Raw genomic sequence first — 106,995 nt, forward strand, 5'->3', positions numbered from 1 at the left:
TTTGTTCAGTGAAGACAGTTAAGTTTTGGTGAAAAGTAAAGAACACAATTGGCGGTAATGTTCCTTCATATCCTCTTTGGTATAGGCTTTCTCGCTTTTGATATGAAAATAGCCGATGGGTGAAATAGAGCAAATGATCGTATGGGCAGCAAGATCTGGCACAGGCTGCTGAGTTTGATCTGTCCCAAGGGATTCAAGAATAAGGGACGACAATTTGTCGCGGATGAACAGATACATAGGCGACAGGAAAAAGTTGCCGCGATCATCCTCACAGTTCAAATTCATCTTGGAGGCCATGGCCACGATAAGCTCTGCTTTTTCTTCGATGGCATCGATCCACAGATCCAAAATACCGGTTAGTCGATCGATGGGAGCGATATGACTATGTTGTTCAAGATACGACATAATCTCGTTGATAAGCTGTCTCCCATAATGTTGGAGTACGTCGAAGCAAAGATCCCCTTTATGGGCATATCTGCGATACAGGGTAGCTTGTCCGATGCCAGCTGTTTTGGCTATTTGATGCATGCTGACGGATTGAACGCCATATTCTTGAAAGAGCTGTTTGGCAGTTTGAAGTATTAATTGGCGATTTTCCATGGCGTCCTTGCGTTCATGACGAATGGACATTCTGCAACCACCTCGTTAGTAATGAATTTGATGTATTCGTATTGACAAAAAAACAAAAGTTCGTTAGCATCAAATTTATGTAAACGGACAGATGTCCGTTTACAACAAAGGTGTTGATACTCGTATAAGTCACTATTGTACAGTGTAGACAATATACGGTCAACGATAGACACTAGAGAGCAATTAAACGGATGGAGGGATGACATGTCTTCGAAAGTAACATCGCCGGAAACAGAAGCTCCATTTTCAATGCGCAGCATTTTGGGGCCGCTGGTAGCTATTGTAGTTGGTATTTTCATGGTTATTTTGGACGGAACAGCGGTAAACGTTGCTCTTCCTAAGCTGCAAGAGGAATTTGAGTTGTTGAACTTATCACTTGTTCAATGGACGGTTATTGGTTATGCGTTAGCGCAAGCAGCGGTTATTCCGTTGGCAGGATGGCTATCGGATCGCTTTGGTGCTAAGAAAATTTTCTTGATTTCCGTAGGACTTTTTACAATTGGATCAGGGCTGTGCGCGTTAGCTAACACAGTTGAAATGCTGATTACGTTCCGTGTTATTCAAGGCTTAGGCGGCGGCGTCGTTGTGCCGATTGCTATGGCGTTCATTTATCGTTTGTCACCCCCAGGCAAAGTAGGGGCTGTCATGGGTATGATGGGTATTCCGATTCTACTTGGTCCAGCTCTAGGCCCCGTTGTTGCTGGTTGGTTAGTTGAATATCATAGCTGGCAGTGGATCTTCTTGATTAACTTGCCGATCGGTGTTATTGGTATTCTCTTAGGGATTCGTACATTACCTAATATTCAACGTCAGTCGGTTGCTTCCTTGGATTTGCTGGGCATGCTGTTAGGCCCTCTAGCTTTCGCAGCACTTGTTTATGGGGTATCCAACGGTGGTATTGATCCGTTAACGGGGAAATCCACTTGGACGGATGCAGATACACTGATTGGTTCTGGTATCGGTGTAGTAGCACTTATCCTATTCATTATTGTTGAACTCAGACAGAAGAATCCACTCTTGGAGCTTCGCGTTTTCCGTTCTGGTAACTTTACCAAAGGGATTATCGTGCAATGGATTTCACAGATTGCCATGTTCGGAACGATGTTCCTTGTTCCTCTTTACTTGCAACAAGCGCATGGATACAGCCCATTGAAAACTGGACTGATCATGCTTCCGCAAGCGTTGGCTTCTGGTTTGTTCATGCCAATTGGCGGTAAGCTGTCTGACCGTTTCGGCGCTCGTCCGCTCGTTGTAGCCGGTATGGTGCTTACAACGATTTCGGCTCTATTGCTTTCCAATATTTCTGGTGATTCAGGTGTAGGTACGGTTATGCTGCCGCTCACTCTTCTTGGAGCGGGTATGGGACTGTTCATGATGCCGCTCAATAACCATTTGATTCAATCAGCGCCTCAGAACTTGGTTGGTCGTGTAACATCACTGACGAACGCGGCACAGCAAGTTATGATGTCCTTCGCCATTGCGATCTTGATGACGATTTTCAGTACGAAAATGAAGGATTTAATGGTCGACCAAGGTGCGCAAAAGCCAGATGTAGGCTTGTATGCTTCCTCATTCGGGTACACGTTCCTCATTTTGCTTGGCATCGCGATTATTGGCGGTCTGCTTGGTTTCATGCTTCAGAAGCCTAAGAAAGTGGAAGGCGAGTCCACAAGCGGGGCTGAAATTCCGATGATGGTTGGTCACTAATTAGTAAGCTTTCGCTTTCTATGCGAAAAGCGCATTTTCCATCATGGGGAATGCGCTTTTTCAGTTACATCATATTTGCGTACAGAATGCATCACATATGTTACAATACATGTTAAAACTCTATGGAAGCTTCAAAAAAGAAAGGGTGTCAGCGAAGATGGTTGTATCTGGTAAAGTGGGTTTAGAAGATATTATTAGAGCCAATCATGTGCTCAGCAGGGTGATTGAACCATCGCCTTTGCAACGCAATGAGCTGCTCTCGAGCCAGTATGAATGTAACGTTTATCTCAAACGTGAGGATATGCAGATCGTCCGTTCCTTCAAAATTCGTGGAGCCTACAATGTGATCCAAAGCTTAACGGAAGAAGAACGCGCAGCGGGTGTTGTATGTGCGAGCGCAGGGAACCATGCGCAGGGCGTGGCATACTCCTGTAAACAGCTAGGCATTGAGGGCAAAATTTTCATGCCGACAACGACGCCGCGTCAGAAAATTTCCCAAGTGAAGCTGTTCGGCGGTTCATTCGTGGAAGTGATCCTCACGGGAGATTCCTTCGATGATTCTTCCAACCAAGCCAAGGCGTATTGTTTGAAAGAGAATAAGGTGTTCATTCATCCGTTTGACGATGTGCGTACGATTGCAGGGCAAGGGACGGTTGGGCTGGAGATTATGAATCAAATGCCGGAAACGCCGGATTTCATCTTTGCAACGATTGGCGGAGGTGGACTAGCTGCGGGTGTGGCTACGTATGTGGCAAGTGTATCCCCGCGAACGCGCATTATTGGCGCAGAGCCGGAGGGTGCGGCAAGCATGACGGAAGCACTGAAGCAGGGGGGCGTCGTCAAGCTGCCATCGATTGAGAAATTTGTTGACGGTGCGGCCGTAGCGCAAGTAGGTGAGATGACGTTTGACATTTGCAAAGAAATGCTGGAGGATATCGTCATTATTCCTTCCGGCAAAGAATGTACAACCATTCTGGAGCTCTACAATAGTAATGCGATTGTTATTGAGCCGGCAGGGGCCCTTCCTGTTGCTGCATTGGATGCGTACCGTGAACAAATTCGCGGGAAGAACGTCGTATGTATCATCAGCGGCGGCAATAATGATATCGATCGGATGCAGCAGATTAAAGAAAGATCCCTCATGTATGAGGGTTTGAAGCATTACTTTATCTTGAATTTCCCGCAACGTGCAGGTGCACTTCGTGAATTTTTGGAGGAAGTACTAGGACCTACGGACGACATCACCCGTTTCGAGTATACGAAGAAGAATAATCGGGATGATGCACCAGCGTTAGTCGGCATTGAACTTAAGAATAAGGACGATTATGAAGGACTCATTGAGCGCCTTTCCCGCAAGGATTACGGCTATATCGAAATTAACAAGGATCCAAAGCTGTTTAACCTGTTGATTTGATGTAAGGGGATTCAATGACATGACAAGTGTCATAAAATTAACATAGAGCAATCTAGATTTTATTAACCGCTGGTTGTATAATCAATAATTGGGGCTTGGAACCTATATTGTCGGTGAAAACAAAAAAGATATGTTAACTTGTGTGACATGACGAATTATGTGAATGTCAGTGTGATTTGCTTTTCTGTTAGGAATCAAAATGATACACTTAATTTGGAGTCAACTTACATAATTTAACTGAATTTGGTCAACCTACAGTGTGGGCTTCATGGTTTTCAATTTAATGATGATACGATGGGGGTAAAATCGATGAAGAAGATTTTTTCGACAGTGCTTATGACTGTAACGGTTTCTGCATTAGTGATTTCCGGTTGTGCCAAAAAAGAAGAGACAAAAACGGGTTCATCCGCATCACCAACACCTGCAGCAGTAACTAGCGACAACACAGGCAAAGACTTCAAAATCGGCATGGTTACAGATATCGGTGGCGTAAACGACAAGTCCTTTAACCAAAGCGCTTGGGAAGGCTTGACGCTTCTGAAAAAACAAACAAGTGCTAACGTGAAAGACCTTGAAAGTAAAAGCGACGCAGATTACACGCCGAACTTGAATCAATTCGTTAAAGATGGCTACAACCTAACTTGGGGTATTGGCTTCTTGATGGGCGATTCCGTTAAAACGGTAGCAACTCAAAACCCGAACGCGAAACTCGCGATCATTGATAACGTTGTAGATGCTCCGAACGTGGAATCTGTTACTTTCTCCGAGCAAGAAGGTTCTTACCTTGTTGGTGTGGTTGCAGGTCTTACAACGAAAACAAACAAAATCGGTTTCGTTGGCGGAATCGACATCCCGGTTATCAAACGTTTTGAAGCTGGCTTCGTAGCTGGTGTTAAAGCGGTAAATCCAGGTGCTAAAGTTCAAATCAACTACACAGGCGCTTTCGACAAGCCTGATCTTGGTAAAGCGGCAGCAGCAACCATCTACAACGATGGCGCTGATATCATTTTCCACGCAGCTGGATCCACAGGTAACGGTGTATTCAACGAAGCGAAAGATCGCGCGAAAAACGGTAAAAAAGTATGGGTTATCGGTGTAGATAAAGACCAATCTCTTGAGTTTGGTGATGAAGTAACACTTACATCCATGTTGAAACGTGTTGACTCTGCGGTACTTCGTGTATCGAAAGATCTAGTTGCAGGCAAATTCCAAGGTGGTAAAGTCGTTACATTGGGTCTGAAAGACGATGGTGTAGGCCTTCCTGAAACATCCAAGAAAAACGTTTCTGCGGAAATCTTGAAAAAAGTTGACGAGTACAAAGCCAAAATTATTAGCGGCGAAATCAAAGTTCCTGAAAAACCATAAGCGTCTATCGGACGATCATGGCTTGAACGATAGTTTTGCTCCTGAACAAACAAGGCTAGTTATACTAACTAGCCTTGTTCTTTAGTTTTAAAGGGAAATATAGCCGACTTATCATGTGAAACTTATAAATGCTTATATTTGAATAAAAAATTGATCCTTAGGGTGATCTCATGAGTGAAGCAATCCCAGTTGTTGAACTTCGCAACATTACAAAACGATTTCCAGGCATCGTCGCGAATGATGCTATTAGCTTGAAGCTGAGAAAAGGTGAAATTCATGCCTTGCTTGGCGAGAATGGTGCAGGTAAATCAACACTGATGAACATTTTGTTCGGTCTATATCAGCCGGATGAAGGCAATATCCATGTACAAGGCAAGGAAGTGTTTATTGATAGTCCGAATCGAGCGATTGAGCTCGGCATCGGGATGGTGCATCAGCATTTCAAGCTGGTACAACCCTTTACCGTTACGGAAAACATCATTTTGGGGATGGAACCCAAACGTGGCATGAACGTCGACATCAAGACAGCGCAAGATAAAGTACGCAAGTTATCGGAGCAATACGGTTTGCGCGTGGATCCAAAAGCCAAAATCGAAGATATTTCAGTCGGTATGCAGCAGCGTGTCGAAATATTGAAAACGCTGTATCGCGGCGCCGATATTCTAATTTTTGATGAGCCTACAGCTGTACTAACGCCGCAAGAGATTAGTGAATTGATGGTCATTATGCGTAACCTTGTGAAAGAGGGCAAGTCCATCATTCTCATTACACATAAGCTGAAAGAAATTATGGAGATCGCCGATACAGTAACGATTATTCGTCGCGGTAAAGTGATTGATTCCTTGGCATGCCTAACAGCGAATCCACAAATTCTGGCCGAGAAAATGGTCGGACGCGATGTCTCTTTTAAAGTGACCAAGGATGCAGTAAAGCTTGGAGAGTCTGTTCTCCAGGTACGAGATTTGATGGTGCGAAATCAACAAGGCTTAGCTTCGCTCAAAGGACTTAACTTCGAGGTGAAAGCCGGGGAAATCCTCGGTATCGCGGGTGTAGATGGCAACGGTCAGAGTGAATTGATCGAAGCGTTGACGGGCTTGCGTGGCGTGGATAGCGGAAGCGTCCTGCTCATGGGTAATGATATTACGAATCACACTCCGCGAGAAATTTCAGAAGCAGGATTATCGCATATTCCGGAGGATCGCCATAAACACGGACTTGTGCTTGATTTTACAATGAGTGAAAATATGGTGCTCGAAACGTATTTCCACCCTGCCTACAACAAAGGCGGCTTCTTGAACTATGAGGCCATCGATCGTCATGCAGAAGCGTTGATTAAACAGTTCGATGTGCGCACACCGAGTATTTACAACAAGGCACGTTCCTTGTCAGGCGGTAATCAACAAAAGGCGATTATTGCGAGGGAAATACATAAGAATCCAAATCTTCTTATTGCGGCGCAGCCGACTCGCGGTTTGGATGTTGGTGCGATTGAATTCGTTCATCGGATGCTGATTGAGCAGCGGAATAAAGGGAAGGCCGTTCTGTTGATTTCTTTTGAGCTGGATGAAATTATGAATGTTTCGGATCGGATTGCCGTTATCTACGAAGGACAAATTGTGGGAGAAGTGATACCGCAGGATACGAACGATCAGGAGATCGGTCTGCTGATGGCAGGAAGTAAGAGCACCCAGAAAGGAGCCCTTCATGAATAAATTTGTTCGCATTTTTACAAGTGAATCAGCCGTAAATCCCCTTGTGGCGATTGTGCTGGGGCTGCTATTCGGAGCGCTCGTCATGCTGGCTGGCGGATACAATCCGATTGCTGCGTATGGGTCACTTTTCTCTCGTATTTTGGGGAGTTCGTATGATATCGGGGAGTCGATTCGGGCGATTACGCCACTTATTTTAACCGGTTTATCCGTCGCGTTCGCTTTCCGTACAGGGTTGTTCAATATTGGTGCTGAAGGACAGTTCGTGATGGGGATGACGGGGGCTACTTTTATTGGTGTCAAAATACACAGCCTACCGTGGATCATTCATGCTCCACTTGCGGTCATTGTCGGCGCTTTAGTTGGCGGACTTTGGGGTGCAATTGCAGGCTATTTGAAGGCGAAGCGCGGCGTTAACGAAGTAATTACCACGATCATGTTGAACTGGATTTCGTTGTTCCTGTCCAACTATATCATTAACACCTTCCTACTTGAGCCCAAGCAGCAGCGTTCTTATATGATTCAAGACTCAGCCTCTCTGAGTATCGGTTGGTTGTCCGATGCGATGAATCACGCAAGGCTCCACTGGGGAACCTTGATTGCCATTCTGGCAGCAGTGGTTTTCTACTTGATTCTTTGGAAAACGAAGCAAGGCTACGAGCTGCGTGCGGTTGGACATAATATCGATGCGGCCAAATATGCGGGAATGAACGTAAATAAGAACATCATCAAGGCGATGTTTATCTCCGGGGTTTTTGCTGGACTTGCTGGTGTGTTCGAGGTTCTCGGCGTATTCCATTATCAGGTTGTTGCTGCAGGCATGCCGGGGTATGGGTTTGACGGTATCGCGGTATCCTTGCTTGGGGCCAACAATCCGGTAGGGGTCGTGCTGGGTGCAGTCCTTTTCGGTGGATTATCTTATGGTTCTGCGGGGATGAGCTTTGGTGCGGATGTGCCGCCAGAAATTATCCGTATTGTCATCGGCTCGGTGATTTTCTTCGTGGCTACCCAAGGTATTGTTAAATGGGTGCTAATCCCGTTCTATGGCAAGCGCAAGAAAGAGAGGGCATCGTAACATGGACTTTCTCAGCATGCTAAATGCGTTTTTCACGAAATTCAGTGAACTTATTAATACAACGCTGGTGTATTCCACAGCGCTTATCTTCGGGGCTTTGGGTGGTATTTACTCAGAGCGCTCCGGGATTGTCAACATCGGTATCGAGGGTCTAATGGTTTCCGGCGCATTCGCTTCGGCCGTTGGCGCTTACTATGCAGAAGAAGCGAATATGGGCATCTGGTCTCCGTGGATTGGGCTCTTGTGCGCGCTGCTGTTCGCCCTGATCTTCGCCTTAATTCATGCGGTTGCGACGATTACGTTCAAAGCGAATCAGGTTATCAGCGGCGTCGTCATCAACTTCTTGGCAGCTGGTGTAACTTTGTACTTGGTGAAAGTATTGTTCAATGGTGCAGGTCAAACGGAAACCCTGAATGATGTATTCTCCAAATGGGAAATCCCGCTGCTTTCCAAAATCCCGTATATTGGCTATGCGCTCTTCACGGCGTATCCAACGACGTATATCGCGTTAATATTAGTTTGCATAACGTGGTACGTGTTGTTCAAAACACCGTTCGGCCTGCGCCTGCGTGCCGTGGGTGAGCATCCGAGCGCCGCGGATACGGTCGGGATTAAAGTGAAACGCGTCCGCTATTTGGCTGTTTTGATCAGCGGTTTGTTCGGCGGCCTTGGCGGGGCGACGATTACGTTGACGACAACAAGTGCGTTCTCGCATAACACGATCTCCGGTCAGGGCTTTATTGCGATGGCTGCGATGATTTTTGGCAAATGGCATCCATTTGGCGCGCTCGGCGCCGCGGTCTTCTTCGGAATGGCACAAGCGCTCAACAACTTCATGCGGTTGTTCGATTTCTCCAAAAACATTCCGCAAGAATTCCTCTACATGCTGCCGTACGTTCTGACAATCCTTGTATTGGCAGGGGCCGTAGGCCGCGCGAAAGCACCATCTGCACTGGGTGAGCCGTACGATCCAGGCAAAAGATAGAACGGAACAGAGAGAATGCATAGGGTCAAATGAATAACCCCGAAAGCATCGGGACAGTCACTCCATTGGGGTGACTGTCCCTTTTTTTGTTTTCTTACATGGATGAGGAGAAAAGTCTGTTCGCTGTGCAGGGATATTTTGGTAGTTATTGAATTGTTAAGAGGGGACTAGGGCGATTGATCTTTATTATTAAATGTAACGATGTTCTGATTATTAAAACAAACGGTTATCAAGCGGATGTCGTTGTGAAAATCCGAAAGATACCAGGTCGCACATGGGTGAAGGATAAAGTGGAATGGCATGTTCCATATAATGAGAAGACCCTTCAATTGCTGTACGAATTGTTTGGATTTGAACACATTCATTTCGATAACGCATTACGACAAGAAGAAGCTCTTATTTGAAAATGGTTTCCTTACGACGCTGCAACAGCTAAAGTCATACGTGATCGCTTGGTCCAATTGACGAATTTGATGACCCTTAAAGGTTTCAGTTCAAAAACCAAAAAGGCTTACGAAGGTCATGTCAGACGGTTCTGCCAAGCTCATGCTGAAGTGTATGTACACTTAAAAGCCAATGATGTAGAAACATACCTCTTACATATATTTGAACAGGAGCGATCCCATTCATATATTAATCAGGTCATGAGTGCTTTAAAGATTTTCCTCGGAAACGTATGTGGGCAGTCCGACCTTATCATGAATTTACCACGGCCTAAAAAAGAAAAAAAGCTTCCAACTGTATTATCCGTTGATGAAGTACTGCGTATTTTGGCTGCGTTACCTAACTTGAAGCATAAAACGATTCTGATGCTGACGTATTCATCGGGCTTACGAATCGGAGAAGTGGTCCGGCTAAAATTGCATGATCTGGACAGTGAACGATTCCTCGTCCATATTCGGCAAGGAAAAGGGAGAAAAGACAGAGTAACCGTATTGTCGCGAGCGGCTAACGAGATGATTTGCTTGTATATGAATAAGGAGCGTCCGTATGACTGGCTTTTCCCTGGTGCAGACCGTGAGCGACACATCACAGAAAGGAGCATCCAACGAATATTTGAACGCGCTCGTGATGCAGCAGGTATTCGCAAACCGGCAACCGTGCACACCCTCAGGCATTCTTTCGCAACTCACTTGCTTGAAGGCGGTACCGATCTACGTTACATTCAAGAGCTGCTTGGTCACGAAAGTGTGAAAACCACACAAATCTATACCCATGTCAGTACGAAAGACGCTCGTCGCGTAATGAGTCCTTTGGATCGCATTCTACCGAGTAGTGGGAAGAACGCCCACAACGCAGATCCCTCAACAAATGGACTATAAAACGACAGGTGTCGCAGATTTTACGTTATGTGAAATTCCTGAGAGAATTAAACTAATAGAAATCAGGTGAAACGATGATTAACCTAAAGGAATATAAAGATAGAAAGGAAATAACAAATTTACTAGCTGAATGTATGTATCCTGATGAAGAACGAGTAATTCAAGAATATGAGCGATATAAGAATGATAAGTCAAGAAAATTGCTGGGAAGAATTGAAAATCATGAATTAGTCGGGCTTATCGGAATTATTTATCAAACAGATGACGAAATTGAATTAAAACATATAGCAATAAAATCTAACAATAGAAGGCAAGGATTAGGAAAGAAATTAATAATTGAATTTATGGAAGAGAATTATATAAGAAGAATGGAAGCCGAAACCGATAAGGATGCAGTAAATTTTTATAGAAAGATCGGATTTAACATAACAAGTTTAGGAGAGAAGTATCCTGGAGTAGAACGATTTAAATGCATATTAAAAAAGGACTGATTTTGAAAGTATATTCAGGAAGTCAGGAACTTCACATAACACCGTATCTACGCTGCGGCCTGACGGCCTTGGTCTGCTAGAGGAATTTTCGGGGAAGCGGATTCAGCAGACAACCCTGCACCACCCAACCGCATCGCGGCCGGACCTAACGGTCCTTAGGGTGGTGAGGGTTCGTAGATACAACAACGTTATGTGAAACCAGTGCAAAGCTAGAAAGGGACGAGCTAGATGATTATATTAAGACTTACCCAAACGCTGTTGAAGGACATGAAGGTCAATTCGGAAGATGTTAATGATGAACTAACTTTATTGAGTTGGCATGTTAACATTTATAAACTCAATAACCGAAAGCACATTGTATTTATTAATGACTTATCTCGTTTGTGTGTAATTATAGATGGAATTAGAACGGGACAATTATCTATGTTGAAAGAAAAGTTTCTAACAACACTCATAGAATATCTACTAAGTGAAGGTGTTAAAAAGGATAAAATAGATAGGTATATTCAAGAAGGATCGGAATTTTTGATTGCTAGAACGAACAATAGAAGTGTTTTAGGTACGATGAAAGAAGCAACATTTTTTACTGAAGATGATTTTAAAGATAACATTGAACGACTAAAATGGCTTAATAAGTTGATTCATAAACCGATAAATTATCAAACACCGATTCAGGTGTTTAAAGAGGCTGTTGAGAGGAATTAATAGAAGAGCTTGAATGTGTATTCGAGAAGGCACTGGCATCACATAACACCGTATTCACGCTTTGGGGCTGACGCCCCTCGGTCTGCCAGAAGTATTTTCGGGGAAGTGGAATCAGGCAGACAACCCTGCAAGGCTAAGTGGCGGAGCCACCCGACTCTAACGCGCCTTAAGCCTTTCGGGTTCGTGAATACAACAACGTTATATGACATCCCAACAAGAAATGAAGGGAGAGAGTAGCTTATGCCGATGGTTCATGACAATGTAATCTTATCGTATGAGGTTGATTTACAAAATGACCAAATAATAATACGTACAAAATATGATAGTACAAGACTAGTAGAAGAAACAGATATTGTTTTTACTGATGTATTCAATCATATGTTTGAACAAGAATTAAAAGGTAGCATTATTCTTGATATTTATGAATCTGAAATTAGCCATTTTATTAAAGGAAATGTAGATCTATTAGAAAGAGGTAAAAATTATGGATGGCCAATGATGTTTCAATCTATTGATGAAATTGAAAGAAAATTAATTGAAGAAGGATACAGATATATTGTTTTAATGTCATCGTATGGAATGAATGGCTGGGTATTAGCAAAGAATTTTGAAATTATAACACGAACAATAAAGGAATGAGATCGATAGCTGTTGCTTCGAAGGCTGTGACATCATATAACACCGTATTCACGCTGCGGAGCCTAACGGCTCCTTGGTCTGCCCGAGGGAATTCGAAGAAGTGGAATCAGGCAGACAACCCTGCACTGGCTAAGTCCGTCGGACCCGGCAGCTACGTTGCCTTAAGCCAGTGAGAGTTCGTGAATACAACAACGTTATCGGAAATTACCTAAAGAGATTAATCAAATATAGTAACAATTCAGGAGAAGAAATATGATCAATTCTGGCATTAGAAGGCCAGTCGGAGATCATAGTCGTATTCAGAAAATGATTGTGAATGCGGATGAAATTATTACCGTAAGAGATGGACATAAACTTATAGGATTTTTAAGGGCTCTTACTGATTATTCTTATTCCTGCTATATTGCTGTCGACAAAGATTATCAAGGGCTAGGAATTGGTAAAGAGCTAATAAGAATACTAAGGGAAAAGTTAGGGGAGGAAGAAATACAATATATATTAACATCGGCTCCGAAGGCAGAAGGGTTTTATGAGAAGATCGGATTTGAAAGAGCGGATAAGGCATTTGTAATAAAGCGTAAGAAAAATTGATTATATTGAAAACTATTGAAGGATAACTCGAAGAGGTCTGCGACATCATCTAACACCGTGTTCCCACTACGGGGCATACGCCCCTTGGTCTGCAAGAGGAATTTCGGGGATGATTAATCAGCAGACACACCCTCACCGATTAACCGCGTCGCGGCCGCCCTTAAAGGGCTTAAGTCGGTGAGGCGACGTGAATACAACAACGTTATTGAAAGAACCAATTATAAAATTTTTTAAATGATAATTCCTTTCTTCGACAAAGTTTTGCACAAAACATCTGCCATTATGTTGTAGCCGAGGACATTTGGATGAAGCGAGTCGTCCGACAATTCCGATCGCAACGTTTTACCGTCCGAACTCACGAGATTGGCATGATAGTCAACATAGATAACTCCTTCATAATCTGTCATATGCTTAAGAGCTTGGTTTGAAAATGCAAGTAGTTCATTGCGAGCACCTGTGCTATGGTTGGGACAACGAATTAACGGTTCAAAGGCAAAGCAAGGAATATCTTTGCCTGTAGGCAGGTTCGAACCGACAACCGGCATTATGCCGCTGTTCTTGGACATTCGAACCATTGACGTAATATTGCTTAAAATTTCATAATTGATCTGTTCGGGTGTTCTTCGTTCGTGCATGTCTACAGCATCAAGTCTCCAAGTATTGTTCGTTCCCCCTAAAATATGCACATATTTGGGCTTTAATTGAATAACATCAGCTGGAAAACGTCGAAGCATAATCGGTGTAATATCTCCTGAAATCCCGCGGTTAATATTGAATTTACTAGATAGACCGAAATAGACTTGTAAATCCCAAAATTGTGTGATGGATTCACCTATGAAAACAAAATGAACTGGGATATGATTAAAGAGTATTTGTTCGTTATAACCGTCATAAGCGCTACGTAAACGATCAGCGGCTGCATTGAATGAAAAGTTGCCTGGCCTGATGATAGGTACTCTTTGTCTAGCGGACAAAAAACCCCCTACTTTCCGAATAATTATTTCAATTATGTATATAAGAAATTCCTGCTTAAAAGAACAGGAATGATAGAGATTAAGACAAAACATTTAGATTTTTGGCGGTAAAATGAGACTAGGGCCAGATCAGCATGCAGAAGGTGCTGATCTGGCCCTATTTATGCTAAGGCGTCAAGAATTGGCTTGACGCTAACTTTGCTCAAAATCAAAGCGATTTGATCTGATTCCGATATTCGCTTGGTGAGACACCGTACCACCGCCGGAACTGCTTGGAGAAGTACAGCGGATCATAGAAGCCGACGGACGCCGCGATCTGCTCGATGGTGAGCTCCAAACGTTCCCGCAGCAGCAAACGTGCTTTATCCACACGCAGCTTGAGCAGGAACGTGACCGGCGTCACCTTGGTGTGCCGCTTGAACATGCGCGATAAATAAGCGCGATTATAGCCCAAGCTTTCGGCCATCATTTCGATCGTGATGGGCTCCGCGTACTGTGTGGACAAGTAATGGATGGCCTGCTGCACGATAAGGTCGCTCTCGGCGTCCGTGACCATCCCTGTTACCACGGGAGCGGATAGGGCTTCGCAGTACTCGCCGAGCAGTAAGCTGAGGTATCCGGTCGCTTTTAGCTGCGCGTTTGATTTTTTGGCTTTGAGCGCCTGCTGAATCTGGCGGCAAAGCACGGGAATATGCCGATTACGCGCGATATGAATAATGGGGCTTCCGGGCGTTAGTCCTGTTGCTTCGATAAGCTTCGCTGCCTGCGCACCGGTGAATGCGATCCAGCAATAATGCCACGGATCCGTCTCATCTGAGACATAACTGATCAGCTGCTCAGGCTCAATGACGAAGCTGTCGCCAGCGGCAAGCGTATATTCTTCTCCATGTGAGGAGAATACGCCGCGACCCGATATGACATAATGGATTAAGTAGTAGTCGTAGACCTTCGGGCCTAGACGATGCTCGGGCTTGGTCTGGCTTTCCCCTGCGAATAACACCGTGAAGTCGCTCTCCCCAGCAGGGAGGGGGTTCGATACAACGTAATAGCTATATGGCTTATCCATGACGATTCCTCATCTCCGATCGAAGGCTGTTCGTTCCTTCCACTGTATCATAGAACTCATATGAAGAGGAATCTGAAAATCACATTTTTCCATGTGGAAATAACATGCCTCCATAGCCAATCCCTGATGCATCTCTTATACTTAAGCTATAAACTTACTTCAACCTTATTTCTCATGAAAACCAAACGAACCTAACAAAACCTCTAAAGGCGGTGCCACTCATGGCAGATTTGCAAGCTCTTAAAGACACGTTTATTGAAATTTACGGAGAAACGGCAGCGAAGATTTCAGCATTCCACGCTCCTGGTCGGGTGAATTTGATCGGCGAGCACACGGATTACAACGGCGGTTATGTATTCCCAGCAGCTTTGACGTTCGGAACGACCTTGATCATTCGTCCGAGACAAGATCGTGTGATTGGCTTTGCGTCTACCAATTTGGCACTGCGCAAACAAATTTCCATAGATGACTTGTCCTACCAAGAAGAGGATGATTGGATTAATTATCCGAAAGGGATTTTCGTTCACTTAGCGAAAGCAGGCTTCCCAGTAACGCAAGGGTATGATCTCTTGTTCCACGGCGAAATTCCGAATGGCGCAGGACTCTCATCCTCCGCTTCCATCGAGGTTGTTACAGCTTTTAGCTTGCTCACACTAGAAAATTATCCGATCGATACAGTCAAAATCGCGCTGCTAGCACAAGAAACAGAGAACCAATTCGTTGGCGTAAATTGCGGTATTATGGACCAATTCGCGGTAGCAAATGGTAAGAAGGACAACGCGATCCTGTTGATGTGCGATACGCTTGAGTATCGTCATGTTCCTTTTCAAAGCGGCAGCTACAAGCTCGTAATCGGCAACACGAACAAACGCAGAGGTCTCGTCGACTCCGCTTACAATGAACGCAGAAGCCAATGTGAGCAGGCTGTTACTTACCTACAAAAGCAATTCCCTAACATCACGCTGCTGGGTCAACTGAACCTTGCGCAGTTTAACGAATATAAGCATCTGATCCCGGACGAAACGGTTCGTCGCAGAGCGGAGCATGTTGTGGAAGAGATTGATCGGGTTTTGAAATCCATCGAGGTACTTGAGAAGAATGACCTTGAATCCTTCGGTAAGCTGATGATCGGATCCCACGATTCCCTTCGTGACCTGTATGAAGTAACAGGCTTGGAGCTGGATACGATGGTAGCAGCAGCGTTGAAAGTGCCAGGTGTGCTTGGGGCGCGGATGACGGGCGCAGGCTTCGGTGGTTGTACGGTTTCCTTGGTGCATGAAGACAGCGTTCAAACGTTCATCGAGCAAGTAGGCGCAGAGTATACGGAAATTACAGGGCTTACACCAAGCTTCTATGTCTGTGATATTGGCAACGGTGTAGAGCAACTTGAGGAGGCGTTGTAAATGGCAATTCTAGTCACAGGCGGGGCTGGTTATATCGGATCGCATGCGGTAGCAGAGCTATTGGCGAAAGGCGAGGAAGTCGTGATCGTCGACAACCTGCAACAAGGTCACAAAGACGCGGTGCTTGGCGGTAAACTGTACGTTGGCGATCTGCGCGACGGGGAATTCATGGATACGGTGTTTACTGAAAATAATATCGATGCGATCATTCATTTTGCAGCGAATTCACTTGTTGGCGAGAGTATGACGAATCCAGCGAAATACTACCACAATAACGTGTACGGAACGCTGTGTTTACTTGAAAAAATGACGCAATACGGCGTGAAGCGCATCGTATTCTCCTCGACGGCTGCTACGTATGGCGAGCCTGAGAACATTCCGATCCTCGAAAGCGATCGTACCCTGCCTACAAATACGTACGGCGAGACGAAGCTGGCGATGGAGAAAATGATGAAATGGTTCGACACGGCTCATGGGATCAAATATGTGTCGCTTCGCTACTTTAATGCAGCTGGCGCGCATGCAGGCGGCCAAATCGGTGAAGATCACAGTCCGGAAACGCATCTGATTCCGATTATTTTGCAGGTAGCGTTGGGTCAAAGAGCGCACATCTCGATTTTCGGCGAGGATTATGCGACAGAAGACGGCACATGCGTGCGTGACTACATTCACGTCAGCGATCTAGCGAGCGCACACGTGCTAGCGGTAGAGAAGCTGCGCGGCGGTTCGGAAAGTAACATCTACAACCTTGGCAATGGCACAGGTTTCTCCGTGAAGCAAGTGATCGATATCGCGCGCAAAGTAACAGGCCATGCAATTCCTGCAGTCGCCCAGCCTCGTAGAGCGGGCGACCCGGCAACGCTAATTGCCTCCTCAGAGCGTGCAAGAGCGGAACTTGGTTGGAAACCGGCGCTGGATTCCTTGGAAGCGATCATCGAGAGCGCGTGGAACTGGCATCAGAAGCACCCGAAGGGGTACGCGGCGGAAGTGAACGTTTAATACCTAGAGCTTTTGCTTGAGATAGATAGGCAGCACCGAGTGGACAGAGAAAGTACGGACAGAGAGACAGATAGATAAGTCGGATAGACAGATAGATACAAGATACAGATACCAGATACAGGATAGAGGCATGTTCGTTAGAAAGGGAAGTGGCACTATGGAACGCACACGACAAACGCCGCAGTCTGCAGCGTTAACGATAGAAAGGCTCCTGCAATTCGCCACCCAAAATGGGTTGATCGAACAGCTGGATGTCTATACCTCGCGCAATGCTTTGCTGGATTTGTTCGGTTTGGCTGAGCCTTTCCAAGGGGAAGTACCTTCGGAGAAGTTGAGCAGTCCGGTTGGCTTGCTAGAAGAGCTGCTGGATGCAGCTTGGGAAGCAGGTCTCCTGGAAGAAAACACGACAACGTACCGTGACTTGCTGGACGCACGCATCATGGGGCTGATGATGCCCCGTCCTTCCGAAGTCGTACGCCAATTCTGGACGCTGGCAAAGACGAAGAATGTCGAAGCGGCAACGGATTACTTTTACAAGCAATCGATCGATTCCAACTACATTCGGATGGACCGTATTCAGAAAAATGCCTACTGGTTAGCCGAAACCGCCTATGGCGATTTGGAAATCACGATCAACCTCTCTAAGCCGGAGAAGGATCCGAAGGAAATTGCGCTGCTCAAAACGCTGCCACAAACCAGCTACCCGCTATGTCTACTCTGCGTAGACAATTTGGGCTATGCCGGCCGTTTGAATCACCCGGCAAGACAGAATCTGCGCGTAATCCCGCTTGAGTTGGATAACGAGAAGTGGTTCCTGCAGTATTCACCTTACGTGTATTATAACGAGCACAGCATCATCTTCCATGAGAAGCATATTCCGATGAAAACAACGGCAAATACGTTCTACCGTTTGCTGGACTTCATCGAACAGTTCCCGCACTACTTCATCGGGTCGAATGCGGACCTGCCGATCGTAGGGGGTTCCATCCTGAATCACGATCATTTCCAAGGGGGCCGTCACAAGTTCCCGATGGAAAAAGCGCCTAGTGAGAAGGTATTCTCACATGCGGATTATGCAGGCGTGAAGGCCGCTATTGTGAAGTGGCCGATGTCGGTACTGCGCCTGAGCGGGCACAACAAGCAACAGCTGTATAAGCTGGCGAGCAAGCTGCTCGAAGACTGGCGTGCTTATAGTGATGCGGAAGCGGAGGTCCTCGCGTTCAGCGAGAAGGACGGACAGCCCATCCCGCATAACACGATCACACCGATCGCCCGCAACAATGCGCGGGGCGAGTACGAGCTTGATCTGGTGCTGCGGAACAACCGTACCAGTGAGGCGCATCCGGATGGGATTTTCCATCCGCATCAGCACTTGCACCACATCAAGAAGGAGAACATCGGCTTGATTGAGGTCATGGGGCTGGCGGTGCTGCCAGGCCGCCTGCAAGAGGAGCTGGCGGACATCGCCAAGCTGCTCACCGGCGAAGCCGAGGTCGGCCGCGAGCTGAGCGCCGAGGGACATCCTCTGCATAAGCATGCGGATTGGATCGCGGCGCTGCTCGCGAAGCATGGCGCGTCGTTGACGGCTGACGCGGCGAATGCTGTGCTGCAGACCGAGGTCGGCAGCAAGTTCATGGACGTCCTGCTTGACGCAGGCGTCTTCAAGCGTGACGAAGCCGGGCAAGCGGCGTTCGGACGGTTTTTGGCTGCGGTGGGCTTTGCGCAGCAAGCATAGATGTAGGATCCCTGGTCAGGTAGATGACCAGGGATTTTTTTGTGCGCAGATACCGCCCCACACGCCGACAGGAGCTGCAACAGTTCCTCTACAATTTTGCTCACCGCTTAAGAGGGCTTTCCCTCATTCCTCCGATGACATAATTTAGAAATATCTTTTATTCATAATGAGGGTGTGAACAAGAAACCTAGATCGAATATCGATCCCAAAGGAGAATGAAACGGATGATGAAAAAGTTAATTGTAATGACGGCTCTGGTGTCAATGCTTTCGGTGAGTGCGGTGCCGGCTTTTGCGGCTACGAGTGGGACTATGAAGGCGAAGCTTGCTTTGGACGACGTAAAAGGCCATTGGGCACAGGACGCAATCGATGCGCTGATCGATAAGGGGATTTTGCAAGGGGAGGATGATCATCATTTTAATCCGGACAAATCTGTGTCACGTGAGGCATTTGCAGCGATGGTGGCGCGTACGTTCCATTTAAAAAACACGTCAACAGTACAGGATTTTAACGATGTCGGGCCTAAACGCTGGTCGTTCGATGTGATCGAGGCCACGAAGGATTACTTTGATCGTTTCAAAGATCTAAATGGGGGCTACAACTTCGTTCCGCTACTAGGTGCGAAGCGGGAGGACGTGACCGTGACCTTGGTTAAGGTGCTGATGAAGCAGGATCCAACGATCGTTCTCATGGATGCAGCAGCGGCGGACACGTTACTCACCACCACATTCACGGATACAGCTTCGATTCCTGATGTATTGCGCCCTTATGTAGCTACCGCGGTTCAGCATAACCTGATCCAAGGTGACGATCAGCACAGATTCCATCCCAATGCCACGCTAACACGGGCTGAGGCAGCTACACTCCTCTACCGCCTCCTCAAAAACAATGTAATCGTTGATGTCCAAACAGACCCGACGACAGGTAGCGGCAGCACGGTAACAGGAAACACGTACGGAACGAATTAACCGAATTTAAATCATGGAGCGGCATGAGGTACCGAGAGGTAGCTGTGCTGCTTTTTTCATTTTACCCCATTATGTAGGATGAAATTGGCAAATAGCATCTTGACAGGACGAGGAGGCGTATCTAAACTATTAATTAGCCGACTAACTAAAAAAGGAGATGATTCTTTGCGCCACTCTAATCCAGAATCTCTGACACATATGATGCATCATTTGCTGAAAATGCACCGTCATACGATTGATCAAATCATTCATCCCTACGATGTTTACCCGGGTCAGCCGCCATTGCTGCTGGCTTTGTCCGTAGAGGATGGTCTCAGCCATAGCGAGCTTGCCTCGCGTATTCATAATAAAAGGGCGACATTGAGCGTGATGGTTGACCGCATGGAGAAAACAGGCCTCGTCGAACGCCGGCCAGACCCCGATGATCAGCGCGTTACTCGTGTCTATTTGACCGAGAAAGGCAAGGAAGTCACCGTTCATGTCAAGGAAGCGATTAAGGCAACGGATGAGATGACCTTTTCGCATTTTTTACCGGAAGAAATCCTCTTGTTTCGACGCCTTCTGCTTCAAATGCAGGATAATCTCCGCCAAAAAGGTGAATAAAATTTGTTAGCCGACAAACAAAAGAAGGGAAATCCTATCATGTGGAAATTACGCTCATTTGTTAAACCTTATTGGTTCATAACGCTGCTTGCTCCCTTGCTGATGGTGATGGAGGTGTGCATGGATTTATCGCAGCCTCGCCTCATGGCGACCATTGTGAATCATGGCGTTGTCGAGGGGAATCTCGCATTGGTGTGGTCGACCGGCCTACATATGCTTGGCGTCGCATTGATCGGTCTTGTCGGTGGCGTGGGCTGTACCTTTTTCACGGTAAAAGCCGCGCAAGGCTTTGGGGCAGACCTACGGCTAAGCGTATTCGAAAAGGTGCAATCCTTGTCGTTCCGACAATTGGATACCTTCTCGACCGGGTCGCTGATTACCCGATTGACTGGCGATGTCATGCAAATGCTGAACATCCTGCAAATTCTACTGCGCCAATTTACGCGTGAAGCATCCCTACTCATTGGCAGTATCATCATGGCCGTAGTCATTTCGCCACGACTTTCCTTGATTTTGCTGGCCGTGGTCCCGATTCAATTCGTCATTCTGTATGTGCTGATGAAGCGTTCGACGCCATTATTTCGTTTGATGCAAGCGAGAGTGGATCGCGTGAATACCGTTATGCAGGAGAGTACGTCAGGCATTCGTGTGATCAAAGCTTTCGTTCGCGCCGCGTTTGAGCGGACCCGTTTTGGTAAAGCGAACACCGATTTGCTGGACGCCAGTCTTAGCTCTGCTCGCGCATTGGCTACAAGCGGGCCGCTGATGACGTTGATTTTGAACGTGAGCATTGTTGCAGTGCTCTGGTTCGGCGGCGCACAAACGTGGAGCGGTTCGATGGCCATTGGCGATTTGGCCGCCTTTATCATCTATATTAGTCAAGTGTTGTTTTCACTGGTTTCGATAAGTAATACACTGATGAACATTTCTCGTGCCCAGGTTTCAGCTGAGCGTATTCGTGAAGTGCTCGATACGAAGCTGGATAGTAATGAACCTATGCAGGAAAAGCAGGTAGAACAGCTGACACTGGTGGAAAAATCATCATCCTCGGCAGGTTGCGAGCTGGAATTCGATCATGTCTCGTTCGTCTATGAGTCGGCGCCAGATCAGCCTATCCTAACGGATATTTCGTTCAAGGCGCTGCCTGGTCAAACGATTGGTATTCTCGGAGCGACAGGCTCCGGTAAATCCACGCTCGTGAGTTTGATACCACGGCTCTATGATGCAACAAGCGGGCATATTCGCCTGAATGGCGTCGATGTGAAAGAACTGCCCGTCGAGCAACTGAGAAGTCAGATCGGGATCGTGCTGCAGCAGTCTATTCTATTTAGCGGCACGATTCGCGACAACATTCTATTCGGCAAACCGGGAGCAACTGATGCTGAAATTGAGGCTGTCGCCAAAGCAGCGGAAGCGGATGGCTTCATTCGCCAGCTGCCAGAGGGCTACTCAGCGAAACTGGGACAGCGCGGTGTGAATTTGTCCGGTGGTCAAAAGCAGCGAATAGCAATTGCCCGGGCTTTGCTTTTGCGGTCTCCGTTACTCGTGCTAGATGACAGTACCAGCGCGATTGATCTCGGCACAGAAAAGCGTATCCAGCGCTCCCTGCGAGATTTGATGGCTGGCAGTACCTGCATCGTTATCGCGCAGCGCGTCTCATCGGTCCTGCACGCGGATCAAATTCTTGTGCTGGATGAGGGCCGCATTGCCGCACAAGGGACCCATGAGGAGCTGCTGGCATCAAGCGCCATTTATCAAGATATTTACCGCTCCCAGCAAGGAAAGGAGGCTGCCGTTCATGGCTAGAAAGCAGACGCAGTCACGCAAGCCACGCGCCAAAAACATCGGCGAAACGCTCCATCGCATGTGGGGATACCTTCGGCGTCGGCGTGCCGGCCTAATCACGGTTACCGTCCTTACGGTTCTAGGCAGCGGTCTCGCTCTGCTCGGGCCATATTTAATTGGCGTGGCCATTGACCATTACATCCCACGGGATCGGAGCGGGTTGCTTGGACTCTGTCTCCTTTTGCTAGGCTGTTACTTGTTCAGCGGCGCTGCATCTTGGATTCAATCTTACATGATGGCTGGCGTCGCCCAGCGGACGGTTTGGGAAATGAGACAGGATTTATTTCGCCATCTACACAAGCTGCCAATTAGTTATTTTGACAAGACCTCCCACGGGGAGCTCATGAGCCGCACGACCAATGACGTCGATAACGTAGCCACTACCCTCAGTCAAAATTTAACGCAGATCATCACGAGTATCATAATGATAGTCGGGTCTTTGATCATGATGATTACATTAAATATAAGGCTGACGCTGATCGCGTTGGTTACCGTTCCCATCGTTCTCTTCACAACGAAGCAAATTACGAAACATACACAGCGCTTGTTCAAAGAGCAGCAGCAGCGGCTCGGAGAGCTGAATGGCTTAATTGAAGAGACGATTTCTGGGCAAAAGGTGGTCAAAACGTTCCGTCGCGAAGCCGCCGCCGTCGATCAGCTCGCTGCTATCAATAAGCAGCTTCGTGCAGCAGGCACTGGCGCTCAGCAGCTTTCGGGCATGATGGGGCCGAGCATGAATATGATCAATCATTTTAGCTTCATTTTGCTGGCTGCTATTGGGGGTTGGATGGTGTTGAAGGGATGGACGATGGTTGGCGTTATCATTAGTTTCTTGAACTATTCCAAACAGTTTAGCCGACCGATCAACGATCTCGCCAATCAGTATAATATGATTCAATCCGGGATTGCAGGGGCGGAGCGAGTTTTTGAAGTGATGGATAATGAGACGGAATACGATTCAAGCAGGGGGTCCGTACAGTTGTCGGATGTAAAAGGCGAAGTCGTTTTCCAAAACGTATCCTTCGGTTACACCGACGATGTACCTACGCTTAATGAGATTTCGTTCGCCGCAGAGCCTGGCGATTTGATCGCCCTAGTGGGTCCAACGGGCGCTGGCAAAACGACGATCATCAATCTTCTGACTCGTTTCTACGATGTCGAAGAGGGAAGCATCACGATCGATGGTCTCGATATTCGAGACATGGAAAAAGACAGTCTGCGCAGCCAACTTGGCATTGTGCTGCAGGATGTGTACCTATTCTCGGACTCGATCCGAGAAAATATCCGTTTCGGCCGTCTGGATGCGACGGACGAAGAAGTCGAAGCCGCCGCGAAGCTGGCGAACGCGGACGGGTTCATTCGCAAGCTGCCCCATGGCTATGACGCCAAGTTGACTGCCGGAGGCGGCAACCTGAGTCAGGGCCAAAGGCAGCTGCTCACGATCGCGCGGGCGATTCTCGCCGACCCCGCGATTCTCGTGCTCGACGAGGCGACGAGCTCTGTCGACACGCGAACGGAACTGCACATCCAGCAGGCGATGGGCGTTCTGATGAAAGGGCGCACGAGCTTCGTGATCGCCCACCGGCTCAGCACGATCCGCGAAGCGAGTGCGATTCTGGTCATCCACGGCGGCGAGATCGTGGAACGAGGCACGCACGAGGAGCTGCTGGCGCTTCGGGGGCATTATTATGATTTGTATGCGAACCAATTCAGTCAGGCTAGTTCACTTTGAGGGATGGCTTCCGTTTCACTCCGACTGCATTGCAAGAAGGGAGTTTCCGATTGATGGGAACTCCCTTTTCTCATTATACCTTCGGCGAGTAACAGACCCCCACCAGCCAATTCACAGCAGATTTTTAGCAAAAATAGTCAAGGGTTTAGCAAGGATGGCAGGGGGATGATACCACAGATGGAAAGAGATACCTAAATTTAGTAAACTAAATGTACAAGGTACAAGTAACGATGAGATCAGCAGGGGGAGTGAACATGGATAGCTTTAACGCATTGGTTGTGGAGCGAATACAGGAACAGTTTTCTTTGAAAATAAAAGAGCTTCGCATTGAGGATTTACCTGCTGGGGACATCACGATCCGCGTCGCTTACTCCGGGATTAACTACAAAGACGCGATGGCCTGCAGCCCATCGGGGCGGGTCGTGCGCCAATTCCCGATGGTGCCGGGCATTGATTTGGCCGGCACGGTGGTGGCCTCGACAGACCCCCGCTATCGTGAGGGGGATGAGGTGCTCGTGACCAGCTACGAGCTGGGCACAGGGCATTTCGGCGGATTCAGCGCGTATGCGCGTGTCCCCGCCGATTGGGTCGTGCCACTCCCGCAGGGACTGACGCATCGCGAAGCGATGATCCTCGGCACGGCGGGATTTACGGCAGCGCTGTCCATTCACCGCATGGAGGAGAATGGGCTGCGCCAAGGACAAGGACCCGTGCTCGTTCGCGGGGCAACGGGTGGTGTAGGGAGCAGCAGCGTCTCGATGCTCGCCGCCCTCGGCTATGAGGTCGAAGCGAGCACAGGGAAGTCCGCTGACCATGCGTATTTACTTGAGCTTGGCGCAACACGCGTGTTGTCTCGGGAGGAGCTCACTCCTTCGGAAAGCAAGCCAATTAGCAAAGAGTATTGGGCTGGCGCGGTTGATCCTGTCGGGGGCCCGTCGCTCGCTTATGTGCTCAGTCGCATGAAATACGGCGCCTCCGTGGCGCTGAGCGGATTGACGGGCGGCGCGGATTTTGCGGCGACGGTGTACCCTTTTATCCTGCGAGGGGTGAATGTACTCGGGATTGATTCGGTCTATTGCCCTACAGCTGTTCGAAAACTGCTCTGGGAGCGGATCGCGAAGGCATGGAGGCCTAAGAAATTGGAGCAGACGGTGTATAAAGAAGTCACCCTAGAGGGTGTTGCTGAGGCAGCGCAGTTGGTGTTGGAAGGCAAAGTTAGAGGCAGGGTACTGGTTCGACTTTAACAGGAAGGTCTAGTACATCCATTCATTTTGGAATATGAGGAGTGTTGAGATAATGAAAATGCGGGTTTCAGCCGTTCAGTATCATTTGCACACGATTAGTGGATGGGAGGAATTCGCCGCACAGGTGGAGCATTATGTGAAGGTCGCGCAGGAGTTTGAAGCGGATTTCGTGTTATTTCCGGAGCTATTTACGACTCAGCTGATGTCCATTGGCGATGAGAATGGCAAGGCATTGCCGATTGAAGCACTACCTACTTTTACGGAGGCATATCGCGCCTTATTTCAAGGACTCGCGCAGCAAACGGGCATGCATTTGATCGGCGGCACGCACATTACAGCTGAGGGGGACAAGCTGTATAATACAGCGTTCTTGTTCTATCCAGATGGACGAATTGGCGAGCAGAAAAAGCTGCATATTACCCCGACGGAAGTGAAGGAATGGGGGATGGGTGCGGGGGATTCCTTGCAGGTTTTTGATACGGACAAAGGGCGGATTGCCATTCTAGTCTGTTACGATGTGGAATTCCCAGAAATCGTGCGGATGGCTAGAGCGCGTGGCGCAGATGTGCTGTTCGCTCCTTCGTGCACGGATGATCGGCACGGCTTCCATCGGGTCCGGTATACGTGTCATGCCCGGACGATTGAAAATCAAATCTACGTTGTGACAACAGGAACTGTTGGGGCTTTACCGACGGTTGATTTCATGAGAGCGAATTTCGGACAAGCCGCTGTCATTACGCCAAATGATGTACCTTTCCCGCCTAAAGGCATCCTCGTCGAGGGTGAAATTAACGGCGACATGGTCGTTACGGCGGACCTTGATCTATCCCTGCTGACTCTCGTTCGCGAAAAAGGCTCCGTCACCACCTGGCGCGACCGTCGAATCGATTTATACACGGATTGGTCCTGAGAACATGAGAAAACAACTCTATGTGTTCGATGGAGACACCCCTGTGGAGGCGGTCATTCGCACATATGGTGTGGCGGATTTTGATGCGCTGATTCGCGTTCAGCAGATGAGCTTTCCACCGCCGTTCCCTTCGGAGCTCTGGTGGACGAAGGAGCAGCTCACTGAGCATGTGACTCGTTTCCCTGAAGGGGCGCTGTGTGTGGAGGTGGCGGGTCAGGTTGTGGGTTCGATTACCGGGCTGCGCGTGGATAGCGAGGCTATGGCTGATGCTGCCGATCATAGCTGGTCAGCGGTAACGGATGATGGCTACATCCGCACGCACCAACCAGATGGCGATACGCTTTACATTGTGGATGTGTGCATCATGCCTGCGTACCGCAAGTTTGGTCTCGGTAAGTGGCTCATGCAGTCGATGTATGAGGTTGTGGTGCAGTTGGGGTTGGCACGGCTGCTCGGGGGCGGGCGGATGCCTGGCTTCCACAAGGCTGCGGAGGCGATGAGCGCCGATGAATATGCGGCAGCTGTGATGGCGGGGACGCTGAAGGACCCGGTAATTACCTTTTTGCTGCGATGCGGCCGGACGAAGGTAGGCGTGGTTGCGAATTATTTGGAGGATGAGGAATCGCTGAATCATGCGTTGTTGATGGAGTGGCGGAATCCTTTTAACTAACTAAATAGGAGTGAGTTGACCTTATGGAATTCATACGTATAACGAGTATTGAGGATCCGTTATTTCGATCGATGCACGATCTGATGAAAGAGGTATTTCCGCCAGAGGAAGTGCTTGACTATCCTTTGTGGAAAGAGCCGCTAGAAGATACGGGCATTCGTGTGTTTGTTGCGGTGCATGAAGGCAAAGTGGTCGGGACGACGGAGTACCGCTATTATGAGGATTGGCAAGTAGCGATGACGGATTTCACCATTATTGGTGGGGCGGGGCTTGGGATCGGACGATTTCTAGCGAGAAAACGCTGGCAGGATCTTGAGCGATTAGCTGCAGAATCGGGTAAGCAGATAGCAGGGATGTTCGCTGAAATTTACGATCCATATCGGATCGAAGGGCATGCTTTTGGCGGGGTTAAGCCTATGGACCCTTACGTGCGACGTGAGGTGTTATCGCATCTCGGTTACAAGCGAATCGATTTCAAGTATGTGCATCCATCCTGGGAAAACAATGGGGAAGCTGTTGAGGAGTTGGATCTTTGCTTCCTGCCGACTGATGAAGACAGGGAGGAAATTAGTGCGGAGTTGGTCGCGAAGTTCTTGCGACGGTACTATGCGGTGCTAGCGAACAAACCTCATGCGTGGGAAGCGATGGTTGCTGGTTTGGAAGGGAAAGAGACGTTGGCGCTTCTGCCGTTGTAACCTTGGTTGCGGTACCCGTTTTACCACCACTATCCGATGGATAAGAGTGGTTGACCACTCGTAAATCGTAGGAATGACTGGTTATTGTGTCTATGGAGGTGGTCAACCGCTTCTATTAGTCACTTGTGCCTCGAATTATCGCCAATATCCGATGGATAAGAGTGGTTGACCACTCGTAAATCATAGGAATGACTGGTTTATGTGTCTATAGAGGTGGTCAACCACCTCTATTAGTCACTTGTGCCTCGAATTACCACCACTATCCGATGGATAAGAGTGGTTGACCACTCGTAAATCATAGGAATGACTGGTTAATGTGTCTATAGAGGTGGTCAACCGCTTCTATTAGTAACTTGTGCCTCGTTTTATCTCCAATATCCGATGGATAAGAGTGGTTGACCACTCGTAAATCATAGGAATGACTGGTTATTGTGTCTATAGAGGTGGTCAACCGCTTCTATTAGTCACTTGTGCCTCGAATTACCACCACTATCCGATGGATAAGAGTGGTTGACCACTCGTAAATCGTAGGAATGACTGGTTTTTGTGTCTATAGAGGTGGTCAACTGCTTCTATTTAGTGCCTTGTATAGAAAAAGGGACTGTCCCACTAAGCTCTGGGACAGCCCACTCCGAACAATTAGTCTACCAACCGAAATCCAGCGTCTTACCTGTCTCTGCTAACGTTTTGATGTTACTCAAAATCATCCACCAACTAGCCTTCGTAGACTCGAAGCTGGGGTGATCCGGCGTCCATTGATCATTCACGAGCGTTAACTTCGTACAGTTACCAACGGTTTCTAGGGTTATGGTCATACGTGATTCAAACTCCGCGTGGTTCTCCCGATAGGAAGGGCCTGCGTGCTCGGTACAGCTTAATAATTTCTCAGGCTCATAAGCCAAAATTTTGCCATACACATGCACCGTTTCATCGCCATCTTGACCTGGGCCTATATAGGAATAGTCAGAGCCAATTTCAAAGGTAGAATGCAGCACGCAGCCGAACAAAATTTGTCGAGTTCCCTCTGGTGTGATAAGAATATCCCATATTTGCTTTGGACTTGCGCCAACATAAAATTCATACTTCAGTTCCATAACCGCTCGCACTCCTTCGCTTCTGTAATCCTACCCATCATAATCTATCTATGATTCCCATGTATTGTAAAAACACGACAAGGAGTGATCGATATGTCTACGAATCTGAATCCGAGTACGAGTCCGAGTACGAATGTGAGTCAAAATACAAGTCGCCCAATGCCTAGTCTCGGTATCATCAACTTTCAGCAGGGTGGACACCAATTTCAGCTTTGTCGCTATACGCCTGCGGGGGATGTAGCCTTTTTCGTTCGGCATTATTGGGTGGTCAGATGGGACCTAGCCGGAAAAGACCCTTACACACAGCATATTATCCCCAATCCCTGCGTGAATCTCGTTGTGGAGCCGGAGCGCACGGCGATTTATGGGCCTGGCAAAGAGAAATACGGACATCACCTTGAAGGTCAGGGGAGTGTGTTCGGTGTTAAATTTAAGCCAGGCGGTTTTTATCCGTTTATCAAAGAAGCCGTGTCTAGCATGTTGAACAATCCGCTGAGTATTGAGCGTGTCTTTGACTTCGATCCTCGTTCCTTAGAAGCTCAAGTGTTTAGTCACAATGATGATCAACGTAACGTTAGCGTGGTTGAAAACATGATCAGGACGAAGCTGCCTGCACAGGATGACCAAGTCACGCTGATTAATCAGATGGTGGACTATGTGTATGAGCAGCCGGACATAACCAAAGTGGATGCTTTGTGTGAGCATTTTCAAATGAACATTCGAACGCTGCAGCGTTTATTCGACCAGTATGTCGGGGTCAGTCCGAAATGGGTGATCAAAATCGCCCGCATCCAGAACGCAGCGGAGACCACCGATGGCAACGACACGCATAATTGGGCGAAGCTGTCGATGGATCTTGGCTACCATGATCAGTCGCATTTTATAAAGGATTTTAAGTCGATCCTTGGCCAGACGCCGGAGGAGTATGCTCTGGGGAAACGGGCTGCTCAGCAATAAGCAACAGATCGGTATTTATTTTTTATTATTCTAAAAATTTCCTCCTGAGATGTCGATATATAGGATGACTAACAACCTAGGACAATTTCACTAAGGGGGGCATCAAATGAAATTAAATCTTCAACGACTATTCCTGGTATTTGCTTTCCTATTTTGTTTTAGCCTTATTTCCGGTGCTATTGTAGGTAAATCTGCCTACGCTGCTACTACGGACACTGCCACTAACGTACAGGATTATAAGACGAAGCTTCAAACCGCTTTGAATAATCGAGTAACTTCCTACACAATTACTTACACTGGAGGACAGTTAAATGATGTTACATTAGCAGGCATCATATCGGACATCTTCAGTGCAGATGACTATCTCTGGTACGGATTGAAATCGCAAAAATACAGCTGGACATACAGCGGTACGAATACGACTGTCACGTATACATTTACATTCTGGGAAACGTTGGATCAAGTGAACGCTGTTTCTGCTAAAGTCACAGAGGTGTTAGCTTCCATCATTACAGCAGGAATGAACGATTTTCAGAAGGAAAAAGCCATCCACGATTGGATTGAATTAAATTTGGCGTATGATACGTCCTTAGTTCAACATTCTGCGTATGCTGGTCTTTTTGGAAACAAAAAAACCGTATGCCAAGGCTATGCGGTTCTCGCTTACAAAATGCTAAAAGAAGCAGGTATTGAGAATCGAATTATCGAGGGTGTTGCAGGTTCATCCCTTCATGCTTGGAATCTTGTGAAGTTGGATGGGAATTGGTACCACCTGGATACAACTTGGGATGACCCAGTGCCAGATGTAGCCGGACGAATTGTATATGACCACTTCAACTTGACAGATGATCAAATTAAGCCCGTGCATTCATGGACGAAGACGTACCCTGCTGCCGTTACTTCATTTGAAACGACGTTAACTGAGAAAATTACATCCGATTCAGGTAATGCTGCTTTCTATCAAGGACTTCAAGATGTCATGAATTTGAAGTATTTGTTAGCAGAAAACACAGTAAGTAACTCGACTGAGCTCGCCGCAAAGATTCAAACCGCCATCAGCACGCATCAGCCATCATTCAAAGTTCGTCATACTTCTAAAAGTGCTGCTAGCAACGATCTGAAGGCTGCTGTCACCGGCTTCAGTAATATCTCATCATACGGCTGGGGAATAAGTGAATTCTTAAGAACCACTGTAACGACGGATGCATTATTTACTGTTTATTTAAATTACAGTGACCCTATAGCTGTTACGGGTATTACGTTAAATACTAGCAGCACAGATCTTAAGGTTGCAGGCACTGTTACATTAACTCCTACTCTGCAACCGGTTAATGCTTCAATTAAACAGGTTACTTGGTCATCTTCTAACACCGCTGTTGCTACCGTAAGTGCAACAGGTGTGGTAACAGGCAAAACAGCAGGAACTGCGACCGTTACTGCGACTACAGCAGATGGTAGTTTTACCGCTACAACGACGATAAACGTATTCGTCCCAGTAACTGGTGTAACTCTGAATAAAACAACGCTTAGCTTAAAAATTGGTGATTCTGACTTTACACTGGTAGCGACGGCAGCTCCGGTTAATGCATCCGTGAAAACCGTAACTTGGTCTACAAGCAATGCTTCAATCGCCACAGTTGACGCTAATGGTGTGGTTCACGCAGTCGCATCAGGTTCAGCGACAATTACAGCGACATCTGCGGATGGTACAAAAACGGCAAAATCCGTTGTTACTGTTCCGTTCCGCGTAGAAAGTGTTTCACTGGATAAGAGTACGCTGACCGCTAGCCTAGGTACTACGGCACCGCTTAAAGCGACAGTAGCGCCGACCAATGCCTTGGTAAAAACAGTGACTTGGAGCAGCAGCGATACAACGGTAGCTACGGTTAGTGCAACAGGCGTTGTGACTCCTGTCAAAGTAGGATCGGCTACAATTACTGTTACTACTACAGATGGCTCTAAAACGGCAACCGTAGCTGTTACCGTGGTACAACCAGTCACCAGCGTGACCTTGAACACGAAGACAATGAGCCTCAAAGTTGGCGATGCAGATGCTGCACTTACAGCAACAGTGGCTCCATCGAACGCAACAGATACATCCTTAATTTGGACGAGCAGTAATGCGGCAGTAGCAACCGTTGATGAGAGTGGTGTTGTTCATGCTGTTGCCTCTGGCTCAGCTGTCATTACTGCGAAATCAGTTATTGGGGCCAAAACAGCCACTGTTGCAGTCACTGTACCTTATCTCGTTAATAGTGTCTCGTTAAACCAATCTGCACTGACCGTACGTATCGGTACATCAGCAACACTGAAAGCAATTCTTAACCCTCTTAATGCGGCTGTCAAGACAGTGACTTGGAGCACCAGTGATGCAACCATAGCTACGGTAAGTACGACTGGAGTTGTGACGGGTAAAGCTGTAGGAACGGCTACAATTACGGTCACTACAACGGATGGCTCCAAAACAGCCGAAGCCGCAATCACCGTCGTTCAACCCATAACGACGCTTACGCTTAGTACAAAGACATTAAGTTTGAAGATTGGCGATGCTGATGTCACACTTGCGGCAACCATATTGCCTGCGAATGCCACCGATAAATCACTAACGTGGACATCTAGTAAACCAGCGGTTGCAACAGTAGACCAGGACGGAGTTGTTCATGCTCTTGCTCCAGGTTCAGCTACAATCACAGTTAAGGCAACTAATGGTACTACAATGGCAACGACTGTTGTAACGGTACCAACACCAGTAAGCGGTGTGACCTTGAATAAAACAACTTTGACGCTAAAAGTCAATACGACTTCACCTTTAGTTGCAACGCTAGCACCAACACTTGCTACCGTTAAAACGGTAACCTGGAGCAGTAGTGATACGGCAGTAGCAACTGTAAGTACACTAGGTGTTATTACAGCCAAAGCAGCAGGAACAGCAACGATTACTGTAACTACGACGGATGGTGCCAAGACAGCAACGCTTGCCCTTACAGTCACGAATTAATAGCTAACTAAACATAGCGCTCAAGCTGAACGCACGATAGAAATAAGAGGGGGCCCGCAGGCTCCCTCTTATTTCTAGTAAGTATAATTACATATCATTTCCGATGTATTTTTCTTACAGTAAAAAGGTAAACAATGGATGGAAGGGGGGCTTGAATGATGCCCCAAATGCTCCAAAACCAAGGGCAACGGGCGCCGCGTCTACGAGAGTCAACGTACAGCCATGCACCTTGTACGAGTAAAATGAGAGCAAGGCCGATCCATGCCCAAGGGATGCAAATCGTTCACCCGCACACGAAAAAATATGTAGAATGATTTATTAGCTTATCACGCCAGCAGGTAGACCTGTATAATGACAGCGAGTAAGTTGCTTTGCAGGTATGGATGAGAAGAATAACGGAGGACAACATAATGAAACAAGGAATATATGCAAGAGCGGGCTTATCCCCAGAAGAGCTAGAAGAAGTTCGGGCACTATGGGAGATATGTAATGTGCACGAGGGCATCGAAATTAAACTGAACTGGGGTACCTTATCTAGCCGTCCTGCCGTCGTAACGAATGATTTCGTGTATTACGAAAATGATCGGATTATCGGCTTCCTAGCGATCTACAGCTTCCTTTCCACCGAAGTGGAAATCAGCGGGATGGTGCAACCGGAGGCGAGGCGTCGAGGGATTTTCAATCAGCTCGTTCAAACGGCCATCGAAGCATGCAGAAAGAGAGAGGTTGCTAAGCTTATTTTCATCAATGAGCGGGGATCGGAAAGCGGTAAAGCTTTTTTGACGAAGCTGGGCTCAAATTACTCCTTTTCTGAGTATGTGATGGTGCTGAAAGAAGAGGTGATTCCGCCTGCCTCCACCCAAACAGAGCTAAGCATTCGCTTAGCGGATAGCGCAGATACCGAACTGTTGGTGGAGCTGAATATGTCGGGTTTTGACATGGCAGAGGACGACACACGCGAGTACGTCAAGCAGACGATCACCGGCGACAAGGAACGAACATGGATTGCGGTGCTCGGTGAGAACAAAGAGCCTATTGGGAAAATTGGAGCGATGGTGGAGCCGGGAGCAAGTGGATTTATTTATGGCTTTTGCGTCGTGCCCGGTGTGCGTGGCCGGGGATATGGTCGTCAGATTTTAAGCCAAACGATTACGGCACTCAAAGAACGAGATCAAGCGGCGCATATTAAACTGGAAGTATCGGTCGAAAACGAGAAAGCGCTCGGCCTCTATGAGTCATGTGGATTTGCAACGAAAAATGCCAATGACTACTACGTGCTCCTCCTCGGCTAAAAGAAAAGGATAGACAGCAGATCGCTCTGCTGTCTATCCTTTTTTGCTTGATGGTTATATCATATTTTAATGATAAATGAGTTCAGAAGACGCACTAATAATCGTTCCTGTATTAAGGCCTGCACAAATATCTTTCATCGAGCCAGGCTTGTCGAAATTAAACACATGAATCGGTACGTGATAGTCCCGCGCTAGAATGAAAGCGGATTGATCCATCACCTTCAAATTATGCTGAATCACATCGTTGTAGTGGAGAGATTTGTACTGGAGCGCTTCCTGGTGGTGCTTCGGATCTTTATCGAACACACCGTCCACGCCTTGTTTGGCGACTAGAATCGCATCGCAGTTCACCTCAATAGCACGTTGAACGGACGGATAATCCGTTGTAACGAAAGGCTGTCCATTTCCACCTGCGAAAATGACGATATACCCTTTTTCCAAGTGATGAATAGCTCGTAAACGAATGAATGGCTCCGCCACAGAAGCGATTGGAATCGCTGTCATGACGCGCACCTCGGCCTCCGTCTTCGCTTTCAACACACCGCGCAGCATTAAGCTGTTGATGACTGTCGCTAGCGTGCCGATGTTATCAGCCTCGGCTTTCTCGATGCCCCAGCTTTCGCCCATATTGCCGCGGAAAATATTGCCTCCACCGATGACAAGGCACACTTCAACACCTAAATTTACGACGGTCATAATTTCGTTGGCAATATGATCCAGTTGTGTAGGGTCGAATCCGAAAGAGTTGTCACCTGCCACAGCCCCGCCACTCAGTTTAATGAGAACTCGTTTGTACCGTAAAGCCATTACCCTATCCCCTCTCTCTGATGAGAATGCCTGTACGATAGTTGTGTCTGACAAGGATGCGTTGTGTGACGAACAGCGGATGCTATAAAAAAACACTAAAGCCTCGAATGCTCTAGTGTTTTCTGTGTCTGCGTTCTGCTGGTTAGAAGTAATTGTACATGAACTAGGCAGGATTTTGCAATTTTTGCGGAACCCGCATATGGACGATAAGGCCAATGATCACAAGGATTAGCAAGGAGCCCAGAGCGACACGGCTTGCTAAGTTGCCTGAGGAGGCCAATGCCCATGTTATCGAGCCGTAGAGTGCAGGTCCGACAATGGAGGAGACCTTACCGGAGAAAGCGAACAGACCGAAAAACTGGCCACGTTTGTCTTCCGGCGTAAGCTGCACGATGAGTGTGCGAGACGTCACCCACATAGCGCCCATGGAGACGCCGTATAAGCTGCCCGCTATCCAGAAGATGCTCTGGCTCGTCGCTAAGGCGGCGAGGGAGATGGCCACAATTAGAATGATGGCGACGATGGTCACCGCTCTCTTAGGACCCATACTCCTCGTCACATAGCCGAAAAGGAAAGATCCGATGATGCTCGATACCGTCGACACGAGATAGAGTAGAATGAACTGCCCAGTCGTGAAACCCATCACCGTATTCGCATAAATGGCCATAACCGCAATCGCTGTGGCAATCGCATCGTTAAAGAAGAAGTAGGCGATCATGAACGTGAAGGCTGCGTGATACTTCCGTGCTTCCTTGAACGTCGCCCAAATCTCGCGATAGCCGCCGAGCAATGATTTGTTGCTAGCCACAGGCTTCTGAGGCTTCTCTTTGTACAGGAGCATTATCGGCAATGAGAAGATGAGGAACATGACGGCACTCGGAATGAACGTACTCTCGAAATGATTATCATGAACGAGCGGGAACACAATAAGACCGACGAGCGTGCCCACGTAACCAACGGCGACACCAAAGCCAGAGATCAAGGGAATCTCGCGTTCATTGCCCAGATCGGAAATCATGGAATCATAGAACACCAGGCTGGAATTATAGAAAAATTTAGCGATCATGAAGAAGAGAATGACGCCGAGAATCGACGTGTTGAGACCCAACCACTCTTGATCCGTCTTCCATAGGGCGGATGCCCCCATAAGGAGCGTCGCGATGATCGCGATGAGTGTGAAGGGGATGAGATAGGCTTTCTTTTTGCCCGTGCGATCAATCCAGACCCCGAATAAAGGCGATAAGAGCACCAAGAAGAAGCTAGACAGCGCATTGGAGTAGGTGATGAAAGTACTCGCTATTTGGTTGAGCTCCTCGCTTTTGCCTAACGTTTCTTTTAAATAAAACGGATAAAAAACAGTCACGATATTAGAAGAAAAAATGGTATTTGCAAAATCGTACATCGCCCATGCGAAAATCGGCAGGGAGAAAAATAACGCCCAAACACTACGTCCTCGCAATGGATTGGAAGTGGATTCAAGCTTTGCCATGAGGGGCACACCCTTTCTCTTCACTTACCTCTATTTCTCTAATATATTGGCGATTCTGTAGAGAAATCCCTCTTCTGCTCAATAATAAAATCTCTCCCCCTTAAATAAGGAAGAGAGATCATGTAATGAACATCTAGTAATCTGCTAGTTGAACAGTTAGTTTTCCGATTGGGGCTTGATGAGATCGACCTCAATCATATCCTGATTTTCTTGCATCTTCAGTACATTAATGCCGTTGCGTTGTAAGGTGGTGGAGAGCGTTTCTTTGTTTTGGGCAGGGAACACGTAGGCTAGGCTGCTTTTGTTGTCGAGCAAACGCTTTGCTACTTGGACGAGTCGTTCCATGGTGAACGGCTTTTTGAGATATTTCTCAATCTCTTTCTCATGATAATCGTGAGGTGGATCAAGTGCTGTAGATACAATGACTGGCGTTTGTGCATGTACAGGGTGCTTGTACAGGTCTGCGATGAAATCCCAGCCGGTTTTCTCACCTTCAAGATGAATGTCCACGATGAACAAAATCGGACCTTCTCCCTCACAGCGCCGCAGTGCAATCATGCCTTCTTCAGCGGAACGCAGCTGGATAGACGGCAGACTCAACTTGTGCAAGGCGACTTGAATTAATTTGGCTAGATTATCATCATCTTCGAAAATAACGATTTTTCCGTCTAGTCCCAAAATTTCATATTGGTCTAGATCAATTCGGAAGGTGGTGCCATGCCCCATTTCAGACGTGTAGGAGATGTGCCCGCCATGCCCCTCTACAATTTCCTTCACAATGGCAAGTCCAAGGCCAGTGCCACCAATTTGGCGGCGGTCGGAGTTGTCGACACGGAAAAATTTCGAGAACATATGCGCATTCGCTTCCTGCGGGATGCCTAGTCCGTAATCTTGAATGGCAATGGTAATTTTACCTTCGTTGGCCGACAAATGAATGTCGATGTGATCCGCCGACGGCGAGTATTTAATGGCGTTGCTAATTAAGTTATCAAATACTTGGCGAATACGGTCGACATCTGCTCGTACCCAGAGTTCTGGCTCTTGCTGATGAAGGACAATCTGATGCAGCTGTTTATCCTGCCATTGCTCTGCGATTTCGGTTACGACGGAACGCAAATTAATGGGAGAGAAGTGATAAGATTGACGACCGGACTCCATGCGTTGCAGATCTAGGAAGTCATTAATTAAATTCGATAGGCGCTGCGCTTCGTTATAAATGGTCTCCATGTAGCGCTTCTGCTTCTCTTGCGGAAGCTCGCGATGCAGCAAGATTTCGATAAAGCCGAGCACACTGGCAAGCGGTGTACGCAGCTCATGTGAAACAATGGAGATAAATTCATTTTTCATTTCATCAACGCGTTCTTCTTCCGTTCGGTCACGGAAAACAAATAGGTACCCTTGCTGCTCAGTGCCTTCACTCACAACCGTAGCGTACAGCTCAGCATGTTGGAGCTGCTCGTCTTGCTGGAAGCTAAAGCGTTGCGTCAAATGCGACAGCGAACGATCAATTAAGGCCTCGATGGAAGCGGCTACCCCATGAAAACTAGGTGATTTGGCCCCGATGTCATAGCTACAGGTAACTAGGTTTTGTCCGATACGTTCGTTAAGCCCGAAATACTGATTCATACGATGATTGGAAAAGAGAATCGTGCCTTGCGAATCGCACATCATCATGCCCTCGTGGGCGGATTCTAAAATATTTTGAATGAGATCGTGCTGCCCTTCTAATAGCTGCTTCTCTGCAGTAAGTTGATCGTTCAGCTCTGCTAGGCTGTTTGCCTGCTGCAGCTTCTCGTCATTCACAACTTGTGCATAGAAAGCGAGTCCGAATTGACGTACTAATCCTTTGGTCAGACGCTGATTATCTTCTTGAAAGATTGAGCTTTGATAGCTCGTTAGTAAGAGGAAGCCAATCACTTCTTGCTTATCATCCATCAGAGGCGTGTACTGGTCGACAGCTCGTGTCATCCCGCTATGGACACCTTGCTCATTGCCGGACACGTCCCGTGTGTGTGTGATCGAAATGCCTTCATCGAATACACGCCTAGCTGGACCGAACAGCTCACTCCGAGAAGTTTGAATATGTCCCTTCGGATAACCGATAGAATGAATAACCTCATACGTCACACTATCCTGAGTACGGCGTTCCATTACGACCAGCGCTGCATCCTGCACAAGTGAGTTGAGTAGGGCAGGCATCGTGTGTTTCAAGAAATCGGTCAACTTAACATAACCTGTTAACTTCTCCTGGTAGGAAGAAATGAGCTCCAAATCCTTTTCGCGTTCAGACAGCTTAGCCAGCGTGATCTGCTGTTCCTCCTGCTGGGCAATAATTTCTTCATTCTGAGATTCTAGACTTTCCGCCATATACCGGTACGTTTCTTCACTCTTGCGCAGCTCTTTTTCCGCTCGGATGGATCGTAAGGAAATAATAATGGACAGGGCTCCTGCAAGAAGTGCGATAAGGCTGCCGATCCTTGTGATCATGCGAGAGGTTGTGCCTGCTTCATGTGAAGACGAATAGGCTTGCGATGTAATCTGTTCGATATTGTTTTCAATGCTCGTATGAATGACCCGATAGCGATCCATTAACGTTTTACCGCCAGTGACACGGGCTTTCGCTTCTTCAATTTTACCGGCTCGGATTAAGTCCAAGGTAGTGTCATAGTATTTTTGCAAATTTGTAATGGCAGGTATCGCTTGTGTATCAATAATGATTTGTAGGGTCGGATATTTTTTGTCGTAGGTTGACAGCGTGTTTAAATTAATCGCGACCTGATCTCTTCCCGTGGTATACGGTTCAAGAAACTGTTCATTTCCGGCTAATTCGTAGCCTCGTAGCCCCGTTTCCTGGTTAATTAAGTTGGTCAATAAGCTATTGGCCGTCGTTAAAATAGGGATAGCCTCATTCACGATCGCGTTGCTTTCTTTCTCCATATTCCGAGAAGCCACATTGTTGTACGCACTGACGAAGATTAGTAAAACAACAATTAAAATTACATACAGCAGAGAGATCCGTGATCTCGTGAATGTTTTCATACCAATCGGTCACCTAGCTTCTAAATAGATTAAAAGATTCTTTAGGAATTCGACAAACCTCAACAATTTCCTCTAAAAAATGATAATGTTATGTTTTCTGCCATGAATGATTGCGGAAAGTGACAATGTCGTTTAAAATATGAGTCAATGACGTATTGATGTCAAGAAATAAAACATGGAAGAATTCCTAAGAGGGGGGCGCACTGTGCAGGTGAAAAACATCAAGATTCCGCCGCGTCATGAAGTACGTCCATATTTTCAACCGATTATTTCTTTGCAGAATCAACGAATAATTGGGTATGAAACACTGGGTAGACGGATCCGTGAAAGCGGTGTGGAGAGCTTAGGTCCCTTTTTTAAAGATCCTGACATTTCCGAGGATATGCAGCTTATGATCGATCGGCACTTAAGAGAGCAAGCCATAGAACGCATAGCGGCTGCTTCCGATGAGAGTGAGCTATTTATCAATTTAAAGCCCTCGTGGATCTATCGAACTTATAAACGAACGGGTGTCTTACCAACGATTGAATTATTGAAAAAATATCATATAAATCCCTCGCGCATTGTTATTGAAATTACGGAAGAGGAATTTAAAGGCCAGCTCCAAGAGCTGACGTGGATTGTTGAACTGTATCGTGAATTCGGATGTACCATCGCCATTGATGATGTGGGGAGCGGGTTTAGTAATTTTGATCGGATCGCCAGCCTGCAGCCGAAGATCTTGAAGATTGATTTGAATATCTTGAAAAAGAGTATCGTCCACGATGGCTATAAGGCGGTTATGCAATCTTTCTCCATTGTGTCTGCTCAAATCGGTGCCTCGCTGCTCGTCGAAGGCGTCGAAACCAAGCAGGAGCTGCGCAGTGCGCTGCAAGTAGGCGCGAGATATGTACAAGGATTCCTATTCTCCAAAGCCGAACCTGATCTACAGCGACCGGATGCTTATAAATCCATGCTGGAAGAGGAAATCAAGCTGTTCGGGCAGGATGAATTCCAGCGATACAGTCGGCTACTGAGTGTATATCAGAAGTTGGATTCGCTGATCAATGCTTCCGTTCGTATTTCGAACGCCGAAGAGGCTGACGCAGTTATCGAACAAACCATCGGTATCGTCACTGATAATTGTATCCGCATGTACATATGCCAGGGGGATGGCTACCAGACCTCATCCAACTACACCCGTACAGAGGTAGGCTGGAGCAAAGATGAGAGCTATCGCCAAGCGAACTGGACGTGGCGGCCTTATTTCATCTCCAACATCCTGATGATGAACCTGCAAAAGCAAGGCATACTCTCCCAAGCCTATACCGACTTAGATACCTCGCGACAGATTCAGACCTACTCGTGTGCGATGGGCGAAGGATATTATTTGTTTTTGGATTTGGTGATATGAGGTGGGGGATAACTCAGCAGCAAGAGAGTAGAATAGATAAGAGAAAAAAGGAAACATGGATAGCATGGAGCACAAAAGAGGTTACCCCAGGTGAAGCTTGGGATAACCTCTTTTGTGTTTAGATCGGGCGATGATGTAGCGAGAACAATTAAGCCGTAACTGTAAACCCGCAAGCTGAAATCGGATACTGGCCGAACCCGAACCCGAACCCGAACCCCCTACGCCTCCACCCACTCGCGTCGGAGAGAGAACAGATCGCGCAGCTCGTCAGTCGACAGCTCGGTAATCCAGTTCTCGCCTGAGCCAACGATCTGCTGGCTAAGGCCGAGCTTGCGCTCGATCATCTCGTCGATGCGCTCCTCCAGTGTGCCCAGCGTCACGAACTTGTGCACCTGCACATGCCGCGTCTGGCCGATCCGGAAGGCGCGATCCGTCGCCTGATTCTCGACGGCGGGATTCCACCAGCGATCGTAGTGGAATACATGATTCGCCGCCGTCAGGTTGAGCCCGATGCCGCCGGCCTTCAGCGAAAGAATGAACACATTTCGCTGCTCCTCCGCCGGCTGGCTCACATCTTGGAAGTGCGCGATCATTTCGTCGCGCCCATTTTTGGATGTTCCGCCGTGCAGGAACAGTACTTTCTCGCCGAGCTCCTGCTGAAGCACATGCTGCAACAGGTTGCCGGTCTCGACAAATTGCGTGAAGATCAAGCATTTGTCACCCTCTTGGCGCAGCTCCTGCACCATCTCGAGCAAGCGCTCCAGCTTGTTCGAGCGTCCGCTCCATGGCGCGCCCGGCCCTTCTTTAAGCAGCAAAGCCGGGTGATTACACACCTGCTTAAGCTTCGTTAATGCGGCCAAGATGAGCCCGCGCCGCTCCATCGCGGAGAGCTTATCCAGTCGATCGAACATATCCTGGATGTAGTTCTCGTACAACGAACCTTGCTCGGCTGTGAGCGAGATGAACGTTTTGGACTCGTTCTTCTCTGGCAAATCCAACTGAATGGCTGGATCCTTCTTCTCGCGCCGCAGCAAGAAAGGACGGATCAGCTTCTGAACCTTGCCGATCGTCGCTTCATCTCGCGTCTTCTCAATGGCATTCACATAGCGATGCGTGAACTCGCGCACTGTGCCGAGATAGCCGGGGTTCGCGAAGTCGAAAATCGACCACAGCTCGGTAAGCCGATTCTCAATTGGCGTTCCCGTCAAGGCAATGCGATGAAACCCATTCAGCCGGCGGATTGCGGTGGCTTGTTTGGTGTAGGCGTTTTTAATATTTTGAGCTTCGTCCAGACAGATCGAGTTCCAAGCAATAGCGCCCAGCTCACTCTCATCCAAGTGGGAAAGCGTGTAAGACGTCAAGACAAGATCATACTTGCCAACGATTTTCTCCTGAAAGGCAGACCCTTTCAACCGCTGCGGTCCATAGTGAAGATGGACGCGCAAGGAAGGGGCAAACCGTTTCAGCTCCATCTGCCAGTTGCCTAGAACGGAGGTCGGACAAACCAACAACGATGGTGTATCGGGTTGCTCGGTCTCTTTTACCGTTAGCAAATACGTAATCCACTGGATCGTTTTCCCAAGCCCCATGTCATCGGCTAGGCAGCCGCCAAGACCGAACCGTCTCAGGAACAACAGCCACGAGATGCCGTCCACTTGATAATGGCGCAGCGATCCATGAAAGCTAGGCGGCGGCTCGATGGTCGGAATCGCCGAGGTTTGCGTCAGCTGGTCGATCATGTGACGCAGCTGCTCATTCAGCTCGACCTCCATGTCGAGGTAGCGCATCGCGTCGGGATCATCTTCGGCAGGCAATAAACCGCCCGCGTCACCGGCAAAATGCAGCTCCAACACATCGCGGAAGGAGAGTCCCTGCTTCTTATGCACCTGCTTCATAATCTGCTCGACCTGTGCCATGAATTGCGGGTCGAGTTGAATCCAGTTGCCGCGAATCTGGATCAGCTTGCGCTTCTCCTCTAACAACTGACGGAACTCCTCTTCCGTCAGCTCCAGATCACCCACAGCCAGCTTCCAGTCGAATTGCATCAGCTGGGTCAGTCCGAACATCGTCTCCCGTCCCGAACCGACGGAAGACTTGATACGAGCGCGCAGCTTCGGCCGCATCTTGCGGATGCGCTCCCACCACGCGGGCAGGAACACGCTCGTTCCTGCCTCAACAAGCCGCACGCTTCCCTCTGCGAGGAAGCGCCAAGCCTCCTCCTCCGTCAACGTCTGACGGAGGACGCCCTCGCCCGCATCCAGCCATGGCAGGATGCGCAGCCACTTCGCCGCGTCGCGTTCGACGCGGGCGATCTCTGGCAGCCACGCCTCCGGCAGCGGCTGTTCACCTGCGACCGGCTCGCCGACGGTCGTCACGGTGCGCAGCACCTCGGGCGCCAGCCGGTCTTGCAGCAGCACGCGCAGCTGCCAACCTGCGCCATGCGCCAGGTCCGGCTCTACGAGCTGCAGGCACGTCCGCATCGGCGTCCGGTCCTGACGCCAACCAATGCTGACGAGCCAGTCTTCCTCGTCCAGCCACACCTCCGCGCTGACATCAGCGCGGCGCATTAACGGATACGCAGCTTCGAGCTTGCGTAAATTCTCCTTCATGATGCCGTCGGCGTCGACCCACTCCGGAATCAGCGCATGAATCCAGCGTGAAACCGCTGGCGTTTCAAGCGTCTGCAGCTCCTCAGGCAGCTGCAGCTTCCAACCGATCTCGCCGGACTTCCATTTCTCGTAGTCCGGCATGAAGCGACCTGTCGCCAGTGACTCGCGCACAGCAGGAGCCAATCGAATCAAATCGGCACAGGAAGCGTGCCAGTTGAGTCGAAGATGCTGAACCGGCTGAGGTTCGCTGAAATAGTCGAGCGCTTCCAGCGGTTGCAGCTCGATACCTTCCCGATTTTGCCATTCACTCGGTTCCATGAAAGTGCCGAAGAAGGAGGCGCGATGCCATGCGAATAACATATGTTTTAAATCAAGAGCATCCCAAATACCGCCGTTTTCGCGGGAACCCCATAGAAATAATGAGCCGTTCGGTAAGGAACTAACGTGAACGGTCAGCGCGCTGGTTTCGATCATCGAATCCATTTTCCTTTCTTGAGCTCTTCTTGGAAAGCACGCAAACGCGAGAACTTATCCGCTAAGCGGTAAATATAGTGCTCCCAGCGGTCATCCTGGCCGATGTGTTTATAAATACTATGCAGCTTCTTCAGTAGGCGGACTGCCGTCTTGTAAGAAGCCCTATTTTTCTCCAAAACAGCCCGTTCGGCTGCTTGATGATAGAGCGGAAGAAGCAACGCGGAGTCATGCTCTTCGATCGCTTTGAGTTCCATTCCGTACAGATTTAAGGGTGAAATCCGATTCGCAAGCTGCAAATCCACCCACTGACGGTACCGCTTCGTTTGCAGCAAATAGGCGGTGTAATAGTAGTAAGAACGAGGCAGCAACGACTCCATCACCTGTACCCATTCGCTATCGTTCGCCAGATGCTTGGTCGTATCTAGCCAATATTGGCAGAAAGTCCGAAAATCATCGTGATTCGCATTGGCAATCGATGGAAATATCCAACGCAGCCAGATCAGCATCTGATCCCACTGTCCATCGTTCGCAAATTTATTTAGATAGAGGAAGAAGTCCTTCGCATGCGGATGAGCCAGCTGTCCAAGACGTTCGAAAGCGTATTCGGTATTCCCCTGCATAATATCAAAATGCGCTCTAGCCGCAAGCAAGACATCCTTCTTCTTTGGAAGCAGCTCCTTTTTCGCTAGAAGAACATCTAGACGCGTTACTTCCTCTTTCTGTGCGCTAGGTTGATCGGTCAGCTTCCACCAGATAAACCGATACACGAACAGCCAGTCAACGGGACTGTCCTTGCCTTGCAGGGCGGATTCTCCGACCATTTTCATCGTAGACAGCCAAATCTTCGGCTCCGCTTGGAAAGAGCGATTCACATCGATCCGTTCCACGAATTCGACAAGCTTATCTTCACAGTTTTTGGCGGCGATTTTGCACCCATTTTCATGATAGTAAGACAGGTAGGAGCTTTTCGTTTCTTGATAAAATTGTTCGATTTTCCGCATCATGAACAGCACAATGTGGAACATATAGAGCTCACGCGTCGTATCGCGCCAGTTAGCTGCATAAGGCGGCAACGACTCCAAGGCGGACTCATAGAAGGTTTCTATGGAGTGCTGATGAGATATCGAGAAGCCGTGAAATTTCCCTTCGAAAAAACGATGCCAATCGCTAGGCATACTCTCTTCCAAAGGCACATTGGCCTGTGCGGCCGCTTTGCGTTCTTGAATAACGGAAGCTGCAGCGCCACGAGCTGGCTTTTTCCGTGTGTGGATTTGTTGCTTTAACTGCTGCAGAACAAGCTCTGGTCGACCATAAGTGGCGTATAAGCTGAAAAACGTAGCACCAATATGCTGACAAAAGCCCTCAAAGGAGCAAGTGCAGGTACTCGCTGCAAAATTTTCTAAATGAACTTCAGCCGTGTGGATCTGTTTGCCTGCGACGGTTGCTAGCACACTAAGACCCTTGAGATCAACCTCGGTCACTCGGCCTTTATGATAATACTCCCAGCCTTGCTCCAGACGGGTGGCGTCGAAGTGAAGCGGGATCTGCTTGATGAGGTAATTCATTCGATTTTTGGGAATTTGAAGTTTCAACATGTGATCGTTCCTACCCTCCGAGCGGCGCATTCCTTCTTCCATAGTAACAGATTTTTTCCGAAATTGCCCATTTCCACAGTTTATGCCAAAGGGGATATTTTTAATCCGCCCCCAAAGGGGTTAACCCTGCATTCTTACCTAGAATATGATAAAGTGAAGCTAGACGAATTGCTTATCGAAGGGAGACTGCGCGAGTGGGTATTAAATTTGGTCGTGAATATAAGGACATTGTTACTGATTTTGTACGTGGGATCGAAATGGTGAATGGATTCTACGAGCTGCTGGAGATGAATGCAGAAGACTGGCAGGAGCTGGATGAAAGTGAACAGGAAGAATGCCTGCGTACGCTGGCTGACGATATATTCTACGGATTAGGCAGTGCACCGGTGATGCAGGTTGGAGCGGGCTCAGTTAGACATGATGCAGGTAATCACGTGCTCAAGGTACATGATGGCGAAAAGCTGGTTTCGGTCATATATTTGGTCTAAAACAGTCAGAAGTGAGATATAGAAAGGTGTAAAGAAGCTATGTTGGATGGAGCAAGAAAGGTTCTACAACAGGTTTATGGGTATCCGGAATTTCGTGAAGGCCAGAAGAATATCATTACGAACCTTCTCGAAGGTAAAGATACGTTAGGCATTATGCCAACGGGCGGCGGAAAATCGATCTGTTACCAGGTGCCGGCACTGCTGATGGAGGGCGTGACATTAGTCATTTCCCCTCTCATCTCTTTGATGAAGGATCAGGTGGATGCGCTTGGAGCGCTCGGTGTTCCTGCCACGTTCATTAATAGTACGCTTGAAGCCAGAGAAGTGGAACAGCGCATGCAGGGGGCTATGCAGGGTAAATATAAATTGCTTTACATAGCGCCGGAGCGTCTGGAGTCGGAACGGTTTCGCGCACGCATGGCGGCGTTGAACCTGCCTCTGGTTGCGATTGATGAGGCACACTGTGTCTCGCAATGGGGTCATGATTTCCGACCGAGCTACGTTTCGATTGCGCCGTTCATTCGTCAACTGCCGAATCGCCCCATTGTGGCTGCGTTCACGGCAACCGCTACGGCTGAAGTGACAGCAGACATTGCCCGATTGCTGGAGCTGGATACCGCAGGTATTTTCATCAATGGCTTCTCACGCGACAATTTGGAGCTAACCATTCTTCGCGGGGAGAATAAGCGGGATTACATACAGAATTATGTGAAGGAACATACTCATCAGCCTGGCATTATTTACGCTGCGACGCGTAAGGATGTGGAAGATTTGTATGAGACGTTGCGTAAAAAAGGCTACGCCGCCGGCAAGTATCATGCCGGACTTTCGGATGATGAGCGCTCCTACATGCAGGAGGCGTTTCTCTACGATGATATTCGCGTTATGATCGCGACGAACGCTTTCGGGATGGGCATCGATAAGTCCAACGTGCGGTACGTGATTCACTACAACATGCCGAAAAATATGGAAGCCTATTACCAGGAAGCAGGTCGTGCGGGGCGTGATGGCGAGCCGAGCGAGTGCATTCTGCTGTTCAGTGCGCAGGATATCATGACGCAGAAGTTCCTGATTGAGCAGAATCAGCTATCCCCGGAACGCAAAGCCAATGAGTACAAAAAGCTCCAAACGATGATCGACTATTGCTATTCGCCGCGCTGTTTGCGGAATGCCATTTTACATTATTTTGATGAGCAAAATATTAAAGATACCTGCGGGAACTGCAGTTCCTGCAAGGATGATCGCGACACCGTCGACATTACCGTCGAGGCGCAAAAGATTTTCTCCTGCATTCGCCGCATGAACGAGCGCTTCGGGATCTCGATGGTCGCCTCGGTGCTCAAGGGCTCCAAGGCGAAGAAGATCATGGACTATCGCTTCGATCGTCTGCCGACACACGGCATCATGAGCAATCTGCCTGAGAAAGAGATCGCCGAATTGATCAATGTGCTTATTTCGGAAGGGTTTTTGCAGCTGTCTGAGGGGCAGTACCCGGTTGTTCGGTTGATGCAGCCTGCTGCCGAAGTGCTTCAGGGCAGGCTGCCCGTGAATCAAAAGGTACGCAAACGGCCTGTTCGCGCTGTCGCGGCGATGGACAATACCCTGTTCGAGCAGCTTCGCTTGCTGCGTCGTGAAATGGCTGCGCGCGAGAAGGTGCCGCCGTATATTATTTTCGCCGACAGTACGCTGCGAGAGATGAGTGAGAGCTGCCCGACCACGGAAGCCGCGATGCTGCGCATCAAAGGGGTCGGTGAGGTGAAATACCGCAACTATGGAAAGCCGTTCCTGGAGCTTCTTCGCACGTATGCGGGAGAGAGCGATTTGGGTGCGGTTGCGTATGATTACGAATAAGGATAGTAGCCCAATCGCTGATACAGAATGCGCCTCTCATACAGGCGCGGTTGCGAATGATTACAAGTGAGGGAGCGGAGGTGTTGGTGAGGGTGAAGCTAGGGAAAGCGGAAGTGGATGACCGGCTTGCTGAGCTGGGGACGTGGAGTCTAGAGGCGGAAGAGAGCAAATGGATCGTACGTAAGTATCGGTTTAAGACTTTTCTGAAGGGAATCACCTTCGTGAACGAGGTCGCTCGAATCTCAGAGGCGGTGAACCACCATCCCATGATCGCAATTGATTATAAAATGGTGACATTGCGCCTGACCTCTTGGAGTGCCGGAGGCTTGACCGAGCTTGATTTCTCGACCGCAGCCAAGTTTGATCAGGCGTATGCGGAGGTCACAGCGGAGTAAGCGCAGCGGAATGCTTAGCGCGCTAAGACAATGCTCGGACCTGTATAGACCATACAGTGGAAATCGGCCGGTCCGGTCGGTGTCCACTTCTCGTAAGTATCTGTGATCGTGAATCCAGCATGCTGATAAGCGCGAATCGCTCGCTCGTTCCAAACGAGCACCTCCAGATCGATCTCCTGCTCGGGTGCTTTTCTCTGAGCTTCAGCTACGAGCAGCTGAACAAAGCTCGTGCCAAGCCCGCTGCCTACATTTGTGCCTATGCTGATGCTTCCGCTTTTATCCCGACCCTCGCTGCTGCTAGCTCCACCTTTGCCACAAAGATCAGGGCGCAGCCCTAAGCCTAAGCGGGTGACACCCACAATTGGAAAGAACTGAACGAACCCATGTAACGTGCCAAATTCATCGACAACGCCGCGATATTGCGCTTCTCTTATTTGTGGATCAGCGAATTCGGATTGGTTCTGAAGCATGGTGGTCCAAGGGGACCAATTGTAAATATCGTAAGGAGCGGGATAGCTCCATGTGCAGAGTTCCTGACAAGACGTTTCGGTTAGCGGAACCACACGCCAAGGTAAAGTTAAGGTAATAGGTTGAGGCATTTTTTGGGCAACCTTTCTATAGGCAGTATTTGGCCATTGTTCTATTTTAAAATAACAATCCCCCTAATTCCACCTGTTTTCTACTAGATACGGCGTAAATTCTCGATAATGACAAATTCATATAAATTATACTAAGGAGGGCACCCGTGATGACACAAGTGACCATTCGTGAAGCCGTAATGTCCGATATCCCCCAGCTCAAAACCCTAATGCTCGCTTATATTGTGGATTTCTATCAGTACCGACAACCTGAGGATGAGAAGCTGAACGCTTTGATTCATGAACTGCTCGAACAGAAAATTGGCATTCAATTTGTGGCTGAGACCGAGGAGGGGGCATTAGTTGGCTTTGCGACCTTATATTTTACCTTCAGCACGCTGCGTGCCTCCAAGATTGCCGTTATGAACGATTTATTCGTCGTCGAGGCTGAACGTGGACAGGGCGCGGCGGCGAAGCTGTTCGCGGCTTGCAAAGGGTACTCAGCAAGACATGGTTATGCAAATTTAACCTGGACAACGGCTCCAGATAACTTACGCGCGCAAGCATTTTACGATAAAATGGGTGGAGATCGAAGTCATTGGCAATCGTACTCCGTTAATCCCACAAGTGGGATGGGAGATTAACTGTAGGTAGGGGAAGGTGGCAGGAACCGTGGAAAATATCGTAAGTCAAACCTGGTTGCTTGGACAGCTGGGGGATGCGAATATCGTCATCGCTGATTGTCGGTTTGCGCTTGGAAAGCCTGAATCAGGCCGCGAGCAGTATGAGCAGGATCACATCGCGGGAGCGGTGTATGTCGACTTGGAGAAGGACTTATCGGGTGCCAAAATGGCGCACGGGGGTCGACATCCACTCCCGGATCTAGGTGCGTTCTCGATCCTCGTTGGGAACCTCGGTATCGACGGCACGAAGACCGTCGTTGCTTACGACGATCAAGGCGGAGCTATGGCATCGCGCCTGTGGTGGATGCTGAAATTCCTCGGCCACTCCGAGGTTTATGTATTGGATCAAGGATACACCGTGTGGAAATCCGCAGGGTACCCGGTAACGGATGAAGTGCCTGCGGTATTCCCGCGCACCTTCTCACCGAAGGTGTACCGTTCCATGCTGGCTAGCATGGACGAGGTAAAGGACAAGCTCGGTCGCCCCGGCACCGTGCTGGTGGATTCTCGCGAGGAGCGCCGCTACCTCGGCTTGGAAGAGCCGATCGATGCGGTGGCCGGCCACATCCCGGGTGCGCGCAGCTTCTTCTGGAAAGGCGTTCTCGGTGAGAACGGCGCTTGGTTGTCAGCTGCGGAGCAGGAGCAGCACTTTGCCGCGCTGCGCGATGCCGATGAAATCATCGTCTATTGCGGCTCCGGCGTGACGGCTTGCCCGAACGTATTGGGCCTCAGCGAAGCGGGCTTCGACAACGTGAAGCTCTACAGCGGAAGCTGGAGCGACTGGATCAGTTGGGAAGATAACCCGATTGCGACGGGTGAAGAGTAAGGACTGAGAACCCGCGTTGGAGGCGTGTTTGGGGGCTAGGACAGATTACCGAGAGGTAGACTGTTCAGCCCTTTTTTTGCAATAGTGAGTGCGTAATACCACTTAGATAACAACAAGGCTGCCGAGATGAAGGGCGGTCTTTGTTGCGTTTGAGAGGAGAGAACACTTGCTAATAATGCGATATCGGAGTCAATGCCAGATGACGGCGATAATTGTTCTTGACGAACAGTTTGCATCTATTCTAGTATTCAATTAATTAATTGAATATGAAGGAGAGGGCAATCATGGGAGCTGAACCCGTCGCAACGACTTCTGCCAAAGATTATAAGAATGAACTGTTTCAACAGTTAGCTCGGGTGGGAAAGTGTCTATCCAGCGACAAACGGCTTGAAATCTTGAGCATGCTTGCTCAGGGACCCAAGTCGGTAGAGAAGCTGGCTCAAGCGACCGAGATGAGCGTGGCTAACATATCCCGCCATTTGCAGGTTTTGCTCGATGCCAGACTTGTGAAGTTCAGCAAGAAAGGTACGTATGTCATCTATTCGTTGGCTGACCCTTCAATTGCGGCGTTTTTGTTTGCGTTGTGGCGCGTTAGCGAGAGTCAACTTGCAGATGTGGCGAGGATTAGGCAGGAATATATGCAGGGATATGAGGATGTACGGACGATATCTTTGGAGGAAGCAAGGGTGAGAATGGATGCGGGAGTGATCATCCTGCTCGATGTTAGACCACGAGATGAATATGAGGCCGGTCATCTCGCGGGGGCCATCTCCGTTCCGGTGGAGGAGTTGGAACCTTATCTTAACCATCTGCCTAGACCCGTCGAAGTGGTAGTCTATTGCAGAGGGCCCTACTGCATCACTTCGACGCAGACCGTTGCCAAGCTGCAGCGGGAGGGGATTACGGCATACAAGTTGGAGGGGGGCGAGTATGAATGGCTGAAGGCAGCGAATTGATTAGCGAATACATTCATTCTCCGGAAAGACAGCAGCAGCTCTATCGCAAATCGTTGATGATTGTTATCATCGCTCAACTATTTGGCGGAGCAGGGCTCGCAGCAGGCGTGACGGTCGGAGCGCTGCTTGCTCAAGATATGCTCGGAACGGATAGCTTAGCTGGGGTTCCTGCAGCATTGTTGACGCTGGGTGCAGCTTCGTCTGCGCTGTTTGTCGGACGACTATCGGGGCGGTTCGGTCGTCGGGTAGGATTAACCACGGGCTTTCTGGCTGGAGGCCTCGGGGCGATCGGAGTTGTATTCGCAGCCATCGCGGATAACCTTCCGCTTTTGTTCGCTTCGATGCTGATTTATGGCGCTGGCACCTCGACCAACCTCCAAGCACGTTATGCAGGAACGGACTTAGCTCAGCCTAAGCAGCGGGCGAGGGCTATCAGCTTGGCCATGGTATTCACGACGTTTGGTGCAGTTGCAGGGCCGAACCTGGTGGGTGTCATGGGGCGATTCGCGACATCTGTCGGCGCTCCTGCGCTGGCGGGCCCTTTTATGCTCGCGGCTGCGGCTTTTATTATGGCGGGCTTGGTGTTGTGGGTAATGCTCCGTCCAGATCCTTATCTCGTCGCTAAAGCCATCGCCGAAGCGCAAGAAGCGAATCCATCTAAAGGGATGGTTCCTGCGAATCCTTTGGCACCGGCTGTCCGTAACCGAGGAATCATCATTGGGACAACCGTGATGGTCTTGACGCAGGTCGTGATGGTCGCGATCATGACGATGACGCCGATTCATATGAAACATCACGGACATGGGTTGAGCGCGGTCGGCATGGTGATCGGCATTCATGTCGCAGCAATGTTTCTGCCTTCCTTGGTAACGGGAATTCTCGTAGACAAGGTCGGGCGTACGTTTATGTCCATCGCAGCAGGGGTAACGCTGCTGTTGGCGGGACTGCTTGCTGCATGGGCACCGGCCGATTCGATGGTATGGCTCATCGTCGCTCTGGCGCTGCTCGGACTCGGCTGGAATTTCGGTCTGATCAGCGGTACTGCGCAGATCATCGATGCGACATCCCCAGCCACGCGTGCTAAGACACAAGGAACCGTGGATGTATTGGTATCATTGGCTGGAGCATCGGGGGGAGCTTTGTCGGGCATGGTCGTCGCCCATTCCAGCTTTGCCTTCCTCTCTCTGGCGGGAGGATTCCTATCCCTATTGCTGATCCCGGTTATGATTTGGTCGCGTCGAGGGATCGGTCGATAAGATTTAATATCGAATGTTTCAACCTATTCGGCAAATTCCTTCACCAAGCAGCAATAACAAAACCCGCCTCTGGCTTGGCACATCCGTGTAAGCTTTTGGTGGGTTTTTCACTGCGAATAAAAGCCGCTAACCTTGGCTAGGCTGTGGGTAACATTCTTTGGACAAGGGGATTAGAGCAAATGAAATTTGAACTTGGACGCTGCATGCTACAGGAACGACTAGATGAATACGGAATAGCTAGAGAAGAACTAAGCCGTGCACTGCATTATAGGCCGGAACGATTAGTCGACTATATGGAAAATAAGAGAATCATGCCCTTAAAAGTAGCCATTTCCATTGCGGATACTATCGGTTGTAGGGTGAGCGACTTGTATGAGTTGATTGTGGTAGGGTCTGTCCCTACTTAGAACAACCCGAACAGTTTTTTGCAAGTATTTTTACGTCGAGGATCAAGAAGCTCAGTAACGCCTGCTTTGTCGAGCTTTTCGAATAACGCCTCGGCGCCGTGCTTGAGTTTGTAATCCATTTCTTCACTGTAGAGTGGTGTTAAGCTGAAAAAATAAACTTCCCTTTCCGGCGAGACGGCTAGTGTGAAGAACTCGTTAACGGGGAATCGTTAACATCATGCCCATTAGCTTCGTATTACCTGCATACGGTTCGGCAGGATTCTTGTTGGGAATGGTGTGAGCCGCATACAGCCACGTGTTGTATTCATGAGGGAGACGGGCTAACGTTTTTAGGGCGCGGATAGGCCAGTAATTTTCTTCATTTTGAATGCTTTCGTTGGATAGCTTCCAATCTGCGGGGAGACAGATCATGAGTTCGGCATAGCGGAAGGCTTCTGCTCCTCCAGGGACGGTCATAGGCAAGTTGCTCATTCCGGAGGTAACCAAAGTAATGAAATTACGTTCTTTTGTGGGTGCTACATAAAGAATGTCGATATGGACCAGGTCGGAGACGATTTCATGAAATACGGATTGAATCGGCCCAATGTACTTCTCCACATGCTGAGAAATGAGTTCGAGCGAAGCTTCATCCCCGTGGGCGGCTGTGAAAGGTCGATCGGTTGCTTGATGACGATAAATAGGGCTACCGCCTGGAGATTGTTCTTTCGTGTTCATAGGGCACCTCTGGGAATATAGTTAGAATTAATATAACTATATAGGATTCTGTAGGAGTTGGGAATATTTAGTTGTTAATGCAAAAGAAAGTGCCCACTCTCCGCAAAAGGAGAGTGGGCACTATTAATTGGTTTTTATTCAGAAGAATCCGTAAAAATAATTTCAAAATCAAGCACGGCTGAATCATCACTGGTGTATCGCAACTTCTCCGTTGTGTCGGCAATGTATGTAATAACGACAGGTAAAGTGGATGTATGACTGAATGAGAAGTCATAGGTTCTGCCGGAACTATAAGTGCCATTCCTGCCTAGGTAACCGCTTTGGTTACGAGCGGAAACAGAATAGTACAAGCTTCCTGATACGTCTTGATGAAATAGAAGGTGGTAAGTGTCATAGTCTGTAGAAGTTGTTAGATTAGAAGTTTCTACAACACTCATACCGTTAATAATACGCCGAATTGTTCCTTCTGATAGTACATTGCCATGTGCAACGTAGGCCAGTTCCAAATTATTCGTTAGATCTTCAAAATTAATTTCAGCCATGCTTAGCAGATTACCAGCAGAATACAATTGCGCAAATAATTGCTCATTCTGCAAGTATGGGGTGTGATTGGCAACCAAGTATTCGATCCGCGCGGCTTGTCTATTCACTGAAACATTAGTAGCGATTGGGATATCCGTGTATCCGACTCGAATTTTTAATGCATTGATCAGAAGCGGACTCTCCAGCGCCGCTTGCCTTACTTCGAAACTATACACGCCGTTACCCAGATTCATGAAATTTGTGAACAGGTCTGGGTCGTCTAACCCTCTCGACATTTCACCAACCGTTGCTTTCACATCCTGCGCAGCAAGGTCCGTATTACCTTCGCCGTATACATTAGCAACCTTGAATGTCACGACAACATTTGAGCCTTCAGCATTCAGATGTTGGCTCATCATTTGAGTGGCATAAACAGTTGGATTATAACCTCTAACGGAGAAGCTTGGAACCTTGGAAGCCAAACTACTCAATTGTGTGCTTCCTAGTGGTCCTCCATTTTCTAGAAACGTTTCTAATATAACTTGTTTTACATACTGGACATTGGTATCATCCGTTTGATAAACACCGTAAGTAGCCAGAGATTCTCTATTCAATGCATCCCAAGCTATATGATTGCCATCGATATAATCGTAGAGCGCTTGGTTGAGAGGTGCATTGAAGGTGTAGTTGCTAATAATATTTTGCAGCAAATTGTAAACTTCATAGCTCTGTAAGCCTATGAATTCCTCGCCTTTTGCCATTATTGCTCTTTTGTAATTATCAAAAGCACTATCAACTATGCTGCCCACACACGTGTTTTTTAGATCTTCCAAGGTCAATGCTGTGGTTCCTTCGCTTGTTGCATAAGCCTGTACGTTCCTAAGAGCAGACTCACTATCTACTGCTTCCAGCTCCAGTGTTTGACTTATACCTGACAGCGGGTTCGTTGCCCTTAGTATAATATGTCCAATGCCAGAAACAGTGAGGTATCCCTGTTGTGTAACTGTTGCAATCTGACTTGGCTCGACGCTCCAGACAATATCCTTATTCGTCGCAATATATGGTGAAATAATTAGTCGGACTGCATTGGATCTATTAGTAGAAATGCGATTAGAGTTTGTATAAAGACTTAACCCAATGGATGTAACAGGAACCCCCGGAACGGGCGTCGTTACTAACAACTCATCCGCTTGGATGACCACCCCTCGAAGTGAAAGATTCGAAAGTGTATAAGTTGTCGAACTCTCGCTGCCTATAAACACGATTTGATAAGAGTTAGTCTCATCATTGTAAGAGAACGAAGGGAAAACACTCATATCACTAAGGGATTTTTCATCGCCGTTAACCTTAACTGTAAAATCGTCAACCGTGTAGCCTTTCAACGAATCGCCTTTAGCGTTTTTAACATCTATGCTGAGAGCTACACTTCTCGTTCCAGGTCCTTGTTGAACAGGCGTGCCTATCCAATTGGATAACGGCGACGGAATTGTATCATTTATTGCCTCTTGAATCGCCGTCCTAGTTAAAAGCTTATAATTACCGCGCTGGAATTCAAGCTCCATTAGATGCTCTGCCACAGCAAGCTGTGAGGTGGAGGAAATGCCATTTAGATCATAAGCACTAAGGATGCCCTCAGCGCCATTGTTGAGCACTGACCAAATGTAAGTGCCATAAAAACCTGACATTAACGCACGTTGAATGATCGGTGCAGCATTTGCGCTATCCACCCATCCTTGCATTCTTGCCACAAAATCCTGATCAGAAGAGGCTGAGAGCAGTGCGTCCTTATCCCTGGTAAGAGCAAATCGATACAAGTCGAGCTGATGTTCGTCCAAATCTTGAAGCCCTGCACGGATCAAATCATATTTGGGAATCAAAGTCATGTTTGTTATCGCTAAGCGGATATCTGACAAGGCCTTCGACAATGATTTATGCACGTTGATTGTGGCAGACGGTTCAGAGATGTTACCAGCGGTATCAACGGCATACAGCACATAGTCTCCATGAGGTACAGACGACAACTTTAATGAAGCTTGCCCGCCCATCGAAGCAAATGTACTTGTGACGGCACGAGAGGTAATTTCCCCTAACCCGCGCGCTGTCCCTTCTGGCACCAAGTAAAGCGTAGCCGCCTCGTTCAATGTGACTGTTATATCTTTCAGATCAAGTTCAACGACTCCTGTTGAGACTGAGGTTAGTATTGGCTGTATCGTATCGTGCTCTGGCAATAATCTGACGTTCGTTAGATGTACTTGGTTAGCATTGGAATAGCTGTCTTTTTGAATTACTTTCTCTGTTTGGCTAGTAAAGTAAATCGATCGGCTTGGAAAATCTAAATTACCGTAGGAATAGATATTCTCAGCCACATAAATCGTTGTAACGTTTCCATTAGCTAGAGCATTTCCTAAACCTTCAGCGTTGTTTACAAACGCAGTAAGATTGTCTATGCCATCAGAGAGAAAGTAGTTTTCTTGAGATACTCGATTAATAAATCCTGTATATCCGCCAAGGCCAATCACCTTAATTGTACCTACGAAGCTGTGAAGTGCTGCTTGAAGCTTCGTTTCGTCATTGCCAACATCGGAATATATATCTAGTGCACCCCATCCCACATGTGGAAATGGATTGAATGAAATTGAAAAACCAGGAGCAGATAGTTTGGTGTTGGAATTGGAACCATACATCCCTGAGAGCTGTACATCTCGGTTGAATACGAACGGTTGGGTTAGATGTATATCATTGAGCAGCAAAATATAAGGAATGCTAGTATCAGCGTGTGCCGCTAATAGTTCGCTTTCACTAGTTACAGCTACACCTTGTTGTAGGTAAAGATACTTATAATTTTGCCCCATATTGACAGTAAATGGCGGCATCGGATACAGTAAATATCCTGATTTATCAACTGTAAGGGTATAAGTTGCATTTGCAGGGATATTGGTAAAGTTGAAAGTACCGTCTGCATCCGATGTGACTGTTTGCACATAGCTGCCGACATCTGCCTGCAGAGTCACGTCCACATTAGATAGCACCGTATTATTATCACCGCTAGCTCTAACAACACCTGTTATTGTTCCGACGGGTAGAAACTCCAGTGTACCGATATTGTTCACATTAGGTGTAACCGTAAAAGCTGTTACCGGCAGTTTCGGTTGATAGTCTGCGATAGCGATAGCTGATACCGTATATCCCACAGGCAGGTTAGTAAATGTAAATTTACCGTAAGTATCGATATAGGTTTTGTAAGTAGTCCCTGGTATTCTAACCTCAGTACCCGTTATAAGATCCCCTGTTGTGGACATTGCGATGCCTTCAACGGTACCAGTGACAGGGTTGAGACTTACAGTGACCGGCGGATTCTCATATTGATTAACCGTCACGGATCTGTCTTGCCCCCAAAAATTATTAGCTGAAAATTGAAGCGTATAGCTGCCTACTGGTAGGTCGCTGATCGTAAAGTTGCCCGTTTCATCCGTATATACCGTTTTGTTTGTTCCTTTGATATGGATGGCTGCGAAGGCTAGATTGCCTCCGTTACTCGAAGCAACGGTTCCCGAAATACTAGCAATAATTTTCTGCATCACCACATTGCCAAAATCCTTGATTTCACCTGTAGCCAGGTTAAAAGGATCTAGAGATACTGTCTCATAGGTAGCTTTCGTGACGACGAGTGCTGCACTGCTGCGCGCCGTAACATCGTTAAATGTAAACCTCCCACTCTCATTGGTGGTCGCTGAAATGCCGTCAAGCGAAACACTCGCACCAGCAACGAAATGGCCATCCTCATCAATTACCGTTCCTTTTACAATGCCTTTAACAGGAGTGAGACTTACTGGAACTGAACTAACCTCATTTTGTGAGACCGTCACCGTTCTGACATCACCGACGTAGTCATCCGAAGAAAACTGTAGTGTATAGTCGCCGACCGGCAAGTTGTTGATCGTAAAATCGCCATCTGCATCGGTTTCAAACATGGCATTGGTTTCTAGGATAGTGATGTGTATCGCTGCCAAATCACCGCCATACACAGAAGTTACCTTTCCTGAAATAGAGCCTTTGGCTTTCTTTATGGTCACATTGCCAAGATCCTTCATTTGGCCCGTAGCTAAATCAAAGGCAGGCACGGCCACCGTCTCATAGGTAGCTTTCGTGACGACGAGTGCTGCACCGCTGCGCGCTGTAACATCGTTGAATGTAAACTTCCCACTCTCATTGGTGGTCGTTGAAACGCCGTCGAGAGAAACATTCGCACCGCTAACTAAATGGCCTTCGTCATCAATTACCGTTCCTTTTACAATGCCTTTAACAGGAGTAAGGCTTATTGGGACTGACGTATTCTCATTTCGTGATACCGTCACCGTTCTGACATCACCGACGTAGTCATCCGAAGAAAACTGTAGTGTATAGTCGCCGACCGGCAAGTTGTTGATCGTAAAATCGCCATCTGCATCGGTTTCAAACATGGCATTGGTTTCTAGGATAGTGATGTGTATCGCTGCCAAATCACCGCCATACACAGAAGTTACCTTTCCTGAAATAGAGCCTTTGGCTTTCTTTATGGTCACATTGCCAAGATCCTTCATTTGGCCCGTAGCTAAATCAAAGGCAGGCACGGCCACCGTCTCATAGGTAGCTTTCGTGACAACGAGTGCTGCACCGCTGCGCGCTGTAACATCGTTGAATGTAAACTTCCCACTCTCATTGGTGGTCGCTGAAACGAGATCAAGCGAAACATTTGCATCAACAACGAAATGGCCATCCTCATCAATTACCGTTCCTTTTACAATGCCTTTAGCAGGAGTAAGGCTTACCGAGACCGGCTGATTCTCAGTTTGTGAGACTGTCACGGAGATGTCTTGGCCTACATAGTCGGTCGCTGAAAATTGAAGCGTATAGCTGCCTACTGGTAGGTCGCTGATCGTAAATTTGCCGGTTTCATCCGTAAATACCGTTGTGTTTGTTCCTTCGACATGGACTTGTACGGATTCTAACCTGCTTCCAGTAGTAGAAACAACATTGCCTGAAATACTGCCAGGGACAATGACAATAGGAGATAGCCTGATTATACCTGTATCATACACATTTTCTGAAACGGTTACACCCGAGATATGCAGAGGCTGGTAACCTTGCCTCATAATGACCAGTTCGGCTATTCCCCTTGGTAGGTTAGTTAGAGTAAATAAACCGTTAATATCCGTTGTGGTTGAATAGGTAGTTCCCGTAACGCTGACGAAAGCTTCACCTAGTAGCTGATTATTGGCGGACGTAACTACACCCCGAATGCTTCCCGTCAGTTGTGGACTGGCTGCTTTTTCAAGAAGAAGGGTTGGTATCGTTGTAAGGCCGTCCTTCGTTATGATAAAGGGTTGTGTAATCCCCGCGTAGGTGTCCTTTGTTACGGTGAGGCTTTGATCACCAGTTGGCACATTGCTCAAGATGAAGTAGCCGTTTGGATCTGTAAGCACAGTCAAAGGGGTGATTGGGTTATTGACAGTAACAAGCGCCGACTCCAGTGTCTGATGGTCGGGGCCATACACATAGCCAGAAACGGAACCGTAGGCAGGGATTTTTCTCAAAATCAAATTACCCAAGTTGCGCGTATCCCCAGACAAAATATTAAAGACTTCAGAAGAAGCCGGGGTGTAGTTTTCCTTGGTGACATGAACTCTCGTTTGATAGGTAATAGGGACATCTATGAATTCAAAATGACCGGAAGCATTCGTCTGCGTGACCATCGTAGTTCCATCAAGATCAAGCGTAATATCAGCACCAATAACCGCTGCCCCCGTCTCATCTTTGACGAAGCCTGTAATGGTTCCTTGGAAAGCCTGCTGGTTGAAGGGCTGAATTTGGCCTAATAGGTTTTGAATATCGGCTTTACCGAATGTGCTTTGGCCCGTAATAGCGCTGGCGGCTTGGCTATTGGAAATGGCTTTCACCACATCCTGAATATCAACTCCATTATGATCTTGATCGAGCGTATAGCTGGCGAACACCGATGTCGGCAAAGTTGTAGACAGTAAACAAATACTTATAAAAACCTTTAACTTTCGCATATGCACATCTCTCTCCTACTTAAAGCTATTCCACTAATTTTGTATAGTTCTTTAGATAGATAAATCGTATCATATGTCGGGAGTTTTTTGTTGGTTTTTGGCGATTTTTGTTAAATTTTATAAATGAAAATTGCCCGAGGGGCTTGTGTGCACCTTTAATGACCAAAAAGGGCTAGACACCACCTATAAAGGTAGCGCCTAGCCCTTTTCTATATGATCACACGGTAACTGGCATCAACTGTTCATCGTCACTGTTATCCTTCTTTGTACGAGATAGAAAGTAGACACTTATTAGAATCAAGGAAGCAGCCAGGTAGATACTCAAGTAGCCAACCTGATGCCACATTTCAGCGTATTGACCGCTGGAAATGACATACCTGAACCCTTGAATCGCATAGGTCATCGGTAGCCAAGGATGAAGTGCTTGTGCCCAATTTGGCAGCAATTCTAATGGATAAGTCCCGGCGCTTGAAGCTAACTGGAGGATCATCAGCACGAGAACGACGAATCGCCCTGGTTGATCCAGCCATGTGACCAGCATTTGGATGATCAGCATGAAGGTTAAGCCGACGACGAAGGTAAAGACGTAGAACAAAGGAATGCTCTGTACTTTCAAGTCTAAGATATAGGTGAGAACTGTCGTTGCGATCAAAGCTTGGAAAGTACTCATCAGACCAAAGGTTAAAAGCTTGCTAACGAGTAATCGCAGCCCTGTTGCGCCTGGAATCGTTGTACTTCTGGCCGCATAGATGGTTGTGAACACTAGTGAGCCTGCAAATAAAGCCATGGAAATGAAATAGGGGGCAATCCCATTGGCATAAATCGCAACCTTACGGTCGTCATTGGCTGTAATCTTTACTGGCTCTGCTAACATTTTAATGGTTTTGTCGTCTGCCTTGACGGCAGCTGTTTGCTTCGCGGCATCGTTTAATTTGGAAGCCAGCTGTGCGCTGCCGTCTACCAATTTCGGTGCGCCTGCATCAAGCGCAGTCGCACCCTCATTAAGCTGCGCGGCTCCGCTGGCTACTTTACTAATGCCCGCAGCCATTTGAGTCATGCCGCTGGCCAGATCTCCAGCCCCGGTGCTGACTTGCGCCGCGCCGCTCTGTAGCTTGGTGCCGCCAGCAGTTAGCTGAGGCAATTTCGAATTAAACGCGCGTAAGCCATCGTACAGCTGCTGCCCACCCGTTTGTAATTGTGTGGCTCCCGCAGTTAATTGCTTCTGTCCGTCACTTAGTTTCTCAGCACCTGCGGTTAGCTTTTGCGTTCCTGAATCGAGTGTCTTACTGCCAGTGAGAAGCTGCTTCTGAGCCGTAGTTAACTTTTTGTTTCCCTCTGCGACCTCTTTACTAGCTGCAAGGAGTTTGGTGACTGTCGCATCGGAAGCTAGATCAGGATGCGCTGCGACCAATGCCTCAAGACCCGAGGCGACTTGTGAGGAGCCGTCTTCCAATTTCTCACTAACGCTTACGGCCGATGTAAGGCCATCTACTAATTGCTTGCTGCCCGTGGAAGAGGAAGCAAGGCCAGAGGCTAATTGATCCGCACCTGTTTGAGATGCTTGCAGCCCTGTCACTAAGGAAGACGTGCCGGCTAATGTTTTCTGAGCGCCTTGTTCAAGCTGTGCGCCCGCGTCTTGTAATTGGTTCACTCCGCTCGATAGTGCGGCGGCGCCTTTGCTAACTTCCAATGCGCCTGAGCTTAATTGGGAGGCACCTTTTTGCAGCAAACCAGCATTATCGTCCAATTGTTTGGTGCCGTCCGCAAGGATGACCAAGTTGGATGTGACTTTATGAATCCCATCACTTAAGGATTGTGCGCCAGCATTAAGATCGGAGGCTCCTTTACCAGCTTCGCTGAGCCCATTTGAAATGGTTTCGAATTCAGAGAGAATGCTTGTGGAATAGGCTTCCGTCAGCGTTTTGGACAACTTGTTTTTCAATTCCTTCGTTGCGCTTTCCCCAATTTGACCAGCAACAAAGTTGTAATAGCTGTTGGATTCGAAAATGATGTCCGCCTGCTTCGGAGTGGCGCTAGTAATCGATGCCGCATCTGCCGAAAATGAGGGAGGGACCGTAATTGTGGCATAATAACGGTTATTTCTCATCCCCTGCGCGGCTTCCTCAGCACTCATAAAGCCCCAGGAAAAGCTTTCATTTTTGCGCAGTTCATCCATAAACTCATTTCCTATATTCCGTGCTTCCCCTTCAAAATTCGCGCCCTGATCCAGATTGACGACGGCGATGGGCAATTTCTCAAGTTGGCCGTAGGGATCCCAAGTCCCTTTAATTAAGAATCCGCTATATAAAATAGGGACTAACGCGACAGCGATAAAGGTGATGATCAGCATGGGATTCTTAATAAAGCGGCGGAATTCACCAGCAAATACTTGTGTCATGTTTTTCAATGGCGATGCTCCTTTACAATATAGAATAAATATGTTTCACATAATTAGTCGACTATATTTCTTGATAAACGCACTCGTCTTATGAAGACGGCGTAGTCGTTTATTGTGTTTGACAATAGTCGTTAATGATGTTCCCTTTTTCTAAGTAATTATGCGAAAGATGCTGTTGTTCCATCTGGGAGGGACTCAGTTAGATTGATTACTGTATAATACCACTTACAAATGATAAAATAAATTTAAGTTTAATTTATCATAATAAACAAAAAATTAAGGATGAGTGCCATTGAACATCATACAGCTTCAGTATTTCATTGATTCAGCTGAGTCTGGTTCGTTTACAGAAACCGCCAAAAAACATGGGATTACCGTTCCCGCCGTCAGTCAATCCGTAAGCCAGCTAGAGAATGAATTAGAATCTACGCTGTTTACCCGTTCCAAAAAAGGGATTGCTCTTACACAGGATGGGTTTAAAGCCATGAAATATGCACGTACCATTCTAACCAACGTCCGAAATATGAAAAATGAGCTCTCGAAGTCGAATCCCATCAATGCAGGAAATATCGTGATCGCGACGATACCAGGGATGGTTTCATTAGTTACCAATACGACCATTACTTTTATGGGGATCTATCCTCATATTAATGTTCAACTGCTGGAGGGAGATAATACAGCGGTCATGAATCAGGTTATGAAAGGGGAAGCGGATATGGGTTTCGTATCCTTGTCGCGCGAGAGTCAGGACGAATCTTTCACATGGGAGCCTGTAATTCGCGGGGAGGCTGTCATCGTTGTGAATAAGCACTCACCATTGCGATTTTTAACGGCCATAACAGGTTCTGAATTACATAATGAAGTTCTCGTTATATATAAAGACGCTTATATTGAGAAGATTGCAGCGGAGTTGATTTCCGGAGATACAGGGAACCGAATTGCGTTAACGACCAATAACACCCAAGCCATCATGCAAATGGTGAGCCGCGGCAATGCCATTACGATCGCAACGGATTACATTGTGACTACAATGCCAGAGAATTTCAAGAGCGAGGTTGTCACGATACCGATCGGGAAATACAAGAAGTACCCCAATTATTTGTGGCGGATAACGAAGAAGGATGTGGAGGTGTCTACGATCATTAAGGAGTATACGCAGCATTTGTTTGCGAATTTGGAGTGAAAGGTTATCCCCCAAAAGTAATAACCACATTCCCCTTTTTCCGCCCTGTATCCACATACCTGTGAGCCTCGGCCAGCTGTTCCAACGGATAGCATCGATCGATCACTGGTCTTATTTTTCCCGTCTCAAAAAGCTCTGCGAGAAACACAAGATTTTCTTTCTTCTGCTGCAAGCCCGATGCCGTAAATTTGGCTTTTTTGCTGCCGAACTTTGAAGTCCAAAGCATGTGAAGCATAATACCCAGTGTTGGAACCGTGGAGAGATAGACACCTCTTGGGGAAAGCGAGCCCCTGCATTGTGAGAATGAACGCTTGCCTATCGCGTCGAAAATCACGTCATAGGTCTGACTGTTTTTGGTGAAATCCGCCTTCGTATAGTCAATGATCTGGTCGGCTCCCAGTGATTTCACTAGCTCTACGTTCGTGGAACTGCACACCCCCGTAACTTCTGCCCCGAAGTACTTAGCCAGTTGTACAGCGTAAGCCCCTACAGATCCGGAAGCGCCATTGATCAATACCTTTTGTCCACGTTGGATATGTGCTGTATCTCTAAGAAATGTCAACGCGGTTAAGCCGCCATCACAGAGACCTGCAGCCTCGTCATAGGTCGCATTGGCCGGTTTCAGGCTAACCGTTTTATCTTCCGGCAGACACATGTACTCTGCGTAGGTCCCGAATGTTGTAGGGCTAATGCCAAAAACGTGGTCGCCTGTCTTGAATGACTTCACATCTTTGCCCACTGCATCAACTTCACCGGCTAACTCCACGCCTAATATCATATGTTTCGGTTTGCTTAGACCATACATCAATCGGATGATAAAGGGGTCAGCCTTGCGAAAGGCGCAGTCCGAAGGCGTTACGATGGCTGCATGTAGTTTAATCCGCACTTCATTGTCCTTGGGGGTCGGCTTTGCTACCTCATTGAGCTGAAGAACCTCGGGTGTTCCGTACTTTGTACATACAATCGCTCTCATTAGAATCCCTCCTGGATAGTAGTTGGACGTTGTCACACCTGTTCATCCTCGATGAAAAATACTTCTTCCAACGGTAACTTGAAGACGCGAGAAATGCGAAAAGCTAATTCCAAAGAAGGGGAGTATTTGCCCTGTTCGAGGGCTACGATGGTCTGCCTTGTCACCGCGACTTTATCTGCTAACTGCTGTTGGGTCATTTCATCCTGGTTAAAACGTAATTTCCGTATGTGATTGCTAATCAGACTTTTGCCCATCTTAAACTCCTTTCCGATAATGGTAGAGCTGTGTGAATACACCAGCCATCTCAGATAGAAATCCTGAGAATATAAGAATGATGAACATGGTAGAAGGTGACATATCCATGACCAGGGATCCCATTGCTAGAAGAAAGCCAAGCGTAAACACATAGTGGGAATTTCTTGTGGCTTTCAAATCAATTAACTTGTCGAGTTCATCGGAGAAGGAGGGTTCCACTTCCTTGGTCGTTATGCGGTAGATGATATTGAAGATAATGGCGATGATGATTTTGGCTACAATGGACACTGGGATTAAAATTAAAATGGCAGCCGCCCAAAAGTGGAAGGTTTCTGTCGTGTCCATGCTCGTATCCTGAACCTTTTGAAATACATACAAACAATAAAAACCGAAAATCAGCAAAGTGCTTATGAACGAGACGATATGCTTTTTCTCTTGATAGGACATCGTTCCATGCCTCCTGTATGTTCATTTTTACCTTTGGTAAAATATTATATACATAATGTAACGTATAGTATACATGAAGTCAACTTCACAATACACCAAATGCGAAATATTTTTAACGAAGATAAGTGAAAGTTCAAAAAGAGATTAGTAAGGCCATGAAGTGTTATAATCGCGGTAGACTGAAGCAGGTAAAAGGGGATAGCCATGAGCGTAATTCGTTTGGAGAACGTCACGAAGAAATATGAAGACGCTATGATTTTTCGCGATATTTATTTTAAGGTGAGTCAAGGTGAGCGAATCGGCCTAATTGGACGGAACGGTGCCGGGAAATCGACGGTTTTTAAGCTAATTATGGGTAAGGAAGAGCCTACGTCAGGCAAAGTAGAGGTTGATCCCCAGATTAAAATAGGATACTTCTCGCAATTTTCGGAAATGACCGGAAGCTTGTCTGTTCAGCAAGAGCTGGAAATGTGTTTTGAGCAAGTTGCTCTTATCGAACGAGAACTGCAGGAAGTTGGAGAAAAGTTGGGTCTGGTCACCGATGATGGTGAAATGGACATGCTGCTGACGAGGCAGGCTGAGCTATTTGAGCAAATGGAGCATTTGGACGGGTGGAACGTATCCGTTGAGATTAACACGGTGCTTACGAAGTTAGGCTTCAATGAACGGTCGCGGCATCAGCCTATTGATGAATTGTCCGGCGGTTGGAGAAACCGTGCCGCGCTTGCCAAAATGCTCATAGAGCTGCCTGATGTTGTCCTGCTGGACGAGCCAACCAATTACTTGGATATCGAAGGTATCGCTTGGTTGGAGCAGTGGCTTTATCGGTTCAAAGGCGCGATGATTCTGATCTCCCATGACCGAGAATTCATCGACAAAGTGGTCACGCAAGTAATCGAGATCGAGAACTATCGTTTTCAGGAATACGAGGGGAATTACACCGACTATATCCGCAAAAAGAAAATGCGCAAAAAGGAGCTCGACCGCCAATTTGAGTGGGAAGAAGAGCTGCTCCTCATGGAGTCGGAAGCCATCGACAGCCGCACCAGCAAGAAATCGTCCAAGGACCGTCTCTCGCGTCAGCTAGCGGATAACAAAAAACGGATTGAACCGCACCCGGTAAACGTGCTGATCACGGATATTTATGAGCGCCTGCGTTTTCCGGATGAGCTGTGTGAAGTGAAGCAAATTGGCCAGACTTACGAAGGTCGGACTATTTTCCAGAACGTAAGCTTCGATATTCAAAAAGAAGACCGCCTAGTCATCGTGGGTCCGAACGGAAGCGGGAAATCCACGCTCATTAAGGTACTTACGGGTCAAGAGAAGCCGGAGTCCGGCGAGGTTATCTGGGAAAAAGGTGTCAGCTACGCGTACTTTAACCGGATGTGGGAGGAGCTTAATCCAAAGGATACCGTTAGTCACACGGTGAATACATACGGTTTGGGACTGGACGCCCCACGGAAAAAGGTGAACAAATTCCTAGCCATGCTGCAATTCTCGGAGATGGATCTGAGCAAGTTCATCGGGAACCTGTCTGGCGGGCAGAAGGCAAGGGTCGCGCTAGCGAAATGTCTACTCTCCGGCGCGGCGGTCATCATCTTGGATGAGCCGACGAATCATTTGGACTTAATGAGCATTCAAGTCATGGAACAGGCATTGATTCATTTCCCTGGCGCCGTCATAACGGTAAGCCATGATCGGTTCTTTATTGATAAAATCGGCACGAAAATGCTGACATTTGATCCGACGACAGGGGTAAGTGAGCAGAATTTATAGGAGCAGGCGAAGTGGACAGAAGAGGGTTAGGCCTGTTGTCATCGAAGCGGAATAAGGTCTAGGATTTCATATGTGACATGGAAAAAGGCAATAACAGTTTCGAGTAATCGACCTGTTACTGCTCTTTTTTGTTTTATAAGACGCTACTAGTTAGCCTTACCCGTGTTCTTTCAAAACAGAGGTCTTGGCGCTCTCCTCTACCTTCCTCAAGTTGTTCCAGTTCACGAGAACAGTTCCTGTGATAATCGTAAGGACGCCAAGACCCATGACCCATGTGAAAGTCTCGCGATAGAAGATCACGCCAACCGCAAGGGCGATGGGGGGCGATACATAGAGCCAGGTCGAGGGAAAGACCGGATTGGTCTTTGCGACAAGCCAATAGAAGAGGCTGTGCCCGACCATCGAGCCGATGATGATGAGATAGAGAAGCGAACCGATAGCGTTCGGTTTCAACAGGTTTTGGACGTGGATATGCTCGGTGAATGCCGACAAAATCAGCAGCAGTAAGCCGCCAAACATCATTTGGGCAGCATTTAATCCGATAGGTGACGTGCCCGCGAATCGCTGAATGACGTTTTTAGAATAAAGCGCGCCTGATGCATAGCAGATCTCGCCAATCAGTATACCTAGGCAACCGATGATTGCAAATTTGTTAGTGGAGATACTGACATTTGGAAGCAGGAGCAAAATAACTCCGCCGAATCCGATCATGCAGCCCCAGAGTGAACGGAGCGTCGTCTTATGCCTCATCACTGTGGTCTGAAGAATGAGAATCATAAGCGGTCCAGTAGCTGATAGCACGGCGGCGATGCCAGAGTCGATATATTGTTCGGCCCAGTATAACGTCGAGAACGTACCGAAAGTAAGCAGCATCCCGTTAAGCAGCATTTCTTTGCGTAAAAGCAGCGTAAACCGTGCTTTTCCTCGCCAGACGGTCCAGACCAATAAGATCAAGCCAGCTACGAAAAAGCGCAAGCCTGCTGAGAAGAAAGGCGGTGTGGATGCATCCATCCCTACTTTGATCGCCAAAAAAGTCGTGCCGAAAATGATACATACGAGTAAGTAGTTAAAAAGAATCATAATTGCTCCCCCTCTTGTTAGGTAATCATATAAGAAGATGAGTAGAACAGATTGTGCCGAACAGAACAGATTGGAAGCGTAATAGGGTATAATGCAGAGAAAGGATGAGAGGGGAGAGCGAAGTATGAGCAAGGGGAGTTCAACGCAAAAGAATGGCGGATTTCTGTTTAGGAAAGTGTACGATCACCTGCTAAGTCGGATTGAGCGCGGCGAATGGAAGGCGCATGACAAGCTTCCCTCTATTCGGTCTCTAGCTGAAGAATTGCAGGTTCATCGGCTCACTGCTTTTCGTGCCTGCCAATTACTGAAACAGAACGGCAAAGCCTATGTGAAGGACAAATCGGGGTACTATATAAGTCCACATACGCCGGGGCTGGAGCCCTTGGGATTCGTAGAAAGCCATCCCAGCCCTGCACCAGGCCACTTGAAAAATGACTTATCCCAGATTCAGCAGCTCCCAGCCCTGTATCAATTTTCACAAGCGCTGATTGATCCGAATTTGCTGCCTAATCTTTTTATGTCGGAGCATGTGAAGCAGGCTTTCGATATGTATCCGAAGGTCATGGGCACTTACTCTACCGTGCAAGGGGATGAGGAACTACGGACTTTTCTATGCAGGTATATGGAGAAATCGCTCCGTGTCCCGTTAATGGTGAGTGAAGTGGTCGTAACAACGGGCGCTCAGCAAGCGATTGATTTGTTATCGCGGGTGTTTATTAGGCCGATGGATGCCATTCTAGTGGAGAGACCGACGTATAGCGTCGCTATCGATATTTTTCGGAATCAGGGGGCACGAATTTATGCCGTTGATATTCATCCGGGCGGATACGACTTGGAGCAGGTTGAGATGTTTATGGCAAAAGTCAAACCACGCTTCTTCTATATGAATCCAACGTTTCATAATCCGACTGGTTACACCGTGCCGCCAGCTCAACGCAAGCAGCTTGTCGAGCTGGCAGAGCGATATCAATGTCTGTTGATCGAAGATGATGCGTTTCGCGAAATGTATTTCGACCAGCCACCTCCACAGCCACTGTTTTCCTATGATACAGAAGGGTGGGTCGTATATCTCCGCTCCTTCAGTAAATACATAGCACCTGGCTTACGTATTTGTGCCGTGATTGGCAGGCGATCGGTGATCGAGCCCTTGCTCATTGCCAAATCGCTAGCGGATAACGGAACGCCACTCCTGAATCAAAAGATTTTCCTACACTACTTCAAGTCGGAACGCATGCAACAGCATCTAGAGAAGCTGCGCATCGCCCTCCAAATTCGAAGAGATATCGTGGAAGATGAATTAGCGGAGAGCGGATGGGAATGGGCTCAGCCACAAGGCGGTCTGAACCTGTGGTTGAAGCTCCCAACGCATCTTTCTGTAAAAGCCTTGCAGGCCGAAAGCCTTCGGCACTCGATTTCCTTCGTACCCGGGGTTATTTGCGATCCCATGCTAGAAATGGATGCGTTCATCCGAATAAGCTATTCCTTCATTAATGAAGGACAATTGCGAGAGGGCGTTAAGCGACTCGTGCAGATCGCCCAATCGGTCACCTAAGTTTCCAAGTCTATAAACGCACTAGGATACTGTCGAATGTAAGCCGCTATGCCCTGATGAGCGCGAGATCATTTGCGGCCAGAAGCGGCTGGAGTCGGAGCGGGTGCCTCTCCTTAAGGCGGGGATCATACAATAGCGCTAGTCTCCTAAGCCAAATCCAGCTCCAAGACAACCGGACAATGATCGCTTCCCAGGATGTCACACGCAATTGATGCCTCGATAATCTTAGGTGCTAAGCGCTCTGACGCGAGGAAATAGTCAATCCGCCATCCCACATTCCGAGCGCGAACGCCTGGCATATTAGACCACCAAGAATACACATCCGTTCGCTCGGGGTACAAGTGTCGGAACGTATCGACGAAGCCTGCTGCCAGCAAGTCGGTCATCTTGCCACGCTCCTCGAGGGTGAATCCGGAGTTGTTGTGATTGCCTTTGGCATTTTTCAAGTCGATCTCATGATGGGCGACGTTCAAATCCCCGCATACCAATACAGGCTTGACCGCATCTAATCCGATCAAATAGTCACGAAACCGGTCCTCCCACTCTAACCGATAGGGTAATCTGGATAAATCACGTTTGGCATTCGGTGTGTACACCGTCACAAGGTAAAAGTTCTCGAATTCCAAGGTCAGGATGCGACCTTCCGGTTCAGAATCTTCTTCGATGCCGTAACGGACAGAAAGTGGCTCCACTTTCGAAAAGACAGCCGTACCAGAGTACCCTTTCTTCTCTGCGTAGTTCCAATATTGCTTATAACCCTCGCCGAGGTCGAGGTCGATCTGTCCCTCTTGCAATTTCGTCTCCTGCAAGCAAAATAGGTCAGCATCAACCTCTTTAAAATAATCCGTAAACCCTTTATTCACGCAGGCTCGTAAGCCATTTACATTCCACGATACGAGTTTCATTGTCGGTTCTCCTAGCTCTCAGCTATGATTTTATAATCTAAAAACCAGTGTACCACATGTTCGCTCTATAGTTCTTCCACTATTGCGGTATCTTATTTGGGATCGCCAGCGCATACAAGCAAAAACCACTCTAAACCATCCATTCCCTCTCACATGTCGGTCCCAGGGTGTAAGTGATCAAAATGCTGAAACAAAGGATACCAGCCCCCCCCCCATTTCCTCAACAAAATGAAAAAACGCCCTCTCGCCAAATTGGCAAAAGGACGTTCCTCGTCTCTGAGCATAGTATAGCAAATCCTCCAATATAAGAAAATACCATACCTGTTCATCAAGATTATTGATTTAATATCGCTCGCAGCCCATGCTATACTTTGTTTATCCAACTAAACGTATCGGTTTAATACATCAACTGTGAAAGTGAGGGTCCCCCAATGACCAACATATATAATAATTTAACAGAACTAATTGGCAACACACCGCTGCTTGAGCTCTGGAATTTCAATAAACGACAAGAGCTAGAAGCACGAATTGTTGCGAAACTGGAGTATTTTAACCCGGCGGGAAGCGTGAAGGATCGCATTGGCTACGCCATGCTGAAGGATGCGGAACGCAAAGGGAAAATCAATCAAGACACCGTCATCATTGAGCCGACGAGTGGAAATACGGGCATCGGCCTTGCCTTTGCGGCTGCTGCCTTGGGCTACCGGTTGATCATCATTTTGCCGGATTCGTTCAGTGAGGAGCGCCGCAAAATTGTCAGAGCGCTAGGCGCAGAGCTTGTGCTCACGCCAGCCGCCGAAGGCATGCAAGGGGCGATTCGGAAAGCAAAGGAACTAGCTGCTGAATTGCCTAACTCGTATATCCCGCAGCAATTTAGCAATCCAGCCAACCCCGACATTCATCGCACAACAACAGCGGAAGAAATATGGCGAGATACGGGTGGGAAGGTTGATATTTTCGTAGCAGGCGTCGGTTCAGGGGGAACCATTACTGGTGTCGGAGAGATTTTGAAGCAGCGACATTCCGATGTTCAAATTGTTGCTGTGGAACCTACAGATTCGCCTGTACTTTCAGGCGGCACACGTGGCGTGCACCAGATTCAAGGTATCGGCGCTGGTTTTGTGCCGGATAATTTCAACCGTGCTGTCGTGGATGAAATTATCACGGTAAGTAACGAACAGGCGATGGAGACGGCACGCCAATTGGCCAAGAGCGAAGGGCTTCTCGTCGGTATTTCATCGGGAGCAGCAGCATACGCAGCGGTCCAGTTAGCAAAACGACCTGAGAATAAAGGGAAGACGATCGTCGTCATCCTACCTGATACCGGTGAGCGTTATTTGTCGTCGACCCTTTTTTCGGAACTCGAATAGGTGAATGTAAGAAATCCAGGAGACTATGGGATCATCTCATAGTCTCTTTCAGTTCGGGCAGAAGCCCGGTGTCTTGGCGCAAAGGAGCTTCGCATACTTCGGATCGAGCTTAGCCAACTCGTTGAAATAACCGCTAACGGCATGATTACCTGCAAACGAGCCTGTCGGAAATACGAGTTCGACGGCTTTTTTTACATGAATATAGTGATAGAGATCACCCGTACGAGGCGATTTATATACAAGAGGGGGCAGTGAAGGAACCATATCGTTACGATTATACACGCGATAGTGGGGCCCCGTTTTACGATTATATTGATTGGCGAATGTCGGATTACCGACCCGTGGAGAACCGAAAGTATACACGGACGGATCCTTATACTTGGTGTTCGTTGCCAAATCGGCAGCACATAAGGTGGCGAGCGATCCGCCGAGACTATGCCCTGTCAGGTAGAGCTGTTTTTGTGCAGATAATTTCGTCATGGCCGATAAGATCTGTTTGCGAGCAGATTGATAAATATCGAGAAACCCTTGGTGAACAAGACCGCCTTCCTTGGCATAAGGGTACTTAGTCTGTCTCGCAATGGCATCGGAAATCCAATCCGAGGTGGTCGTTGTGCCTCTAAACACGATCGTAATTTGACTATCGGTTTCCGTAATAAAGCCGAACAACTCCCGTCCGCTGAGGAACGAGGTTGCTGTGAAGGAAGAAACAATCCGATAGTTAGCGGGCAAAATAACGCCTTCCGTCCCTTGTTCCAGTTGGGTATAGCTCTGACCGCACATCGCCGCGAGGCGAATGGCAGTTCGCGTATCCATAGAGTTGCTGAACATGATTCCATGCCTCCACAGCCAGGATAAGTTATACCTATTCATATGAAAATATTGGATGCCCGTCCTCCGACAACTGCCTATTTGTGTGAGGTTTCAGGTATAATAGGCACAGAAAGGTGGAGAAGACATATGCTAAAACGCTTTTTCTCGTACTATCGCCCTTATAAGCACTTATTTATTTTGGATTTTACTTGTGCGGTGGTGGCAGGGTTGCTGGAGCTCGGGTTCCCGCTGGCCGTCAATCAGGTTATCGATAAATTGCTTCCTGCTGGGAATTGGGCGTGGATTATTTGGGCTTGCGTAGGATTGTTGGCCGTCTATGCGCTGAATACACTGTTGAACTTTATCGTCACGTATTGGGGGCACAAGCTGGGGATTAATATAGAAACGGATATGCGCAAAAAGATGTTCAACCATCTGCAGAAGCTGAGCTTCCGGTTCTATGACAACAATAAGACAGGTCAGCTCATGTCGCGTATGGCCAACGATTTACTTGAAATTGGTGAGGTAGCCCATCATGGTCCGGAGGATCTGTTTATTGCCGTGATGACACTCATTGGCGCACTTCTGCTTATGCTGCAAATTAATGTGAAGCTTGCTTTGCTAACGTTCGTCATTGTGCCGTTTTTATTATGGATTGCGGTGTATTTTAATCAGAAAATGACCAAAACCTTCCGTCGCATGATGGGTGATCTCGCCGATATTAATGCAAGAGTCGAAGATAACATCGGCGGTATTCGTGTGGTACAAGCTTTTGCGAATGAAAGACATGAAAAGAAGTTGTTCGAGGTGAATAACGGTCGATTTCGATTGACGAAGCTGGCGTCCTATAAAATCATGGCGTGGAACATTTCCTTAAGCTATATCTTAATGCGTTCCGTTACCGTATTCGTACTCATCTGCGGGACATGGTTTGTTATCGATAAGCAAATTTCCTATGGCGAATTTATAGCCTTTGTTCTATTAACGAATGTGTTTCTTGGGCCGATTCAGAAAATCAATAACGTCATTGAAAGCTATCCGAAGGGAATCGCTGGATTCAAACGCTATGTGGAAGTCATAGACACCGAGCCTGAGGTTGCGAATCACCCGAATGCGATCAAGGTCGATCATCTCGAGGGTCAAATTAAGTTCAACTCTGTATCCTTCGGTTATGGGGACGAAGCCCGCGTGTTGAATAACATTTCCTTGTCCATACGAGCGGGTGAGACGGTCGCTTTCGTCGGTCCATCCGGGGCAGGGAAGACGACCATCTGCTCCCTGCTGCCTCGCTTCTATGATGTGAGCGAAGGCAGCATCGCAATTGATGGACTCGATATCCGTAATATCGAGCTAGAATCGCTGCGCCGCCAAATCGGCATCGTGCAGCAGGATGTGTTCCTGTTCTCCGGCACGATGCGGGAGAACATCGCGTACGGCAAGCTAGGCGCGACGGATGAGGAGATCTGGAATGCTGCGCGACGCGCGCAGCTGCAGGGGTATATCCAGTCCCAGCCGAAGGGACTGGATACGGTGATCGGAGAGCGCGGTGTCAAGCTCTCCGGTGGGCAGAAGCAGCGCCTCGCGATCGCGCGCATGTTCTTGAAGAATCCGCCTATACTCATCCTAGATGAGGCGACATCAGCGCTGGATACCGAGACCGAAGCGGCGATCCAGCAATCCTTGGCGGAGCTGTCGAAGGGCCGCACGACGCTCGTCATTGCTCATCGACTTGCGACAATCAAGAACGCGGACCGCATCGTCGTTGTAACGGAAGAAGGCATCACTGAGCAAGGTGCGCACGAGGAGCTCATCGCTGCCCGCGGTGTTTACAGCCGACTGTATCATGCGCAGTTTAGCTCTTAAGGTTAGGAAGCTTCCCCCTCACGGTTACTTGTGAGAGGTGGAGGCTTTTCTTTTTTTTAGTAAAATGTACTAGTCCTGCCCAAAACCTTCATGCTAAACTATGACAATACGACGACTATTTTACCTAAGGTAAATAATAAATGAGGTGGCACGGATTGAAGTCAATAGGACGATGGCTACTGCTAGGTGCGATCACATTGATCGGTATTTTCTTGCTTAGCAATATCAGGCAGATGTTCTTGGCCGTTCAGCCGGATCAGATCAAAGTGACGGTCAATTCGAGTATTAGCATTCAGAAGCTAAGCGAAATGCTGCCAGGCAGTAAGATTTTGAATGAGAAAAATGGTCTATTAGAGGTTCCCTACGGCAAGTTCTGGGAGTATCAAGGAACGGCGATGACGATCAAAGGCGTGTTGCGATCATCAGTTGTTCCACTGGAGGCGCCTATTATATCTTGGCGTTATTATGGCTATACCGTCATAGATCAGCTGAAAGGATTCCTACACGGCGATTTTGGTAAATACCGCGATCCCTATACACGCAAGGAGGTTGCGATGACGCAAGCGATCCCTATCATGCTGATGAAAACCTGCACGTATTTCATACCTGGCTTGTTGCTTGCGATCGTACTCAGTATGCTATTTGCCCTCTGGGCTTCGATATCAAGGAGAATCGGCCTTGCACTGGATGGTATTCATGCGCTGCTTGTCGGATTACCGGACTTTTTCCTGATTGTTCTTATTCAATTGGGAGCAATTTACGCCACTAGGCTTCTTGGGCATTATGTGCTGCTGATTGTTCAAGTGGGGGACAGAACGCCATTCCTCATTCCCTTCCTTACGATTGCCTTGATTCCGTCCGTGACGATTTATGGGACACTGCGTGTTGCGATAGCACGGGAACTTGGGCGGGATTATGTCGTAACTGCACTTGCCAAAGGGTTAACCCGGCGAGAGGTACTCTTTTCACATGTGCTGCGTAATGTCATGGAGGATGTGCTAGCGATTTTACCTAGAGCAACAACATTGGCATTAGCCAGTATGGCGGTCGCTGAGGCTATTTGTGGGATTGGTGGCTTAGGAGGCTTCATCATATTGCCAATTTACCAGGGGATCACCTCGATGTCCGCAATCTGCGTCGTGCTTGGTTTGGTTGCGATGGCTTTTCATATCCTGTATGCCCTGTTAAGGAAACGTTTTGTGGTACGTGCGGAGGAGGTGGCTAGACCATGAGAAAACGTCATTCTGCCGCTTTTTATGTATCCATCGCTTTTCTGGCCATATTCCTGCTTGTGATGGTGTTCGGGTCCTGGTTGAAGCCGCATGGCATCTCGCCAGAGGACAAAATCAATATGATCCAATACCAAGAAGACGGCAAAACAAGATACAAAATCCCGCCTTATGCGCCAAATAGTACCTTCTTACTTGGGACCGATCATCGGGGCTTCGACATGCTCAGTTTATTATTGAATGGGCTCAAATACACGTTAGGTACTGCCCTCGCGTTAACCTTGCTTCGCTTTGCAGTGGCGTTGCCTTGGGGATTGTGGAGCGGGATGACGGGCAGGGGACGAGGATTTCTCCGATCCTTACAGTGGGCGGTTGCCGCTGTGCCGGCATTTATTTTCCTCTACCCACCGCTGGCGGGGATGTACTACGGTCTTAGGCTCGATCTCGGGACCAAAGCTGACCCACACAACAAACTCTTGTTCAGCATTACCTTCATTATTTTAATTACACTGATCGGCATGTTCCCTTTGGCTCATCAGATTGCAGATCGGACACGCTATTATAGTGGCAAAATGTTCATTGAAGCGTCCCGTCTCATGGGCGGTTCGTTCTGGCATCGGACGCTTAAGCATATCTTCCCCTCGATGAGAAATGAAATGATGTTCATTTTCTTAAGCGAGTTCATGCAGGTGCTCTTCCTGCTCGGGCAGCTGGCCGTATTCAATATCGTCCTCGGCGGTACGGAAACGATTGGCGACGAGGAAGCCGGCTTCCAGATCACCATCAGCACATCCGGTGAATGGCTGTCTCTGATCGCCTATGGAGCACGTTACATTCGTCTGCATCCGTGGATTATTCTCAGTGCGGGTACAAGCTTTGCAGCGCTGTTCCTCTCCCTGCAATTTTTCTTGAATCAGCTCAAACGCCGCTATGGCGAGGAACGGCAGCTGATGTAACAGAGTCGAGCGTCCATCCGGAATAGGATGGGGCTCGGCTTTTTTTGTCGTTGTCTGAATGTGAACCAGCAAATCATGTAGTATTTTCCAGTTGTTTTCCTTTTCAAGTGATATTTCGAGAAATTAAATGTAGTTTTTCCATGGAGTTGACGGGAGAGGAGGGGGTAGTTAGGACAGGCAGATAGTTAGTTTTATCATAAAACTCATAATGAATGTTAATATGGTATATATTATGTGTTATAATATTGAAAAAAAGGAGGCGACCTAAACATGGAGGACAAACAGGACAAAACCAAACGGCTCTCTGTGTATTTGCCGGAGAAAGTGAAATCAGATCTGGAGCAAATGGCGGATGACACAGGCTTGTCGATGACACAGCTGATCGTCATGGCGACGCAGGGGCTGCTAGCAAATTACGCCGCGCAGGGCGGAGCGATTTTTGCCGATTTGTTGTCGGCTAGACACCGAATTCTCCACGAAGTGAAGGAGAAGCAGGTGCTACTGGACGAGGAAAAGAAGAGCATGCAAGCCTACTACGGTGCACGAGCAGAGGAATATGAGCGGATTTATCACCGCGAAGATGCGGAGTTTGGGCAAGAGCTGGCACTTCTGTCCGATATCATTAAGAAGCAGGTGGAGGGCCGCCGAGTGCTGGAAATCGCTTGTGGCACTGGCTATTGGACACAAATTGCTGCGGAAACCGCGTCGCAACTTGTTGGGGTAGACATACGCCCAGAAGTGCTGCGAATCGCGGAGTCGAAGCGATGGTCGAAGGGGAATGCTACCTTTATCGAAGGGGATGCGTATGAGCTATCCGAGATCCAAGGGGAGTTTGATTACGGGCTGGCGAATTTCTGGTTCTCGCACATTCCGCACAATCGGATCGACAACTTTTTACAAGGCTTCCATAAGCGATTGGGCAGCGGTGCGCAGGTTTTTATCGCGGATAACGTCTATGTTCCGGGAAGAGGCGGAGAGTTGATCAGCCATGCGGATAGCGAAGATACTTACAAAAGACGTGAACTAGCCGACGGCTCCAAGCACGAAATTCTCAAGAACTATTTTACCTACGAAGAGCTGAATGACATCTTTCGGCCGTTATCCCAGCATTTGCGCATCTTCGTGGGGGGGAGCTTCTGGTACGTGAGCTATACAGTAAAATAGCCGGATGTCCAAATCCACCTTAGTGCCCCGATGTAAATTTCAGCCCGAGCACACCGACCAAGATCAAAACCATAAACAAGATACGAACTAAACTAATCGGTTCATCAAGAAAAAGAGTGCCAATGATAATCGCGCCGACGGCGCCGATTCCTGTCCATGCCGCGTAGGCTGTTCCGATCGGCAACGTTTTCGTAGCCGAAGCTAAGAAATAAAAACTTACGATCATCCCAAAAATCGTGACGACAGTGGGGACAAGCCGTGTAAATCCGTTGGAAAATTTCAAGGAGATGGCCCACACCACCTCAAAAACACCTGCAATGACTAGGAATAACCATGCCATGGGTTCTCACTCCTTCATGCCTGCGATCTATGTCGTTAGTGCCACAAAAAACAAAGAAAAGCCCGAGAGTCTCGCATTACTGCGTTAGACTCCCGGGCTTTTCTCCCTCCGTGACCACAGCGTATTCGCTGTGTGTTTTCCCTCGGACCAGCCGGCGCATACACGCCTCGGAACCCTAGAAAACGACATGCCGTAATTATAGGATGGCTCACATCTGATGTCAAGTTACACATAATGGCTGTCTGTTCTTACTTCGTTTGGATGCATCCCTGCTGTTCGCTCTGCTCTCGATTATATCTCTGTAATCCGATCTTCATCCGATTGCTATGTAACAACTTCTCAATCCTCCAGCGCAATCCCATTCAGCGCCACATGCGCCCGGAACATATCCATGCCATCCGGCTGCTCCTGCTCGGGTACCCAAGTGCCTGGTTCCCAAATGTTCGACAGACAGATTGAGTGCTCGGCTGCAATGCACGAAGTATCCCTGTACCTCGACACCACCAGCGGCGATCGGTGACTTGCTATTCAGCTGCATCGTAGCCAGTAACTCCTCATCCTTCGTCAGCCAGGCGCGACCATTGATGTACGTTTAGTATACGCGGATATCCCCGTTCAAATGAATGAAGCCCCGCAAGCCGCTCTTACGAGCAGAGCTTGCAGGGCTTCATTCTGTGCCGAGAATATTACTTGGATTCAGCAGTTAGTTGATTGTAGATATCATCCCACAGAACACGTCGGGCTGATACATACCGCTTCGCATAATAGGATTCGCTCAACTTATTCTTAACAACACCTTGATTGGTAGCGGAGTGAACGAATTCACCATCACCGAGGTACATCCCTACATGCGAGATGCCGCTGCCATCTGTGTTGAAAAATACAAGATCGCCCTTACGAAGTTCACTTTTGTCAATCCAGTAGCCTTCTTTGTTTTGTGATTTGGAGCTGTGCGGAATGTCGATGCCGAACTCACCGAACAAGTAGGACGTGAAACCAGAGCAATCAAATCCATTGGTTGTGGTTCCTGCCCATTTGTAGGGAGTTCCTAGGAGCTCGTCTACCTTGTTGTCCATATCGGACGCAGCGAAAACGCTTCCTACACTCATACTCAAAAACAAAACAAGACTAAATACAAGAGCAACAATCTTCTTCAACTGCTTGTCTCCTTCCGGTGCCTACGAGGTTAGCTGGAGGGTTCGGTTGAAGGTTCCCTATGATCCCTGTCTTGCAAGATCAATTCACCCGGAGTGGTTCCCCCGTTTCCCCATAAACTGAGGAATTCGGCATGAAATATTTGGTTTTTTTGATGCTAGTCCCTGTAATTCGTCATAAATAATGAAATTCCTCTTTTCTGCATGAAAAATAGGCTAAGAATATGCTGAATTGTTCGGAAAATAGACAAAAAAAAGCCCCTTTCTCATGGAGAAGGGGGGAATGCCTGCCTATTCGCTGTTTTGCTGGATATTAATTGGATATTTTGGCTAAAAGAAGCTGATATTGAGAGGAAATGCCCCAAATTTGAAAGAAAATATGGAAGAGTGGGTACAACTGATAAATGATTAGCGCTACCAGACCTGCCCACAGGTAGGTGGCTGTGACGGTGACCCCTGCCAATAGTCCTGTGAAAAGTAAGAGGGTGATGGCAAGTCCGACAATCGGCATCGCATAGCGAAAGAAAGAGATAAGCGTCGACGTGATGCCTAGCTTGGCTGCGATGGCGAATTGTACATACATAAACAAGAGCTGCAAGAGAAAGCCGTAGACCAGTAAGCTAAGTATCCAAGGCATAAGTTCGAGGAGAACCTGTTCATAAGAGGAGTTGTGCCCTAGAATGTATTTGGCCTTTGGGAAAATCCAGATCAGTGGAAGCAGGGTAAACGCGATCCGGATGATATAAACAAGTAGGAAGGGAAGCATAAGCTGCTTCATCCCGCGAAAAAAGCGATAACCAGCGTTCTGGTGCGAGTGCGTAAGTGAGTAGAAGACGCCGCCATTCAAGAGAGGGGTTAGCAGCATACGAGCACAGAGGAGTGCAGCGAACCACCAGAGATATGAATAGCTGAGATCTGTTTTGATTAATTGAAACTGGCCTTCAGCTAGGAAGACCTGCAAAGCTTGCTTGGGTTGATCAGCGCCAGGGAAACGATGCATGAGGGGGACGAGTATTCCCTGCACAAGCTTATACAGGAGAATACCCCAGCCCATCTGATACAGGAATAAAATAATCGTGGCAAAAGGTTGCGCCATAGCTGCCCTGAAACCGGATTTGATATAGGTGGCCAACGAGGTCCCTCCTTAAAGTTTTCTTTAGAAAACTGGCTTCGTAAGCATACGCTCAGAGTTTGTCATAAGACGTAAGCCAAGTCCTTACCAGGCGACTGAGCCGAATATAGCTTGCAGGAGCTGAATCATGCCGAGATTCCACCGAATTTGCCATTTTGTGTTTAATTGCGTTTGATAAAAGTTGTTGATGTGCTTATTTTCGAGGATGAGCGTGTATTTCGGATCGATTCGCACCCAATCAACTGGAGACGCATTCGTTAATTTGAACTCGATGCTGCCTTCCTTGCCATCCCACGTTTTATCCAGCGTTGTGCCGTCTGCAAAGTGGAACAGAATTGGCACTTCGGGTGAGTTGCCGCCATGCTTAACGATGCGCACAGTGCTTTCGTAAGTCTGAGCACCCTTACTGCCTTGAGGCTTGACCTGTATACTCTCAACAGAATAATCCATCATCATATTGCCATACACATACTGATTAAAGAAATCATCCCACTTCGTTTTGCTGACATCCTCCACAACCTGTTGGAAATCCTTCGTAGACGGATGCTTGAATTGCCACCGCCCGAAATACGTCTTCATGATACGGTCCATCACCTTGGTACCTACTTGTTGCTCAATGGCTTTCAACACAAGCTTGCCACGCGTGTACACATTTTCTGCATATTGATCATGTCCTGTGTAGTCCCATGCATCTTTCTGAAGTCCATTTGGTGATGTGATATAACTAGATTCAACAGGTAAATTTGGTGCGTCACCGTATTCGGCTTCCATGACTTTATCCTCCGCATAGGAGGTGAAGCCTTCATCGAGCCATGCTTCCTCGAATTCATTGCTGGCAACGAGTCCGTAGAAGAATTGGTGGCCAATTTCATGGACGACTACTCGTTCTAGTTCTAGGTCCGGATCTTTGTCGCTTGCTCCCCAAGCGGTGACTAAGGTCGGATATTCCATGCCGCCGGCCCCATTCCCGCCAGGTGGTGGTACTACGATAGAAAGTGTAGAGTACGGATACGTTCCGTACCATTGGCTGTAGCGCGATAGCGCTTTTTTGGCGGCATACATGTAGCGATCTTTCAAATCCTGATGATTGGGATCGAGGTACAGTTTGATTTTGACCCCAGGAATTTGTGGTGTAGAGAAGGGCTCTTCCACATAAACGAAATGAGGTGACGCCGACCAAGCGAAATCATGGACATCCTCGGCATAAAATTGGTACGTCTTCGTACCATTTTCCGTCACAGCAGGCTTCACAGGAAAGCCTGTGGCCGCCACAATATAATTTGCAGGCACTTGAATTTTTACATCATACATCCCGAAATCAGCATAGAACTCGGAGTTTCCATGATATTGATGAAGATCCCAACCAGGCTCAGTCCGCCCTCTTGTGCCCTTGCGTTCATAAGCGGCTACCTTTGGAAACCATTGCCCTGCCATAACGAAGTCATCCACATACCCCATTCTGGCAAAAGCTGCAGGCAGCTTAACAAGAAATTCGGTACTAATGGTCACGCGTTCTCCAGATCCCACGGGCTTAGGCAGTGGAATTTTGAGCAACGTATGGTCGTCCTTGTTTCCGTCATCCGGCTGCACGAACGACATCCGTTTAGTGAGATCGTCGCCACTATCCGATTTCACGGATAACAGCTCCATACTGCCGCTGCTATCAGCTTTCGCTTCATCCTCTCGCAGCTTCCCGCCGGATTCGCGCATAAACGTCGTTTTCTTTGAAGCGAAGGCGTTCGGATACAGGTGAAGATAAATTTCTTGCACAGGAACAGATCCTGGATTTTCCCACGTGAGCGTTTGTTGCCCTAGGAGCTGCTGCGTTTCTGGTGTGTAGGCAACGTTCATGTGATATTCGGCAATGCGATAGCTAAGTGGTGTTGAGGTTTCTAACGGCGGTTTGCCGTTATCTGCAGGCTGCATGTCCGGTGTTTGAGCAGAAGGTACCTCTTTAGAAACGACAGGAATAGTCCCCCTTGGTGCGGAGGGGAGCAAGGTGTTCGTAAGTAACACTGCGCCGGCAGCAAGGAGCATGACAGCAAACCATTGTACCTTGCGGCTATTGAATAGAGCATTCATATCCATGAGATTCACCCCGCCTAAACAAGCATCTACAGCATGTATATGTAGACAACCTAGGGAATATTTCTGCAAGGGGAAAGAAATGTGAGAAAACCTCTATCGAAGCAATTCAAGGATGAGCGACCGCTACCCTACTCCACAAAGTGACGCTAACCTTCGAAGTAAAGTCCAATTACTTTGCGGGGACCCCGGAAGGGTAAGTGTTATCGCCAAGTAGAAAGACGTTTTCGGGAACCGAAAACTTATACTTTCTAATGTGGAGAGAAATAGGCATGGAAGCCTGCCGCCCCTTGTTCTACTGGAAGACTTTCGCTACAATGAAAGCAAGTCGTCATTTTAACCTAATGTAGAGTGGAAGGTGCCCTTATGGAAGCGGATAAGAAGAAGCTGGCCTTAAATATAGTAAGCTCGAAAGTGAATCACAAAGGCTTCGGTGCAGGAGCTATTGATCTTAGTAACGTCTCGGGGATCATTATTGACGGGGATGAAGCGTATCTGGATGAAGGAACACTGCATGCCAAGAGTAAGATCGAGAAAGGGATCAAATTCTCCACGAACAAAGAGGATGTCCCGAATGGCCGTAAAGCGTGGATTGTGTGGGTGGCGGTTGATCGAACAGAAGAGGGCGCCTACTATGCAGGGATGTCTGCATGCGAAATGTTAATCGATACCGAAGCACGCCGTGGATGGAAGATTCTTGCTGAGCACGTGAACAAAATGGATGGTGCGATGAAGCGCAAATTTATCCTAGATGGGTTGTCTGACAGTGAACGAGCAGCCCTTCGAAACTGTTTGATTGCGCACAACGAAGACTGGTGGAATCGCTCAGATCAAAGCCTCAAGGACGCACTCTCCTAAGCTTTCTTGTGCAAATATGGAGAATATGAACATTATGTGTCATCCATTGTTACATAATGTCGAAGCGGGTATACTAGACCCTAGTGTATGTTACCTCATATACTAGGACAGCAAAAAGGCAGGACTAAGACGCGCTTAGTACTGCCTTTTTGTGTTTTCTTGTAACGGTAAATTAGTCGTTCCACCAGCGTTTAAGGTCGTTCCACCAGGAGCCGTTATCTCCTTTGGAGCCGGCTTTTTGACCGTTGCTCGCATCTGGATTAGCTGGCTTGCCTGTACAATACGTGGTAGGCTCCGTGCCAGAGAGGAAAGCCTCCATCTTGGCGTTCGGGCAGTCCTCATTGGACAATTTGCCGCTCACAGGATCAATGTAAACGGTCGATACCCCCTCTGGGATCGGGAACAACTTCGGCGGAATCGCATCCAAGGTCTGTTCCGTGAAATCCGCGAAGATCGGGGAGGCCAAATGCGACTCGACCGTTGTAATATCGCGGCTCTTGTCATAGCCAACCCAGACTGCGGTGGATAGCTCCGGTGTGAAGCCAACGAGCCAAGCGTCCGTATCGGTCGTGCCTGTTTTGCCAGCAATCGGCCGTTTGATGGTACTGGCGACACGGTTACCTGTTCCGCCTTCCTCGAACACGCTCTCCATTAAATTGGTCATCACATAGGCGACCGCCGGTGGAATCACTTGCTCCTCCGTCGGTTTTGCTTCATATAAAATACTGCCATTCGCATCTTCAATTCGTAAAATGGCGGTAGGTTCTCGATGGACGCCTTGATCTGCAATGGAGGCAAAGGCCGAAGCCATCTCCAGCGGACTCACAGGAAAGGAACCCAGTGCTAGGGAAGGCAGCGGCTTCATCGGTGAAGCTACGCCCAGCTTACGAGCGAAGTCGATGACCTTCTGCGGCCCCACTTCGAGTATCGTGTGCACCGCGTAGATGTTATCCGATTTCGAAATCGCCTGGCGCATATCAATATTCGCATTCGTATACAGGTCATTAAAATTTCTTGGTGTATATTGCTGCCGCCCATCATCGTACGTGAATACGGTTGGTTCACTTTTGACCATCGTGACTGGGGTAAAGCCATTCTGCAAAGCGACCATATAGACGAAAGGTTTAAAAGAGGACCCGGGCTGTCTCGTATTCGAAAGCGCACGGTTAAATTGATTCTCCGTGTAGTCACGTCCGCCGACCATCGCCTTGATCTCGCCTGTACGAGGGTCAATCGCCACCAGCGCAGCCTGCAGATCAGGCTTGCCTTCGAGCTGCTTCGTAATGACATTTTCCGCAATTTGCTGTGCATTCTTATCCAACGTGGTGAAAATGCGAATACCGCCTTCGTCGAACTGCTCTTCCGAAATGCCGAGCTTTTCCGTCGCAAGGTTACGTACATAATCGCGGAAATAAGGAGCTGCGGAAGGCTTCTTTTTCGTTAACGGCTGAATCGTCAGCTTCTCCTTGGCCGCGGCGTCAGCGGCGCTTTGAGTAATGAAGCCGCTGTTTACCATCGTCTGGAGAACGACCTTTTGCCGATCCATCGCATTTTGCAGATCATAATAAGGAGAATAGTAACGAGGTCCTTTCGGTACCCCGGCAATCATGGCGCTTTCTGCTAAGGTTAACTCACTGGCATGCTTGCCGAAGAAAAGCTCTGACGCCGTTTCAATGCCATAGGTGGAGTGCCCATAATAAATTTGATTTAAATAATCGGCGAGAATATCATCTTTACTCAGCTGCATTTCCATTTGAACGGCATATACCGTTTCTTTGATTTTGCGTGTCCAGGTGCGATCATGATTTAAGTATAAATTCCGAGCTAACTGCTGAGTGATCGTGCCTGCTCCCTGTACCTTCGCCATTGCTTGGACATTCACAATGGCCGCGCGCGCGACCGCTTTGACATCGACACCGAAATGATCGTAGAAATGCTGGTCCTCCACAGCAAGTGTTGCATGTATTAAGTAAGGCGAAATTTCGTTCAAGGGAACGACCTGCCGATTCTGACCAGAATAGAAGGTGTCGATTACCTCGCCATGTACATCGTACATTTGGGAGGTTTGCATCGTTTTGGTAACGGGGAGTGTTTGGGAACGCAAATAAACCAGAAAGACGGCTGTCCCAATGAGCAGCAGCAGGCTGAGGGTGACGAAGAAAGAAAATGTCTTCTTAATTCGTCTCATCCACCGCATTGAAGCTGGAACCTCACCTTTCCGTCTAGATGACTGTGTTTCTGATGTTTGTTGGCGGGGCTTCTCATTTGTACTCTCATTCTCAGACATGCACCATACCTCCCTTCTCCGTGCCCAAAGGCGCTACTATCCAGTATGGAAAAGCATAGCAGTCCGTATTCAATGAATTGTAAATATTTTTTGTTAAATGGGCAAAAAACTGAGGAAAATATTGCATTTTGGGGGTAATCAACTATAATACAATTTGTGCAAATATAGAATGTATATGTTCCACTCGATAAATCGGCTATATGTCTAGATAAACACTCTGATAAGTCCTTGAAGGACAGTGTAGTCGTTTATTGTGGTATGAAGGGGCTGGAAATTACAACCCGAACTCGTATGACTTTTTGGGCTGGTGGAACACTGTTAGAGATAACGAATGTCAGGAATTATTCATCCAAATAGAGAAGCGAAAGAAGGGTTACACATGGAATTATGGTACACAGAGAAACAAACCGATAGCTTCGGCATCACAGCGAAAGTCACTGAAACTTACGTTAGAGAGCAAACGGATTTCCAAGATCTATCCATGATCGAAACCGAAGAGTGGGGCACCATGCTTACACTAGACGGCATGGTTATGACAACGGTGAAAGACGAGTTCGTTTATCATGAAATGGTTGCTCACCCAGCGCTCGTTACTCACCCGAACCCAGAATACGTGCTTGTTGTAGGCGGCGGCGATGGCGGCGTGATTCGTGAAATCATGAAACACCCGAAAGTGAAGAAGGCTGTTCTTGTTGATATCGACGGCAAAGTCATCGAGTACTCCAAGAAGTACCTGCCTACCATTGCTGGCGAATTGGACAACCCGCGCGTTGAAGTTATCGTTAACGATGGCTACATGCACATTCATGATCACAAAAATACGTATGATGTCATCATGGTCGATTCCACAGAGCCGGTAGGCCCAGCGGTGGAACTGTTCTCTAAAGGCTTCTACCAAGGCATCTTCGATGCGTTGAAAGAAGACGGGATCTTCGTTGCCCAAACCGATAACCCATGGTTCAAAGCGGATTTGATCCAAACGGTAAATCGCGACGTGAAAGAAATCTTCCCGATCGTTCGTGTATACAGCGCAAACATTCCGACATACCCAAGTGGTCTTTGGACGTTCACAATGGGCAGCAAAAAGCACGATCCACTACAAGTGGAAGAATCAGCAATTCCTGAATTCCCTACGAAATACTACACACCTCGCTTGCACAAAGCAGCGTTCGTGTTGCCTAGGTTCGTAGAAGATTTGATTAAATAAAAGGATCGCTATCGCAGATCCGCATAGAAGAGGAGGCCGATCCGTCGGCTTCCTCTTTTGCGTCTGAGACTTCCTCTCCCCCGGGAGGGAACGAGGATGCGCTATTCGAGCTATTTTTGCCATTTTCGGACCTGAGGCGAACGTCAGTGCGCTATTTCAGCGAATTTGCTCAGATTTAGCCACTTTATAGAGATAATAGGGTATCCACGTTCCCCTTGATCCCGCATTCAGCAGCTTTTGAGCCTAATAGCGCACTGACGTTCCTCTTGATACTACGGCGCAACCCCAACCCAACTAAGCGCTCTTAGCGACTACTTTTCAAAAACAGATTTCAATCACTGCCATACTGTTGTCAGTAGCACTCGCTATACTGTAAACATAAGGACAGGAAATGAACAGCACCAAGCGCAAGCGAGCCTGTACCACCCCTTAGGAGGTTATCGATATGTTTACTACCATTGATAGTTTGATTAAAGAATTTCAAGCGGAATCCGCTACGACACAACAACTGCTGAACACGTTAACGGATGAGTCCCTAAAGCAAGATCAAGCTGACGGCTACCGTCCACTTGGTTATATTGCTTGGCATCTCGTTCACAACGATCGTGGCATGCTGTACGGAACGGGTCTGAAATTCGAAGCGCCATCAGCTGGAAGTCAGCCCCCTACACAAGCCGCAGCAATTGCGGAGGCGTATCGGACGACTACGCAGAACATTCTTAACGCGATTAACACGCAACTGACGGATGGGAAGCTGCAAGATGTGGTTACCATGTTCGGTATGCCGTGGACCATCAGCACGACACTATATAGTTACCTGAAGCACGAAATTCATCATCGTGGTCAATTGACAATCCTGATGCGGCAAGCAGGTCTGCCTGTTATCGGGGCATACGGTCCTGCCAAAGAGCAATGGGCAGCACTAGGGATGCCAATCCCCGCATTATAAAACTTTAGAAGCCTCCAAGTCCGTTTTGTAACGGATAAGGAGGCTTCTTCGTATCCTTTTGCCAACACGGAAATGGGCTCCGAGCGTTGCTAGCACCCAAGTGCATTGAATTTACGTATCCTTTAATATAAACTATTAGCTAACATGCCTTAACTTGACATAAGGTGCCAAGAACTGATGACGTAGAAGAGGGGAAAATCGAATCATGACGGACAAGCAGCGGGTGCGGATTCGAATCGAGAGTCGAAGCGGGAGTGAAACCACAGTGCAGAAGGCGCGGGGAGATCTCTATCGCAAAGGCGATCAAACCTACATCCGCTATGAAGAAGAACCGAACGAGCTAGGGCGGACTGTCACGATCATTAAGCTCGAAGAGAACCAGATCCGTATTATTCGCCAAGGGGATGTGCAAGCGGAGCAAACCTTCGTGCCTGGGGAGAAGCGGACAGGTTTTTATCACACACCACAGCTTCGTATGGAACTAGAAATTGAGACGCACAAGCTGACCTCGGAGGCCATCCATGGAATCGGAATTACGAGGTGGAGCTATGATCTATATGCATCAGGCACGCATGCGGGAGCCTATCGAATCAAGTTGTTAATTCAGGAGGAGTAAGACGAATGGATGTACTAAACGAAGTTAAAGCGAAAGTGAAGCAAGCGATTAAAGAGGCTGTTCTAGCGGCAGGTATTGTCCCTGAGGCGCAGCTGCCAGAAATTATTCTAGAAGTGCCGAAAGAGAAGACGCACGGAGACTTCGCGACGAATGTAGCGATGCAGCTGACGCGTATTGCGAAGGTGAATCCTAGACAGATCGCGGAGCAAGTCATTGCGAATCTCGATAAGGCAGCGGCTAATATTTCCCAAGCGGAAATTGCGGGACCAGGCTTTATTAATTTTAAAATGGATAATGTCTACCTCTACCCGGTCATTGCGGATGTAGCGAAGCTTGGTGACCGATATGGGGAATCGAACGTAGGCCAAGGGCTTAAAGTACAAGTTGAGTTCGTTAGTGCGAACCCGACCGGTTCTTTACACCTCGGACATGCGCGTGGCGCAGCAGTAGGCGATGTTCTCTGTAACGTTTTGGATCTTGCGGGCTATGACGTATCGCGTGAGTACTATATCAATGATGCGGGTAATCAAGTGATCAACTTGGCCAAATCCATCGAAGCTCGTTATTTGCAAGCACTTGGAAAAGAGGCAGAAATGCCAGAGGATGGCTATTTTGGCGAAGATATCAAAGGCTTTGCAACGGAGCTGGCAGCTGCTGAAGGCGATCGTCTACTTAGCTTGTCGGATGAAGAGCGTCGTGCTTATTTCCGCACCTACGGACTCGAGAAAGAGCTCGATAAAATCAAACGTGACTTAGGCCGCTTCGGTGTTCATTTTGATCACTGGTTCTCCGAAACGTCGATCTATGAAGATAACCTCATCCCGCCTGTGCTTCAAGAGCTGCGGGATAACGGTCATATCTATGAAGAAGAGGGCGCAACTTGGTTGAATACGACGCCGCTTGGGGATGACAAGAACCGTGTATTGATCAAAAATGATGGCTCTTTTACCTACTTAACGCCGGATATCGCTTACCACCGCAATAAATTCGGACGCGGCTACGACCGCTTAATTAATATTTGGGGCGCCGACCACCATGGCTACATCCCTCGGATGAAAGCGGCTATGACGGCCCTTGGCTTTGAAGCAGACCGACTTGTCGTGCTGATTGCCCAAATGGTGAGCTTATTTCAGAATGGCGAAAAGGTCAAAATGTCCAAACGTACCGGCAAAGCCGTTACGATGGAAGACCTGATGGACGAAGTCGGCGTAGATCCGATTCGTTATTTCTTCGCGATGCGGAGTATGGACTCGCATTTGGATTTTGATATGGACTTGGCGGTTTCCCAGTCCAATGAGAATCCCGTGTTTTATGTGCAATATGCTCATGCACGGATTTGCAGCATCTTCCGCCAGGCGGAAGAGCAGAATATCGCGGTGCTCCCACTGGAACAGGTGGACCTGTCCCAGCTCACTTCAGAAGCTGAGTTCGACTTGCTGCGCAAGATCGGCGAGCTTCCGGAAGAGATCGCCATTGCGGCTGAGCAGTACGCGCCGCACCGCTTGATCCGCTATGTCTACGAACTGGCGAGCCAGTTCCATAGCTACTATAGAGGGCACTACGTCATCACCGATGACGCAGCTTTAACCCAAGCGCGACTCGCCTTGCTCGGCGCGCTCCGTACGACCCTAGCCAACACGCTCCGCGTGGTTGGCGTGTCCGCCCCTGAGCGGATGTAACACCCGCTCAGCACGAAGAAGCTCCCCTTGACCATTGGTCAAAAGGGGAGCTTCTTCATTTCAAGGCGCAGGGCTCCTCCTGCGCTTGGGCTGTCTGGCGCCACGGGATCGATCCCTCGGCGCCATCTATTCCTGCCCCGCGGCGCGAATCGCTCGCTGGGCATTCAATTGCCCTGGCTGCCAGCGAGCGTTCGTGCGCTTGTTCAAAGAGAGCGAGCAGCGGCGCAGCGCGCTCTTGATTTGCTGCGGCGACATGGACCGCAGCGAAAGCATTAAAGCAATAACGCCGCTTACATGCGCGGTGGCCATCGAAGTGCCGCTGAGTTCGTTATACTTGCCGCCAATCCAAGCGGAATACACACGCTCACCTGGTGCATAAATGTCAATCTGGGCCCCGCGATTGCTGAAGGGAGCTATCTTACCTGTCCGTGTTGTCGCCCCAACGGAGACAACTTGGGAAAACCGGGCAGGGTAATCGATTGTTTTCTTTCTACCGTCATTTCCAGAGGAGGCTACGATAACCTTTCCTCTGTAGTAGGCATTAAGAACCGCTTGCTCCAACGTAGGATTGTACGTCTTCATGCCGAAGCTCATATTAATAATATCGAGGTCGTTTTGGACGCACCAATCGATACCGGCAATGATGTCGGAGACGTAGGCGCTTCCATTTTGGTCAAAAGCTTTAACAGGATGAATAATCGCCCGAGGCGCTACACCAACAATGCCGGACTGACGGCCAGTCGCCGCGATCGTGCCGGCGATGTGTGTGCCATGTCCATTATCGTCGTGGGGCATCAATCCGCGGTTTAATAAGTTAATGCCGCGAGAAATAGAGCTCCGCAAATCAGGATGATTGAAATCGATGCCGGTATCAATGACGCCGATGTGAATATTTTGACCGACGGATTTGTTCCAGATTTCAGGTGCACCGATTTGATCAACCCCCCAAGGAATCGTGCGCGTACGTGAACTGGATAAGATGCTGGCACGCTTCGGTACGGTTTTTCTGCCTTTACCTTTATTTATAGTTAATTTCGTATCAAGCTCGATACGTGTCGTGCTGGAAAAGCTTTTCAATTTGGTATCTGGACACAGCGTGCAGGAGAAGGCATGAATAATGTCTAAAGCCTGAACCTTGGAAAGATTGGAGAGTTCAGACATCATTCGCAAGAGCTCTGATTTGCAAGCGAAGTAGTCCGTCTCTGAGGCGAAATGGATGAGATGCTTTCTAGCTGGTTGTTTAGTGAGACCTAGATCTTCATGAAGCAGATGAAGAAAGGTGGCTGTATCCATCGTGCCATCCCCCCGTTACAACATATGATCATATCTCCCCTATCCTATGTACAGGTCATCTCACTTGACCGTGTCATCGCCTTTATAGAAATAAATGGGTGCAAAGCCGTGTCAGATGCGTAGGTTTAACATAGGATACATAGAGAGGCGCGGGCAGGAGTGTCTCTTTCTCAGGTAGCGGAAACGACTGCTGTTCATCAGCGGGCGGTTCCTTTGGGTACAGTCGCAGGCGAAGGGGGACCTTCGCCTGTATTCCATTTCATGGGTTATTTTCGGTTATATGTATGGATAAACGTACCCGTCCAAGAGGGATGGAGCAGCCGTTTATTTCAAAATATAGATTTTATTAGTTTCACAATAAACAGGCTATATTTCTTGATAAACGCACTCGTCCCTATGAGGACGATGGAGCCGTTTAATTGGGGGTAGTTGCAATTTTAGAAAAAATAGGTTTTACTTAATGAAGATATTGGTTATGGTAGATAACGTAGTCAAGAAATGATCGAAAAGGATGTGCCTTAGATGAGCAGCGAATACACACTCAAAATCACCACAGAGCAAGCACGCGAAATGCCCATGGTGGATTTGGCGTTCGAATTGCTGAAGTCGGCGAATACGCCGTTTTATTACCGTGAACTTATGGCTGAAATTGCTAAAATAAAAGGGCTTTCCGAAGACAATGTCATGCAAGTGATTGCCCAACTATATACGGAAATCAACATCGATGGACGTTTTGCTTGCGTAGGAACGAACCTATGGGGCTTGAAACGTTGGTACCCTGTTGAGAAATCCGACGATGCGGTTGGAAATGCGAAGCGTCCTAGAATCATTAACGACGAAGATGATGATCTAGACGAAGACGTCTACGCGGAAGAAGAAGATACATACGCAGAAGAAGACGAGTATGATGCATTTGGTACCGAAACCGAAGAGGAAGAAGAAGCGGAAGAGGATACTGAATTCTTCGAAGACGAAGAAATCGAAGAGGATCTCGGCGAAGCGGGTATCGAAGAGAGTGATGACACTGATGAGGACGAAGAAGATGATTTGGATGCGGACTCCGATGAGGACGAAGAAGATGATTTGGAAGACGATGACGACGACAAATAACTTGTCTTGACAGTCACTATGCGTTCAGAGTAAACTATTGCATGGGCTTTAAAAGAATCTTAACAATTCGCGCATGCGTTCAAAAAGTGCCCCGTCACTACGGGTGTCACTTTTTTTGTTTTTTTAGCGGTTTTTTTGCATTTTGTTCATGAAAACACTTATTTAGCAGAAGCTAATGCTAACACAACTTTGTTCTGGCGAAACCATAAAGCATTCTGCTTACAGAGCCAGGTTTCTTGCGAAAACTTTTAGCTCATGCTTATGAAGTCAGTTGGATATGATCAGTTTTATACTAAAATGAAGCTTATGAAGCCAGTTTTCTGGCGAAAACTTAGAGGAGGCGTACATAGTGACAAAATACATTTTCGTTACGGGAGGCGTAGTTTCATCCCTTGGCAAAGGAATTACCGCAGCTTCCTTAGGAAGACTGCTCAAGAACAGAGGTTTGAAAGTTACGATCCAGAAGTTCGATCCCTACATTAACGTGGACCCAGGAACAATGAGTCCTTACCAGCACGGAGAAGTTTTCGTAACCGATGATGGTGCAGAAACGGATTTGGATTTAGGCCATTATGAGCGTTTTATCGACATTAACTTATCCAAAAGCTCGAACGTGACATCAGGTAAAGTCTACTCCTCCGTTATTACCAAAGAGCGCAGAGGCGAGTACCTTGGCGGCACTGTTCAGGTTATCCCGCACATTACCAATGAAATTAAAGAGCGTGTTATTCGCGCAGGTCGTGAAGCTGGGTCCGATGTGGTTATCACGGAAATTGGTGGCACTGTAGGTGATATCGAGAGCTTGCCGTTCCTGGAAGCGATTCGTCAAATGAAAAATGATATCGGCCGCGAGAACGTCATGTACATTCACGTTACGCTGATTCCTTATATCAAGGCAGCTGGCGAAGTCAAAACAAAACCAACGCAACATAGCGTTAAAGAACTACGTGGCCTTGGCATTCAACCGCATGTGATCGTATGTCGTACGGAGCATTCTTTGACAGAAGATATGAAGCGTAAACTAGCTTTGTTCTGTGACATCGATCCAGCGGCAGTTATTGAGTGTAAAGATGCAGAAACCCTTTATGAAGTACCGATGATGCTTCGTGAGCAAGGTCTTGATGATTATGTTGTAAATCATTTGAAACTTAACACGAATGAACCGGATATGAAGGAATGGGAAAGTCTCGTTCGCAAAGTGAAATCCTTGACGAAGAAGACTGAAATCGCAATCGTAGGTAAGTATGTTGCTCTTCATGATGCCTACCTTAGTATTGTGGAAGCATTAGGTCACGCAGGTATCGATAACGATTCCGAAATTGATATCCGCTGGGTCAATGCCGAAGATATCTATGATCATAACGTACATTCACTTCTCTCAGGCGTGCAAGGTATTCTGGTGCCAGGCGGATTTGGTGATCGCGGGATTGAAGGGAAAGTAGCAGCAATTCGTTATGCGCGTGAGAAAGAGATTCCTTTCTTCGGTATTTGTTTGGGTATGCAAGTGGCTGTTATCGAATACGCACGTTCTGTTTGCGGTTTGGATGGCGCGAATAGCTCCGAAATTAACCCTACAACGGCGTATCCAGTTATCGATCTATTGCCAGAGCAAAAGGACATTGAGAATCTAGGCGGCACTATGCGTTTAGGTCTATACCCTTGTAAGCTAGCTCCAGGCTCACTGGCTGCAACTACGTATAACGATGAGCTTGTTTACGAGAGACATCGTCACCGGTATGAGTTTAATAACGAATATCGTGAATTAATCGAATCCGCTGGCTTGCGTATTTCAGGTACATCACCAGATGGACGTTTGGTTGAAATGGTAGAACTTCCTGGTCACCCATGGTTCTTGGCTGTTCAATTCCACCCGGAATTTACATCCCGTCCGAACCGTCCTCAGCCGCTTTTCCGTGAGTTCGTGAAAGCAGCACAATCTATTTCTCGATAAAATTTACGTTGTTATTAGGAGGGGCGTCTCCTGATAATCAACTTTTATGTAAAACTTTTCAAAAAGCTCCTCGTTCTCGGAAGGAAAACGAAAATGAATAGCGAATACCTTGACTCATAGGATTGGAACTTGTTATTCGTTTTCGGGAGGGGACTTGGCTATGAAGAAAAAATTGTTGGTAGTGGATGATCAAAATGGAATTCGCGTACTCCTCATGGAAGTGTTCAGTAACGAAGGGTACGACACCTATCAAGCCTCCAATGGCAAGCTGGCCTTGGATATCGTGAGAAATGTTTCGCCTGATCTCATACTTTTAGATATGAAAATTCCGGGTATGGACGGACTTGATATTTTGAAACATGTCAAAGAAATTGATGTGTCTATCAAAGTCATTATGATGACGGCATATGGCGAACTTGATATGATCAAAGAAGCAACGGATCTAGGTGCGATTATGCATTTTACGAAGCCGTTTGATATTGATGAACTGCGATTGGCTGTTAATATGCAATTAAATAATGAATCAAGCAGTGGTTTTGCCGTAGGATCCTAGTTATAGGGTCTTTTTTTGTTGTGGAAAAGTAAAGGCTTGGTTATCATTTGAAAAGTTATGTGCTATAATAACTCAGGTATGACAGAGAGCGGTATGCGCATCTACTAAAGAGGTTCTAGGAGGAAGAGAAACATGGCATTGGTTTCAATGAATGAATTTTTACCTAAGGCAAAAGCAAACAAGTTCGCGGTAGGGCAATTTAACATGAACAATCTTGAGTTCGCTCAAGCGATTGTTGAAGCTGCAATCGAACTAAAATCCCCGTTCATTTATGGTGTTAGCGAAGGCGCACTAAAATATATGGGTATCGAGTTTACTGTAGCTATTGCAGAAGCAGCAGCTAAGAAATCCGGTCTTCCAATCGCGCTGCACTTAGACCATGGTAGTTCGTTTGAAGTAGCAATGAAGTGTATCCGTGCAGGATTCAGCTCCGTTATGTTCGATGGTTCCCACTATTCTTTCGAAGAAAACATTCGTTTGACGAAAGAAGTTGTTAAAGCTGCTCGTGCAATGGGCGTATCCGTTGAGGGTGAACTTGGAACAATTGGTGGCGTTGAGGATGACATTTCCGTTGATGAAGAGCACGCTAACCTAGCAAAACCAGAAGAAGCAATCCGCTTCTACGAAGAAACAGGCGTTGATTGTTTGGCGATCGCAGTAGGTACTGCACACGGTATGTACGCTGGCGAGCCTAACATTCACTTTGATATTATCGAAGCAGTTTCCAAAGCAATCCCAGTTCCAGTTGTCTTGCACGGTGGATCTGGTGTTCCAGACGAAATGATTCGTAAATCCATCGCAGCAGGCGTTGGTAAAATTAACGTGAACACAGAGAATCAAGTAGCATGCACAGAGAACATCCGCGCAGCTCTGAACAAAGATGCTAAAATTTATGATCCTCGTAAATATCTAACCCCAGCTCGTAACGCTATGATCGAAGTAGTAAAATCCAAAATTCAATTGTTCGGAAGCAGCAACCAAGCTTAATTCCAAATTGTATAGACAGGGTAGGAAATGCTGTAATACACAGATGAATGGTCGACAATCGTTGCCATCTGTCTGTGTCATTACGGGCGTTTCCTTCTTCTATTTGTTGATAACAAAGTATGAGCTACATACTTTTGCTTCGCAGCAACCTTGACAAACGCGTTCATCCCAATGGGACGACGAAGTCGTTTGTTTTACCTCGCGCTTATTTATTTACTTCCTTATTTTGTGGATTTTCGTCGAATGCTTGTGGAATGAATAGGATTTGTTGATTAACGTTTGTGAGAAGGCACCTGGTTTAGGGGGAGAAGTATGTTGGAGAAATTAATGGTGGTCGGTGGACGCCCACTACGGGGAACTGTTCAAATTAGTGGAGCAAAGAATAGTGCAATTGCACTTATTCCTGCCGCAGTACTTGCAGAAACACCAGTAACGTTGGATAACCTTCCACATTTAAGTGATGTGGCTATATATACAGAAATTTTGACTGATTTAGGCGCAACGATCGATTGGAACGAAGATCGGATGACCATTGATCCAAGCCAAATGAAATCCCTTGCGATGCCGAATGGCAAAGTGAAGAAACTGCGGGCATCGTATTATTTGATGGGGGCTCTATTGGGAAGATTTGGGGAGGCAACGATTGGCCTTCCAGGCGGGTGCAATTTTGAGCCGCGTCCGATTGATTTGCATATTAAAGGGTTTGAAGCTTTAGGCGCTGTGGTAAGCAACGAAAACGGAGCACTTCATATTCGTGCGAAGGAACTGCGCGGGGCTAAGATTTATTTGGATATGGCAAGTGTTGGCGCAACCATTAATATCATGTTGGCGGCTTCACGCGCTAAAGGGTTAACAACAATTGAAAATGCGGCGAAAGAGCCTGAAATTATAGATGTGGCAACACTTTTGAATTCGATGGGTGCGAAAATTAAGGGTGCTGGTACAGATACTATTCGTATCGAAGGGGTATCTGAACTCCATGGCTGCCGTCATTCCATTATCCCAGACCGCATTCAAGCAGGAACGTATATGATTGCTGCTGCAGCGACGCGCGGTGATGTTACGGTAGATAATGTGATTCCCAAGCATTTGGAGGCACTTACGGCAAAGCTGCAAGAGATGGGTGTGCATGTCTACGAAATGGATGAATCCATTCGCATTGTAGGTCAGCCCATTTATGAAAGCGTAGATGTGAAAGCATTAATTTACCCAGGGTTTGCAACGGATCTGCAATCTCCTATGGCTAGCTTACTTTGCCAAGCCAAAGGTGTGAGTATATTAACGGATCATGTATATAGCAATCGTTTTAAGCATATCCCAGAGCTTATACGCATGGGCGCAAAGATGAAGGTGGAAGGACGTTCTGCCATCATTGAGGGCTCACAATTGAGCTCGGCGAAAGTAAGAGCAACAGATTTGCGTGCAGGAGCTTCTCTGGTCATCGCTGGCCTAAGCGTTATGACAGGCGGGGTTACTGAAGTATCTGGCGTGGAATTTATCGATCGCGGATACGAGAATTTAGTATTTAATCTATCTTCTCTAGGTGCGGAAGTTTGGCGCGAGAACGAGGAATAAAGTACCATACAACAGGCAATGCTAGAATCCAATTGAAAATTTAATAGTTTGGTGGTTGAAACATGAGCATGCAGCTTGCTGAGCTTGAAGTACTCAAGCTTACTGAATTATATAAACTAGCTAAGAAACATCAGATCCCATATTACGGTACGCTGAAGAAAAAAGAACTCATTTTTGCCATTTTACGTGCACAAGCTGCAGAGAGCGGATTAATGTTCATGCAAGGTGTTCTGGAAATTTTGCAGGAAGGGTTTGGATTCTTACGTCCAATTAACTATCTTCCCAGCTCAGAGGATATCTATATTTCAGCTTCTCAAATTCGGAAGTTTGATCTGCGCTCAGGAGATATCGTGTCCGGTAAATGCCGTCCGCCGAAGGAAAATGAACGTTACTTCGGGCTTCTTCAGGTGGAAGCAGTCAACGGTGAGAAGCCGGAGACAGCTGCAGAACGTTTACATTTCCCGGCATTGACGCCTCTTTACCCAGATACGCGAATTACACTTGAGACGGAGCCTAACAAGATCTCCATGCGAATCATGGACTTGCTTGCGCCTGTAGGTCTTGGTCAGCGTGGTCTTGTCGTGGCGCCTCCTAAAGCGGGTAAGACGTTGTTGCTCAAAGAAATTGCGAATAGTATCTCTACGAATTATCCAGACATTGAGCTATTCGTTCTCTTGATCGATGAGCGTCCCGAGGAAGTTACGGATATGCAGCGCTCGGTCAAAGGCGAAGTTGTCGCTTCAACGTTCGATGAGCTTCCAGAGAATCACATTAAAGTTGCTGAACTTGTTTTAGAACGCGCTATGCGTCTAGTTGAACATAAAAAAGATGTTGTTATCCTTTTGGATAGTATTACGCGCTTAGCAAGAGCGTACAACCTCGTCGTTCCGCCTACTGGCCGGACCTTATCCGGTGGTATTGACCCCGCGGCATTTCATCGCCCTAAGCGTTTTTTCGGAGCTGCTCGTAACATTGAAGAAGGTGGCAGCTTAACCATTCTAGCTACAGCACTCGTCGAAACTGGCTCACGTATGGATGATGTCATTTATGAGGAATTTAAAGGGACGGGCAATCTAGAGCTTCACCTTGATCGTAAAATGGCAGAACGTCGTATTTTCCCTGCGATCGACATCCGTCGATCAGGAACTCGTCGTGAGGAAGCACTTCTTAGCAAAGATGAGCTTGAGAAAGTATGGGCACTGCGCAAAGGCATGAACGATTCGCACGAGTACACCGAAGCCTTCATTAAGAAGCTTGCGGACACGAAGACGAATCAAGAGTTTTTGGACTCCCTGGCGTCCCCATCTGCTGGATCTCCATCAGTAGCTAACAAAGGGAAAGTCAAAAACTCAGCATCTTAAGCTTTAGTACAAAGAGGAGTACCGTTATGAACTTGGTCTATTCAGACTCACAAGGAAATGTATTTGATCATCCCGATTTCTTGGCCCTGGGCCGGAATGCAGAGATGATTACCGAAATATTAGATGAAGAACTGATCCCTCTTCCTGAGGGATCGACACTCGTTAGCCTTCCTTTCACTCGTCCAGTCGGCATTGATGCTGCAACGGGCGAGATGAAGCTGGTTGAGGGGGATTATCATGCTGTCGGAGCGTTGCTCCCGCAAGGCTTCACGAGACTTCTTCTCCCTGGGTATGTGAAATCCGATAAAACGAAGGCACTGCCTTTGTTTGGTTACACGGCTGTCGTGTGGAAAGAAGACGGCTTCTACGTAGCCGCGCGGCTTACAGATAATCCATACTTCTGGAATCCGATTCATTGTGACCCAGATGAGCTTGAGGTGGAAGTGAAACGATTGGTTGCCAAGTATCCGGAGAACCGCTTGTACGCCCATTTATCCAACTGTGCGCTTGGCTACGAATGCTTGACTGCTTCGAACACATTTTTGCAACGCTGGGAAGGGGCTGTCCCGGTTTCGTACTCCTGCAATGCAGGATGCTTCGGATGCATCTCCGAGCAGCCAGATGAGAGTGGGTTTGTTGCTCCGCAAACGCGGATGAACTTCAAACCGAAGGTCGAAGAGATTACAGAGATTATGCTTGAGCATCTGAAGACGCCGGAGAGTATCATCTCCTTCGGACAGGGCTGCGAAGGGGAACCGAGTACGCAGGCAGTTATTATTATTGATGCCATCAAGCGAGTGCGTGAGCATACGAAGATGGGCTACATCAATATCAATACGAATGCGGGCCTTACGGACCATATTCGCGGTATCGTCGACGCCGGACTTGATCTGATGCGTGTAAGTACGATCAGCGCCCTAGATGATCACTACAATGCTTATTACAAGCCAAGAGCGTACACGCTCAAAAATGTAGAGAAATCACTCCGTTATGCGACGGATAAAGGTGTCATCACATCGATTAACTATCTCGTATTCCCTGGTGTTACCGATCGAGAAGAAGAGATTGAAGCGATGATTGAATTTGTCCGTAGAACGGGATTGAAATTGATCCAATTGCGCAACCTTAATATTGATCCCGAGAGCTATTTAAGCATTATCCCTAAGGCTCAGGGTGAACTGCTGGGGATGAAACAAATGATCGAGATTTTCGAGCAAGAATTGCCGGATGTGGTGATCGGATCTTACTCCCATACACCGAAGTTTTACATGAGTGATCGTGCGCTTACGACGGTGCTATAAACACTCCTTGATGGAAGGTTTAACCGGTCGATTTCCGTTGCATCCAGACTTGTGAGTATGCTACAATACAATAGTACGTCCATTAACTCTGTTTCAGCAAATGATTCAGGGCGGAAAGAGGTGAACCAAATGAAAGCAGGAATTCATCCTACTTATCATGCAACCACAGTGACTTGCGCTTGTGGTAATGTGTTCGAAACGGGTTCAATCAAGCCAAATCTTCGTGTTGAGATTTGCTCCAATTGCCATCCTTTCTACACGGGTAAACAAAAGTTTATCGATGTAGGCGGCCGTGTCGACAAGTTCAAAAAGAAATACGGAATCTAATTGGCATCATTTGCTTGATCGCCAATCAGCATAAGACATCCTCCCTTGGTCATCCTAAGCTTAGGCTTAGAGTCCAATGGGAGGTGTTTTTATGTTCAAGGGTTTAGTTAAGTTTACGGGGGCTGTTATCCTTCTCGCAAGCATAGTAGGTTGTGGCATGTGGTCGGGTAACAACAAATCGGATACAACTAAAGTGCAGAATTATAAACAGGATGGCATGCTAGGAATTACGAGTGTGAATCCGAACAATCCAATGAACCCGACCTATCATCATTACGAGGATGATACGAATCTGATGAAGGCTGTGCTTGCTCAGCTGTCAGGCATAGAGAAAACCAATATCGCAATCAATGGACCTTCAGCCAACGTGAAAATTAAACCACAAGCTTCTTTGACAGCGGCCCAAGTAGAGGAACTGCGGTCACAAGCTCAAATGGCATTAGAAACGAATATGCCGCGTTATAAAATACATGTAAGAATGGATCGCTAAGTGTGTAGTGAAGTTAACAGGTAGATTTTCCCCTCAGGTTGCTATTTGGCAGTGAATCAGCTATACTATTTTTACTGTGCTAGACGGGGAGGTAGCGGTGCCCTGTAACTCGCAATCCGCTGTAGCGAGGTTGAATTCCTGTTAGCGGTACTGTGATGTGAGGTCTGGCTCTTACACGTGGTGTTGAGAGTTGGGTCCTTCGCAATGGATGCTCATGAACCCGGTCAGGTCTGGAAGGAAGCAGCCGTAAGTGAGATGTTCCATGTGCCGAGGGGTTGCCTGATTTGAGCCAACGATAAGAGTTCGCTTGTATCACTTTATCAATAACAGGTGCACGGTGTTATCATAACGTATATGAATGAACACATAACCCAAAACGCCATGATCATGGCGTTTTTTATTTTACTCATTGCAGGGAAAATATGACTTTAGAGAGAATCTTTATACAAACTTATATACGCGCTGATACCGCACGATGTTTAATAAGAGAAAGTGAAGGAGCTGTTGACATGCCCATTCATGAGCCTCAAATGTACTCGGTATCCATAGATGATCTAAGAAAGTTATTCAACCATAGTATACAAACAGGTATGTTAATGGTGGATGAAGATGAGAAACTTATCCAAGCGACGGATCAGGTGTTAAAGGTTTCAGGTTATTCGGCGGATGAAATCGCTGGTGTTGCGTTCCCTCAATTTTTTAATGTGAGGGCTTCTTTGCGTGAGTTGTACGAGTTTCATTTTAGGAATGAAATGGATGTAGGTGAGTGGCCACACGGCTTTTTAAAAGGGAAAAATGGTGAGATGGTCTACTTTCAATTCTCGATGCTACGGCTTCAGCATGGGAATAAATTCATATATCTGTTGTCTTTGAGAAATAAAGAAGAAGGCAAAGGATTAAATTTGCTGCAACGCTTTTCAGATGCCTTTTTGAAGGATATCAATTTAGGTGTTTTATTAATTAATATGGATTATCGACTTGCCGACGTCAGTGATCGTGCCTGCCAAATGCTTGCCATGGAGAGAGAACATATTCTCAATAAATCGCTGGATGAGATTTTTGCTACAGTTCCCAGTCAGCATCAGCTTGTGCAGCGAACGATTTTAAATGGAGCCATTGTGCGCAATCATGCTGTTTCATGGACGAATAATCAAGAACGGTTTGAACTTTTGCTTGACTCTAGCGTGCTAAAAGATAGTCAAGGGAGTATCGTGGGGGCTTATGTGATTTTCAAGGATGTCACGAATATGCGCTCACTGGAACAAATGGTCTGGCGGAGTGATCGTCTAGCGATGATTGGGCAAATTGCCGCAGGGACGGCGCATGAGATACGTAATCCGTTAACATCCATCAAAGGCTTCTTGCAGATGTTGCGGCGCACGTTCGGTGATCGTGGTATGGGTAAAGAGCAAAACTTCACGGATGTGATGCTGGGAGAAATTGATCGGATTAATGCATTGGTGAATGAGTTTCTGATGCTGAGTAAGCCCAAACATGTGTCCTATGAGCGTATTTATGTGACGGATGTATTGCGTGGCATGGTGCCGATTATACAAAGTGAGGCGATCCTCTATAATGTTCAACTCCATTATGAGGCTTCGGCCCACGTCCCTGAAGTGATTGCGGATAATGAGCTACTGAAGCAGGTGTTCTTGAATGTATGCAAAAATGGGATTGAAGCCATGCCCGACGGTGGGGTTTTGACGATTTTGGAACGAGTGGACACGATTGAACGTAATGTGTGTGTGGATATTCATGACACAGGCTCAGGAATCCCGATGTTCGTCGTTGATAAAATATTTGACCCCTTCTTTACAACGAAGGATACAGGTACTGGACTCGGGCTCTCTGTATGTCAAAGAATTATTCATGATATGGGAGGGACGATTCGTGTAGCCTCCAAAGGCTATGGGACGACATTCACGATAACGATTCCCTATACATGATCCTCTATTTCATCCCTCGGAGCGTTATAGTATAATGGATTCAGTCAATCCACGCAGGATTATTGGAGAGGAACACTATGGCACACATTGCTTTGTATCGTACGTGGAGATCGCAGACGTTTCAAGATGTTGTCGGACAGAGGCATATCACACAAACACTGCAGAATTCTTTACGGGAAAATCGCCTAACTCATGCTTATTTGTTTAACGGGCCCCGTGGAACGGGTAAAACAAGTACGGCCAAAATATTAGCCAAAGCTATCAATTGCTTAAACGGCCCCTCCGAAGAGCCGTGCAACCAATGCTCTGCCTGTGAGCGTATCACGGAAGGCGTTGTGATGGACGTTGTAGAGATCGATGCAGCTTCCAATCGCGGTGTTGAAGAGATTCGGGATATTCGGGATAAAGTCAAATATGCTCCGACCGAAGTAAGGCAGAAAGTGTACATTATCGATGAAGTGCATATGCTTACGACAGAAGCATTCAATGCCTTATTGAAGACACTGGAAGAGCCGCCAGCGCACGTAATGTTTATTTTGGCGACAACAGAGCCTCATAAAATTCCCGCAACAATTATTTCCCGCTGTCAACGCTTCGACTTCCGTCGCGTTTCCATGGAAGATGAGGTGGGGCGTCTACAGTATGTTTGTGATCAAGAGCGAATTTCTATTGATAAGGAAGCTCTTCACTATATAGCAAGACTATCCGATGGTGGGATGCGGGATGCCTTAAGTCTGCTGGATCAGGCTGCGTCATTTGCGACGGGAGAGATTCAGCTCGCAGATATCTTGTCAATTACAGGCGGCATCGCTTCCGATCAATTTAAGAAACTCGTCACCAATATTAAAGAACAGAATCTTGGTGCCGCACTAGAACTGATTGATACCTTCATGCAAGAAGGGAAAAGTGCAGACAAGTGTATCGAGAATTTGATTCACTACTTCCGTGATTTGCTGATGGTGCGCATGGTGCCGAATTCACCTGTGATTGCCGAGCGCGTATTTGATATGGTAGAGCTTAAGGAGATTGCGAATCACTTCACGCCAAGTGAAATGATGAGTATGATTGAGACGCTGAACCACTATCAGAGTGAGATGAAATACTCGGTACAGCCGCAGACCTTGCTTGAAATTGCCGTTATGAAAATCAGCGGTGGCCATCGTGGGACTGAAGGTAGTTCGGTTGTTCGTTCTTTGGAGGAAGCTGGAGGGCGCGCACCGCAAGGTGATCTTTTCGCTCAGATGACCCAAAGAATGAAACAACTTGAAGATCAGCTAGCAGTACTGGTAAAATCGGGAGTGACAGTCGCTTCAGGAGATAGTGCTAAGCAAGCGCCTGCGGCGAAAGTTGTTGCCTCGGCACCATCTAAGAAATCGGGGCTTAAACTGGATCCTTATTTGAAGGCTTCCGAAAGTCCAGAGACGAAGAACGCGCTGATGAAGTGGAGTCAAGTGCTAGGTGATGTTAAAGAGAAGAAAATTACCGTTCATGCTTGGTTTGTAAATGGTGATCTGGTAGCGATGCTAGATGATGTTGTGCTTGTTGCTTTCAAGAATGATATGCATCGCAATACAACGGAAAAACCAGAGAATAAAGTCATCATCGAACAAGTTCTTTCTTCTGTTTTTGGTAAACCGATGCGTTTGTTGACCTTGATGCGTAAGGAATGGGATGATGCGAAGAGTGAAGCAACGCACGCCCCGCCTGAAGAGATGGAACTAGTGGCTGAGGATGGTCGCGGAAACGCGGTCAAAGAAGAATGGATTTCTGAAGCCATCCAATTGTTTGGCGAAGATCTAGTAACAATTAAAGAAGACTAAATACAAGGGAGCGACCTATTATGAATAACATGAACCAAATGATGAAGCAAGTGAAGAAAATGCAAGAGCAAATGATGAAGGCACAAGAAGAACTAGGAACCAAAATGATCGAAGGAACAGCTGGTGGCGGTGTGGTAACTTGTATCATTAACGGGCACAAGAAAGTACAAAGCATCACGATTAAACCTGAAGCGGTTGATCCAGAGGATGTTGAAATGCTGCAAGATCTCGTACTAACAGCTGTTAATGATGCTATGTCCAAAGCGGAAGAAATCGCTAACAAAGATATGGGTAAATTCACAGGCGGTATGAATATCCCTGGTTTGTTCTAAGACAACGAAGACCCAACGATTCTGTACCATGAAGGAGTACTTCCTTTGTATTACCCCGAACCGATAGCCAAATTAATCGATGCCTTCTCCCGATTGCCGGGCGTAGGTCCCAAGACAGCGGGCCGCTTAGCCTTTCACGTGCTTCGAATGAAAGAAGAGGACGTGATCGACTTCGCGAAGTCGCTTGTTAATGTAAAGCGGAACCTGCATTATTGCTCCGTTTGCTGCAATATCACGGATGTGGATCCTTGTCGTATTTGTCAGGATAAAAGCCGTGATAATTCCGTCATCTGTGTGGTACAGGAGCCAAAGGACTTGGTTGCGCTAGAGCGCACCAAAGAATTTGAAGGCTATTATCATGTGCTGCATGGGGCAATTTCCCCGATGGAGGGCATTGGTCCTGATCAAATTCATATCGCTGAATTACTCAAACGTTTGGGTGACGAGACGGTGCAGGAATTGATTTTGGCCACGAATCCGAACATTGAGGGCGAAGCCACAGCGATGTACTTATCTAGACTGATCAAACCGTTTGGGTTGCGTGTCACGCGGATTGCGCATGGCCTCCCAGTCGGTGGAGATTTGGAATATGCGGATGAGGTAACCTTGTCCAAGGCAATGGAAGGTCGCAGGGAATTATAAAACATACCTGTTAAGGAGAGCTGAGGAGCTCTCTTTTTTTGTTCACCCATTTCTGATAAATAAAAAGAGCGGTAGCAGTTCTGAAAACTCCATGATCCCCATATGTATAGATCAACCCAATTGTGGGAGGAATGGAGGTTTGCCTATGAAACCGGCTCTATTAGGCATGCGTGGATTTAAGAGTCCGCGAGCGAAGACTATTCAAGAAGAACTGAAACAGGACAAGATCATGTTGATTCAGGAGATACGAACTGCGCATCAGACTTGGGTCGCGGCACAAGCTCACTTTGATTTTGCATTGGACAAGGATCAAATCGACTATACGATCTACGCGATGGAAGCAGCGGAGAAGAGATTTGAAATGCTTATCAAACAAGCTAAGAAACTAGGGATAAGCCTGATTGACAGCGATCGATTAATGGAGGTGTAAAACGTGATACTCAAATATGCCATTTGGGGGGTGCTGATACTCTCCTCTCTCATGTTAGTGTTGATTGTATTTCGAAGCCGTAGCGGTAGCAGACTAGTAGCTTCTCTGGGCTTAAATGTGGTAGTTGCAGCTTTTCTTCTATACATATTGAATTTGTTGAGTTCCTATACGCATGTAGATCTACCCATTAATACGGCAACCTTGGGGACGGCAACTGTTTTGGGGATCCCTGGTGTGATACTCTTGCTCGGTGTGAAATTAGCCTTACTCTAAATGTAAATATAATACATCTGCAATTGGGTTGACTCGACTGCGGCATCTGTGTTATCTTATAAAAGTTGCCGCTGAGACATGCGGAAATACAAAAGTAACTTAAGAAAAAGAAGTTGCAAAACAAAAGTAACTATGGTATATTGATGTTCCGGCTTTCGAGAGAGAGCAGGGAAGACAAGCCAATTGATCTTTGAAAACTGAACAACGAGTGAGTAAGGACGAACGAGAAATCGTTCAAAAAAGAGATTGCAAAATCTCGCTAGCAACGTAAATGAGCAATTAAGCTTTCAGATATACGGACAAGCAATTGTCCACTATTATGGAGAGTTTGATCCTGGCTCAGGACGAACGCTGGCGGCGTGCCTAATACATGCAAGTCG

91 protein-coding genes, 1 rRNA gene, 1 other RNA gene, 1 pseudogene and 2 riboswitches are annotated in these 106,995 nt (G+C 47.5%); of the genes and pseudogenes, 67 read left to right on the forward strand and 27 right to left on the reverse strand.

Going from position 1 to position 106,995, the window contains the following annotated elements:
• Positions 1-18: 18 nt before the first annotated feature.
• Positions 19-630, reverse strand: a complete 612-nt coding sequence (locus AC58P7_RS17055) for a TetR/AcrR family transcriptional regulator (RefSeq protein WP_497344859.1) — start codon at positions 628-630, stop codon at positions 19-21.
• A 204-nt stretch (positions 631-834) separates the two neighbouring features.
• On the opposite strand from AC58P7_RS17055, the gene AC58P7_RS17060 reads away from it, so the two are divergent.
• The 13 genes from AC58P7_RS17060 to AC58P7_RS17120 all read left to right on the forward strand — a co-directional run bounded on the left by AC58P7_RS17060 (position 835) and on the right by AC58P7_RS17120 (position 12,633).
• On the forward strand, positions 835-2,337 hold the full coding sequence (locus tag AC58P7_RS17060) for a DHA2 family efflux MFS transporter permease subunit (RefSeq protein ID WP_497344861.1): 1,503 nt from the start codon (positions 835-837) through the stop codon (positions 2,335-2,337).
• A gap of 157 nt (positions 2,338-2,494) precedes the next feature.
• Positions 2,495-3,751, forward strand: coding sequence for a threonine ammonia-lyase IlvA (gene ilvA, locus AC58P7_RS17065; RefSeq protein WP_497345015.1), 1,257 nt, complete (start codon positions 2,495-2,497; stop codon positions 3,749-3,751).
• 309 nt (positions 3,752-4,060) lie between these two features.
• The gene (locus tag AC58P7_RS17070) at positions 4,061-5,116 is read left to right on the forward strand and encodes a BMP family lipoprotein (protein WP_497344863.1); all 1,056 of its coding nucleotides are present in this window, start codon (positions 4,061-4,063) and stop codon (positions 5,114-5,116) included.
• Between the two features lie 170 nt (positions 5,117-5,286).
• Positions 5,287-6,828, forward strand: coding sequence for an ABC transporter ATP-binding protein (locus AC58P7_RS17075; protein ID WP_497344865.1), 1,542 nt, complete (start codon positions 5,287-5,289; stop codon positions 6,826-6,828).
• Positions 6,821-7,900, forward strand: a complete 1,080-nt coding sequence (locus tag AC58P7_RS17080) for an ABC transporter permease (RefSeq protein WP_497344867.1) — start codon at positions 6,821-6,823, stop codon at positions 7,898-7,900. Before AC58P7_RS17075 ends, AC58P7_RS17080 begins: the two co-directional genes overlap by 8 nt.
• Before the next feature lies 1 nt (position 7,901).
• A complete protein-coding gene (locus AC58P7_RS17085; protein WP_497344869.1) occupies positions 7,902-8,885 on the forward strand; it encodes an ABC transporter permease in 984 nt (327 codons plus the stop codon).
• Positions 8,886-9,061: 176 nt separating this feature from the next.
• Complete coding sequence (locus AC58P7_RS17090) at positions 9,062-9,289, forward strand: hypothetical protein (protein ID WP_497344870.1); 228 nt, start codon at positions 9,062-9,064, stop codon at positions 9,287-9,289.
• A 69-nt stretch (positions 9,290-9,358) separates the two neighbouring features.
• Entirely contained in the window at positions 9,359-10,207 is an 849-nt protein-coding gene (gene xerA / locus AC58P7_RS17095; RefSeq protein WP_497345017.1) for a site-specific tyrosine recombinase/integron integrase, read from the forward strand.
• Between the two features lie 74 nt (positions 10,208-10,281).
• Positions 10,282-10,698 (forward strand): GNAT family N-acetyltransferase, encoded by a 417-nt coding sequence (locus tag AC58P7_RS17100; RefSeq protein ID WP_497344872.1) that lies wholly within the window; start codon positions 10,282-10,284, stop codon positions 10,696-10,698.
• Between the two features lie 228 nt (positions 10,699-10,926).
• Positions 10,927-11,403 (forward strand): DUF6933 domain-containing protein, encoded by a 477-nt coding sequence (locus AC58P7_RS17105; RefSeq protein ID WP_497344874.1) that lies wholly within the window; start codon positions 10,927-10,929, stop codon positions 11,401-11,403.
• Positions 11,404-11,643: 240 nt separating this feature from the next.
• Positions 11,644-12,042, forward strand: coding sequence for a hypothetical protein (locus AC58P7_RS17110; protein WP_497344876.1), 399 nt, complete (start codon positions 11,644-11,646; stop codon positions 12,040-12,042).
• Positions 12,039-12,215 carry a hypothetical protein gene (locus AC58P7_RS17115; RefSeq protein WP_497344878.1) on the forward strand — a complete coding sequence of 59 codons (177 nt, stop codon included), beginning with the start codon at positions 12,039-12,041 and terminating at the stop codon, positions 12,213-12,215. Before AC58P7_RS17110 ends, AC58P7_RS17115 begins: the two co-directional genes overlap by 4 nt.
• 79 nt (positions 12,216-12,294) lie before the next feature.
• Entirely contained in the window at positions 12,295-12,633 is a 339-nt protein-coding gene (locus tag AC58P7_RS17120) for a GNAT family N-acetyltransferase (RefSeq protein WP_497344880.1), read from the forward strand.
• A 230-nt stretch (positions 12,634-12,863) separates the two neighbouring features.
• Here the strand turns inward: AC58P7_RS17120 and AC58P7_RS17125 are convergent, their stop codons facing one another.
• Both AC58P7_RS17125 and AC58P7_RS17130 read right to left on the reverse strand, forming a co-directional pair.
• On the reverse strand, positions 12,864-13,607 hold the full coding sequence (locus AC58P7_RS17125) for a GDSL-type esterase/lipase family protein (protein ID WP_497344882.1): 744 nt from the start codon (positions 13,605-13,607) through the stop codon (positions 12,864-12,866).
• A gap of 208 nt (positions 13,608-13,815) precedes the next feature.
• Positions 13,816-14,673 (reverse strand): AraC family transcriptional regulator, encoded by an 858-nt coding sequence (locus AC58P7_RS17130; protein WP_497344884.1) that lies wholly within the window; start codon positions 14,671-14,673, stop codon positions 13,816-13,818.
• Between the two features lie 221 nt (positions 14,674-14,894).
• Between AC58P7_RS17130 and AC58P7_RS17135 the strand changes: the two genes are divergently transcribed.
• From AC58P7_RS17135 to AC58P7_RS17185, 11 genes are all read left to right on the forward strand, one after another.
• On the forward strand, positions 14,895-16,076 hold the full coding sequence (locus AC58P7_RS17135; RefSeq protein WP_497344886.1) for a galactokinase: 1,182 nt from the start codon (positions 14,895-14,897) through the stop codon (positions 16,074-16,076).
• Positions 16,077-17,075 (forward strand): UDP-glucose 4-epimerase GalE, encoded by a 999-nt coding sequence (gene galE / locus AC58P7_RS17140; RefSeq protein WP_497344888.1) that lies wholly within the window; start codon positions 16,077-16,079, stop codon positions 17,073-17,075.
• Positions 17,076-17,232: 157 nt separating this feature from the next.
• On the forward strand, positions 17,233-18,810 hold the full coding sequence (locus tag AC58P7_RS17145; protein ID WP_497344890.1) for a UDP-glucose--hexose-1-phosphate uridylyltransferase: 1,578 nt from the start codon (positions 17,233-17,235) through the stop codon (positions 18,808-18,810).
• A 224-nt stretch (positions 18,811-19,034) separates the two neighbouring features.
• Positions 19,035-19,778, forward strand: a complete 744-nt coding sequence (locus AC58P7_RS17150) for an S-layer homology domain-containing protein (RefSeq protein WP_497344892.1) — start codon at positions 19,035-19,037, stop codon at positions 19,776-19,778.
• A 78-nt stretch (positions 19,779-19,856) separates the two neighbouring features.
• Positions 19,857-20,381: a MarR family winged helix-turn-helix transcriptional regulator gene (locus AC58P7_RS17155; protein ID WP_497344894.1), complete on the forward strand. Its 525-nt coding sequence runs from the start codon at positions 19,857-19,859 to the stop codon at positions 20,379-20,381.
• A gap of 39 nt (positions 20,382-20,420) precedes the next feature.
• Complete coding sequence (locus tag AC58P7_RS17160; RefSeq protein WP_497344896.1) at positions 20,421-22,187, forward strand: ABC transporter ATP-binding protein; 1,767 nt, start codon at positions 20,421-20,423, stop codon at positions 22,185-22,187.
• A complete protein-coding gene (locus AC58P7_RS17165) occupies positions 22,180-23,958 on the forward strand; it encodes an ABC transporter ATP-binding protein (protein WP_497344898.1) in 1,779 nt (592 codons plus the stop codon). Before AC58P7_RS17160 ends, AC58P7_RS17165 begins: the two co-directional genes overlap by 8 nt.
• Positions 23,959-24,212: 254 nt before the next feature.
• Positions 24,213-25,202 carry an acrylyl-CoA reductase family protein gene (locus AC58P7_RS17170; RefSeq protein WP_497344900.1) on the forward strand — a complete coding sequence of 330 codons (990 nt, stop codon included), beginning with the start codon at positions 24,213-24,215 and terminating at the stop codon, positions 25,200-25,202.
• A gap of 52 nt (positions 25,203-25,254) precedes the next feature.
• Positions 25,255-26,112, forward strand: coding sequence for a carbon-nitrogen hydrolase family protein (locus AC58P7_RS17175; RefSeq protein WP_497344902.1), 858 nt, complete (start codon positions 25,255-25,257; stop codon positions 26,110-26,112).
• Between the two features lie 4 nt (positions 26,113-26,116).
• Positions 26,117-26,782 (forward strand): GNAT family N-acetyltransferase, encoded by a 666-nt coding sequence (locus AC58P7_RS17180; RefSeq protein WP_497344904.1) that lies wholly within the window; start codon positions 26,117-26,119, stop codon positions 26,780-26,782.
• Between the two features lie 23 nt (positions 26,783-26,805).
• A complete protein-coding gene (locus AC58P7_RS17185) occupies positions 26,806-27,477 on the forward strand; it encodes a GNAT family N-acetyltransferase (RefSeq protein ID WP_497344906.1) in 672 nt (223 codons plus the stop codon).
• Between the two features lie 644 nt (positions 27,478-28,121).
• On the opposite strand, the gene AC58P7_RS17190 is transcribed toward AC58P7_RS17185, so the two are convergent.
• Entirely contained in the window at positions 28,122-28,571 is a 450-nt protein-coding gene (locus tag AC58P7_RS17190) for an SRPBCC domain-containing protein (protein ID WP_497344908.1), read from the reverse strand.
• A gap of 93 nt (positions 28,572-28,664) precedes the next feature.
• Here AC58P7_RS17190 and AC58P7_RS17195 point away from each other — a divergent pair, with 93 nt between their 5' ends.
• From AC58P7_RS17195 to AC58P7_RS17210, 4 genes are all read left to right on the forward strand, one after another.
• On the forward strand, positions 28,665-29,528 hold the full coding sequence (locus AC58P7_RS17195) for a DUF6597 domain-containing transcriptional factor (protein ID WP_497344910.1): 864 nt from the start codon (positions 28,665-28,667) through the stop codon (positions 29,526-29,528).
• A gap of 106 nt (positions 29,529-29,634) precedes the next feature.
• A complete protein-coding gene (locus tag AC58P7_RS17200; RefSeq protein ID WP_497344912.1) occupies positions 29,635-32,526 on the forward strand; it encodes an Ig-like domain-containing protein in 2,892 nt (963 codons plus the stop codon).
• A 158-nt stretch (positions 32,527-32,684) separates the two neighbouring features.
• Positions 32,685-32,840, forward strand: a complete 156-nt coding sequence (locus AC58P7_RS17205) for a hypothetical protein (protein WP_497344914.1) — start codon at positions 32,685-32,687, stop codon at positions 32,838-32,840.
• 96 nt (positions 32,841-32,936) lie between these two features.
• Positions 32,937-33,818, forward strand: coding sequence for a GNAT family N-acetyltransferase (locus AC58P7_RS17210; protein WP_497344916.1), 882 nt, complete (start codon positions 32,937-32,939; stop codon positions 33,816-33,818).
• A 66-nt stretch (positions 33,819-33,884) separates the two neighbouring features.
• Here AC58P7_RS17210 and pyrH read toward each other — a convergent pair whose 3' ends face one another.
• From pyrH to AC58P7_RS17225, 3 genes are all read right to left on the reverse strand, one after another.
• Entirely contained in the window at positions 33,885-34,625 is a 741-nt protein-coding gene (gene pyrH, locus AC58P7_RS17215; RefSeq protein WP_171638199.1) for a UMP kinase, read from the reverse strand.
• Positions 34,626-34,788: 163 nt separating this feature from the next.
• A complete protein-coding gene (locus AC58P7_RS17220; RefSeq protein ID WP_497344918.1) occupies positions 34,789-36,114 on the reverse strand; it encodes an MFS transporter in 1,326 nt (441 codons plus the stop codon).
• Between the two features lie 156 nt (positions 36,115-36,270).
• A complete protein-coding gene (locus AC58P7_RS17225; RefSeq protein WP_497344920.1) occupies positions 36,271-39,153 on the reverse strand; it encodes an ATP-binding protein in 2,883 nt (960 codons plus the stop codon).
• A gap of 205 nt (positions 39,154-39,358) precedes the next feature.
• Here AC58P7_RS17225 and AC58P7_RS17230 point away from each other — a divergent pair, with 205 nt between their 5' ends.
• Entirely contained in the window at positions 39,359-40,546 is a 1,188-nt protein-coding gene (locus AC58P7_RS17230) for an EAL domain-containing protein (protein WP_497344922.1), read from the forward strand.
• A 218-nt stretch (positions 40,547-40,764) separates the two neighbouring features.
• On the opposite strand, the gene AC58P7_RS17235 is transcribed toward AC58P7_RS17230, so the two are convergent.
• Together AC58P7_RS17235 and AC58P7_RS17240 are read right to left on the reverse strand one after the other, a co-directional pair.
• Positions 40,765-43,638, reverse strand: a complete 2,874-nt coding sequence (locus AC58P7_RS17235; RefSeq protein WP_497344924.1) for a DEAD/DEAH box helicase — start codon at positions 43,636-43,638, stop codon at positions 40,765-40,767.
• Positions 43,626-45,224 (reverse strand): SWIM zinc finger family protein, encoded by a 1,599-nt coding sequence (locus tag AC58P7_RS17240; protein ID WP_497344926.1) that lies wholly within the window; start codon positions 45,222-45,224, stop codon positions 43,626-43,628. Before AC58P7_RS17240 ends, AC58P7_RS17235 begins: the two co-directional genes overlap by 13 nt.
• Before the next feature lie 194 nt (positions 45,225-45,418).
• Here AC58P7_RS17240 and AC58P7_RS17245 point away from each other — a divergent pair, with 194 nt between their 5' ends.
• From AC58P7_RS17245 to AC58P7_RS17255, 3 genes are read left to right on the forward strand one after another with little or no spacing between them, the layout of a single operon-like run.
• A complete protein-coding gene (locus tag AC58P7_RS17245; RefSeq protein ID WP_497344928.1) occupies positions 45,419-45,712 on the forward strand; it encodes a hypothetical protein in 294 nt (97 codons plus the stop codon).
• Between the two features lie 39 nt (positions 45,713-45,751).
• A complete protein-coding gene (gene recQ / locus AC58P7_RS17250) occupies positions 45,752-47,563 on the forward strand; it encodes a DNA helicase RecQ (protein ID WP_497344930.1) in 1,812 nt (603 codons plus the stop codon).
• A gap of 56 nt (positions 47,564-47,619) precedes the next feature.
• Entirely contained in the window at positions 47,620-47,958 is a 339-nt protein-coding gene (locus tag AC58P7_RS17255) for a 4a-hydroxytetrahydrobiopterin dehydratase (RefSeq protein ID WP_497344932.1), read from the forward strand.
• Between the two features lie 14 nt (positions 47,959-47,972).
• On the opposite strand, the gene AC58P7_RS17260 is transcribed toward AC58P7_RS17255, so the two are convergent.
• A complete protein-coding gene (locus tag AC58P7_RS17260) occupies positions 47,973-48,557 on the reverse strand; it encodes a GNAT family N-acetyltransferase (protein ID WP_497344934.1) in 585 nt (194 codons plus the stop codon).
• A gap of 149 nt (positions 48,558-48,706) precedes the next feature.
• Between AC58P7_RS17260 and AC58P7_RS17265 the strand changes: the two genes are divergently transcribed.
• The 5 genes from AC58P7_RS17265 to AC58P7_RS17285 all read left to right on the forward strand — a co-directional run bounded on the left by AC58P7_RS17265 (position 48,707) and on the right by AC58P7_RS17285 (position 52,664).
• Positions 48,707-49,180 carry a GNAT family N-acetyltransferase gene (locus tag AC58P7_RS17265; RefSeq protein ID WP_497344936.1) on the forward strand — a complete coding sequence of 158 codons (474 nt, stop codon included), beginning with the start codon at positions 48,707-48,709 and terminating at the stop codon, positions 49,178-49,180.
• Positions 49,181-49,208: 28 nt separating this feature from the next.
• Positions 49,209-50,045 carry a sulfurtransferase gene (locus AC58P7_RS17270; RefSeq protein WP_497344938.1) on the forward strand — a complete coding sequence of 279 codons (837 nt, stop codon included), beginning with the start codon at positions 49,209-49,211 and terminating at the stop codon, positions 50,043-50,045.
• A gap of 284 nt (positions 50,046-50,329) precedes the next feature.
• The gene (locus AC58P7_RS17275) at positions 50,330-51,001 is read left to right on the forward strand and encodes an ArsR/SmtB family transcription factor (protein WP_497344940.1); all 672 of its coding nucleotides are present in this window, start codon (positions 50,330-50,332) and stop codon (positions 50,999-51,001) included.
• Positions 50,980-52,257, forward strand: a complete 1,278-nt coding sequence (locus tag AC58P7_RS17280; protein ID WP_497344942.1) for an MFS transporter — start codon at positions 50,980-50,982, stop codon at positions 52,255-52,257. The genes AC58P7_RS17275 and AC58P7_RS17280 overlap by 22 nt, the downstream gene beginning before the upstream one ends.
• A gap of 143 nt (positions 52,258-52,400) precedes the next feature.
• Positions 52,401-52,664, forward strand: a complete 264-nt coding sequence (locus AC58P7_RS17285; protein WP_497344943.1) for a helix-turn-helix domain-containing protein — start codon at positions 52,401-52,403, stop codon at positions 52,662-52,664.
• On the opposite strand, the pseudogene AC58P7_RS17290 reads toward AC58P7_RS17285, so the two are convergent.
• The 4 genes and pseudogenes from AC58P7_RS17290 to AC58P7_RS17305 all read right to left on the reverse strand — a co-directional run.
• Positions 52,661-52,798 (reverse strand): annotated as a pseudogene (locus tag AC58P7_RS17290) (suppressor of fused domain protein); the annotation flags it as partial. The gene AC58P7_RS17285 and the pseudogene AC58P7_RS17290 sit on opposite strands and share 4 nt — an antisense overlap.
• A 61-nt stretch (positions 52,799-52,859) precedes the next feature.
• Positions 52,860-53,378, reverse strand: coding sequence for a suppressor of fused domain protein (locus AC58P7_RS17295; RefSeq protein WP_497344944.1), 519 nt, complete (start codon positions 53,376-53,378; stop codon positions 52,860-52,862).
• A gap of 134 nt (positions 53,379-53,512) precedes the next feature.
• Positions 53,513-59,953, reverse strand: a complete 6,441-nt coding sequence (locus AC58P7_RS17300; RefSeq protein WP_497344946.1) for a carboxypeptidase regulatory-like domain-containing protein — start codon at positions 59,951-59,953, stop codon at positions 53,513-53,515.
• A gap of 217 nt (positions 59,954-60,170) precedes the next feature.
• The gene (locus AC58P7_RS17305; protein ID WP_497345019.1) at positions 60,171-62,351 is read right to left on the reverse strand and encodes a YhgE/Pip family protein; all 2,181 of its coding nucleotides are present in this window, start codon (positions 62,349-62,351) and stop codon (positions 60,171-60,173) included.
• Between the two features lie 292 nt (positions 62,352-62,643).
• On the opposite strand from AC58P7_RS17305, the gene AC58P7_RS17310 reads away from it, so the two are divergent.
• The gene (locus tag AC58P7_RS17310) at positions 62,644-63,534 is read left to right on the forward strand and encodes a LysR family transcriptional regulator (RefSeq protein WP_497344948.1); all 891 of its coding nucleotides are present in this window, start codon (positions 62,644-62,646) and stop codon (positions 63,532-63,534) included.
• A gap of 4 nt (positions 63,535-63,538) precedes the next feature.
• Here the strand turns inward: AC58P7_RS17310 and AC58P7_RS17315 are convergent, their stop codons facing one another.
• Genes AC58P7_RS17315 through AC58P7_RS17325 form a run of 3 tightly spaced genes read right to left on the reverse strand, consistent with a single transcriptional unit; the run spans position 63,539 to position 65,209 of the window.
• A complete protein-coding gene (locus AC58P7_RS17315) occupies positions 63,539-64,507 on the reverse strand; it encodes an NAD(P)-dependent alcohol dehydrogenase (RefSeq protein ID WP_497344950.1) in 969 nt (322 codons plus the stop codon).
• Between the two features lie 32 nt (positions 64,508-64,539).
• Complete coding sequence (locus AC58P7_RS17320) at positions 64,540-64,761, reverse strand: helix-turn-helix transcriptional regulator (protein ID WP_497344952.1); 222 nt, start codon at positions 64,759-64,761, stop codon at positions 64,540-64,542.
• 1 nt (position 64,762) lies between these two features.
• On the reverse strand, positions 64,763-65,209 hold the full coding sequence (locus AC58P7_RS17325) for a hypothetical protein (protein ID WP_497344954.1): 447 nt from the start codon (positions 65,207-65,209) through the stop codon (positions 64,763-64,765).
• Between the two features lie 204 nt (positions 65,210-65,413).
• Between AC58P7_RS17325 and AC58P7_RS17330 the strand changes: the two genes are divergently transcribed.
• Complete coding sequence (locus AC58P7_RS17330) at positions 65,414-66,985, forward strand: ABC-F family ATP-binding cassette domain-containing protein (protein ID WP_497344955.1); 1,572 nt, start codon at positions 65,414-65,416, stop codon at positions 66,983-66,985.
• A 156-nt stretch (positions 66,986-67,141) separates the two neighbouring features.
• Here AC58P7_RS17330 and AC58P7_RS17335 read toward each other — a convergent pair whose 3' ends face one another.
• Positions 67,142-68,065: a DMT family transporter gene (locus tag AC58P7_RS17335; protein WP_497344957.1), complete on the reverse strand. Its 924-nt coding sequence runs from the start codon at positions 68,063-68,065 to the stop codon at positions 67,142-67,144.
• A 124-nt stretch (positions 68,066-68,189) separates the two neighbouring features.
• Here AC58P7_RS17335 and AC58P7_RS17340 point away from each other — a divergent pair, with 124 nt between their 5' ends.
• Complete coding sequence (locus tag AC58P7_RS17340) at positions 68,190-69,617, forward strand: aminotransferase-like domain-containing protein (RefSeq protein ID WP_497344959.1); 1,428 nt, start codon at positions 68,190-68,192, stop codon at positions 69,615-69,617.
• 146 nt (positions 69,618-69,763) lie between these two features.
• On the opposite strand, the gene AC58P7_RS17345 is transcribed toward AC58P7_RS17340, so the two are convergent.
• Entirely contained in the window at positions 69,764-70,522 is a 759-nt protein-coding gene (locus AC58P7_RS17345) for an exodeoxyribonuclease III (RefSeq protein ID WP_497344961.1), read from the reverse strand.
• A gap of 431 nt (positions 70,523-70,953) precedes the next feature.
• On the opposite strand from AC58P7_RS17345, the gene cysK reads away from it, so the two are divergent.
• Positions 70,954-71,892 carry a cysteine synthase A gene (cysK, locus tag AC58P7_RS17350; RefSeq protein WP_497344963.1) on the forward strand — a complete coding sequence of 313 codons (939 nt, stop codon included), beginning with the start codon at positions 70,954-70,956 and terminating at the stop codon, positions 71,890-71,892.
• A gap of 48 nt (positions 71,893-71,940) precedes the next feature.
• On the opposite strand, the gene AC58P7_RS17355 is transcribed toward cysK, so the two are convergent.
• Entirely contained in the window at positions 71,941-72,708 is a 768-nt protein-coding gene (locus AC58P7_RS17355; RefSeq protein ID WP_497344965.1) for a lipase family protein, read from the reverse strand.
• Between the two features lie 144 nt (positions 72,709-72,852).
• On the opposite strand from AC58P7_RS17355, the gene AC58P7_RS17360 reads away from it, so the two are divergent.
• The 4 genes from AC58P7_RS17360 (at position 72,853) to AC58P7_RS17375 (ending at position 77,917) form a co-directional block, all read left to right on the forward strand.
• Positions 72,853-74,568: an ABC transporter ATP-binding protein gene (locus tag AC58P7_RS17360; RefSeq protein ID WP_497344967.1), complete on the forward strand. Its 1,716-nt coding sequence runs from the start codon at positions 72,853-72,855 to the stop codon at positions 74,566-74,568.
• Between the two features lie 155 nt (positions 74,569-74,723).
• Positions 74,724-75,800, forward strand: coding sequence for an ABC transporter permease subunit (locus AC58P7_RS17365; protein WP_497344969.1), 1,077 nt, complete (start codon positions 74,724-74,726; stop codon positions 75,798-75,800).
• Positions 75,797-76,753 (forward strand): ABC transporter permease subunit, encoded by a 957-nt coding sequence (locus AC58P7_RS17370; protein WP_497344971.1) that lies wholly within the window; start codon positions 75,797-75,799, stop codon positions 76,751-76,753. The genes AC58P7_RS17365 and AC58P7_RS17370 overlap by 4 nt, the downstream gene beginning before the upstream one ends.
• 270 nt (positions 76,754-77,023) lie before the next feature.
• A complete protein-coding gene (locus AC58P7_RS17375; RefSeq protein WP_497344973.1) occupies positions 77,024-77,917 on the forward strand; it encodes a methyltransferase domain-containing protein in 894 nt (297 codons plus the stop codon).
• A 19-nt stretch (positions 77,918-77,936) separates the two neighbouring features.
• On the opposite strand, the gene sugE is transcribed toward AC58P7_RS17375, so the two are convergent.
• The 5 genes from sugE to AC58P7_RS17400 form a co-directional block, all read right to left on the reverse strand.
• Complete coding sequence (gene sugE / locus AC58P7_RS17380) at positions 77,937-78,257, reverse strand: quaternary ammonium compound efflux SMR transporter SugE (protein ID WP_497344975.1); 321 nt, start codon at positions 78,255-78,257, stop codon at positions 77,937-77,939.
• Between the two features lie 87 nt (positions 78,258-78,344).
• Positions 78,345-78,447: riboswitch (guanidine-I (ykkC/yxkD leader) on the reverse strand.
• 149 nt (positions 78,448-78,596) lie between these two features.
• The gene (locus AC58P7_RS17385; RefSeq protein WP_497344977.1) at positions 78,597-78,758 is read right to left on the reverse strand and encodes a hypothetical protein; all 162 of its coding nucleotides are present in this window, start codon (positions 78,756-78,758) and stop codon (positions 78,597-78,599) included.
• Between the two features lie 185 nt (positions 78,759-78,943).
• Positions 78,944-79,414 (reverse strand): C40 family peptidase, encoded by a 471-nt coding sequence (locus tag AC58P7_RS17390; RefSeq protein WP_497344979.1) that lies wholly within the window; start codon positions 79,412-79,414, stop codon positions 78,944-78,946.
• Between the two features lie 3 nt (positions 79,415-79,417).
• Positions 79,418-79,556: riboswitch (cyclic di-AMP (ydaO/yuaA leader) on the reverse strand.
• A gap of 168 nt (positions 79,557-79,724) precedes the next feature.
• Positions 79,725-80,543 carry a hypothetical protein gene (locus AC58P7_RS17395; protein ID WP_497344981.1) on the reverse strand — a complete coding sequence of 273 codons (819 nt, stop codon included), beginning with the start codon at positions 80,541-80,543 and terminating at the stop codon, positions 79,725-79,727.
• Between the two features lie 84 nt (positions 80,544-80,627).
• Positions 80,628-82,625 carry a M1 family metallopeptidase gene (locus AC58P7_RS17400; RefSeq protein ID WP_497345021.1) on the reverse strand — a complete coding sequence of 666 codons (1,998 nt, stop codon included), beginning with the start codon at positions 82,623-82,625 and terminating at the stop codon, positions 80,628-80,630.
• A gap of 369 nt (positions 82,626-82,994) precedes the next feature.
• Between AC58P7_RS17400 and AC58P7_RS17405 the strand changes: the two genes are divergently transcribed.
• Entirely contained in the window at positions 82,995-83,486 is a 492-nt protein-coding gene (locus AC58P7_RS17405) for a YwhD family protein (RefSeq protein ID WP_497344983.1), read from the forward strand.
• A gap of 172 nt (positions 83,487-83,658) precedes the next feature.
• On the opposite strand, the gene AC58P7_RS17410 is transcribed toward AC58P7_RS17405, so the two are convergent.
• Complete coding sequence (locus tag AC58P7_RS17410; protein WP_497344985.1) at positions 83,659-85,773, reverse strand: transglycosylase domain-containing protein; 2,115 nt, start codon at positions 85,771-85,773, stop codon at positions 83,659-83,661.
• Positions 85,774-86,152: 379 nt separating this feature from the next.
• On the opposite strand from AC58P7_RS17410, the gene speE reads away from it, so the two are divergent.
• The 4 genes from speE to argS all read left to right on the forward strand — a co-directional run bounded on the left by speE (position 86,153) and on the right by argS (position 90,224).
• Positions 86,153-86,980, forward strand: coding sequence for a polyamine aminopropyltransferase (gene speE / locus AC58P7_RS17415; protein WP_497268188.1), 828 nt, complete (start codon positions 86,153-86,155; stop codon positions 86,978-86,980).
• Between the two features lie 445 nt (positions 86,981-87,425).
• Positions 87,426-87,929, forward strand: coding sequence for a DinB family protein (locus AC58P7_RS17420; protein ID WP_497344987.1), 504 nt, complete (start codon positions 87,426-87,428; stop codon positions 87,927-87,929).
• Positions 87,930-88,134: 205 nt separating this feature from the next.
• Complete coding sequence (locus AC58P7_RS17425; protein ID WP_497344989.1) at positions 88,135-88,545, forward strand: YwiB family protein; 411 nt, start codon at positions 88,135-88,137, stop codon at positions 88,543-88,545.
• A 5-nt stretch (positions 88,546-88,550) separates the two neighbouring features.
• On the forward strand, positions 88,551-90,224 hold the full coding sequence (argS, locus tag AC58P7_RS17430; protein ID WP_497344991.1) for an arginine--tRNA ligase: 1,674 nt from the start codon (positions 88,551-88,553) through the stop codon (positions 90,222-90,224).
• Positions 90,225-90,350: 126 nt separating this feature from the next.
• Here the strand turns inward: argS and AC58P7_RS17435 are convergent, their stop codons facing one another.
• Positions 90,351-91,517 (reverse strand): S8 family peptidase, encoded by a 1,167-nt coding sequence (locus tag AC58P7_RS17435; RefSeq protein WP_497344993.1) that lies wholly within the window; start codon positions 91,515-91,517, stop codon positions 90,351-90,353.
• Between the two features lie 522 nt (positions 91,518-92,039).
• On the opposite strand from AC58P7_RS17435, the gene rpoE reads away from it, so the two are divergent.
• The 17 genes from rpoE to AC58P7_RS17520 form a co-directional block, all read left to right on the forward strand.
• The gene (gene rpoE, locus AC58P7_RS17440; RefSeq protein ID WP_497344995.1) at positions 92,040-92,627 is read left to right on the forward strand and encodes a DNA-directed RNA polymerase subunit delta; all 588 of its coding nucleotides are present in this window, start codon (positions 92,040-92,042) and stop codon (positions 92,625-92,627) included.
• A 349-nt stretch (positions 92,628-92,976) separates the two neighbouring features.
• Complete coding sequence (gene pyrG, locus AC58P7_RS17445; RefSeq protein ID WP_497344997.1) at positions 92,977-94,578, forward strand: CTP synthase; 1,602 nt, start codon at positions 92,977-92,979, stop codon at positions 94,576-94,578.
• A gap of 160 nt (positions 94,579-94,738) precedes the next feature.
• On the forward strand, positions 94,739-95,131 hold the full coding sequence (locus AC58P7_RS17450) for a response regulator (RefSeq protein ID WP_497344999.1): 393 nt from the start codon (positions 94,739-94,741) through the stop codon (positions 95,129-95,131).
• A 132-nt stretch (positions 95,132-95,263) separates the two neighbouring features.
• Positions 95,264-96,118 carry a class II fructose-1,6-bisphosphate aldolase gene (gene fba, locus AC58P7_RS17455; RefSeq protein WP_056831204.1) on the forward strand — a complete coding sequence of 285 codons (855 nt, stop codon included), beginning with the start codon at positions 95,264-95,266 and terminating at the stop codon, positions 96,116-96,118.
• Positions 96,119-96,433: 315 nt separating this feature from the next.
• Positions 96,434-97,693, forward strand: coding sequence for a UDP-N-acetylglucosamine 1-carboxyvinyltransferase (gene murA / locus AC58P7_RS17460; RefSeq protein ID WP_497345023.1), 1,260 nt, complete (start codon positions 96,434-96,436; stop codon positions 97,691-97,693).
• A 62-nt stretch (positions 97,694-97,755) separates the two neighbouring features.
• The gene (gene rho / locus AC58P7_RS17465; protein WP_497345001.1) at positions 97,756-99,054 is read left to right on the forward strand and encodes a transcription termination factor Rho; all 1,299 of its coding nucleotides are present in this window, start codon (positions 97,756-97,758) and stop codon (positions 99,052-99,054) included.
• Between the two features lie 26 nt (positions 99,055-99,080).
• A complete protein-coding gene (locus AC58P7_RS17470; RefSeq protein WP_497345003.1) occupies positions 99,081-100,355 on the forward strand; it encodes a radical SAM family protein in 1,275 nt (424 codons plus the stop codon).
• 129 nt (positions 100,356-100,484) lie between these two features.
• Entirely contained in the window at positions 100,485-100,682 is a 198-nt protein-coding gene (gene rpmE / locus AC58P7_RS17475; protein ID WP_056621960.1) for a 50S ribosomal protein L31, read from the forward strand.
• Between the two features lie 91 nt (positions 100,683-100,773).
• Entirely contained in the window at positions 100,774-101,172 is a 399-nt protein-coding gene (locus AC58P7_RS17480; RefSeq protein WP_497345005.1) for a hypothetical protein, read from the forward strand.
• A 74-nt stretch (positions 101,173-101,246) separates the two neighbouring features.
• Positions 101,247-101,510: signal recognition particle sRNA large type (gene ffs / locus AC58P7_RS17485), an RNA gene on the forward strand.
• 171 nt (positions 101,511-101,681) lie between these two features.
• Positions 101,682-103,118 (forward strand): ATP-binding protein, encoded by a 1,437-nt coding sequence (locus tag AC58P7_RS17490; protein WP_497345007.1) that lies wholly within the window; start codon positions 101,682-101,684, stop codon positions 103,116-103,118.
• Between the two features lie 77 nt (positions 103,119-103,195).
• The gene (gene dnaX, locus AC58P7_RS17495; protein WP_497345009.1) at positions 103,196-104,938 is read left to right on the forward strand and encodes a DNA polymerase III subunit gamma/tau; all 1,743 of its coding nucleotides are present in this window, start codon (positions 103,196-103,198) and stop codon (positions 104,936-104,938) included.
• Positions 104,939-104,958: 20 nt separating this feature from the next.
• Complete coding sequence (locus AC58P7_RS17500; RefSeq protein ID WP_310501899.1) at positions 104,959-105,270, forward strand: YbaB/EbfC family nucleoid-associated protein; 312 nt, start codon at positions 104,959-104,961, stop codon at positions 105,268-105,270.
• Positions 105,271-105,315: 45 nt separating this feature from the next.
• Positions 105,316-105,912, forward strand: a complete 597-nt coding sequence (gene recR, locus AC58P7_RS17505) for a recombination mediator RecR (protein ID WP_056621953.1) — start codon at positions 105,316-105,318, stop codon at positions 105,910-105,912.
• A 145-nt stretch (positions 105,913-106,057) separates the two neighbouring features.
• Positions 106,058-106,342 (forward strand): DUF2508 family protein, encoded by a 285-nt coding sequence (locus AC58P7_RS17510; protein WP_497345011.1) that lies wholly within the window; start codon positions 106,058-106,060, stop codon positions 106,340-106,342.
• Between the two features lie 51 nt (positions 106,343-106,393).
• On the forward strand, positions 106,394-106,615 hold the full coding sequence (locus AC58P7_RS17515; protein ID WP_497345013.1) for a pro-sigmaK processing inhibitor BofA family protein: 222 nt from the start codon (positions 106,394-106,396) through the stop codon (positions 106,613-106,615).
• A gap of 316 nt (positions 106,616-106,931) precedes the next feature.
• Positions 106,932-106,995 (forward strand): 16S ribosomal RNA (locus tag AC58P7_RS17520); the annotation flags it as partial.

This window comes from Paenibacillus sp. J22FR5, assembly GCF_059691975.1.

Coding starts and splice junctions, on each gene's coding strand:
- AC58P7_RS17160 (WP_497344896.1), top strand. CDS start 20,421: ATGTGGAAATTACGCTCATTTGTTAAACCTTATTGGTTCATAACGCTG.
- AC58P7_RS17425 (WP_497344989.1), top strand. CDS start 88,135: ATGACGGACAAGCAGCGGGTGCGGATTCGAATCGAGAGTCGAAGCGGG.
- AC58P7_RS17305 (WP_497345019.1), bottom strand. CDS start 62,351: ATGACACAAGTATTTGCTGGTGAATTCCGCCGCTTTATTAAGAATCCC.
- AC58P7_RS17260 (WP_497344934.1), bottom strand. CDS start 48,557: ATGCCTCAACCTATTACCTTAACTTTACCTTGGCGTGTGGTTCCGCTA.
- AC58P7_RS17085 (WP_497344869.1), top strand. CDS start 7,902: ATGGACTTTCTCAGCATGCTAAATGCGTTTTTCACGAAATTCAGTGAA.
- AC58P7_RS17345 (WP_497344961.1), bottom strand. CDS start 70,522: ATGAAACTCGTATCGTGGAATGTAAATGGCTTACGAGCCTGCGTGAAT.
- AC58P7_RS17490 (WP_497345007.1), top strand. CDS start 101,682: ATGCCCATTCATGAGCCTCAAATGTACTCGGTATCCATAGATGATCTA.
- AC58P7_RS17185 (WP_497344906.1), top strand. CDS start 26,806: ATGGAATTCATACGTATAACGAGTATTGAGGATCCGTTATTTCGATCG.
- AC58P7_RS17330 (WP_497344955.1), top strand. CDS start 65,414: ATGAGCGTAATTCGTTTGGAGAACGTCACGAAGAAATATGAAGACGCT.
- dnaX (WP_497345009.1), top strand. CDS start 103,196: ATGGCACACATTGCTTTGTATCGTACGTGGAGATCGCAGACGTTTCAA.
- AC58P7_RS17080 (WP_497344867.1), top strand. CDS start 6,821: ATGAATAAATTTGTTCGCATTTTTACAAGTGAATCAGCCGTAAATCCC.
- AC58P7_RS17255 (WP_497344932.1), top strand. CDS start 47,620: ATGATTACAAGTGAGGGAGCGGAGGTGTTGGTGAGGGTGAAGCTAGGG.
- cysK (WP_497344963.1), top strand. CDS start 70,954: ATGACCAACATATATAATAATTTAACAGAACTAATTGGCAACACACCG.
- AC58P7_RS17510 (WP_497345011.1), top strand. CDS start 106,058: ATGAAACCGGCTCTATTAGGCATGCGTGGATTTAAGAGTCCGCGAGCG.
- AC58P7_RS17400 (WP_497345021.1), bottom strand. CDS start 82,625: ATGAATGCTCTATTCAATAGCCGCAAGGTACAATGGTTTGCTGTCATG.
- fba (WP_056831204.1), top strand. CDS start 95,264: ATGGCATTGGTTTCAATGAATGAATTTTTACCTAAGGCAAAAGCAAAC.
- AC58P7_RS17170 (WP_497344900.1), top strand. CDS start 24,213: ATGGATAGCTTTAACGCATTGGTTGTGGAGCGAATACAGGAACAGTTT.
- AC58P7_RS17335 (WP_497344957.1), bottom strand. CDS start 68,065: ATGATTCTTTTTAACTACTTACTCGTATGTATCATTTTCGGCACGACT.
- AC58P7_RS17100 (WP_497344872.1), top strand. CDS start 10,282: ATGATTAACCTAAAGGAATATAAAGATAGAAAGGAAATAACAAATTTA.
- AC58P7_RS17130 (WP_497344884.1), bottom strand. CDS start 14,673: ATGGATAAGCCATATAGCTATTACGTTGTATCGAACCCCCTCCCTGCT.
- AC58P7_RS17325 (WP_497344954.1), bottom strand. CDS start 65,209: ATGTCCTATCAAGAGAAAAAGCATATCGTCTCGTTCATAAGCACTTTG.
- AC58P7_RS17300 (WP_497344946.1), bottom strand. CDS start 59,953: ATGCGAAAGTTAAAGGTTTTTATAAGTATTTGTTTACTGTCTACAACT.
- AC58P7_RS17360 (WP_497344967.1), top strand. CDS start 72,853: ATGCTAAAACGCTTTTTCTCGTACTATCGCCCTTATAAGCACTTATTT.
- AC58P7_RS17500 (WP_310501899.1), top strand. CDS start 104,959: ATGAATAACATGAACCAAATGATGAAGCAAGTGAAGAAAATGCAAGAG.
- AC58P7_RS17340 (WP_497344959.1), top strand. CDS start 68,190: ATGAGCAAGGGGAGTTCAACGCAAAAGAATGGCGGATTTCTGTTTAGG.
- argS (WP_497344991.1), top strand. CDS start 88,551: ATGGATGTACTAAACGAAGTTAAAGCGAAAGTGAAGCAAGCGATTAAA.
- AC58P7_RS17355 (WP_497344965.1), bottom strand. CDS start 72,708: ATGGATACGCGAACTGCCATTCGCCTCGCGGCGATGTGCGGTCAGAGC.
- AC58P7_RS17410 (WP_497344985.1), bottom strand. CDS start 85,773: ATGTCTGAGAATGAGAGTACAAATGAGAAGCCCCGCCAACAAACATCA.
- AC58P7_RS17240 (WP_497344926.1), bottom strand. CDS start 45,224: ATGTTGAAACTTCAAATTCCCAAAAATCGAATGAATTACCTCATCAAG.
- rho (WP_497345001.1), top strand. CDS start 97,756: ATGAGCATGCAGCTTGCTGAGCTTGAAGTACTCAAGCTTACTGAATTA.
- AC58P7_RS17450 (WP_497344999.1), top strand. CDS start 94,739: ATGAAGAAAAAATTGTTGGTAGTGGATGATCAAAATGGAATTCGCGTA.
- AC58P7_RS17195 (WP_497344910.1), top strand. CDS start 28,665: ATGTCTACGAATCTGAATCCGAGTACGAGTCCGAGTACGAATGTGAGT.
- AC58P7_RS17275 (WP_497344940.1), top strand. CDS start 50,330: ATGGGAGCTGAACCCGTCGCAACGACTTCTGCCAAAGATTATAAGAAT.
- sugE (WP_497344975.1), bottom strand. CDS start 78,257: ATGGCATGGTTATTCCTAGTCATTGCAGGTGTTTTTGAGGTGGTGTGG.
- AC58P7_RS17135 (WP_497344886.1), top strand. CDS start 14,895: ATGGCAGATTTGCAAGCTCTTAAAGACACGTTTATTGAAATTTACGGA.
- speE (WP_497268188.1), top strand. CDS start 86,153: ATGGAATTATGGTACACAGAGAAACAAACCGATAGCTTCGGCATCACA.
- ilvA (WP_497345015.1), top strand. CDS start 2,495: ATGGTTGTATCTGGTAAAGTGGGTTTAGAAGATATTATTAGAGCCAAT.
- AC58P7_RS17435 (WP_497344993.1), bottom strand. CDS start 91,517: ATGGATACAGCCACCTTTCTTCATCTGCTTCATGAAGATCTAGGTCTC.
- AC58P7_RS17370 (WP_497344971.1), top strand. CDS start 75,797: ATGAGAAAACGTCATTCTGCCGCTTTTTATGTATCCATCGCTTTTCTG.
- pyrH (WP_171638199.1), bottom strand. CDS start 34,625: ATGGCTTTACGGTACAAACGAGTTCTCATTAAACTGAGTGGCGGGGCT.
- AC58P7_RS17280 (WP_497344942.1), top strand. CDS start 50,980: ATGGCTGAAGGCAGCGAATTGATTAGCGAATACATTCATTCTCCGGAA.
- AC58P7_RS17075 (WP_497344865.1), top strand. CDS start 5,287: ATGAGTGAAGCAATCCCAGTTGTTGAACTTCGCAACATTACAAAACGA.
- AC58P7_RS17265 (WP_497344936.1), top strand. CDS start 48,707: ATGACACAAGTGACCATTCGTGAAGCCGTAATGTCCGATATCCCCCAG.
- AC58P7_RS17295 (WP_497344944.1), bottom strand. CDS start 53,378: ATGAACACGAAAGAACAATCTCCAGGCGGTAGCCCTATTTATCGTCAT.
- AC58P7_RS17225 (WP_497344920.1), bottom strand. CDS start 39,153: ATGAAAACATTCACGAGATCACGGATCTCTCTGCTGTATGTAATTTTA.
- AC58P7_RS17420 (WP_497344987.1), top strand. CDS start 87,426: ATGTTTACTACCATTGATAGTTTGATTAAAGAATTTCAAGCGGAATCC.
- recQ (WP_497344930.1), top strand. CDS start 45,752: ATGTTGGATGGAGCAAGAAAGGTTCTACAACAGGTTTATGGGTATCCG.
- AC58P7_RS17110 (WP_497344876.1), top strand. CDS start 11,644: ATGCCGATGGTTCATGACAATGTAATCTTATCGTATGAGGTTGATTTA.
- AC58P7_RS17200 (WP_497344912.1), top strand. CDS start 29,635: ATGAAATTAAATCTTCAACGACTATTCCTGGTATTTGCTTTCCTATTT.
- AC58P7_RS17480 (WP_497345005.1), top strand. CDS start 100,774: ATGTTCAAGGGTTTAGTTAAGTTTACGGGGGCTGTTATCCTTCTCGCA.
- AC58P7_RS17060 (WP_497344861.1), top strand. CDS start 835: ATGTCTTCGAAAGTAACATCGCCGGAAACAGAAGCTCCATTTTCAATG.
- AC58P7_RS17150 (WP_497344892.1), top strand. CDS start 19,035: ATGATGAAAAAGTTAATTGTAATGACGGCTCTGGTGTCAATGCTTTCG.
- rpmE (WP_056621960.1), top strand. CDS start 100,485: ATGAAAGCAGGAATTCATCCTACTTATCATGCAACCACAGTGACTTGC.
- AC58P7_RS17235 (WP_497344924.1), bottom strand. CDS start 43,638: ATGGATTCGATGATCGAAACCAGCGCGCTGACCGTTCACGTTAGTTCC.
- AC58P7_RS17405 (WP_497344983.1), top strand. CDS start 82,995: ATGGAAGCGGATAAGAAGAAGCTGGCCTTAAATATAGTAAGCTCGAAA.
- AC58P7_RS17375 (WP_497344973.1), top strand. CDS start 77,024: ATGGAGGACAAACAGGACAAAACCAAACGGCTCTCTGTGTATTTGCCG.
- AC58P7_RS17320 (WP_497344952.1), bottom strand. CDS start 64,761: ATGGGCAAAAGTCTGATTAGCAATCACATACGGAAATTACGTTTTAAC.
- galE (WP_497344888.1), top strand. CDS start 16,077: ATGGCAATTCTAGTCACAGGCGGGGCTGGTTATATCGGATCGCATGCG.
- AC58P7_RS17205 (WP_497344914.1), top strand. CDS start 32,685: ATGCCCCAAATGCTCCAAAACCAAGGGCAACGGGCGCCGCGTCTACGA.
- AC58P7_RS17190 (WP_497344908.1), bottom strand. CDS start 28,571: ATGGAACTGAAGTATGAATTTTATGTTGGCGCAAGTCCAAAGCAAATA.
- AC58P7_RS17470 (WP_497345003.1), top strand. CDS start 99,081: ATGAACTTGGTCTATTCAGACTCACAAGGAAATGTATTTGATCATCCC.
- AC58P7_RS17315 (WP_497344950.1), bottom strand. CDS start 64,507: ATGAGAGCGATTGTATGTACAAAGTACGGAACACCCGAGGTTCTTCAG.
- AC58P7_RS17120 (WP_497344880.1), top strand. CDS start 12,295: ATGATCAATTCTGGCATTAGAAGGCCAGTCGGAGATCATAGTCGTATT.
- AC58P7_RS17220 (WP_497344918.1), bottom strand. CDS start 36,114: ATGGCAAAGCTTGAATCCACTTCCAATCCATTGCGAGGACGTAGTGTT.
- AC58P7_RS17155 (WP_497344894.1), top strand. CDS start 19,857: ATGAAATTGGCAAATAGCATCTTGACAGGACGAGGAGGCGTATCTAAA.
- AC58P7_RS17070 (WP_497344863.1), top strand. CDS start 4,061: ATGAAGAAGATTTTTTCGACAGTGCTTATGACTGTAACGGTTTCTGCA.
- AC58P7_RS17105 (WP_497344874.1), top strand. CDS start 10,927: ATGATTATATTAAGACTTACCCAAACGCTGTTGAAGGACATGAAGGTC.
- AC58P7_RS17165 (WP_497344898.1), top strand. CDS start 22,180: ATGGCTAGAAAGCAGACGCAGTCACGCAAGCCACGCGCCAAAAACATC.
- AC58P7_RS17175 (WP_497344902.1), top strand. CDS start 25,255: ATGAAAATGCGGGTTTCAGCCGTTCAGTATCATTTGCACACGATTAGT.
- AC58P7_RS17055 (WP_497344859.1), bottom strand. CDS start 630: ATGTCCATTCGTCATGAACGCAAGGACGCCATGGAAAATCGCCAATTA.
- rpoE (WP_497344995.1), top strand. CDS start 92,040: ATGAGCAGCGAATACACACTCAAAATCACCACAGAGCAAGCACGCGAA.
- xerA (WP_497345017.1), top strand. CDS start 9,359: ATGACCCTTAAAGGTTTCAGTTCAAAAACCAAAAAGGCTTACGAAGGT.
- AC58P7_RS17145 (WP_497344890.1), top strand. CDS start 17,233: ATGGAACGCACACGACAAACGCCGCAGTCTGCAGCGTTAACGATAGAA.
- AC58P7_RS17180 (WP_497344904.1), top strand. CDS start 26,117: ATGAGAAAACAACTCTATGTGTTCGATGGAGACACCCCTGTGGAGGCG.
- AC58P7_RS17210 (WP_497344916.1), top strand. CDS start 32,937: ATGAAACAAGGAATATATGCAAGAGCGGGCTTATCCCCAGAAGAGCTA.
- AC58P7_RS17515 (WP_497345013.1), top strand. CDS start 106,394: ATGTTAGTGTTGATTGTATTTCGAAGCCGTAGCGGTAGCAGACTAGTA.
- AC58P7_RS17115 (WP_497344878.1), top strand. CDS start 12,039: ATGAGATCGATAGCTGTTGCTTCGAAGGCTGTGACATCATATAACACC.